This is a genomic window from Stenotrophomonas sp. BIO128-Bstrain, assembly GCF_030128875.1.
Lineage (GTDB): Bacteria > Pseudomonadota > Gammaproteobacteria > Xanthomonadales > Xanthomonadaceae > Stenotrophomonas > Stenotrophomonas bentonitica_A.
This window is the reverse complement of record NZ_CP124620.1, coordinates 1380376-1495718: the sequence shown is the minus strand read 5'-3', so window position 1 is coordinate 1495718 and position 115343 is coordinate 1380376. Positions and strand designations below refer to the sequence as shown.

Here is a 115343-nt window from a genome sequence, read left to right as displayed (position 1 = left end):
CCTACGTAATCGGCCACATCGGCGGCCTCCATGCTGCCATCTTCAGACACGAAGCCCAGAATCTGCAGCACGTCCGCACCGGACTTTGAGACGTTGACACCGCGTCGCTGCACCTGCTCGGGCAGCGAGGGCATTGCTCGCTGTACGCGATTCTGTACGTGTGGCTGGATCGTCTCCAGGTCCGTGCCCGGCTCGAAGACGATGCTGATGGTGGCGTAACCCCCGTAGGAGTAACTCTGTGAAGAAAAGTACAGCATCCCGTCCAGGCCGGTGAGGTGCTGCTCGATGACCTTGGTGACCGTTTCCTCGATGACCGTGGCTGACGCCCCCGGGTAGATCGCCGTGATCGTCAGCGTGGGCGGCGCCACTTCCGGGTACATCGACACCGGCAGCTTGAGCACCGCCAGGCCACCGGCGAGCATGATGATGATCGCAATCACCCACGCGAAGATGGGGCGATCAATGAAAAAACGTGCCATGGAATTCTCCGGTTACTGCTGGGCGGCGGGAGCCGCCGGCGCGGCGGCCGGCTTGGAAGGGGCCGCGCCCATTTCGGTGGCCTGCACGGGCATGCCCGGCTGGATCTTCTGCAGGCCTTCGACGATGACCTTGTCACCGGCCTTCAGCCCGTCCTCCACCAGCCACTTGTCGCCGAGCGAGCGGCTGACCTTGACCTGCCGCACTTCGACCTTGTCGTCCTTGCCGACCACCATGGCGCTGGTATCGCCCTTGGGATCGCGGGCAATGCCCTGCATCGGCACCAGGATCGCGTTCTCGCGCACGCCGCTGCCGACCTGCGCACGCACATACATGCCCGGCATCAGCACCTGGTCCGGGTTCTCGACCTTGACCCGCAGCGCGTAGCTGCCGGTGGTCGGGTCCACGCTGACTTCGGAGAATTCCAGAGTGCCCTTGTGGTCGAACGCGGTGCCGTCATCGAGCAGGATCGTCACCGGCAGGGTCTGGTTGTCCTGCAGGCGGCCGCTGGCCAGCTCGCGGCGCAGCTGCAGCAGCTCGCTGGCGGACTGGGTCAGATCGACATGGATCGGGTTCAACTGCTGCACGGTGGCCAGCGCTTCGGCCTGGCCGGCGCTGACCAGCGCGCCCTGGGTGACCGAGGACTTGCCGATGCGGCCACTGATCGGCGCGGTGATGCGGGCATAGCCCAGCGTCACGTTGGCCGCATCCAGCGCGGCACGCGCGGCGCCCACATCGGCCTCGGCCTGCTTGAGCGCGGCGATCGCATTCTCGTTGTCCTGGGTGCTGACCGCCTCGACCTTGGCCAGCTCACCGATGCGCTTGGCGCTCAGGCGCGCGGCATTGGCGGTTGCTTCGGCGCGGGCCAGCTGGGCGCGGGCGCTGTTGGCCTGGGCCCGGTAGCTGGCGTCATCAAGCTGGTACAGCGGCTGCCCGGCGGTGACCAGGCCTCCTTCGGTGAACAGCCGCTTGGCCACGATGCCGTTGACCTGCGGGCGCACTTCGGCGACCAGGAAGGCGTTGGTCCGGCCCGGCAGTTCACGGGTCAGCGAAACACTGGTGCGATCCAGCCTGCTGTAGTGGACCGCTGGCGGTTCGCGTGGATCCCCCACACCGGGCGAGCCGCATCCCGAGAGAATCAGCAGCATCAGTGCGCAAAGCGCATGGCAGTGATGTTTCGTCATACATCGGTTCCTTTCATTCAATAGCTCTCCTGAACGTCGAACGGAGCATCTCCGCCGTCGATGCATCGCCTGCCCAAGGCAACGGTGCATGGAACGGCAAGCGCAGGCGAAATGCCATGCGAGACGTCGCATTGAGCACGCTCAGGAACTTGCGATTCATGGGTCGCTCAGGCCTGCCACGCCGATCCGCATACGCTGCAGCGGTATCATTGTTGTTGGACTCTTCGAGTGACCCACTCCATGCGCAGCCTCTATCCCGCGATCACCCCGTTCCGCACGCATCACGTGCCCGTGGACGAGTTGCACACCCTGTTCGTGGAGGAGTGCGGCACTCCGGACGGCATCCCGGTGGTGTTCCTGCATGGCGGACCGGGTGCCGGCGTCTCGCCGGTACACCGTCGTTTCTTCGACCCGGCGCGCTATCGCATCGTATTGATCGACCAGCGTGGCAGCGGGCGCTCCACGCCATTCGGCGAGCTGCGCGACAACACGACGCAGCACCTGGTCGCGGACGTGGAGAGCATCCGCGAGCTGCTGGGTATCGACCGCTGGCTGGTGTTCGGGGGATCGTGGGGCTCCACGCTGGCACTGGCCTACGCCCAGGCACATCCGGAACGCGCGACCGGTGTCATCGTGCGCGGCGTGTACCTCGGCCGCGCCGAGGAGAACCGCTGGTTCGCCGAAGCCGACGGCGGTGCGCGCTGGGTCTTCCCGGAGCGCTGGGCGCGCTACGAGGCATACATCCCTGAAGAAGAGCGCGGCGACATGATCGCCGCCTACTGGCGGCGCCTGGACGGCCCGGACGAAGCGACCCGCATCGCGGCGGCGCAGGCCTGGCTGGGGTGGGAGGATCACGCCGCCACGCTGGATCACGATGTGGATGCGGAGTCCGCTGATGATCCGCTGCATACGCTGGCCAAGGCGCGCATAGAGGCGCACTACTTCCGCAACCACGCCTTCCTCGAACCTGGGCAGCTGCTGCGGGATATCGACCGCATCCGGCACCTGCCGGGGGTGATCGTGCAGGGCCGCTACGACATCATCTGCCCGGCGCGCAGCGCGTGGCATCTGGCCTGCGCCTGGCCTGAAGCATCGCTGCAGATGGTCGTGTCGGGCCACAGTGCAACGGAACCTGCGACCGCAGATGCGCTGGTGCGCGCCACCGATGCCTTCGCCGGCAGGCAGTAAGGAGCGGCAGTGGATTCGATTTACCTGGTTGTCGCGCTGGGCGCCATCGTCGCCGGCTTTGTGCAGGGTCTTTCCGGCTTCGCCTTCGGGCTGGTGGCGCTGTCCTTCTGGGCCTGGGTGCTGGACCCCAGGCTCGCGGCGACGCTCTCGGTGTTCGGTGCCCTCACCGGCCAGCTGCTGGCGGCCTTCACCGTGCGCCGCGGCTTCAACCTGAAGACCCTGCTGCCTTTCGTTCTGGGTGGGTTGGCCGGCATCCCGCTGGGCGTCTACCTGCTGCCCGTGCTCGACATGAACTGGCTCAAGGCGATCCTGGGCACCCTGCTGGTGCTGTGGTGTCCGGCCATGCTGCTGTCACGCCGGCTGCCCCGGGTCACCGCCGGCGGGCGCGCGGCGGATGGCGTGGTGGGGTTCGCCGGCGGCATCATGGGTGGACTGGGTGGCTTCACCGGCACGCTGCCGACGCTGTGGTGCACGCTGCGCGGCTACGAGCGCGATGTGCAGCGCTCCGTCGTGCAGAACTTCAACCTGTCGATGTTGCTGGTCACCATGGGCACCTACGTGGGGACGGGCATCGTCACCCGTGACATGCTGCCGATGTTCGCCATCGTCGCGCCGGCCATGTTGATCCCGACCCTGCTCGGCACCCGTGTGTACATCGGCATCAGTGATCTGCGCTTCCGCCAGATCGTGCTGAGCCTGCTCACCGTTTCCGGGATCGCGTTGCTGGCGTCTTCGCTGCCGGCACTGCTGGGCTGGCGCTGAGGCGAGCCGGTTACAGCGGCAGGCGATTGCCGACGAAGTTGACCACGTTCTCCATCGCGTCGGGATCGACATTGCTCAGCCCGATCACCACATAGCCCTGGCTGGGCAGCACGATGAGCGCGGCATTCGCGCCGGGCGCCCCGCCCTCGTGGCCATACTGGCGCTGCTCGTCCTCCCCACTCACCATGAAGCCGTAGCCGTACCAGCCCTTGGTGTTCTGCGGCGAGGTGGCTGCCTGCACCGCCGCGGCCGGGATCAGCCTGCCAGCGCGCAGCGCTTCGGCGAAGCGGAGCAGATCCCGGGCGGTGCTGTAGCCGCCGCCCGCCGACGTGCCTCGCAGCGGCAGGGTCCTGGTCTCGCGCACCCAGTGCCCGTCGCTGAGCGTGTAGGGAATGGCGCGGCCGGGCACCCGTGCAGCCTCCGGCATGGCGCCCGTCGCCGTCATGCCCGCCACGCGAAAGATGTGCTGCTCGATGTAGTCCTCGTAGGGCTGCCCGGAGGCCGCCTCGATGATCGAGCCGAGCAGGATGTAGCCGTAGTTGGAGTACTGGTCCTGGGTGCCCGGCTTGAAAGCAGGCGCTGCATCCCCGTACACAGCCCAATAGTCGTGCAGTGTCTTGAGGGACGCTTTACGGGTCTCGAATGCGTCGTCGAAGATCTCGCCCAGGCCGCTGGTGTGGTTGAGCAGCTGGCGGATCGTGACCGCCGTGGCTACCGCCTGGTTGGGGTAGTCCTCCAGGTGGCTGGCAACCGTATCGTCCAGCGAAAGCCTGCCAGCCTCGGCCAGCTGCAGGATGCCCACTGCGGTAAACATCTTGTTCAACGAGGCGAGCCTGAACTTCGTGGCCGCATCGACCGCGATACCCTGCTCGCGGTCAGCCAGCCCACCCTGCCAGCTCATCAGTACCTCGCCCTCCCTGGCGAGCAGGAAGCTGCCGGAGAGTTTGCCGTCCGCCTGCAGCCCGTCCAATCGCGCGCGGCTCTGCGCGATGAGCGCGGGCATTTCAAGCCGCGCGGGTTTGAATGCGTCGGGTATCTCGGTGCCCTCCAGCTGCAGCGTCTTGAGCCGGGGTCTGTTGTCAGGATCGATGGCCACGGTGATCAGCACCCCGCGATCGCTCGATGTGCCCCGCACGATGGCGGCGATGGTATCGGGCGTGTCGACGGTCCTGGTCAGCACGTCGAACGGGCCGAAGGTCTCGCGGATGTCCAGATACCGCTGCGCGGTGTGATCGATCCCGTAGGTCGACAGCACCGCCTGCAGTTCCTGGCGGTCGCCGGCGTTGTAGGCCGCCAGCCAGCGAGTGAAGATCTGCTCGGCCTGCGCGGGGTCGGTGGGCACCCCGGCCCAGCTCGAGGTGCTGAAGAACAGCAGCACCACCATGAGTGTTCTGATCGGCAACATCCTGTCCTCCTTTCCGCTGGGCTGCCGTCCGGCAGTCGGGGGAAGTATGCAGCGTCGCGGGGCCACCTGGGCCGTACCGCCTGCTTTTCAATCGTTTTGCATGCCCATCCAGCGGGCAGTCAAGACTCCCAGCGTGACTGCGATGAGTGTCCAGCTGCTCAAGAAGATGACAAGCCCTATCCAGATGCTGCTCATGATCCGATGTCCTCGTCGTATCGCCACCCCGCAGGCATTCACTGTATGCGGGCCGTTCGCCCAGCGACATCCAATTAGTTGCAAATATGGCGTGGCCGGTCTGCCCTGATTGCGACGACCACCGCCCATATCGCGAGAGACGGGGCCCGAGCCGCGGTCTACGCTTGTCGCCTATCCGCTTCCGGGTGCCAACGCCGCTGATACCCAGGCATCGGCACCCTCCCGCTCCTGATCCCGGCCCATGACCACTGAAACCGCTGCCCCGCCCGTCATCCCCACCGAACCGATCACCCCGGCCCCCAACCAGGGTTTCGCGATCCGCATCGTCGGCGCTGCTGCCTTCGCGCACCTGCTCAACGACATGATCCAGGCCGTGCTGCCGGCGGTGTATCCGATGTTCAAGAGCGAGTTTTCGCTCACCTTCGGCCAGATCGGCATCATCGCCCTGGTGTACCAGGTCACCGCCTCGCTGTTGCAGCCATGGGTGGGCATGTACACCGACAAACGGCCGCTGCCGTACCTGCTGCCGTCGGGCATGATCGCCACCTTCGTCGGCATCGCCCTGATGGCGGTGGCGACCAGCTACGAAATGCTGCTGATTGCTGCGGCGATCGTCGGCATCGGTTCGGCCACCTTCCATCCCGAAGCCTCGCGCGTGGCGCGCATGGCCTCGGGCGGCCGCTTCGGCACCGCGCAGTCCACCTTCCAGGTCGGTGGCAATACCGGCTCGGCGATCGGGCCGCTGCTGGCGGCCTTGATCGTGATCCCGCACGGGCAGCGTGCCATTGCATGGTTCATGCTGGCGGCTGCGTTGGCCATCACCGTGCTGTTCCGTCTCACCGGCTGGACCGTGCAGCACGGCCAGGCAAAGATGAAGAGCCTTGCCAAGAGCCACGGCGTCGGGTTGAGCCGCGGTAAGGTGATCCAGGCCATCGCAGTGATCGCGGTGTTGATGTTCGCCAAGTTCGTCTACATCGCCTCGTTCACCAACTACTTCACCTTCTACCTGATCGAGCGCTTTGGCCTGAGCGTGCAGCAGAGCCAGATGTACCTCTTCATCTTCCTGGCCTCGGTCGCGCTGGGTACCTTCATCGGTGGTCCGGTCGGGGACCGGATCGGGCGCAAGGCGGTGATCTGGATCTCCTTCCTCGGTGTTGCGCCGTTCGCGCTCGCCCTGCCCTACGCCAACCTGATGGGCACCGCAGTGTTGGCGGTGGCGGTCGGGCTGGTGATGTCCTCGGCCTTCGCGGCGTTGGTGGTGTACGCGCAGGAAGCGGTACCGGGCCGTGTCGGCATGGTGTCGGGCCTGATGTTCGGTTTGATGTTCGGCATCGGTGGCATCGGCGCGGCCGGGCTCGGGAAGCTGGCCGACGTGCACGGCATCGTGTGGGTCTACCACTTCACCTCGTATCTGCCGCTGCTGGGGCTGGCGACAGCGTTCCTGCCGAAGACGACTATGCGCTGAGCCGCGCGCCTCAATGGAAGAACTGGCTCGGCAGCTGGCCGAAGCGTTTCTTGAACATCGCAGTGAAGGCGCTCGGACTGGCGTAGCCCAGCGAGAGCGCCACGTCGATCACCTTCTCGCCGTGCGCCAGCTGCTCCAGCGCACGCAGCAGACGCGCCTGCTGGCGCCATTGCCCGAAGGTCATGCCCAGCTCGCGTGCGCACAGGCGCTGGATGGTCTTGACGTCCACGCCCAGCCGGCGCGCCCAGTCCTGCAGGGTGGAGGGATCGTCCGGCGTGGATTCCAGCTGCTGCCCAATGGCGCGCAGCCGCGGGTCGGTCGGCTGCGGCAGATGCAGCGGCAGCACCGGCAACAGCTGCAGCTCATCCAGGATCAACTGCATCAGCCGCCCGTCGCGGGAATCGGCTTGATACGGCGGCGCGACGTCCATCGCCGCATGGATCAGGGCGGCCAGCAAGGGCGTGACCGAGACCGTCGAGGCGCTGGCTGGTGGCTGGGTGATCGCCTGCGGCAGGATGTACAGGCTGCGCATGCCGACCGCGCCGATGCAGCTGACCTTGTGGCCCATGCCGGCGGGAATCCAGATCGCACGTGTGCTGGGCACCACCCAGCGCCCTGCCCCGGCCTGCACCACCAGCACGCCGGATTCGGCGTAGACCAGCTGGTGCCGGTCCGGATGGTGATGCAACGCGATGATCGTGCCGGCGGGATACTCACGCGCCCGACAGAACACCGGGGTCTCCGGGCCGGCCGGCAGCCGCTTGCCCTCGCCGACGCCCGGGGCGATGTCCTTTCTCCGATATGGCATGGCAATATCCTCGCAAACGGCCTGCCCGAGGACTCTACCGCGTCGGCGGTGTTTTCGACATCCCGCTGCGGCTATCGGGGCTTGGGCGGCGCCACGACCTCGACCCAGGTGGGCGCATGGTCGCTGGGTTTTTCCAGCGCCCGCACCCAGCGGTCCACCCCGGCATCTTTCAGGCGGGGCGCGAGCACCGGATTGAGCAGAAGATGGTCGATGCGCAGCCCGCGGTCGCGGGCGAAGTGCTCACGGAAGTAGTCCCAGAACGTGAAGATCTGTGCATCGCCATGCACCGCGCGCAGGCTGTCGACCCAGCCCTGGTCGAGCAGCGCCTGGTAGGCCTGGCGGACCTCGGGCTGCAGCAGCGCGTCCTTGCGCCACGATTTGGGATCGTAGATATCCGCATCCGTGGGCACGACGTTGAAGTCGCCGATCAGCGCGACCGGATGCGGCAATGCGACCAGCGTTTTGGCGTGATTGTGGAGCCGCTGCATCCACTTCAGCTTGTAATCGAACTTCGGGCCCGGCTGCGGATTGCCATTGGGCAGATACAGACCCGCCACGATCACGCCATGCGCGGCCGCTTCCAGATAGCGGCTCTGGTCGTCTTTCGGGTCGCCGGGCAACCCGCGGCGGCTTTCGATCGGGTCCTGGCCGCGCGCAAGCAGTGCGACCCCGTTCCAGGATCGTTGTCCCTGCCAGATGCAGCCGTACCCCGCCTCGCGGATCGCCGCCTCCGGGAACGCCTCCTGGGTGGCCTTGAGCTCCTGCAGTGCCACGATATCGGGCTGTTCGCGCGCCAGCCACGTCAGCAGATGGGGCAGCCGTGTCAGCACACCGTTGACGTTGAAGGTGGCGATTTTCAGGCGCTTTCTGGCGGGCATGGCGCGTGGCTGGCGGTGGCGGTGTCTGCCATGGAGGATTGCCCTGTTTCGATCAACCTGCCGCGAATGCGGGGCGAGCGTGGCGTGACGATGGCAGCGCGTTGATCGCGCATTGACCCGCGGCGCGTCACAGTAAGCGCTGGTTCCACACTGGCAAGGTGCATCCATTGCGCGGAAGGTCATGAAGACGTGGAAGGTTCTGCCGCGGCGTTTCTATCAGCGGCACCCGGCCGAGGTAGCGCCGGAACTGTTGAACAAACTGCTGGTGCGCGATGACGGTCGCGCCGGTCGGATCGTGGAGGTGGAGGCGTACGCGGGTGACCAGGATCCGGCTGCGCACTCCTATCGCGGGATGACCGCGCGCACCGCCACGATGTTCGGCCAAGCCGGCCATCTCTACGTCTATTTCAGCTACGGCATGCACTGGGGCTCGAACGCGGTGTGTGGGGACGTCGGCCAAGGCTGGGGCGTGCTGCTGCGCGCACTGGAACCGGTGGCGGGGCTGCAGCTGATCCGCGAGGCGCGTCCGGCGATCAAGCGCGAGCGCGACCTGGCCAGTGGCCCGGGCCGCCTGTCGCAGGCGATGGGCATCACCAAGGCGCTGGATGGCGCGGATCTGGTCCGTAACGACCGCGGCATCCGCATCGTGTCCGATGGGATGGCGCCCCCCGTCGCACCGGTGGTCGGGCCGCGGATCGGGATCAGCAAGGCGATCGAGTTTCCATGGCGCTGGCATGTGCCCGAGCACCTGCATGTCTCCGGGCGCAGGGGTACACCGAAGACCGGGAGGACGGTGTCATGAGCGCTTCGCCGCCCGCTGCCTCCCCTGCACGCCGCCTGCGGCGCGGGTTGCTGCGGCTGTTCGTGCTTGTCGTCTGCATCGTGGTGGCCGGCGTGCTCTGGAACAGCCCGATCGCGGAATCACCACGGGCACTCTGGCGCCTGTCACAGATGCCTGCACCGACCGCGCTGCCCGTCCCCGTGGCGGGCGTGGCCGCACGCCAGGTCGCCGACACGTTCGGCGCACCGCGTGGACGCGACCGCACGCATGCCGGCGTGGACATTTTCGCCAAGCGCGGCACCGAGGTGCGCAGCGCCACTCCGGGGATCGTCGCCGACATCCGTGAAAGCGGCCTGGGCGGGCGCCAGGTCTGGGTGTTGGGGCCTGCGCGCGAGCGCTACTACTACGCGCATCTGGATGATTGGCGCGAGGGCCTGGCACGTGGCGATGTCATCGAACAGGGCACCGTCCTGGGCTACGTCGGCGATACCGGCAATGCCAAAGGCACCCCGCCGCATCTGCACTGGGGCATCTACGGAGCCGACGGTGCCTACGATCCGCTGCCGCTGCTCAAGGCCTGGCCGGACGCGCCCTGAGGTGCGTGCAGAGCGCCTTCACAACAAAGCGCGCTGGACTAACACCCCCGCGCCTAGCGTCGGATGCTCAAACCCAACGGCAGTACCTCCATGGCGATCAAGACCGCAGAAGACCTGTTCATCCACGAGCTCTCGGATATCTACAGTGCAGAGAAGCAGCTGACCAAGGCGCTGCCCCGACTGGCGCGCGCCGCCTCCAATCCCGACTTGGCCGCCGCATTCACGACGCACCTAGAAGAGACGCAGGGCCAGATTGAGCGCATCGACCAGGTGGTGGAACTGCTGGGGATCCGGCTCAAGCGCATCAAATGCGCCGCGATGGAGGGGCTGGTCGAGGAAGGCAAAGAGGCAATCGAGAGTATCGAGGAGGGCCCGGTCCGCGATGCCGCACTGATTGGTGGCGCGCAGAAGGTGGAGCATTACGAAATCGCCTCCTACGGCACGATTGCCGCGCTGGCCAAACAGCTGGGCTACAAGGCAGCCGTGCCGCTGCTGCTGGAAACGCTCAAGGAAGAAAAAGACGCGGACGAGAAGCTGACCCTGCTGGCCCTGGCCGGCGGCGGCAATGCCAAGGCCGCCGCAGCCTGATCGTCCCGTTTCTCCTCCGGCATTGCGTTGTGCGGGGAGCTGGCCTCCCCGCGCAGCGCGTTTCGCTTTCCGCGCTTGATCGCCGCCCTTGATCACACCAGGAGCCTGCATGTCACTGCCCCCACCCGTTCTTTACCACGCCTCGCTCGAGCATGCCGACGAAGATGAGGCCACGCATATCCGCGAACTGACCGAGGTGTTCGCGCGCATGGCGCTGACCGTCGCCGAGCAGGAAGGCCACGCCCACCGTGCGGTGCACGCCAAGGGCCAAGGGTTGTTGAAGGGCCGGCTACGTGTATTGGACGGGTTGCCGGCCGAGTTGCGACACGGCCTGTTTGCGCGGCCGGGCAGCTACGACGCACTGGTCCGGCTGTCTTCGCCACCGGCCGAGCAGTTGCCAGACTCGGTCTCCACCCCGCGCGCGATGGCGCTCAAGGTGATCGGCGTGGAAGGCCCGCGCGCCGAGGGTGCGGAGGAGCAGCACACCCAGGATTTCCTGATGGTTAACGGTCCGGCGTTCAACACGCCCGGCGTCGCCGGCTTCCTGCGTTCGGCCAAGCTGCTGGCCGCTACTACCGAGCGGATGCCGCGTACCAAACGCATGATCTCAGCCACGCTGCGCGGCGCAGAGGCGGCGCTGGAAGCCGTCGGCGGGGAAAGTGCCACGCTGAAGGGCATGGGCGGCGAGCCGCAACACCATCCGTTGGGCGAAACCTTCTTCAGCCAGGTGCCCTTCCTCTATGGTCCCTACATGGCCAAGTTTTCGCTGGCCCCGATCTCACCGGCGCTGCTTGCGCTGACCGGCGACAAGATCGGCTCGGACGAAGATGCCCAGCGCGAGGCAGTGGTGTCTTTCTTCACCGACCTGCCCAATCCGGTCGAATGGGAGCTGCGGGTGCAGCTGTGCCGCGACGTCGAACGCATGCCGATCGAGGATGCGTCGGTCGCGTGGCCGGAAGCGGACAGTCCGTTCCTGCCGGTTGCACGCCTGAGCGTGGCGCAGCAGGAAGCGTGGCAGCCTGCCAGCTCGCCGGGCATCGAGGACGCACTGGCGTTCGCCCCGTGGCACGCGCTGGCCGAGCATCGCCCGCTTGGTGGCTTGAACCGTGCGCGCCGCGTGGTAATGGCCGCTTCGCGACAGTTCCGTTCGCGGTTCAATGGGTGTCCGATCCACGAACCGGTGGGATGACACTGAGCCTGTTGCTGCTGCTCAGGCCATTGCAGTAACCCTCACGCCGGGGTGTGCAGCTCCATGGCGCGCATCACGATCGGCTTGGCCCAGTCAGGCGTCTGCAGCAGCTCGATCGCCGAGGCCGGATAGTGCAGCCCGTTGCGATCCAACTGCAGCACCGGCAGCGGTTCGGCGCCGTCGGCATCGGCCGGGGCGCTGTTGTCGTAGACATGCAGCTCGGCCAGGTGCGGCAGCAGGGCCAGCAGGTTCTCGCGCGAGGAATCGTAACGGGCGCGGATCTTGTCGGCGGGGATGTCATGCCCGCCACGGCTGACCCGGGCCGCGACGCGTGCCATGTGCAACTCCACGCTCTGCAGGCCGCAGAACCAGATGGCCACGTGGTGGCGCTCGCAGGCCTCGCGCAGCAGGCGCGGGATGGTGTTGCCGCCCAGGGTGGTTTCGAAGGCGAAGTCGCTGCCCTCGTCGATGGCCTGCCGCAAGCGGCGCGCGCCCTCGTTCCACGCGGCGGCATTGGCATCCCCCAACGCCCAGCCGGCCTCCACCAGGCGGCGGGTGAACGTATCCGGGTTGAACCAGGTCAGGCCTTCTTCTTCCAGCCACATGCCCAGCAGCGAACTTTTGCCGGCGCCATTGACGCCGGCCAGGACCAGAATCCGCCCCATCGGTCAGAGCGGACTGCCGAGGGCGACCTTGCGGCCGCGGCGGATCGGCTGGCCCAGCACCTTGCCCAGCCCGCCATCGCGGCCGAGGCTGGCCAGGGTGGTATCGAACGCGGCGCGCAGGCGTTCCAGCTCGCCCACGCGCTCATCAAGGTCGCCGCCGGCCGCCTTGGCCAGCAGTTCCTGGTAGGTCTTGATGTCCACGATCACCGCTTCGGGATGATTGTGGTTGGTGATCACCAGTGCCTGCTTCTCGCGGACGGTCCGCATCAGGCTGGGCCAGCCGCGGGTTTTGACCGAGGAGGCAGTGGCCTTCTCAAGGCCGGGCAGATCCAGTGGCAGGGTCATGGCACGTTCCAGGACGGGATGCGCCCACTATACCCCTTCTGGCCAAATTGGACATAAATCCCATTTTGGCCAGAAGGAGGCCGCGGCCACCCGTCAGCGGGACATCGAGTACGGTTGCTCGGCGCCCTGCCCCGGCCAGGCCTTGTTCGGCTCGGCCTGCAGGGTGAAGCGCAGTTCGCCGCCGGCCAGGATCTCGTCGTGGCGCAGGAAGGGGCGCTGCAGCGGTTGACCGTTGAGGGTGACCGAGCCGACGTAGTCGTGGCCCTTGCCCATTCCTTCGGTGACGATGGTGAAGGTCTTGCCGTTGGGCAGGTGCAGCGCCGCCCTGGGCAGGAACGGACGGCCGATGATGTACTCGCCGCTGCCCGGGGCCACCGGGTAGAAGCCCAGTGCAGTGAAGACATACCAGGCCGACATCTGGCCGAGGTCGTCATTGCCCGCCAGGCCATCGGGCCGGTCGGCGTACTGGGTGTCCATGATCTGCTTCAGCCGCGCCTGGGTGCGCCACGGCTGGCCGGCATGGGCATACAGGTACGCCACGTGGTGGCTGGGCTCATTGCCGTGCGCATACCAGCCGATCAGGCCGGTGATGTCTTCCATGTGCTCGAAGATCGACGGGTCGACCTTGGCCTCGAACACCTCATCCAGCCTGGCCAGCAGTTTATCGCTGCCCCCGTGCGCGGCGGCCAGACCGGCCACGTCGTGTGGCACGTACCAGGAGTACTGCCAGGCATTGCCTTCGGTGTAATCGGTGCCGTAGCCGCTGGCGCTCGGGTCGAACGGCGTGCGGAAGCTGCCATCGCGCTTGCGCGCGCGCATGAAGCCGGTGTCCTTGTCGAACGCATTGCGCCAGTTCGTGGCGCGCTTCTCGAACTCGCCGGCGACCTTCGTGTTGCCCATGGCCTTGGCCATGCGCGCGATGGTCCAATCGTCGAAGGCGTATTCCAGCGTCTTGCTGGCCGCCTCGCCTTCTTCATCGATCGGCACCCAGCCCAGTTCGCGATACTGCGCGATGCCGTCGTACGGACCGTAGTTGGCGGTCGCCACCATGGCGGCCAGTGCCTTGTTCTCATCAAACCCACGGATGCCCTTGAGGTAGGCATCGGCGATCACCGGCACCGCGTGGTAGCCGATCATGCACCACGTTTCCTGGCCGTGGAATGCCCACACCGGCAGCATCCCGTAGGCGCTGTTGTGCTGGTGTGCGAGCAGCGAATTGATGAAATCGCTGTTGCGCTTTTCCGGCTGCATCAGGGTCAGCAGCGGATGCAGGGCGCGGTAGGTATCCCACAGCGAGAAGGTCGAATAGTTGGTGTAACCCTCGGCGCGATGCACGGCGTTGTCCGAACCGCGGTACTGGCCATCGCTGTCCATGAACACGGTCGGCCCGAGCAGGCTGTGGTACAGCGCGGTGTAGGCACTGCGGCGGTCATGCTCGGGGCCGTCGATATCCAGCACCGACAGCGCCTGCGTCCACTGCGTTTTTGCCTCGGCGCGGACACCGTCGAAATCGAAGCCGGGCACTTCGCTTTCCAGGTTGGCGATCGCACCGGCCTCGCTGACCGAGGAAATCGCCACTGTCACCACCAGCGGTGTATCCAGCTTGCCGAAATCAAAGGTACCGACCAGCTGGCGCCCTTCAATCTGCGCACGCTGCGCGGGGCTCTGGTGCCCCGGCGGCGGGAAGCCCTTGTAGGCGATGTCGGTCTCGGTGTTGTGGAACTCGTGACCGGTCAGCGGCCGGGAGAAACGCATCGCGAAATACAGCTGCCGGCCTGGCGCCCAACCGCGGGTCTCGCGGAAGCCAGTGATGGTGCCGTCCTCGCGGGCGCGCAGGCGCGACCACAGGATCTTGCCGGGGTAATCGTAGAGGCTGGTGCGCAGGTCCAGCAGCACGCGCGCCGGCTGGTTGGCCGGGTAGGTATAGCGGTGCACGCCGACGCGGGTGCTGGTGGTCAGCTCCGCGCGCACCTTCGGATCATCCAGGGTGACCGCGTAGTAGCCCGGCTCGGCGCGCTCGTCGTCGTGGCGGAAGCGCGAGGTATAGCCGCTGCCGGGCTTGTCGGGGTCGCCCCGCTCCAGGCTGGCATCGGTGCGCACCGGCATCAGCAGCACATCGCCAAGATCGGAATGGCCGCTGCCGGAGAAATGCGTATGCGAGAAGCCGACGATGCTGGTGTCGTCATGCCGATACCCTGCGGCCCAGCCGTAGGCCTTCTCGCGCGGCTGGATGCGGGTATCCGGGCTCAGCTGGACCATGCCGAACGGCACCGTGGCGCCGGGATAGGTGTGGCCCTCGCCCGCCGTGCCGATGAAGGGATCCACCGCCGCGTACGCGCGCTCGCCGACCTTCGCCGGTGCCGCCGTGGCGGTGCCGGCCACCAACATCGCCCCTACCGCGAGCCCCAACCACCGTACCGTCCCCGTTTTTGTCATGGCGTTGAATTTAGATCGATTCAGGTGAGGTTGATCCTAGCACTGGCCGATCGGGCTGACATGTTGCGGTGCGGGTGGGAGCCTTCTGAAGCGCAGGCTCAGCAAAGGCCCCCGCCCGGTTTCAGGCAGAAACTTCCCCAGTAGGAGGCAGGATCTGTTCGCCTCACGGCATCCGCATTCAGACGGAAGGTGTAGCGCCCGGCTTCCGTGAGAGCCTGCGCCGGGACCTCCTGGATATAACCGTGGAGCACAGCACCGTACGGCAGGCACTGGCCAGGCCTCAATACGAAACGTCCCGATGGCGCCGATGCCTTGAGACTCCAGACAAGCTTTCTGTCAGTACCGCTCTCGTGGATGAGCCATACCGATTCGACGGAGAAATCCTTCTTTGCGTCGCCCGGTATGCAGATGGCCGGCCGGCCCTCGGTCACTTTCACCACGCCGTCTCCTTGCCATCCCCACGGGGTTGCGGTCACCGGATCTGCGTGGATTGCCGTGAACACCATGACCAGCATGCCCCAGCACGACGTCGGGAGAACTCTCATAACGCTCCTGCTTCTGCCAGCCCTGGGGCGAGGCGCCGATAACCATCAATCTGGATTCACCAGCCGATGTGGATGGATCGTAATCTGCCCGTCCAGCGCCGAAGTTGATATGAAACTTCTTGCAAAGAAACGGGTCCGATCACGCCGGGCGCGCGTCTTCCGGCACCGCTGCCACCGGCAGCGTGGGCTGGGTCGCATCCACCGTGACCGGCTCATCGCTGCGCATCAGGGCACGGGCTTCGGCTTCGCTGGCCACCGCCGGCGGCGACCCCCGCAGCGGCATGCCGGCGGTCTCGCGCACGAACAGCATGGTGATCACACCGATCACCGCCGCCCCCATCAGGTAATACGCCGGCACCAGCGGATCACCGGTACGCTCCACCAGCCACGCAGTGACCAGCGGCGTGGTGCCACCAAACAGCGAGACCGACACATTGAAGGCGATCGACAGCGCGCTGTAGCGCACCGGGGTATAGAACAGTGCCGGCAGCGTGGACGGCATCGAGCTGGTGAAGCACACCAGCGCCACGCCAAGCAGCATCAGGCCCAGGAAGATCAACCAGTCATTGCCGCTGCCGACCAGCTTCAGGCAGGGGATCGCCAGCAGGAACAAGGCGATGCAGGCACCGATGATCATCGGGCGGCGGCCCAGGCGATCACTGAACAACCCGCCCAGCACATTGAGCGGCATCATCACCAGCATCACGATGATGATCAGCAGCAGCCCCTTGCTCTCGGCATAGCCCATCGTCACGCTGAGGTAGCTGGGCATGTAGGTCAGCAGCATGTAATCGGTGACGTTGAACACCAGCACCAGGCCAACGCAGATCAGCAGCTGCACCCAATGCACGCGGAACAGCGCACCCAGGCCGGGGCGTTCGTGATCGCGCTTTTCGGCCTCTTCGGCGTACGCACGGAACGCCGGCGTCTCTTCCAGCTTCATGCGCATGTACAGGCCGAGCAGGCCCAGCGGACCGGCCACCAGGAACGGAATGCGCCAGCCCCAGTCCAGCATCTGCGTGCTGCTCAGCGCCATGTGCAGCGCGGTGACCGTGCCCGCGCCGGCGATGTAGCCGCCCAGCGTGCCGAACTCGAGCCAGCTGCCCATCAGGCCGCGGTTGCGGTCGGTCGAGTACTCGGCGATGAAGGTCGCCGCACCCCCGTACTCGCCACCGGTGGAGAAGCCCTGCACGATCCGGGCAAGCAGCAGCAGTGCCGGAGCCCAGATGCCGATGCGGTCATAGGAGGGAATCAAGCCGATGCTGAAGGTGCCCAGCGCCATCAGGATCATGGTGAAGGCCAGCACTTTCTGGCGGCCGTACTTGTCGCCGAGTGGCCCGAACACCAGCCCGCCCAGTGGACGCACCAGGAAGGCCACGGTGAAGGTGGCGAAGGTAGCGATCAGCTGCGCGGTCGGGCTGCTGTCGGGGAAGAACACGTGACCCAGCGTGACGGCGAGATAGCCATAGACACCGAAATCAAACCACTCCATCGCGTTGCCGAGTGCGGCCGCACCCACCGCCTTCTTCAGCATCGGGCGATCAACGACGGTGACTTCGTCGACGTGCATCTGGCGGCGGCGTTTGAACCAGCCGAAATGGGCATGTGCGGCATGCAGGTCCTGCATCTGCTTTCTCCTGGAAGCAGGCCATCACGGCGCCCGAGGTCCCGCGCACGGCACAGGAAATACCGCCTCTGATGACACGGCGCGACGCGCGAAGAGGGGTTGCAACAGACGATCCCGGACGGCCGCGTGGACTCAGCGACGCTGCGGGATGGATGACCCGGAAGCGGGCAATGGCCCGGGGGTGATCAAGCGGACCATGATACTACAAATGACGCCGGCGTTCCCCTCGCTGCTCGTCCGGAGCGCGTGGAACAGCCTGTTTCAGGCGTTTTCAGCGGTCTTTCATGTGATGAACGCACGCAGGCGCAGCAGGTCCAAATCGCGGCGTACTGCGCGCCAATGCACGTATCGGAGGACGCATCCTGCTGGCCTGCGCGACCCGCATCCTTCCGTTACGGACCGCGTTCCAGCGCATCAATCAGCGGCGCCAGATCCTCGCGCTCATGCGGCCGTACCGCGCGGGCGATCTCCTGGCCATCGCGCAGCAGGATCACGGTCGGCCAGAGTTTCACGGCAAAGGAGCGGCCCAGTGGCCGCCCCTTCCCGTCCTCGACCTTCAGGTGCGTCGCGTCATAGCCACCGAGAAACTTCTGCAGCAGTGGCTGGGCGGCGCTGCAATGGCCGCACCAACCGGTGCCGAATTCCAGCAGCATCCATCCGCTGCCCGCGTCGATGTCGGCACGGGTGATGTCGGACGGGCTGTATTCGCGGGCGAAGGCCATGGGCGGTGTCTCAGGACAGGGCGCGCTGGATATCCTCCAGTGGCGCATTGGTGAAGTCCTTGGCGAGATCCTTGAGCAGGCGCTCCTGCGTTTCCTTGTGCAGCAGCGGACGGATACGGCCCAGGGTCTGCGGATCGGCGATCAGGATCAGGTGCGCGTAGCGGTTCTTCAACGCGTCTTCATTCAACTGTGCCGCCACCTGCTTGGCAAACGTGGCCTCGTTGAGCTGGGAGATGGTCATCTCCTGCGGCACCGAGCCGGACGGGCCCTGCCCGGACGCGCCGGTATCGCTCACGGCCTGCAGCTGCAGTTCCCCTTCCTGCTTGAGCTGCAGCTTGTGCGCGGTGCCGACGTTGGTGAACACGCGGGCCGAGCCGCCATCGGCTACAACGACCAGGGTACCTTCGGGAATCTGCTGACTCATCATCTACTCCTTATGGGGAAAACCGAGCGCGGGTGCACTCGGGTTCCACCGTAGGCAACCGAATGTATGCGCAGTGCATACGGATGTATGCATCGTGTATGCAGCCCCGTCGCACCCTACTCCGCGGGCGGTCCGGGCAGGGCCATGTCCAGGTGCCGGGCGAAGAAGCGCGCCATCACCCGGTACGCCTGCTGGCTTTCCGGCAGCCGGGCGTCGAGGTGGAAGGCGTGGCCCAGCCCGTCCCAGACGTGCAGGTCCGACTGGCGCCCCAGGTCCACCAGCCGCGAATGGGTATAGGAAACGTTGCTCAGCTCGGCTGCCCGCGTTGCAGTGATGAACAGCGTCGGCGGAAACTGCGCGAGCACCGCATCGGAGAAGACCGGCGACACCAGCGGGTCACGGAAGTCCACCGGGCCGTAGTAGAGGTCTTCCATGATCGGCAGGCTGCCATCGGCGTGCGGCAGCAGTGCATCGGTGACGGCAGCGGCCACGTAGCGCGAATCGCCGCCGTAACGCGCATCGCCGCCGGCGCAGAACAGCCCGGCCGCCGCTGGCATCGGCAGTTTTTCCTTGGCGAACCACGCCAGCGATTCGCCGGTGAGCACGCCGCCAGCCGAGCAGCCGAACACGCCGATATGCGCTGCGGGCCGCGTTTCCAGTGCCGCGCGGTAGACCGCCGCCACGTCCCCACTGGCGGCGGGGAACCGATGCTCCGGTCCCTGCCGATACTCCACGGCGACAACCGTGGCACCGGTCATCGCCGCGACCGGGATCGCCTCGAGCAAACCGATGCTGTCGGCGCGGCCGAACACGAATGCACCACCGTGCAGCTCGATCAGCAGACGACGCTGCGCCGGATCGGCCGGCGCGCTGCGCGGCTCGACCCGCACCACCGGCACCCCGTTCCAGGTTTCGTGGTGCAGCTCGACCGGATAGCGCTCGCGCAGCGCCTTGATCTCGCCGTAGGCCCAGTCATCGGCGCCCTTGCGTATCGTCGCCAGCTCTTTGAGCACGGTGGCGTTATCCATCTTCGCGACCGGATCACCGTTGACGACGGCGCTGCGCATGGCTGCCTGTGCTTCCGGGCTCAGATATGGCGAGAGCGGCAGCGCAAACCCAGGCACGTTCCGGACCCCTTCGGCGGTCGCCGGCACGGGCGCGGCGGCGGTCGCACCGCTGGCCGCCACCAACAGCGCCAGCGGCGCGAGCTTTACTGTCCAACCCATCTGCTGCACTCCGCTGAGAAATCGGGCGACAGAATAGCTGCTGCGTCGTTGCCACGGCGCGCAAGCCAGGCTGATCCTTGCCCGCCGCGCAACACTCTTTCGCCCATCGACGGCTGTTTGAGCCAGAGCGCCGCGCCCAGACTGGGCGGCCTTCCGCTTCGTACCCACCCCCACATGAGCATTCACCTTCCCGGCCGTGTTGGCTTCGGCACCGCGCCCCTCGGCAACATGTACCGCGCCATTCCCGAACAGGAGGCACTGGCGACCGTTCACGCCGCCTGGGACCAGGGCATCCGCTACTTCGACGCCGCCCCGCTGTATGGCGCCGGCCTGGCCGAACGGCGGCTTGGCGAAGCGCTGCAGCACTACCCGCGCGATGCCTATGTGCTGAGCACCAAGGTCGGCCGCCGTCTGCTGGATGAAACCGAAGACGCCGCCAGCCGCGACCTCGGCGAGAAAGGCGGCCTGTTCGAGCATGGCCTGTCCAACAAGATCGTCTATGACTACAGCGCCGACGGTACGTTGCGCGCCATCGAAGAAAGCTTGAAACGCCTGAAGACGGACCGCCTGGACATCGTCTGGATCCACGACCCGGCCAGGGATTTCCATGGCGAGAACTGGCGCGCCGTGTTCCACCAGGCCCTGTCCGGCGCCGCGACCGCGCTGACCCGGCTGCGCGAGGAGGGGGTCATCAAGGGTTGGGGCCTGGGCGTCAACCGGGTCGAGCCCTGCGTGATGGCGTTGCAGCAGGCCGACCCCGATGGCTTCGTGCTCGCCGGGCGCTACACCCTGCTGGATCATGATGAGGCACTGGCCGGCCTGATGCCGGCCGCCGAAGCGCGTGGCGCCCGCATCGTGGTCGGTGGTCCATACAACTCCGGCATTCTCGCTGGCGGCGCGCATTACGAGTACCAGATGGCCGGTACCGACGTGCTGCATCGGGTCGGGCGCCTGCAGCAGGTAGGCGCGCAGTTCGGCGTGGACATCCGTGCGGCGGCGCTGCAGTTCCCGCTGGCGCACCCGGCCGTGGCGGGCGTGATTCCCGGTGCCAGCCAGCCCGGCCGCATCGCAGAGAATCTCGCGTTGGCCAAGGTCGCGATTCCGCCGGCGTTCTGGAGCGCGTTGCGCGAACAGGGCCTGGTCTCGCCGCACGCGCCGTTGCCGATCGACTGAGTTGGCGCACAGCCGCCGCTGACGAAGATCATGCCAGTGCTGGCAATGCTGGCAGTGCTGGCAGCGCCGGGAGCGCTCGGCGCCGTGGCTGAACCCTGCGCGCCGGCGGCCCGCGGCCATTACGGTGTAAAATTCGCCGTTTTAACCGGAACAATGGCCAAAACCGCGCAACGGACGCCTGTCCCGGGCCCGGCCTTCATCCGGCTGCTGGCCCGTCTGGCTGAAAGCAACCTGTCCTCGACGGGCCCGGCCCTGTCGGACCGGCTCAGCGAATGGGTGGACTGGACGCGGGCGGTGACCTTGTCCAAGGCGCTCGATGGGCGGCTGCCGCCTGCGGTGGAGGGGCCGGATTTCGATGCCGACGAGGATGTGGAATGCCAACGGATCCGCGCGGCGCTGGAAGCCACCATTGTTCAGGAACCTGAGCCTTCCAGGCCGGTTCGGCGCGCGGTCGAGGCCGAAGCGACCGAAGCGCCCATCGAATTCGCCGTGTACCGCGAGCGCTACGTTACCGCGCAGCGTTCCATGCTCGGCGCCACCAGCCGCCTGCGCGGGCGGCTGCGCGACATGCTGACCCGCCGCTCACCCGAGCTGGCGCGGCTGGCCGAGGTGGACGCGCTGATGGAGCAGACCCTCAGCGCCCGCGAACACGCCCTGTTGGCCAAGGTGCCGGTGCTGCTCGGGGTGCATTTCGAGCGCCTGCGCGACGCCGGCAGCGACGCGGCCTGGCTGGAGGTGTTCCGCCGCGACATGCAGAGCCTGCTGCTGGCCGAGCTGGATATTCGTTTTCAACCGATCGAAGGCCTGCTTGCAGCGCTTCGCACCCACTAACCGGGACGTCATGTTCAGAACCAGTCTTCACTACGTTGTTTTCCTGCTTGGCCTTGTCGCGGTGTGCTGGATCGGGGCGGGTTATGCCAGCACCAATCCGGTCGGTTTCGCTGTCGCCGCGCTGATCGCCGTGTGCTACCTCGCCGGTGGCCTCGAGCTGTACCGCTACCGGCAGGCGACCGCCTCGCTCGCCGCGGCCAGTGCTAGTGCCGGCGCGGCCAGCTCCGGCCTGACCACCTGGCTGGGCCAGCTTCACCCCAGCCTGCGCAATGCGGTACGCCTGCGCGTGGAAGGCGAACGCGTCGCCCTGCCCGGCCCGGTCCTGACCCCCTATCTGGTCGGGCTGCTGGTGCTGCTGGGCATGCTCGGCACCCTGCTCGGCATGATGGCCACCCTGCGTGGCACCGGCCTGGCCCTGGAAAGCGCGACCGACCTGCAGGCCATCCGCGGCTCGCTGGGCGCGCCGGTGGAAGGCCTGGCGGTCGCCTTCGGCACCTCGATCGCCGGTGTCGCCACCTCCGCGATGCTCGGCCTGCTCTCGGCGCTGTGCCGGCGTGAGCGCCTGGAAGCGGTACAGCAGCTGGACGTGGAGATCGCTACCACCCTGCACACGCACTCGCAGTCCTGGCAGCGCAATGAAGCCTTCCGGCTGCTGCAGCAGCAGGCCGAGCTGATGCCGGCGCTGGTGGATCGGCTGCAGGCCATGACCACGGCGATCGAACAGCAGAGCAGCGCCTCGGGCGAGCAACTGCTGGCCAACCAGCAGCGTTTCCATGCCAAGGCCGACGAGGAATACGCCCGCCTGACCTCCGCGATCAAGGAGTCACTCAAGGACAGTGTCGCCGAGAGCGCACGTGCCGTCGGTGCCGCCCTGCAGCCGGTGATGGACACCACCCTGGCCGGCATCGCCCGCGCCAACGCCGCCATGCACGAAACGGTGACCGATGCGGTGCAGCGCCAGCTGACCGGCCTGACCGACGGCTTCGACGCCAGCCGTGTCGCCACCGCCGCGTCCTGGCAGGCCGCGCTGGACAGCCAGCAGCAGACCAATGCTGCATTGACCGCCGACCTGCGCGCCGCGCTGGACGGATTCGCCGCACAGCACGACCAACGCGCGCTCGGCCTGCTCGAGGCGGTCTCCTCGAAGCTGGTCAGCACTGCTGACGGTTGGCAGGCGGCCCAGTCCGAGCAGCAGCAGATCAATACCGCCATGGCGACCGAGCTGCGCAGTGCACTGGCCCACTTCGCCGAGCAGCATGGCGAGCGCTCCAGCGCCTTGCTTGAGGCGGTCTCGGCCGAACTCAACGCGACGGCCACCCGTTGGCAGGATGCACAGGCCGCGCAGCAGCAGACCCATGCCGCCCTTGCGGATGACCTGCGCAGCGCGCTTGGCAGCTTCACCGAAACGCACGAGGCCCGGGCCACCGGTCTGATCGATTCGGTCGGCAGCCGCATGGAGGCCACCACCGCGCAGATCGCCGAGGCCTGGCAGCAGGCGCTGGCCCGCCAGGATGACGCCGCGACCGCGCTGAGCGAGCGGCATCAACAGGCCCTGGATGCCGCTTCCGCCACACTGCAGGCGCAGGCGGCCTCGCTTGGCGAAGCGATGCAGCACTCGCATGCCCAGCTGCAGGACGCCCTGGAAGCACGCGATCAGCAGCGCCTGCGCGCCTGGACCGATGCCTTCACCGGCATGAGCGCCAGCCTCGGCGAGCGCTGGGAACAGACCGGCGCCAGCGTGGCCAGCCGCCAGCAGGAGATCTGCGACACCCTGGCACGCACCGCCAATGACATCACCCAGCAGGCCCAGGCGCACGCCAGCGAGACGATCAGCGAGATCTCGCGGCTGGTGCATGCCGCCTCGGAAGCGCCCAAGGCTGCGGCCGATGTCGTCGCCGAACTGCGCGGCAAACTCTCCGACAGCCTGGTCCGCGACACCGCCACGCTGGAAGAACGCAGCCGCCTGCTGGCCACCGTGGAGACCCTGCTGGATGCGGTCAACCACGCGGCCAACGAACAACGCGTCGCCGTCGATGCACTGGTCTCCACCTCGGCCGAACTGCTGGATCGCGTTGGCACCCGTTTCACCGACCACATCGAAGCGGAGACCGGCAAGCTCGGCAACGTGGCTGCGCAGGTCACCGGCAGCGCCGTGGAAGTGGCGAGCCTGGCCGACGCGCTCGGCAGCGCCGTGCAGTCCTTCGGCACCGCCAGCGACGGCCTCAACGAGCGCCTGGTCCAGATCGCCGCTTCGCTGGATGGTTCGCTGGCCCGCAGTGACGAGCAGCTGGCCTACTACGTCGCCCAGGCGCGTGAGGTGATCGACCTCAGCGTGCTCTCGCAGAAGCAGATCATCGATGAGCTGCAGCAGCTGGCCGGCCGCCGCGGCAGCAAGGCCGGGGCTGCCTCGGCATGAGCGACGAGATCGAAGTCGAGGCCGACGGAGGCGCCCCGATCTGGGCCGCCTTCGGCGACCTGATGTCGGTGCTGCTCGGCGCGTTCGTGCTGATCCTGGTCGGCGTGGTCGCGCTGCAGCTGGAGCTGACCAACCGCCTGGATGAAGAGGTCAAGCAGCGCCAGGCCGAAGTGCAGCGCCGCCAGACGCTGGAGCAGGCGCTGGCCGGCCCGCTCGCCGCCGGGCGCGTCACGCTGGTGGACGGCCGCATCGGCATCCGCGGCAACGTACTGTTCGCGTTGAACTCCGACCAGCTGCAGCCGGAGGGCCTGGAAGTGCTCAAGAGCCTGGCCGGTCCGCTGAAAGGCTACCTGGCCGCGCGCGAGGAGATCCTGATGGTCAGCGGCTTCACCGACGACCAGCAGGTGCGCGATGGCAACTGGCGCTTCGCCGACAACTGGGAGCTCTCTGCCGAGCGTGCGTTGACCGTGACCCGCACCCTGATCGCCGAGGGCGTGCCGTCGGACGCGGTGTTTGCCGCGGCGTTCGGCTCCGAGCAGCCGGTGAGCTCCAACGCCAACGAAGACGGCCGTGCCAAGAACCGTCGCGTGGAAATTGCCCCGATCCCCAAGCCCAAGGCGAGCAAGGCCGCGGATGGCCCGTAACGCCGTCGCAACCGCTGAGATTCTCCAGCGTTGGCGAGCGAACAAGCTCGACCAGCTCGACCGCACGCGCTTTGCCGTGATCGAGGCGCTGCATGCCCGCACGCAGGCGCACGACGGCGAGGTGCGGGCACTGCTGCAGGCGAAGCTGGAAGCGATGGTGACCAGCTACACCGAGCGGATTGCCGAGGCGCCCGCCGCGGCGCAGCCTGGGCAGGGCCCGTCACCCGGGCGCATCGGCCTGCAGGCGCTGGTCACGGAATTGACCGGCCAGCACAAACCGGCCTACCCCGAGCTGCCGCTGCTGGCCGACGTTCGTGCGGGCTGGGCCACGCTTCGAAACGCCAGCCAGTTGAAAGAATCGCTGGCCCAGGTGCCGACCAACGGCGGCCCGCTCAATTCCGGCGTCCTGGTCCATCGGGCCCTGACGCTGATGAAAGAAACCTCGCCCGGGTACCTGACGCATTTCATGGCGTACCTGGATGCGCTGTCCGGCATGGAGCATCTCCATCAGTGGGGCGTACTCGTGGCAACGCCGAAAGTGGCGCCGCGGGGGGCGAAGCCGCGGCGGCCGCGTGCGGGAAAGGCCGCGGGCTGATCAAGCGTTCCATCTGCGTGCCTTGAAGGCGGCACGACATTGCCCCGATCACCGCTGAGCCAAGGTCGCTCCAGCGCGGTATCGCCCGCTTCGAACACACATGCCTGCGCATGCGCCAGCCATGCCGCTCAGCACCGACACCGCGATGCTCGGTGCATTGACGCTGAAGATGAGCAGGCAGCCGGTTCTAACTGAATACGACAGGCCCATAACTGGCCTCCTCAGGCCTCTTGCCCCGGCCAAACTCGGGTGATAGCTTTGTAATTACAGCGTAATTATGAAGAGGCGGCAGATGGCTCGAGACTGGAACACGCTAGCGGATCGCCGCCGGGCAAGGCTGCAGCGGGCCGCCGATGCCGGGCTCGGGCGCTTGCTGCCCCATGCCGAGGTTCCCCGCCTGCTGCACACCGTGCTCGAACCGGGCGACCGGGTCTGCCTGGAGGGCAACAACCAGAAACAGGCCGATTTCCTGGCCGAGTGCCTGGCCCAGCTCGATCCGGCGCAGGTCCACGGCCTGCACATGGTCCAGTCCGTGCTGTCCCTGCCCTCGCATCTGGATGTGTTCGAACGCGGCATCGCCCAGCGCCTGGACTTCTCGTTCTCCGGCCCGCAGAGCGGTCGGCTGGCCAATCTGGTTGCCGAGGGACGGATCGAGATCGGGGCGATCCACACCTATCTGGAACTGTTCGGCCGCTACTTCATCGATCTCACCCCGCAGGTCGCCTTGGTCGCCGCGCAGGCCGCCGACCGCCACGGCAATCTCTATACCGGTCCCAACACGGAAGACACCCCCGTGATCGTGGAGGCCACCGCGTTCCGTGGCGGCATCGTCATCGCGCAGGTGAACGAAATCGTCGATACCCTGCCCCGCGTCGACATCCCGGCCGATTGGGTCAACTTCGTCACTGAAGCGCCACGGCCGAACTATATCGAGCCGCTGTTCACCCGTGATCCGGCGCAGATCTCCGAGATCCAGGTGCTGATGGCGATGATGGCCATCAAGGGCATCTACGCCGAGTACGGTGTGCAGCGACTCAACCACGGTATCGGGTTTGATACCGCCGCGATCGAACTGCTGTTGCCCACCTACGCCGAGTCACTGGGCCTGAAGGGCAGGATCGGCACGCACTGGGCGCTCAATCCGCATCCGGCACTGATCCCGGCGATCGAGTCCGGCTTCGTGCAGTCCGTGCATTCGTTCGGCTCCGAGCTGGGCATGGAACGCTATATCCAGGCGCGCTCGGATGTGTTCTTCACCGGCAGTGACGGCAGCATGCGCTCCAACCGCGCGTTCTCGCAGACCGCCGGCCTGTATGCCTGCGACATGTTCATCGGCTCAACGCTGCAGATCGACCTGCAGGGCAACAGTTCCACCGCCACCCGCGACCGCATCGCCGGCTTCGGCGGCGCGCCCAACATGGGCTCGGATGCACGCGGTCGCCGCCATGCCAGCCCGGCCTGGCTCAAGGCCGGCCAGGAAGCGGCGCTGCCGGGGCAGATGCCGCGCGGGCGCAAGCTGGTCGTGCAGATGGTGGAAACCTTCCGCGAGCACATGGCGCCGGCCTTCGTCGAGCGCCTGGACGCCTGGGAGCTGGCCGAGCGCGCGAAGATGCCGCTGCCGCCGGTGATGATCTACGGCGACGACGTCACCCACGTACTGACCGAAGAAGGCATCGCCAACCTGCTGCTGTGCCGCAGCCCCGAGGAACGCGAACAGGCGATCCGCGGCGTGGCCGGCTACACGGCAGTCGGCCTGGGCCGTGACCGCGTGATGGTCGAGAACCTGCGCGACCGCGGCATCATCCGCCGGCCCGAAGACCTGGGCATCCGCACCCGCGATGCCAGCCGCGACCTGCTCGCCGCGCGCTCGGTCAAGGATCTCGTGCGCTGGTCCGGCGGGTTGTACAACCCGCCCAAACGCTTCCGCAACTGGTAAGGGGCACGCCATGGAAACCCTGCGTTATCGCTTCCCCGGGCAGCACGATCTCACCGAGCGCGACCATCACGCGCTGGTCGGCGTGGTCGCCTCGGGCAATCTGGAAGTGCTGATCGAACCTACCCCGCTGGACGGCGCGATGGAGATCGAGGTGATCACCTCGGCCACCGGCTTCGACACGATCTGGCAGGCGGTGCTGGCCGATTTCGCCGCGCGGCATCCGCTGCGCAATGTGCGCCTGTCGATCAACGATGCGGGCGCCACACCCGCCGTGGTCAGCCTGCGACTGCAGCAGGCAATGGAAACCCTGCAGGAAGGAGACGCTTCGTGAGCAGTCACAGTTTCTACGAAGCAGACGCCCGCGAGCGGATCGCCGGCCTGCTCGATGCAGGCAGCTTCAGCGAATTCGTCGGCCCGGCCCGCCGCATCATCAGCCCGCACCTCGCGCAGCTGGATCAGCCCGGTGCATTCGATGACGGGATCGTGGTCGGCGCGGGCAGCCTGTGCGGTCGTCCTGTCCTGATCGCGGCGCAGCAAGGCCAGTTCATGGGCGGTGGCGTCGGCGAAGTACACGGCGCCAAGCTCACCGGGCTTCTGGAACGTGCCGTCGCGGTCCGTCCGGACGCGGTGCTGCTTTTGCTCGACAGTGGTGGCGTGCGCCTGCATGAGGCCAACGCCGGCCTGGTCGCCATCTCCGAGATCATGCGTGCGGTGCTGGCCACGCGTGCCGCCGGGATTCCCGTGTTTGCACTGATCGGCAGCGGCAACGGCGCATTCGGTGGGATGGGCATCGTCGCCCGCTGCTGCACGGCGGTCGTGATGTCCGAAGAAGGCCGGCTCTCGCTGTCCGGCCCGGAAGTGATCGAGACCGTGCGTGGCGTGGAGGAGTTCGACTCGCGCGACCGCGCCCTGGTCTGGCGCGTCACCGGCGGCAAGCACCGCTACCTGATCGGTGATGCCGTGCAACTGGTGCCGGACCGCATCGACGCCTTTGGTCAGGCGGCACTGTCACTGATCGACACCCACACCGAGGCCGACGACCCGTTGCAGGCCCTTGAGCAGGCGCACACCCGGCTCGATGCACGCATCAACGCCTACGGGGACTGCCGCGATGGTCTGGAGGTCTGGCGCCTGCAGGGCATCGTCGATGCCGACCAACTGCCACTGCTGGAAACCGCTGACTTCCTGGAAGCGGCCAGGAACCGGAGCCTGCCATGGAACTGACCCCTCTGCTCGACGCACTGTTCCCGCGGGGTCACGCGGTCACTCGCAACGACGATGTGCTGGGCGGCACCGCCACCACTGCAATGGGCGAGGTCACCGTGATCGGTACCGCGAACAAGTTGGAGGTCGGGGTTGATCATGCACTGGCGTTGGCCGCCACCGTGCTCGCCAGTACCCGCGCGCATCCGCAGCGGCCGATCGTGATGCTGGTTGATACCGCCGGCCAGCGCCTGGCACGCCGCGATGAGATGCTCGGCATCAACAGCTACTTCGCACACCTGGCCGGCACCCTGGATCTGGCCCGCCGCCGTGGCGCGCCGCTGGTGAGTCTGGTCTATGGCGAATCAGTCAGCGGCGGCTTCCTGTCGTTCGGGCTCATGGCCGACCGCATCTACGCCTTGCCCGAAGCGCAGGTGCGCGTGATGGATCTGCGCGCGATGGCGCGCGTCACCAAACAGCCGCTTGAGAAACTGCAGGCACTGAGCCAGAGCTCGCCGGTATTCGCGCCGGGCGTGGAAAATTACGTGCGCATGGGTGCGGTGGAGGCCGTCTGGGAGGGCGATCTTGCACAGGCGCTGGTCGATGCGCTGCAGGCGCCGGGCACCGGCGATCAGCGCCGGGAACGCGGCGCGGCGCGTGGCGGCCGCCTGCTCGCCCGCGACGTCGCCGCCGCCGTAGCCGCGGGCGAGGCCTGAGCCATGCGCCGTCACGACCTGGTCTGGCTCGATCCGCAGGCACCGTGGCAGGTTCTCAGTGCGGGCGCCGAGGCGCGGCTGCGGGCATGGGCACAGGCGCGACTGCCCTTCGTGGTGGCGCGTCGCGACCCCACCAGCGACGAACAGCAGCTGCGGTTGGGCGTTCCCCTGCCATTGGCCGAGCACCGCCAGCGGTTGTCGCTGCGGGTTGATCCGTCCGCCGTCCTGCGCAGCGCGCCACCGCCGCTGCTGACCGAGGTCGCGACGGATATCGGTGCGGGATGGCGCGACCGGCTCCACGGCCTGGCCACCGAAACGGCCACCTTGCCGGTAGCACCGCGCGTGTTCGGCAGCGCGGCGTGGCAGCACCTGACCGGCCTGGGCTACCTGCATGACGGCTCGGATATTGACCTGCTCTGGGACGTCACCGGCACCGGCCAGGCCGAGACGATCGTCGCCGTGCTGCAGCACTGCGAGCGGCGATCACCCATGCGGCTGGACGGCGAACTGCGCTTCCCGGTTGACCGTGCGGTCAACTGGCGCGAGTACGCCAGCGGCGCCGCGCGCCTGATGGTCAAAGGCAACGATGCATGCTCGCTGGTGCCGCGCGAGGCGCTCACCGCTTGGCAGGTCGCCGCATGAACGCCGTTCGGCTGCCCTTGCCGGCCACCGCTGCGCCCCGCTCCGCCGATGCGCGCCGTCTCGGCCGCCTGGCCATCGCCAGTCTGCACGCCGAGCTTGCCTGCGCGCCCAAACCCGGCCTGGTTACGCCGTTCAGTCGCGGCAGTCACACCGACATGGATGCGGGCACCTTCCTGCGCAGCCTGTTCGCGCTGCGCGGTTACTTCGTCGCTATCGCGCACGCGGGCTGCAGCGAAGTGACGTTCGCCTCGTTGCGTACGCTCGGCATCGCCGCCGAAGCCGCGATGCTGCGCGCCACCGGCGGTATCAATACGCATCGCGGGGCGATCTTCAGCCTCGGGCTGCTGGTCGCACAGTCCGCCCGCCTTCGCGCCAGCGGCGAAGGCGCACCGTCGGGCGAGGCCGTATGTCGAGGCGTTGCCCAGTGGCGATCGGCGCTGCTGGAGGCCCCGTTGAATCCGCACAGCCCCGGCCAACGCGCCCGCCGGCGGCACGCCGTGCCCGGTGTCCGCGAACAGGCGGCCGCAGGGTACCCGCTGCTGCACGCGCTGGCCCTGCCGACCCTGCAACGCGTACTGGATGCCACCCAGGATGCCGAAGCGGCGCAGGTGGAAACCCTGATGACGCTGATCGCCCACACGGTCGATCTCAATCTCCTGCACCGCGGGGGTGAGGCCGGGCTGGCCTTCGCCCAGCACCAGGCGCGCGGCTTCCTCGCGGGGGGCGGTGTCCAGCAGGCGGATTGGCGCGAACGTATCGCCGCCATCGGTGACGCATTCGAGCAGCGACGGCTCAGCCCCGGCGGCAGCGCCGATCTGCTGGCCTGCACGTGGTTCCTGCACCTGCAGGCGCACGCATGAGCCTGGTCCTGCTCTGCCCGGGCCAGGGTGGCCAACACTCGGAGATGTTCGCGCGCGTTGGCGACGACGCCCGCGCCCAGCCCATTCTCGCGCAGGCCAGTGAGATGCTGGGCACGCCGGTGGAGGCTCTTGCGGCAGACGAACACCGCTTCCGCAACGCCCTCGCCCAACCGCTCGTCTGCGCCGCGGCGCTGGCGCACTGGGCCGCGTTGCGCGACCGATTGCCCACCATAACGGCGGTGGCCGGTTACAGCGCCGGTGAGTTGGCCGCCCATGCCATCGCCGGAAGTTTCGACAGCACTGCATGCCTGCACCTGGCTGCCCGCCGCGCCGCGCTGATGGACGCCGCCTCGCCGGCCGACGCCGGCCTGATCGCGGTGATCGGCCTGGCGGCCGACGAGATCGCCCTGCTGTGCGCCGAGCACGCGGTCCATCTCGCCATCGTCAACGGCCCGGACCACGTGGTGCTGGGGGGCCTGCGCAGCGCGCTGGAGGCCGCCGCCGCTGCGGCCGTCCGGCACGGCGCACGCACGGCGCCATTGCCGGTGGATGTTCCCGCACATACCCCGCTGCTCGTGCCCGCGGCGCAGGCGTTCGAAGCGGTCCTGGGTGAGACCGCACTGCAGCCGCCGCGGCTGCGCCTGCTCGCCGGCATCGACGGGAGCAGCGTCGTCGATGTCGCACGTGTGGTGCACACGCTGGCCGCGCAGATCGCCCGGACGGTGCAGTGGCAGCAGGTGCTGGCGCAGGCGGTGGAGCGCGGCGGAAAAGTATTTCTGGAGCTGGGCCCCGGCTCGGCGCTGAGCCGGCGGGTAGGCGAGCTGCATCCGCAGCTGCAGGCCCGCTCGGTAGAGGATTTCCGCACGCTGGAGGGCGTGCGCGAATGGGTGGACGCCGCATGCGCACGCGCATGAGGGGCCACCCGAAGGTGTAACACCAGCAGTCCCCGGGTGGCGGGTCGCCATCATGCTGCACGCGTATCAAGTGTCTCGGGAGGGCGCATGAGTCCGCAAATCGCAACGATCATCGGCTTGGTGATCATGTTCATCGTGGCCACGGCCCTGCCCATCAACATGGGTGCCGTGGCATTCGCGCTGGCCTTCATCATCGGCGGCCTGTTCGTCGGGATGGAGGGCAAGGAAGTGTTGGCCGGCTTCCCGGGCGACCTGTTCCTGACCCTGGTCGGCATCACCTACCTGTTCGCCATCGCGCAGAAGAACGGCACCATCGATCTGCTCGTGCACTGGGCGGTCAAGGCGGTGCGTGGGCACATCGTCGCCATACCGTGGGTGATGTTCGTGGTCACCGCCGTGCTGACCGCCTTCGGCGCGCTCGGCCCGGCCGCAGTGGCCATCATCGGCCCGGTCGCGCTGCGCTTTGCCAAGCAGTACAAGATCAACCCGCTGATGATGGGCCTGCTGGTGATCCACGGCGCGCAGGCCGGTGGCTTCTCGCCGATCAGCGTGTATGGCGGCATCACCAACCAGGTGGTGCAGAAGGCCGGCCTGGAAGTCACGGAAATGGCGGTGTTCCTGACCAGCCTGGGCTTCAACCTGCTGATGGGCATCATCTGCTTCTTCGCCTTTGGCGGATTGGCCCTGATGCGTCGCGCACCGACGGCGACCGAACCGCTGGTCGCCGGCAGCCAGGCCTCCTCGCGCCAGTTTGCGATCGAAGGTCACGGCGCCCTGGTCTCGGCCGGCGGTGGCACGCTCTCCAATGATCCCGATGCGCTGGATGACGTGCGCATCAACCGCGAGCGCGTGTTCACCCTGATCGGCCTGCTCGGGCTCGGCATCGCGGCCCTGGTCTACAACCTCAACGTCGGCCTGGTCTCGATCACCGTCGCGGTGGTGCTGGCCCTGCTCTCGCCGAACTCGCAGAAGGGCGCGGTGGATGGGATCAGCTGGTCGACCGTGCTGCTGATCAGCGGCGTGGTGACCTACGTGGCCGTGCTGCAGCAGGCCGGCGCGGTGGACTACATCGGCCATGGCGTGGGTGCGATCGGCATTCCGCTGCTGGGCGCGCTGCTGGTCTGCTATGTCGGTGGCATCGTCTCGGCGTTCGCCTCCTCTGCGGCGGTGCTGGGTGCGACGATCCCGCTGGCGGTGCCGTTCCTGATGCAGGGGCATCTGAGCGCGGCCGGTGTGATCTGCGCGCTGGCGATCTCTTCCACCGTGGTGGACGTCAGCCCGTTCTCGACCAATGGCGCGCTGGTGGTTGCCTCGGCGGCGAAGGAAGAGCGCGAAGCCCTGTTCCGTCGCTTCCTGGTCTACAGCGGCCTGGTGGTCGCCTTCGGTCCGCTGCTGGCATGGCTGCTGTTCGTCGTGCCGGGCTGGATGTAAGCACACGGCGGGCCTGCACCGGCAGGCCCGCCATGACCCGGTAGAATGCTGCACACCTGTCCATGAAGCCCTGCCATGCCCCTGGCCCCTGGTCCCCGCCTGTCGAAGAAACGCGTGCCGCTTTATGAAGAAGTGGCCGAGCGGCTGCGCCAGAAGATCTACGACTACGAACTGCCACCGGGCGAATGGATCGACGAGCCTCTGCTCGCCGAAGAACTGTGCATCAGCCGCACCCCGCTGCGCGAGAGCCTGAAACTGCTGGCCGCTGAGGGCCTGGTGCAGCTCGATGCGGGCCGCGGCAGCCGGGTCACCCGGCTGACCCTGGAAGACCTCAACCAGCTGTTCCCGGTGATGGCCATGCTGGAAGGCCGCTGCGTGCATGAAGCGGTCAAGCGCATCGATGAAGCGGGCGTGGTCCAGCTGCAGGCGCTGCACGATGCCATGGAAGTCGCTGCAGCCGCGGGCGATCTGGCCGAGTACTACCGCAACAATTATCTGATCCACGAAAGTCTGCAGACCCATGCCGGCAACCCGTGGCTGATCCGCGTCACCCACGACCTGCACCGCATCCTGAAGATGCATCGCGGCCGGCAGTTACTCACGCCGGGCCGCATGGCCCAGTCACTGGCCGAGCATCGCGCCCTGATGGCCTGCATCCGCAACCGCGATGCCGAAGCCGCCGAGCAGATGATGAACCGCCATCTGCTCAGTCAAGGCGAAGCACTGGCGGCCTATGTGGCCGCCGGTGGCCAGCTGAACGTGCCTGCGCCGCTGCCTCGCCAGGGCGGGATCTGAGCGCTCAGGCCAGCTCCACCGTCAGCCGCGTCAATGATTGCCCCAGCAGGTGAAGCCGGATCTGGTCCAGGCTGGTGAAGTAGCACGCCGTATCGGCGCCGGCCAAGCGGTAGATGCCGCGCTTGCCGCCCAACAGAACGAATTTTTCCTGGTCCACCAGGTACTGGGCGACCGGCGGCACACCCTGTGCCTTGAGCGCATCGATATCGATGGGTTCAAGGGCGTCCGGATCATGTAGTGCTGTGGTCATGGGGAAAAAAACTTCGCGACGGGAATGCCAGCTTAGGTGGCGCACACGCAGCAACGCGTGGAACGATCGTGAGGACGGTGCGAGTGTCCAAGGTGATGCAGGCAGCTGACCGAACGCATCGTCGCCAGCTGCGCGATGCACGTTGATGACCTTCGACTGCCATGCCGATCGAGCCAATACCCGTGAAGGGCGCGTGGAGGCCTGCGAGACGCACTGCGCAGACCCAGCGCCTCGTGCCGGATACGACACCCCTTCGTCGGAAACGCACATTGAGCGCCTCCTGGCGTCGTGCAAGGCTGGATTCGTGGCTGCGCGCACCAGCTTCCACAGCACCGTCGGCGCCTTGCCGGTGCCGTTCTTGTGCGTGGATCGGGTGCGAGCGTAATTACATGAAAAACATCGCGGGTAAACGTCGGGTCGCGTTGCAGGCCAGCCTGCTGGCGACCATCCTCCTCGCCGCCGGGGCGCTGCTGCTTACGCTGTTCCCCGCTCATTCGGATCGGCAGCCACCCTTCGTGCTGGCCGCCGGCCCGCAGTTGGGCGGCCCGTACGGGCTGGGCGGGCCTTCCTCGCTGGGCGGTGCACGTGCCTACGTGGAGGCGGTGGAGGCGCTCTCGGGCATCAAGATCCAGGTGGCCGGCGCCACCACCTTCAGCGACGCACTGGGCCTGCTTGCGCAGCAGGAGGTGGACGGGCTGGCGTTCGCGCTGCCGGGCACCACGGCACTGTTGCCCACGGCCACGGTGATTTCACCGGCCTTCTATGCCGGCGACTCGGTCCTGCTCACCCGCAGCAGCTCCCCCGTGCGGGCCCTGGCCGCCCTGGAGGGCAAGCGTGTCACCGTGATCGGCAACGGGGAGTACCACGGCTATCTGGCTGCTCACCACCCCGCGATCGAGGTCTTTCCACTACCTGCCGCGGCAGACATGGTGGCCGCGGTGGACAGCGGCACCGTGGACGCGGCGCTGGGCATGGACGCCATCCTGATTCCGCTCGCACGCCGGGGCAACAGCACCACGCTGGCGGTGCATCCGGCCAGCGATGGCCCCTCCGTGCGAATCCGGGTCGCCTCCCACCCTGCGCGTGCCGCCGAGATGGACCGGGCCCATCAGGCGTTCCGCTCGTTGCCGCTGGACACCCAGCAGGATCTGGTCGGCCGGTGGATGGATGCCCTGTATCGCTCGCCTCCCACTCTCCATGCCGTCCTCTCTTTCTATCGCACGCCGATCATCGTACTGGTGCTGTCCATCCTTGGTGCGGCCTTCGTGATCATCCAGGCCTACCGCAATGCGCGGGCGACGGCGGCGCTGCAGGCCAGCACGGCGCGCATGTTGACCCTGGTCAATCACGAAGTGCGCAATGGCGTGGCCTCGGTCATTTCCGCCATCGACCTGATTGAATCCACCGTCCCCACCCGGCCGCCGCGCCCGTGATCGCGTCCGCCCGCGCGGCCACCTCTTCCCTGCACGACACCCTGGCCAATGCGCTGGAATTCATGTTCCTGGATCGCCACAGCCATGCACCCGTGGAGTGGCAGCCCGGCGCGGCCTCCGTACTGGCCGGCTGCCTGAGCGCATCCAGGCCGGTAGCCGCGGCCAAGGGCACCGCCCTGCTGTTCGATCTCGACCAGCCGGTGCTGGAGCACGCGAGCTGCGACACCCGCGCCCTGCGCCACATCGCCAGCAATCTGATCTCCAACGCTGTGAAGTTCTGCGATGCCGGAACCGTGTCGGTGCGCCTGAGATTCGAGGCAGGTGTAGGCGAGCGCGGCCGGATGGTGCTGCGTGTGAGCGATACCGGCGAAGGCATCAGCGCCGAAGATCTGAACGACATCTTCGGCGCCTTCAACACCACCCGTGACGGCCGGCAGCGCGGCGGGACCGGCCTGGGGCTGTCCCTGTGCCGCCGCATCGCCACGGCGCAGGGCGGGCAGATCACCGTGCGCAGCCAACCAGGCGTGGGGTCCACCTTCACCGCCACCCTGCCCGCGCAGCGGCGCACGGAGCAGGCGCCGGCCCTGCCCGGCCACCTGTCCGCCCACAACGACCGGCCCGCGCGCGTCCTGGTCATCGAAGACCAGCCACTGAACGCCGACGTCATCAGCCACCGGCTGCGCGAGCGCGGGTTCGAGGTGCGCTGCGCCGCCAGTCGCCATGAGGCACTGCAGCAGCTGGAACAGGCCGGCCCCTTCGACCTGATCACCCTGGACGATGCACTGCCGGATGCCAGCGGGCTGGAAACAATCGAGGCCATCCGCGCCCTGGAGCGGGCGCGCGCGTGGCTGGGCGCCCGCGTGGTCTCGATCTCGGCATCACCCGACGTCACCCGCCCCCCCCGCTACCGGGCCGCGGGCATCGCGGCGACCCTGTGCAAGCCTATCGAGTGGCCTGCGTTCGATGTGGCCACGCACTGCACGGCGATGAATCCGGCCAGGGCCCCGCGGCCGGCGGCGGCGACGCCGTTGGATGTGCTGGCGGTGTATCGCACGCAGATCCCCCAGGATATTGCCGCACTGCGCGAGGCCATCGTGGCCCACGAATGGCGGCCGGCGCTGGCGATGAGCCACCGCATCCGCGGGGCGGCCTCGATGGTCGGGGATGCGGCCACGCTGGTCACGCTGGACCAGATCGACGGCTGCCTGAAGCACCATGCCATCAACGGCGACCCGGGCGCCGCGGACCTCGACGAAATGGACCGCCTGCTGGCGCAGATGGACCCAGGCGCCTGAGCCCGCGGCGGCGTGGCACCTGCTCGCCCGGGGCCGCGCGGCACGACAAAAAAAGAAACTCCCCGGTCCGCAATGACGGACCGGGGAGCGCCGGTGTTTCCCTGCAATGGGCCGGGAGGATTACCAGCCGATGCCTACACCCAGGCCCACGCTCTGCTCACCGCTGTTGGTGAACGCCCCGTTGAGGCTGAAGGTGGCCGAGCCTCGCTCGTTGAGCACCCGCTGATAGCCGACGGCCAGTGCCGACTCGCCATCGCTGTAGCCCACGCCAGCGCCCAGGCGGTTGTAAGTCGCCAGGCCCGCCGTGTTCATCGCCATCGCGCTCTGCGCACTGCTCATCGCCGCCATGCGGTTGAAGCGCTTGTCCATTTTGTCCAGGCGGCGCTCGAAGTTGCTGATCGCCCCATCGGTGTACTCGTTGGCGCGGGCCAGCATCTTCTCCAGATCGGCGGTGTTCACCTGCGGGGTCGGCGCCGGCGCGTCGGCCGGCGCAGGCGTGCCACCGCCGTCAGCACTGGCGATGCCGCCACCGGCACGGCCTGCGGAAGCCGCTGCCGGTTCACCCGATGCGCCGGCGGGACCCTCGGCCTCCGGCGCGGCCGGCGGCGTGGGTGCACTGGCCGACGCCAGCGCCCTGCCCTCCGGCGTGGCATCAACGCGCTGCTCCAGCCCATCGATGCGACCGTCCAGGCGCTGCTCCATGGCATGCAGCTGACCACCGTTGATCGCATCGCGGCTGCCCGGTGCAATCAGGCCGTTGGCCACGTTGCCCAGCACCATGCCGTTGGCGCCAGCGAGGTTCAGCTGACCCAGACCATCGCTGCGGGTGGCGGGGCTGTCCTGGAACACCGAGCGCAGTTGGTTCTCGACCTGGTCGACCCGGGAGCCAGCGGTGATCACCGCGCCGTCGAGGACGGTTAGGGCGTCGTTAACGGTGTACTGTTGGCCACCCTGAATCTTGTACGAAGGAGAGACAAGGTTTCCCTGACGATCCAACGTAGCTCCTCCGCCAAGTGACGACAAAGCGTCTCGAAGCTGCCCAGCAGTCGCGGCATCGTACGAGGCAATTCCGTTTGCAACGCTCGTCAGCCTGCGTCGATTTGAATAGGTTCCGATCGAAACTTCATTGGAGCGCATCGCCTCAGAGCCCGCACCAATAGCCACCGAGTTCTCCGCACCACCGAAGACCCAAGCGCGCTCACCGATCGCCATGCTTCCACGAGCGTCTGCCCGCGCGCTTGAGCCGATTGCCAGCCCCCCCTCGTTGTAACGACTTACCGAAGAGGATTGACCGATCGCCACAGAGTTTTTTGCCGTCGCCTGCGCATAGTTACCGACTGCTGTGCCGCCCTCACTATCAACGCTAGCGGATGCATACTCGCCAATGGCTACTGAGCGGTCACCAGCCTTCGCAGGCGAATTGCTGTCATTCTTAGAGGTTATTGCAATCACCTTGTTCGTCAACTCCAGATCCGAAACGCGTTCGTTGGTCTGAAAAAGCTGCGCCCCCGTCATCGCGTCGGAACTGCCATCGGATATCCTTCCATTGGAAATCCCTGTTAGTCGGTTACCTCCAAAATTGACGTCAGCAGCTGCAGCCATCGCTACCGCCATATCAGTAGATTTCAGGTCATTCCGATCTCTCTGCAGTTCATTCAGCTCACTGCGATTCCGCGCGATCTCTCGCTTCGCCTCAAACAGCTGACTTCCCGTCACTGCATCACGACTACCGTGCTCCACGCGCCCGTCTGCAAGGTTAGTCAGGATTGCACCTCCCGCCCCAGCCAACACGACGTGATTGATGCCGTCAGCGTGGACCGATGGGCTTGATTGGAAAACCGAGCGTAGTTGGTTCTCGACCTGATCAACCCGGGAGCCAGCGGTGATCACCGCGCCGTCGAGGACGGCCAACGCGTCGGCCACATTGTTCTGCGTAGCTCCTTGCATGCGATAGGTAGGCGCAACCACGTTACCGCTTGCATCCATTCCTGCACCGCCACCCAACGTACCCAATGCCTCGTGCAACTGTTCGACGGTCGATGCGTCTCCACTCCCCAAGCCACGGCCGACATTGACGATACGACGCTTCACCGATTCACTACCCACTGACACAGTGTTGGCCTGGTCTGCATAAGAGCCATAGCCCAACGCGACCCCGTTGGTAGCCGTTGCCTTCACCTGAGCGTGCGCGCCCAAGGCCACACCCCCCTCAATTTCGACGCGTGAGCTGGGTCCGAGGGCAAACCCCTCTGTGGCATTCACAAGAACGTGGGCTGCTCTGCCGAGCGCCACGGAATTGTTACCCATTGCCTTGGAGAAGCTCCCCACCGCGGTACCACCCTCCTCTCCGGGCGCAGGCGATGCCTCTGCAGACTCACCGATCGCAACGCCGAACCACCCTGCATCTGCATCCTCACTGAGCGAATCCGTTCCAATCTTGAAGAATCGACGTTGGTGCTCAATGGCCTCAATCCGACTATTGCTTGCATGCAACTGGCGCCCTGCCACCACATCACGGCTATCCTCGCTCAGATTCGCATCGGCGATACCAGTAAGGCGCGCCCCGCCAAAGTCGATTGGACCATTTGCGTCGCTTGCATGAGGCTTGTCCACTGGGCCAAGCGATGACCGGATCGCCTCGAGATCGTCTCGATTGCGTTCGATCTTCTGCTCAGCAGCATAGAGCTGACCACCGTTGACCGCATCGCGGCTGCCCGGGGCAATCAGGCCGTTGGCCACGTTACCGAGGACCATGCCGTTGGCGCCGGCGAGGTTGAGCTGGCCCAGACCATCGCTGCGGGTGGCGGGGCTGTCCTGGAAGACCGAGCGCAGTTGGTTCTCGACCTGATCGACCCGGGAGCCAGCGGTGATCACTGCGCCGTCGAGGATGTTCAATGCGTCCTCAACACTCCTTTGGATTGCTCCCTGCATGCGGTAAGTGGGTGCTATAACAATGCCATTGACGTCTATGCCAGCGCCGCCCCCCAACGAGGCCAAGGACTCGTCCAACTGCGCAACAGTCGTCGCGTCAGTGTCAGTGGTCCCCCGTCCAACGTTTACAAGCCTGCGGTGAAGGCTCCCGTGCCCCATTGAGACAGTACCGGGAGCATCGGCGATCGAGCCCGCGCCCAATGCCACTGAGCCGACGGCGCCAGCCTCCACTCTTGCATAGGCTCCCAGCGCCACACCGTCAGTAGCGTAAACATTCGTGCCCACGCCCAACGCAAACCCTTGATCACCGGAGGGTCCTACGTTGGCGCCTCTACCCAAAGCAACCGAATCTCTCGCGTCCGCCGAGGTAAAGCTGCCTATAGCTGTACCCCCCTCTTTTCCGAGCGATGCACGGGCTCCGTCTCCGATTGCGACGCCAAATCGCCCGGCTTCCGCGGCCTCGCTGTATTCATCGTTGGATACCTTAACGTAATCGCCGGCAGACTCAATCGCGGATAGTCGATAATTGGTGGCAAACAATTGCCCACCATTCACAGCATCGGTACTCCCCGCCGAACTGATATCGCCCGCCGCCACGCCCCGTACCTTGCCGCCGTCCATATCGACAGAACCGTCGGCTGCGTACCGGACCACGCCTTCCAGGTCGGGATCGAAGTTGTCAAACTCGGTACGCAGGTCATCCAGATCACGTCGGTTGCCGGCGATACGCGCCTCGTGCCCAGCCAGCTCGGTGGCGTGGCTGGCCAGCAGAGACTGATTGGCAGTGACCTTCTGATCGACGCCAAACAGCTGCCTGCCCGTCACCGCTTCCGTGCTGCTGGTGCTGAGCGTTGCGTCAGCCACGCCCATCAGCTTGCGATTGGCATTGGACTTGTTGCGCACGTCCAGCACCGTACCGGTGTTTTCACCACCCAGGCGCACGTTGCCCGTGGCCGATACCTGGCCGACCAATCCGCCGAGCACATCCGCTTTGGCCAGCGCATTATCGGCGGTCGTCTTGGCAGTGTTGGCCGTCGTCTGCGCGCTGGTGGCTGTAGTGCGAACAGAAGCCACTTCCACGTTCGTCGCATTGAGCTGCTTACCGCTCACCGCCTCGGTGCTGCTGGTGCTGAGCGTTGCGTCAGCCACGCCCGTCAGCTTGCGGCTGGCATTGGACTTGTTGCGCACGTCCAGCACCGTACCGGTGTTTTCGCCGCCCAAGCGTACGTTACCCGTGGCCGATACCTGGCCGACCAATCCGCCGAGCACATCCGCTTTGGCCAGCGCATTATCGGCGGTCGTCCTGGCAGTGTTGGCCGTCGTCTGCGCGCTGGTGGCCGTGGTGCGGACCGAAGCTACTTCCACGTTCGTCGCATTGAGCTGCTTGCCGCTCACCGCTTCGGTGCTGCTGGTGCTGAGCGTTGCGTCAGCCACGCCTGTCACCTTGCGGCTGGCATTGGACTTGTTGCGTACATCCAGCACGGTACCGGTGTTTTCGCTACCCAGACGTACGTTGCCGGTCACTGAGGTTTGACCGACCAGCCCGCCCAGAGCATTGGCCTTGGCCAACGCATCGTCGGCGGCGGTCTTTGCTGCGCCCGCTGTCGTCTGGGCGCTGGCTGCGGTGGTGCGGACCGAGGCTACCTCGACGTTGGTCGCATTGAGCTGCTTGCCGGTCACGGCCTCGGCGCTGCTCGTGTTGAGCGCGCCATCGGCGACGTTGACGATTTTCCGCTTCAGCGTGTCGTTGCCCACCGAGATCTGGTTCCCTGCGGTGGTCTGGGAGCCATTGCCCAGCGCCACGCTGTCGGTGTGGGCCGCTACGGCGCGGTCACCCAGCGCCACGGCGCTCTCCGCGCGGGCGCTGGCCAGATTGCCCAGCGCGGTGGAGAACGTGCCGGATGCCGATGCTTCACGACCAACGGCCGTCGCTTGGTTGGCGCTGGCGGTAGCTTTGTAGCCTGCTGCGGTTGCGTGGGTGGCCGCTGCGTTAGCATCGTTGCCCAGCGCCACTGCGCGATCGCCAATGGCGCTCGCACGCAAGCCGGCGGCGACCGCGCCATTGCCACTGCGGCTGAGTGCGCCAATAGCGACTGCGCCAGTGGCGGCGGTGCTTTTCTCGCCCTTGTCATTCACACCGGCACGTGCGTCTGCACCCATCGCCACACCATTGCCGTTGTACGCCTTGGCCGCCGAACCCAGTGCGGCGCTGGCCGTGCTTCCACTGCCTTCAGCCACCGCCGCTTGACCCAGGGCGACAGCTGCAGCGCCGATACGGCCTACGGCAGCATCCGCCGATGCTTTTGCGGCATTGGCGGTGCTGGTGGCAGTGCTCACGCTCTGGTTGGTGGCATACAGCTGCTTGCCGGTGACAGCTTCGGTGCTGGTGGTGCTCAATGCTGCGTCGGCTACGCCGCTGATCTTTCGATTGGCGTTCGACCGGTTACGCACGTCCAGGACGGTGCCGCTATTCTCAGCGCCAACGCGGATCTGCCCGCTGGCAGATGTCTGCGTGACCAGCTTGCTGTTGTCCAACGCGCGCTCCGCCGTCTCCTTTACACCGAGCAGCTGGCGCCCGTTCACGGCGTCCATGCTGTGCTGACTGACATTGCCGTCAGCGACATAAACGACCCTGCGTGGCGCAGCGGCATTGCCTACGGAGACCACATAGCTCTCCGTAGCTACTGCACCGCGCCCCAATGCCACCGAGCCGGCGCCCTTTGCCTGCGCCTCATAGCCAAGCGCCACACCGTCGTATTCCGCACGAGCACGACCACCTAACGCGATGGCGCCCGTCCAACCCGGTGTACCAGCGTAGGAATCATTGCCGATGGCGATCCGGGAAATACCGCCACTGTTGTCCGCCGTTGTGGCCGCAAAGCCCATGGCAATTCCGTATTGGCCGGATGCACGCGCATAGGTCCCGACCGCCACCGCGCCAAATCCGTCGGCTACCGATCGCGCACCAAATACGGCGCTCCCCCCCTGCCTGGCGCGAGCATCGAATCCGAACACGGCATTGTTGTCACCTACCGAACTCGACCAGTTCCCGAACAACGAGGAGTACTTGCCCTGCATATGGCTTCCAGCACCCAGCATCATGTATGAACTGGTGTTTGGACCAAGCGTGTTTTGGGCCATGCTCGGAACATGGGCCATGAACGGCACGCAGTTGAGGATGATCTGCTCGGGGTTCTGGCACGCGTGATAGGTGACCGCCCCGGCGGTTCCCACACCCGCACCGGGTACGAGCGACGCAGTCACGATCAGCACGGCCGCTCCGACCGATGAGGCCGGCTTACCGCGTGGCGAAGTCAGTTCACTGGCCACCACCCAGCATTGCCGTGCGGTGGACCATAGGCGACGGTAGATCTTGTTCATCGAACTCTCCTTAACAACGATGTCAACAACGCACCCGCCACGGGAATCTGCGTGGCGGGCGTGGAAAAATCAGGGCGTGAGGGTGGTCACGTGTTCGCGATAGCCATCGCGCGTGAGCCGATAGCGCAGCTGCACGGTGTGGCCGGGCACCACCGTGAAGGGCAGCGCAAGGGAACTGCCGGGGTACAGGCTGTGCGATACGTCATGAGCGGTGCAGCGGCTGCCCTCGCAATCGGCGATGCTGGTGATGCCCAGGCGCAGGGTGCCGTCGTTGTACAGCGCATCGCCCTGCACCCGCGGCTGCACGGTGCCTTCGGCCGGCAGCACATTGACCAGCGCACCCCAGACCAGATTCACACCGATACTGGCCTGCGCACCGTCACCGCCCTCGATGCTGGTCTCCTCGGGCCCACGCACCCCTTCGAAGTAGACGCGGTAGGCTGTCTCGGCCTCTACGGGCTGCAGCGGAATCAACCGGATCAACCGGTTGCCGCCGCCCGCGAGGGCAAATTTCCCGGGTGTGATGGCGATGGCCGCCTCGCCCGGCTCGACCTCCACCTCGTGCTCCTGGTCGCTGGCAGGATCTACGATCCGCCGCAGCGAAGCCTGGATGCACTGCGGTTGGGTGGACTGTGAATAGATGCGCATCTGGGTGCTGCGCTTGCCATCCACCGAGGCGCGCATCGGATGCACGGTGAGATTGGCCTGGGCTGGCAACGCCAGCAGCAGCGTCAACGGAATGAGGCAGGCGGCGAGTCGTTTCATGCGGCTTCCTGGGGGGATCAGGGGGTGGTGGTGGGCACACGCAGCTCCACCTGCAGCTCGCCGAAGTAAGTGCCGGCCAGCTGGGTGGAAATGGGAACGCGGGGAATATCGAAGGTGATCGGCGTGGGCACACAGAACACCGGCTGGCTCATGCCCGGCAGGATCACCAGGCGCAGCTGGGCGCTGTCGATGCCGTGCAGTTGCTGTTCCACGCCGTTGGGCATCCGCACCGTCGCGCCGCTATGGGCGAGACTGACGGTGTAGTCCAGGCGCCGTGTATCGTCGGTGCCGCCATCGGTGTGCCAGAGCGAATAGCCGCTGGGACCGGGCGGATGCCCGCCACGATCGCGGACCGTCACGCCGAGATACTGCGCCTGCGAACCGAGGCCGTCGTACAGGCACATCTCCAGCACCGTGCGTCCACCCACGGTCTGCCCGATGGGGTCGTAGGCAGCGTTGAGCTGTACCAGCGGCGTAACGTTGTGAAATCCGGGGAAGTAGATCGAGACAGCGTTTCGATCCGTGATCGTTAGGTCGAACTCGAAACCATAACGGGCCAATGGTGTACCGCCGATCTCGCCTTGCGCGTTCAAACTGAGGGATGCGCGCCACCTACCCGCAACCAGTCGACTCACTTCGGTGGCTGGAAGGTGCAGCCCCGCACCGGTGCCGATCGGCCATTCCGAAGCACACTCCCATACGGACGCAGACCATAGGGGAATGGGCAAATTTGTCCAGAAGTCGCCGCTGCACCGGCGCCCAGGCATTGCACGATTGAGGTGACCACTGAGCCTCAGCTCCGTACGCATCCCCGAGCGCTGCTCAACGAACGCGAGCGTTATGAGGCCTGCTCCTGCTTCTCCTTCCGTGCCTACCTCCGGACAACTTCCGTTTGTTGAATTCGAAGACGACTGGCAGGTCAGATGGACGCCTCCATAATTGAAGCTTGGATCAGTGCTGTAGGCCAACACCGTTCGTGGCGCCCACAACTCGATTTCTCCAGGCATCGCCGAGCGATCCCACGTCATCACGATGTTCTGCGTGGCACTCACCGGGTGGGTTTCCGGCGGCCGCTGCCCCCACGCATGCGGCATCACCAGCAGCGACGCCATCACCAGCATCACCGTCCACACGCCACGCCGGTTCATGGCGTACCTCCAGCGGCTGCGGTCTGCGGCACGGCCGCGATCAGCGCCTGCTCCTGCAACAGGCGGGTGACCCGGGCCTGCTGGCGGATATCGGCGGGCAGCTGGGCCACGCTCAATGGCGCGCACTCCACCTGGCCCACCAACATCACGACATTGCGGCGCTCGCGAACCTCCAGCGGGCACTGCAGCAGGTTGTCGTCCTTCAGCAGGTACAGGGTGCGTTCGCGGCGCGGGAAATCGGCGACGAAGCCGCCGTTGGCGCCGGTACCGGGCACCGGCGCGTTGAGGATGCGGGCGCCGCGCAGTGGCGCGCCGGCGATGTCGCGGGCGCTGCCGATGAAGGTGTAGGTCACCTCGATCGGTACCGGCATCTGCACCAGCCGGCCGGGAGAGAGGAACAACGGCCGTGCGCCGCCCACCCCGGTCACGCGGATGGCGGCATCGCTGGTCAGCGCGCTCGCATCCTGAACTTCGGCGCGGTGGGTCTGGTAGGCCGGCAGCGGCAGCAGGCGGCGCTCGCCCAGCGCCAGGCGCTGCCGGCGCAACCCGCCCACCTGCAGCTCGGCGGCCACGCCGGTCAGTTCCAGGTCGTCGGTGTCATCCACCTGTACGGCCAGGCCGGCGTCGGCGCCCAGGCCGCCGCCCCAATAGAAGCCACGGCGGCCCAGGGCCAGCCCGGAGCTGTGCGTGGCGCTGTAGGCCATCTCGTTGCCACCGCGCTGCTGGTAGTGCGCGAGAGTGGCGCCGGTGTGGCCGATGCTGTTCTGCAGCTGGGCACTGAGCGCGGCACTGTAGCGGTCGTTGTTGTTGCCGCGCAGGTCCAGCGAGGCCTCGCGGTACTGCGTGTCCATCTCCTGGCGCACGGTCTGGCCGGCGCTGTAGTTGACGTCCGGCCGCAGGTGCTGCGGCTGCCGGAAGTCGATGCCATAGCGGCGTTGCGAACTACCGCGGTCGCCGCGTTGCAGGCGGGTCAGGCTGACGTTGAGGTAGATGCCGCGGTCGCGGCCGTTGCGCAGGCGGCTGCGCGTATCCTGCTGCCACAGGCCGAGCCGGGTGGAGACACTGAACTGCTGCCAGCGCTGCACGCGGCTGTAGCTGGCCTGCCAGGTGCGGCTGAGCTGCGGCTCGCGCGTGTAGCGCTGCTGCCACGGGGGCAGCACCGGGTCGAGCCCGGCCATCGGATCGTCGATGTCGCCCGGCAGCAGCGAGCCACGGCTCCAGGTCTGGCGGCGGGTATAGGCCATGTAGGCGCTGCCACCGGCAACCGGCAGCGCGACCGAGGCACTCAGCGAATCGGCGCAGCCCAAGCGGTCGCGTGCATCATCCTCGAACACACAGGCCTTGCCGCGTACCCGCTTCTGGTAGAGATTCCACGAGGCATGGCGGCGATAGGAGAGCTGGTGCTGCTGGCCACTGCTGCCGTCGCTGCCCTGCAGGCCACTGAAGGTGGCACGGATGTCCTGGGTGGCGAAGGCATGGCGCAGGTCCACACGCAGCTCGCCATAGCTGAAGCCGCCGAGGTCGGCGACGCCGGCGGTCACCGCCGTGGTGCGGCCCAGTGGCAGGCGCAGGCCGGCCATGGCGGCCATCTCGCCGTCGAAGCGGTCGCTGCGCCGCTCGTTGCGGCGGCCGCCCTGCAGGAACCACTGCACGCTGCTGTTGGTCCAGTCGCCGCCCTTGTCGAACGGCGCGTCTTCGCTGCGCACCAGCTGGCCGTCTTCGTAGACGCGCAGGGTGACGGTGTAGTTGCCGAACGGGAACCGGCGGGTGTCGAGCTCGTTGATGCCGGCCGGCAGGTAGAAGGTCTGCAGCAGGCGCTCGCCATCGAAAGCGTCCACCCGCGCGTCGCGGGCCAGCAGCACGGTCAGTGGCAGTGCCTGCACGGCGGCATCGGCATCCACGTAGGCTTGGGTGGTGCCTACGCGCAGGCCGGCGAAGCGATCCATCGGCAGCATGCTGAAACTGAAGGTGCCGCCCTGCGGGCTGGACAGGTTGCGGCGGTCCATGCGCCCGGCCTGCAGATAATGCTGCTGGCCCAGGTCATGGCGGTAATAGGCGTTGTCGAACTGGAAATCATCGCGGCGGCGGCCACCGCGGTACTGCTGGCTGTTGAAGTTCCAGTCCACGGCGAGGTGGCCACGTTGCAGCACGCCCAACGCACCCGCGCCTTGGGCGGTCAGTGCCTGGTAGCCGCGGCCACCGCTGAAATTGAGGGTCTGCTGGTGCAGGAACGCGTTCTCGGCGTTGTTGCTGACCTGATGGAAGCGCTCGGCGGCCGGCTCGGCCGCGATCCACTGGCGGGCGACGAACAGGCGCACCGCGCCCTCGCCTTCGTCATAGAGGGCACGCACGGTGTTGGAGTCCTCGGGGGGATCGAGATAGCCACAGCCGGCACTGCCCCCGCCATAGCGGCAGGCGAGATGGCTGTTGCGCGGCAAGGGCTGCGACAGCGCGGGCAGCAACGCCGCCTGCGCCTCGGGGGAAAGATCCAGCGCCTGCAGCACGCGCGCGGGGTCTTCCAGCTGCACCTGTTCCAGGGTCACGCGCACCGGCGAAAGCCCGGCCGAGCGAGCGAACAGGCGCACATCAAGTTGTTCGATCTGGCCTTCAACCAGATCCTCGAAGCCGGGCGGAACGCCGCGTGCCGCGACCAGGGGCATGGCCAACGACAAGGCGAGCGCGACCGCCAGCCGAGTGACGGCCGGTACAGGAACTTTCATGGGTGTCATGCCTGAGGCGGCCGGCCCGTTGCCGGGCCGGCGCGGGGTGTTACGGCGAAGCGGTCTTCTGCTTCATGGCGATGCTGACGATGCCCTCGTAGGCACCGGCGACGGTCAGCGGGGCCTTGGTGGCCTGGGCGATATCCAGGTCCATGATGAACGAGGCGCCCGGCAGGGCACCGTCGAAGATGTCCGAGGCCAGAAAGTCCTTCGGCGCCACGGACAACGGTGTCTTGTTGAGGCTGACGGTCAACGGGACCGTTGGTGCAGTTCCGGTCTTGATGACGAGCATCGGGTCATGCATCACATTGACTTCAATGTCCTTGGTCTCGTCGTTGGTGAACACACGAACGCGCTCTCTGACAGCGGCCAGGCCATCACCCGGGATATGCGTCATTTCCATCATGTCGGGCAGCGGGCTGCCATCAGCCTTCAGCAGGGCCAGCGACAGGTCGACGTTGGTGTAGACCATGATGTGGGATTCGGCGGCGTTGGCCGACAGCGAGACGGTGGCCAGCGCGGCGGCCAGGGACAGTTTCCTGAGCAGAGTCATTGCGATCTTTCCTTGCGTAATGAGTAGAGAAACTGAACGCAGGCAAGAGAAGCCGAACGTCGGCGCCTGCGGACAGGACGCAACAATAGAGATGCAAGCTGCGTTGCACCATGCAACAACTTGACAAAAATGAAATGCGTGCAGCATTGGACGATCGACTGGAAAAATGGGTGCAATCGCACGCGCCGATCGCCCCCATATCGACGCTGTCGCCGGGTTCTCATCAGCGGCATTCCCGATGCACAGCTGCTTCCACAACGGCGGCTCAGTGCCCGCCGGGAGACAATCCAGTGGATTTTGCGTAGTCGAGCAGCTCATAGTCCGAGCGCAGGCCCAGCCGACGCATTGCCGCGCCCTTCTGGCGGCTGATGGTGCTGATCGTTCGCCGGTGCACATCGGCGATTTCCTTGACACTCAGGCCGTGCGCGAGCAGCCGGATGACTTCGCTCTCGCGCGAGCTGAGCCCGGTGCGGTTGCGACCGGAGCGCAAGCGTTGGGCAAGATCACCGGAGAAATAGGTACGGCCGCCGAGGACGCAGTCCACTGCGGCCAGCAGGTCGGACAGGCCGCCGGTTTTCTCCAGGATGCCCTCCACGCCCAGCCGCACCACCGCTCGAAGCACCTGCAGGTTGGTGAAGGACGTGACGACGATCAATCGCACATGGCCGTGATCACGGCGGATGCTTTCCAGCATGCGCACGCCATCGGGGCGACCGCCCCACGGCATGGACAGGTCGGTGATGACCAGGTCGCACGTCTTTTCTGCCAGCAGGACTTCGAGTTGCTCGGGATCCGCTGCTTCGCCGATGACCCGTACCCCGGGGTGCCGGGCAAGCAGGCACTGGAGGCCCACGCGGACCACTGGATGATCGTCCGCAATCAGTATGTTTTTCATGCAAGAGCCCGTGAATTGAAGTTACACGCGCACGGCGCATGGCCTCGCCACACTGGGCGATGACGAATGCGTTCTGAAACTCTCGCTCAACGGCCTGCCGGCAGGAACGCGGCAGGCAGTTGTGATTGTTTCGGGTGAACCTTAGGCGAAGCGCTGCACCCCAAACTATGAATCAACTTGCATAAACGTGAATCTGCGGCGTAGTTCCGTTCTGGCCACCGTTCAACCGCGCAGCGTTGCGCCACCGTCGACGTAGAGATCGCTCATCGCGATATGACCGGCCTGGTCGGAGAGAAGAAACATGACCCCGTACACGATGTCATTCGGGCGAGCGATTTTCTGCAGGGGAATGCCTACCTTGTATGTTTCCAAACTCCCTTCAATCACGCGCTGCTCGCCCTCGGGTCCGGCCCACATCCCGGTCTGCATCGGGGTCAGGGTTGAGCCGGGCGCCACGATGTTGCAGCGGATGCCGAGCGGCGCCAGTTCCAGGCCGAGGCAACGGGTGAACATGGTCGCGGCCGCTTTGGATGCCGCATACGCCGCCATCCCGTGCCGGGGTACGCCCGCGGCATTGGAGCTGACCGTGACGATGGCGCCTTTCCGCCGCGGCGACATCACCCGTGCGACGGCACGCGAGACGTGGAACACGCCATCGGTATTGACCGCGAAGACGCGGCGCCATTGCGCGTCATCCGTCTCCACCACCGTGCCGGTCTGCAGGACACCAGCCACGTTGATGGCAAAGCCGATCGCACCGATCCTGGCTTCGATCCAGGTAACCAGCGCCTCCACCGCAACCGGATCGCTCACGTCCAGCGCGCAGGCGTGGATGTGCGGCTGCCCTGCCCGCGCGGCGAACACGGGGGCCTCCAGATCCGTGGCGATCACGGTGCAGCCGCTGTCGTGAAGGTGCTCGGCCAGTGCCGCGCCGATCCCGCCGCCCGCGCCAGTGACCAAGGCGATGGTGCCGTCGAATCCGGTGAGTTTCATGCGGGTGTCCTGATCGTTTCAGAGCGCTGAAGCTGCGCATCGAGCCATGGCGCGATCTGCGCCACGGCATCGCGGCCGGTGAGTTCAGCGTGCAGGAAAGGAAGTTCAATCGCTTCGACGCTGGCGGCATGCGCCTGCCACAGGGCCGATTGCAGCTGCGGGCGGTCGAGGTGGTCGCGGCCGGCACGGACGTGCAGCAGCCGACCGTCGTAACGTGTGTGGTGATGGGCGCGGATCAGCCGGTTGGTGCCGGTGACCGCACGCACCACCCCATCGAGCACCACATCGGGGAGGTTGCCCAGCGCGCTGTCGCCCCGGCGCAGGAACGCCAGGATCCGCTCCCGGCTGTCCAGCTCGGGATGCGCCTCCGGGTCATGGCCGGCGATGGCCAGCAGGGCGCGTAGCGCGGCGATCGGATCCGGTTCGGGTTCGGCACGCCAGCACTCGCTGGGATAGGCATCCAGCAGCGCCAGTACGCCGACCTCGTGGCCGAGCGCGCGCAGGTGCACCGCCATCGCCTGGGCAAGGATGCCGCCGACCGACCAGCCAAGCAGATGCACCGGGCCGGGCCGGCCCAGCGCGAGGATGCGCTCGGCGTAGCTGGCCGCCAGTGCCTCGATGCTGGCCGGCAGTGGCTGGGCAGGATCAAGCACGGGCGACTGCAGGCCCTGCACCTCGCGAGCCGGGGCGAGCGCCCGGGCCAGGTCACGATAATTCCAGGCGATACCACCGGCCGGGTGGATCACGAACAGCGGCGCCAGCGCAGCGTCACCAGCGGCCAGCTGGATCATCGGCGCCAGGCCGTGATCGGTGGCCGCTGGCGGCGCGTCGATACGGGCGGCCAGCGCCGCAACCGTGGGGGCGGCGAACACCGCGCCGAGGCCGAGATCGCAGCGCCAGCGCTGCTGGATCGCCAGCAGCAGGTGCACGGCGCTGAGCGAGTCACCGCCCAGGGCGAAAAAGTCGGCGTCGGCACCGATCGGGCTGCCCAGCCCCAGGGTCTCGGCGAACAGCTGCGCCAGCGCCTGTTCGGTGCCGGTGCGCGGCGCCACACCCTCGGATACACGCTGCGCCGGGGCCGGCAGCGCGGCACGATCCAGCTTGCCGTTGGCGGTGACCGGCCAGTGCTCCAGTACAACGAATGCGCTGGGCACCATGTAATCCGGCAGGCGGGTGGCCAGGTGGGTGCGCAGCTCATCCGCCTGCGGGCTGCCCGCATTGAGGTAGGCCACCAGCCGCGGCTCGCCGGGGCGATCTTCGCGCAGCAGGACGTCGGCCCGGCTGACGCCGGGTGCCGTGCGCAGGGCGGCGTCGATCTCGCCAAGTTCGATGCGCAGGCCGCGCAGCTTGATCTGATGATCGTTGCGACCGAGGTATTCCACCGCCCCATCCTCACGCCAGCGCGCCACATCGCCGGTGCGATACAGGCGGTTGCCGGGTACGAAGGGATCGGCCAGGAAGCGCTCGGCGGTGAGGTCGTCGCGGCCGAGGTAGCCGCGCGCCAGCTGCACCCCGCCCAGGTACAGATCCCCTGCGACACCGGGTGGCAGCGGCTGCATCCGCGCATCAAGTACGTACAGCCGCGTATTCCAGACCGGGAAACCGATCGGCACGGGCTGGGAGGCGTCGTCGCGACTGGCCGGCCACCAGCTCACATCCACGGCAGCTTCGGTCGGCCCATACAGATTGTGCAGCTCGGCCTGGACCGTGGCATGGAAGCGATCGCGCAAGGCGGCATCCAGCGCTTCGCCACTGGTGAAGACCCGGCGCAGTTGCAGCCCACGGGCCGATGGCGCAGCCAGGAACGCGGCCAGCATCGACGGCACGAAATGCAGCGTGGTGATCGAGTGCTCGCGGATCAACGCGGCCAAGGCGAGTGGATCACGGTGCGCCTCGGGCGGTGCGACCACCAGGGTGGCGCCACTGATCAACGGCAGGAAGAACTCCCAGACCGAGACATCGAAGGTGGCCGGGGTTTTCTGCAGGATACGATCGTCGGGCTGGACACCGTAATGCGTGCGCATCCATTCCAGGCGATTGACGATGGCGCGGTGCTCGATCAGCACGCCCTTGGGCTCGCCCGTGGAGCCGGAGGTGTAGATGACGTAGGCGGCATCGTCCGGCTGCGGCACGGTGCCGAGCGGGCCGTCGCTGGCGTGCGGCCACTGCGCCGGGGGGAGCACCGTCATCCCGGGGAACCGGTGGCGGTCCTGCTCCAGCGCCAGTACGCAGACCGGCCCGGCCGAGCGCAGGATCCGCGCCAGGCGCTCATCCGGGTGGGCCAGGTCCACCGGCAGGTAAGCTCCGCCCGCGCGCAGCACGGCGACCAGCGCGATGACCAGTTCAAGCGAGCGCGGCAGTGCCACGACCACCCTCGCCTCGCGGCCGGCGCCCTGTGCCTGCAGGTGCAGCGCCAGCGCCCGGCTGCGTTGCTCCAGCTCGGCGAAGGTCAGCTGCTGCGCGCCGTAGACCACGGCCACGGCGTCGGGCGTGCGCGCCATGCGAGCGGTGATCAGCGCGGCGAGGCTGACCTCGGGCACCGGATGTGCGGTGGCGTTGACCTCGTAGAGATAGCGCTGGGCCTCCTCCGGCGTGCACAACGGCACCGAGGCGATGGGGCCACCGGCAGCCTGCACGTCCAGTGCGGCCGACACGAAATGCAGCAGGCGTGCGGCATGGGCCCGCACCTGCGCGCGGGTATACAGCGCCGGGTTGGCCTCGATCTCCAGATCGAGCACGGCGGCGCCATCGCCACGAAAGCCCAGCGTCACGTCGTCAACCGGGCCGGTGGACAGAATCTCCAGTGTCGCGTGCACGCCGTCCAGCTGCAGCGGCCGATAGAACGGCTGCACATTGACCAGCGGGCCATGCAGGCGACGCTGGCCACCAATCAAGCCGAGATCGCGACGCAGTTGTTCACCGCGGTAGCGTCCGTGGCGACGGCCGCGCATCAGCCGCAGGGCGACGTCGCGTACGAAGGTGTCCACGCTGCCCTCGCCGGCCTTGAGCCGCAGGGGCAGTACATTCATCACCATCGCCGGGACGCGGGCCGAGACGCTGCCCAGGCGGCCCATGAACGGGACGCCGATCACCGCCTCGGTTTCGCCACTGATGCGGCGGCAGTACTCGGCGCCGAGCGCGGTGAGCAGATCCGGCCAGGGCTGGCCGATGGCGGCGGCTGCGGTGTGCAGGCGCGCCCGCAGTGTGGGATCGATGGGCGCCACGTGGCGCAGTGCATCCGCCGCCGCGGCTCCGAGGCCAGCCTGCAGACCCGCGGCCGCCGGTGCATCGGCCATGAGCTCACGCCAGTATGCGGCGTCGCGCGTGCGGCGCTCGCTGTCACGATACTGCGCGTCTTCATCGAGCACCGGCGGCAGCGGCGCCAGCGCGCCCTGTGCGGCGTTGCCTGCGTACAGCGCGCAGACCCGCTCGGTGAGCAGGCCCATGCCGTAGCCATCGGTCGCCAGGTGATGCACGCGCAGGTACCAGACGCTGCGGCCCGCGCCGAGCAGGAACAGGCGCTGCTGGCTGAGCCGGTCGCGGGCGGGATCGACCGGGCTGAGCCGGTCGCGCTGCATCGCCTCGCGGGCGGCGGCGGCCGGGTCCGGATGGCCGGACAGATCCACCACCTGCAGCGCGGGCGTGTGCTGCCGGTCCACCCACTGTTCGGGCAGGCCCTGTGCGTTTTCGACGATACGCAATGCCAGCGCGTCGGATTCATGCGCGGCCTGATCCGCAGCGCGCACGAATGCAGCCACGTCCAGTCCGCCCTCGATCCACACCGCATGGGCGGTATTGAAGGCGGGATTGTCCGGCGCCAGGCGCTGGGCGTACCACAACCCGGCCTGGGCCTCGCTCAGCCCGCGAACGAGGCGCGCGTCCGGACTCGGCACCGCACGTGCGTTCATGCGCCAGCCGCGGCCTGGGCCTGCAGGCGCTGCACCACCGTCCACCAGCCGCCCAGCGTGGTGTGCTCGGCCAGGTGGCTGAACTCCAGCGCGATACCGGTGTTGCCCCAGGCCAGTACCAGCCCCAGTACCCGCATCGAATCGAGCCCCAGGTCCATCAGGTTCTCATCGTTGCGGATGTCCTCGGGCGCTTCGCCGATCATCTCGGCGACATCGGCGCGCATGCGCTCCAGGGTGAGTGCGGTCATGCGAGCGTCTCCAGCAGGTGATCGGTGGTCATCGGGATGCCGCAGGTACGGGCGATCCAATGCAGGGCCAGGTCGTGGTCGGCGCGCGAGAAATCGGCGACGGCATCGGCAGCGATGAAGCTCTCGATGTCGCGCTGGAAGCCTTCGGCCACGGTGGCGGTGCAGCCGATGTGCGCATAGACACCAGTGACCAGCAACTGGTCGCGGCCACGGGCGCGCATCATCGTTTCCAGGTTGCTGCGCTGGAAGGCGCTGTAGCGGTGTTTGACCAGCACATGGTCGCCCGGCTGCGGTGCCACCGCCTCGATGATGGCTTCGTGCTCGTCGGTTGCGGACATGCCCGGGCCCCACAGATCCGCCTGCAGGCCGCGATCGCGGCGGTCCTGGTGGCCGCGCTGGGCGGTATAGAACACCGGGATGCCACGCGCACGGCAATGCGCGAGCAGGCGCGCGATGTTGGCCACGGCCGGCGCCAGCGGTGCGGTGTCCGGCGCGAACGCGGCCAGGAAGTACCGCTGCATGTCATGTACCAGCAGCGCCAAGCGCTCGCTCTGGGGCTGCCAGGCGCCGCGCGGGGTGGGCAACTCGGCCTGGGTCGGCAGGGGGTACGGTTGGATCGTTGGCAGCGCCATCAGCGCGTTTCTCCTGTCTGTTGCATGAACCGTTCGCGCAACTGGGCACGCAGCTCGCGGCGGCTGATCTTGCCGACCGCCGTGGTGCCGAAGGCATCGACGAACACGATCTGGTCCGGCACCTTGAACGCGGCCAGGCCGCGGCTGCGCACCCAGGCCTTGAGGCTGGCGGCCTTGGTCGGCTCACCCTGGGCAATGATGAAGGCGCAGCTGCGCTCGCCCAGGTAGGCGTCGGGAATCGAGACCACGGCCGCATCGAACACGCTGGGGTGCGCCAGCAGATGGTCTTCGATTTCTTCGGCGGAAATCTTCTCGCCGGCCCGGTTGATGTGATCGCTGGCCCTGCCCTGCACGACCAGATAACCGCCGGGCAGGCGCTGCACCATGTCGCCGGTACGGTAGAAACCGTCCTCGGTGAAGGCGCGCGCATTGGCCGCCGGGTCGTTGTGGTAGCAGCGGATGGTGTACGGGCCGCGGGTGAGCAGATGCCCGGTCTCACCTTCTGCGACGGGATGACCGTGGTCGTCGACCACCAGCACTTCATCGTCCTCGCTGATCGGGCGGCCCTGCGTGGAGACGATGATCTCTTCGCTGTCGTGCAGGCGGGTGTAGTTGACCAGCCCCTCGGCCATGCCGAACACCTGCTGCAGCGTGCAGCCCAGCCCGGCGATCACGCGGCGTGCCGCTTCCGGCACCAGCTTGGCGCCACCGACCTGCACTACCTGCAGGCTGGACAGATCCTGCGTGGTCGTCGCGGCCGCCTGCGCCCATAGCAGGGCCAGCGGCGGCACCAGGCCGACGCAGGTGACCCGTTCGCGTGCGATCAGGGCGAACGCAGTCTCCGGGCCGGCGCCCGGGCTGAGCACCACCCGGCCACCGGCATACAACGTGCCGAAGAAGCCGGGCGAGCTCATCGGGAAATTGTGCGCGGCAGGCAGCGCGACCAGATAGACGCTGTCCTGGGTGATGCCGCAGATCGCATTGCTGGCGCGGAATGAATACAGGTAGTCGTCATGCGTGCGCGGGATCAACTTGGACAGGCCGGTGCTGCCGCCGGAGATCTGCAGGAACGCCACGGACTGCGGATCCGGATCGGGTGGCAGCCGCTCGAGATCGCCTGCCAGAGCCTCCAGCGCGGTGAACCCGGCGCCCTCACCCACGATGATGACGTGCTGCACTGCCGGCACCTGCGCCTGGAGATCGCGCGCCAGCGTGCGGTAGTCGAAACCGTCGTAGCTCGCTGCAGCGACATAGGCACTGCCCTCGGCCTTGCGGGCGAAATGCGCGACTTCGGTGATGCGGTGCGCAGGCAATGCGTAGACCGGAATCAGCCCGGCGCGGAACAACCCGCACACCACGGTGATGAACTCGGGCACGTTGCCAAGCTGGACCACGACCCGGTCGCCCGGGGCCAGGCCCTGCGCGAGCAGGCCGGCGCCGATGCGGCCGGCTTCCTGCCACAGCTGGGCATATGTCAGGCGGGTATCCCCCCCGACCACCGCGATATCCCCGGCAAAGCGTTCGGCACGTTCGCGCAGGAAGCCCGGGAAGGTCTCGCCACGCCAATGGCCGGCGGCACGATAGCGCGCGACCAGGGCCGGCGGCCAGACCTGGCGCAGCGGCACCCGGGAGGAAGAGAAGGATGCGTTCATGGACAACTCCCGCACATCAGAATGGACGAACGTCATGGACGCCGAGCGCGGTCAGCAGGGCCATGAACTTGGCAGCCGTTTCGGCCACTTCGAGATCGGGTTGCGAGCCCGCGACGATGCCGGCACCGGCATACAGGCGCACCTGCGTGCCCTGCACGCGCGCACAGCGGATCGCCACGTACCAGTCGCCATCGCCCCGGGCATCGGTCCAGCCGACTGCGCCGGCATAGAAACCGCGCGCGACCGGTTCAGCCTGGCGGATCAGCGCCAGTGCGGGGTGGCGTGGTGTCCCGCACACCGCCGGCGTGGGATGCAGCAGTGCCACCAGCGCGGCCGAGGAAACCGATGCGTCCTTGAGGGTGCCGTGGATGCGCGTGCCCAGGTGCCACATGGTGGCGGTGGCATGCAGCGTGGGCTGGGGCTGTGCCTCGACGCGATGGCACAGCGGCGTCAGCGCTTCAACGATGGCCTCGACCACGTGGCGGTGCTCATCATGGTCCTTGGCCGAGGCCAGCAGCGCCTCGGCGGCGCGGGCATCCTCGGCAGGATCGGCCGAACGACGTGCCGAGCCCGCCAGCGGATGCGACAGCACGCGCTCGCCACGTTTGGAGACCAGCAGCTCGGGAGTGGCGCCGACCAGCCAGGCAGGACCGGGGCCGCCTTCTGAAGGCACCGGCACCACGTAAGTGGCCACGCTCGGATCCCTGCCCAGCCGCGCGGCCAGCACCCGCGGGTGCAGTGGCTGCGCGGTGGTGACCCGCAGGCTGCGGGCCAGCACGACCTTTTCCAGCGCACTATCGGTGCGCTGCAGTTCCGTGACGGCGGTGGCGACCGCGCCTGCATAGGCCTGCGCAGGCGGTTCAGCCAGCACGTCACCGACCACTGTGGGGGTTTCAACGCGGACCACCGTGGGTTGGCCAGACACGTGATCGGGCTGGTACAACGCATCGGCCTGCTCGGGATCGAACGGCACCGCGCCGACCAGCAGCCGCGGGCCGGAGCGCGGTGCGGCGAAGAAAGCGTCTACACGTTCGGCCAACGAGGCGGTGGGGCCCGACGGCAGGCGCGCGCGCACGCCCTGCGCTTCGAGCGCCTGCTGCGGGCTGCGCAACAGAAAGTACGGGGCGTCGGCCATGTCGATGGCGGACGCGTGGGTCAGCTCGTCGGCTCCGTGGTTGATCAGCATCTCGTTCATACGGCACCCCGCTGGCGGTGGATCGCGGCAGAGACCGCCAGGACCAGCAGCACGGCGCCGACCAGCAGATACGGCGCGCTGGGCGACCACCGGTACAGCAGTGTGCCGATCATCGGCCCGACCACCATGCCCATGCCCTGCACCGACGCCACGGTGCCGGCGGCGGCGCCCTGCTCGTGCGCCTCCACCGAATCGGCGGCCAGCGCCTGGAAGTTGGGGAACACGAAGCCCATCCCGAACGCCGCGACCGCGTAGCTGGCCAGCAGCTGCCACGGCACGCTGACCAGCGCGACCGACGCAAAGCCGAGACCGGAGATCAGCGCGCCGACCACGATCCAGCGCGTGGGGCGGATGTCCTTGAGCTTCATCACCAGGCCCTGGGCGAAGATCAGGCCGACGCCGACCGCGGTCAGCGCCAGCCCGGCCATGCGTGCGCCATCTGCCGGCGACAGTTGAAGGCGGTCGATGGCGAAGAAGCCGACCGTGACCTGGGCGATGGTCACCGAGATCATCGCGGCGAACACGGCCAGCAACGGCAGCCGCAGGCGTGCATCGCCCAGCCCCAGCGTTGGCTTGGGGCCGTTGTGCGTCGGGGCGACCGGCGGGGTGTTCGGCAGGCGCCACCAGATCATCAACAACGACAGCAGCGGCAACAGCGCGGCCACATACAGCGTGAGGGAGAGGTTCTTGTAGGCGATCCAGCCGGCGGCGGCAGGACCCAGCACCATGCCCAGCGCATTGGCGGTGCCGAGCTTGGCCATCACGCTGCCGCGCTGCCCCGGCGCAGCCTGGTCGGCAACGATGGCTGCGGCGGTCGGTGGCACGGCGGCGTAGAACAGGCCGACCAGAGCACGCGTGCCGACCAGCACCAGCACCGAAACCCAGATAGCCGGCGGTGAAGTCAGCGCCACATCCACGAAGACCGCCAGCCCCAGATAGATCACTGCGTAAGCGGCCAGTGCGATCAGCAGCACGCGCTTGCGGCCGATGCGATCGCTGAGCGCCCCCCAACGGCGGGCGGCGAGCATCCACAACACGCCGGCCGCGGTGACCGACAGCCCGGCGTGCCATTCGGCCAGGCCCAACACCCGCACCACCGGGCCGATCACGGACACGAACGCCATCATTGCCATGGTGCCGAGCAGCGCGGCGGAAACGAGGGCGGGCAAACCGGATACGACAGGACGTGCAGACATTGAACACCACAGCCAATAAGAAGTTGAACCACGCGGTGCGCCGGGGCGCGCGCGGTTCTGCCATCCGGTTGCGAATGCATCACCGCCCTGTGATCCATCAAATGATAACGGCTCGCATTTGCGTTTGATAGTGCAGTCTGTACGGGATGTTCATGTCGCCGGGGCCGCCGCCCCTGCGACAAAAAAGCACTACATCTGCGGTTGACGATCCACCACGACCCCACTATGTTGTGTCCATCGGCTCCCCGCTTCCGCCAGGCCCGGTGCACCGTCACGACGCCGCGCCGTAGTAGAACGCCCCGTCGTATCCCTGACCGGCGCCTGGAAGCAAGGCCCGTTGCCACCGATGTGAGCCTCTGGCGACGTATTCCTGCACACGCAGGGCCTGCCCACCAATCACGCCTTCTGTCCGGCTGCCGCACGGCTCTGCCGCGCCGCCTGCTGGGCACTGCGCCATGCATGGAGAACGCATGAACACCGACGACACCGTCGCCTCGACCGCCACCCCACCCACCGACACCGCCCTGGATGCCGCCACCGGCGGTGAAACACTGTGGATCACCAAGGAGGGCGGCAACCGACGCATGCCCTTCGACCAGCCGCGGCTGGAACGCACGGTGCACAGCGTGCATACCGAGTTCCCGCAACTGGACGTGGCCGACTATCTGCGCAGCGTGCTCGGGCAGATCGCCCGGCGGCAGCAGCTCAGCGCCGATGAGATGGTGGACCTGCTGATCCGCGAGGCCGAATCACGCATCGACCTGACCGCACCGGACTGGGAGCACTTCGCCGCCCGCCTCTACCTGCGGCGGCTGTACAAGCGCGCCAGCAAGAACCGCTTCTACGATGCCACGCTGAAGTACGGCTCGTACGTGGGGCTGCAGGAAAGCCTGGCCGACCGCAACGTCTACTCGATCGACATCCTCAAGGCGTATTCCAAGGATGAACTGGAGGAAGCCGGGCAGATGATCGAGCCCGAGCGCGACACGCTGTTCGCCTACAACGGGCTGTACCTGCTGGCGACCCGGTACCTGGCCACCGATCACTCCCGTGCGGTGTACGAGCTGCCGCAGGAACGCTGGCTGACCATCGCGCTGTACCTGATGCAGCACGAACACGAGCATGGCGAACGCTCGCGGCGCCGGCGCATGCTGCTGGTGCGCGAGGCCTACTGGGCGCTGTCCAACCTGTACATGACGGTGGCGACGCCGACCCTGGCCAATGCTGGCAAGGTCGGCGGCCAGCTGTCCTCGTGCTTCATCGACACGGTGGACGACAGCCTGCAGGGCATCTACGACTCCAACACCGACGTGGCGCGCGTCTCCAAGCACGGTGGTGGGGTGGGTGCGTACCTGGGCTATGTGCGCTCGGCGGGCTCATCGATCCGGGGCGTGGCCAATTCCTCCGGCGGCGTGGTGCCGTGGATCAAGCAGCTCAACAACACTGCGGTGAGCGTGGACCAGCTCGGCCAGCGCAAGGGCGCGATCGCGGTGTACCTGGATGTCTGGCATCGCGATATCGAGGCCTTCCTCGATCTGCGCCTGAACAACGGCGACCAGCGCCTGCGCGCGCACGACGTGTTCACCTCGGTGTGCCTGCCCGACCTGTTCATGGAAGCGGTGGAGCGCCGTGGCGACTGGTACCTGTTCGATCCGTACGAGGTGAAGCGGATCAAGGGCTGGTACCTGCAGGATTTCCACGATGAGCAGCGCGGCCAGGGCAGCTTCCGCGAGAAGTACGAGGAGGTCGTGGCCGATGAACGGATCAGCCGGCGCACGATCAAGGCCATCGACCTGTTCAAGCGGATCATGGTGAGTCAGCTGGAGACCGGCAATCCCTTCATGTTCTACCGGGACGAAGTGAACCGGAAGAACCCGAACAAGCATGCCGGCAGCATCTACTCCAGCAACCTGTGCACCGAGATCCTGCAGAACATGAGCCCCACCCGCATGATCCAGGAGATGATCAGCGGCGACCAGATCGTGACGACCAGACAGGCCGGCGATTTCGTGGTGTGCAACCTGTCCTCGATCAACCTGGGCCGTGCGGTCACGGCCGCGCCGGACCTGCTGACCAGCGACGTGCTCGAGCGCCTCGTGCCGATCCAGGTGCGGATGCTGGACAACGTGATCGACCTCAACCAGCTGCCGGTGCCGCAGGCGACCATCACCAACCGCAAGTACCGCGCGATCGGGCTGGGTACCTTCGGCTGGCACCACCTGCTGGCCCTGCAGCAGATCGAGTGGAACTCGCCCCAGGCTGAGGACTATGCCGACAGCCTGTACGAGCGCATCAACTACCTCACCATCCAGGCCAGCATGACCCTGGCCAAGGAAAAGGGGCGCTACAGCGCGTTCGTCGGCAGCGAGTGGCAGAACGGCGAGTACTTCCGCGCCCGTGGCTATGACAGCCCGGCCTGGCGCGAACTGGCCGCGCAGGTCGGCGTCAACGGCCTGCGCAATGGCTGGCTGATGGCGGTGGCCCCGAACATGAGCACCGCCCAGATCGCCGGCTCCACGGCCTCGATCGACCCGGTGTACGGCGCCTTCTACTACGAAGAAAAGAAGGACTTCCGCCGGCCGGTGGCTGCGCCGGACCTGTCGCTGGAGACCTATCCGTACTACGAGAAAGGCGCCTACCGGGTCGACCAGTTCGCCAGCATCCGCCAGAACGCCCGCCGCCAGCGCCACGTGGATCAGTCGATCAGCTTCAACCTGTACGTGCCCAGCACCATCCGCGCCAGCACCCTGCTCGCGCTGCACATGAGTGCCTGGCGCGAAGGCCTGAAGACGACCTACTACGTGCGCTCCAACGATATCGACATCGCCGAATGCGAATGGTGCGGGTAGGCGCATCGCATTCGCGCTGACGCTCCCATGGTTCGCTGTGCAAACCATGGGCCCCGCATTACAACCACCCAGACCCCCGCCGCTTCGCGGCCGCCCCCTGACTCAGGGGGCTCTGCTCCAGGACACACCCCCCATGGCCATCCCCCTCGAACGCATCAAGATCCTCGAACCGCGCCACCCCAACCGCTCCACCGGCATCATCAACGGCCGCACCAGTGGCATCCTCAACTGGAACGACATCCCCTACCCGTCGTTCTACCGGGCGTACAAGGAGCTCTCGACCAACTTCTGGATTCCCGACGAAGTCGACATGAAGGGTGACGCGCGCCAGTACGGTGAGCTCAATGCCCGCGAGAAGAACGCCTACGACTCGATCATCGGCCTGCTCGCCACGCTGGATTCCCCGCAGACGCGCTTCATCTACAACGTCGCCGAGTACATCACCGATCCGGCCGCGCACGCCAACGCCGCGATCATCGGCCAGCAGGAAGTGATCCACAACGAAAGCTACAGCTACGTGCTGGCCTCGATCGCCGGCCTGGCCGACCAGAACCGGGTGTTCGAGATCGCGCGTACCCACCCGACCATCCTGGCCCGCAATGCGCCGATCATGCAGTCCTACGATGACTTCATGCGCGAGAAGACCGCCGAGACGCTGATCCGCGCGTTGATCCAGTCCTCGATCCTGGAAGGCATCAACTTCTACTCGGGCTTCGCGTTCTTCTACAACCTGGTCCGCCAGAACCGCATGACCGGCACCGGCAAGATCATCAGCTTCATCAACCGCGACGAGCTGGCCCACACCAAGTTCATCAGCGAACTGATCCGCGCCATCATCGGTGAGAACCCTGCCCTGCAGGGCGAGCAGCTGACCGCCTACGTACACGAGGCCTTTGAGCACGCCATCCAGCTGGAGACGCGTTGGACCGGGGAAGTGCTCGACGGCATCGACGGCATCGATGTGGACGAGATGATCTGCTACGTGAAGTACCGCGCCAACAAGATGGCCGGCATGCTCGGGATCGAGAAGCTGTACAGCGAGACCAACGTCAACGTGATGCCGTGGATCAAGGCCTACGCCGACAACTTCACCGAAACCAAGACCGACTTCTTCGAGATGCGCAACGCCAGCTACAAGAAGACCAATTCGGACAACGGTTTCGACGATCTGTAAGGACGCATGCCGATGCATATCCTGCTGGCCTTCGCCTCGCTGAGCGGCAACACCCGCGAGGTCGCCATGCTGGTCCGGGCCCGCTGCGAAGCGCTGGGCCACCGCGTGGACTGGCTCGACGTCGATGCCGGCGACATCGCCCTGGCCTTGCCCGCCGATCCCCCCGCCCTGTGCCTGCTTGGCTCATGGACCGACAACGCCGGGCGCACCCCGGCGGAAATGAAGGACTGCGCGGCCGCGCTGCGGGATCGTTTCGGGTTGCCCCTGCCCTTCCCGGCCGCGGTATTCGGCACCGGCGAGACCCAATGGGGCGAAGAGTACTACTGCGGCGCCGCGCACCGCCTGGCGCGCTTCTTCCACTCCCCGTACCCCGTGCTGGAGATCGAGCAGATGCCGCACGGCGCCGCCGACACCCACGCCATCCACCACTGGACCGACGCCGTGTTGGCCACTACCGAGACATCCACGACATGCTGACCCTGCACGCCCGGACCGCTGAGGATTACCACGCCGCCCTGCGCGAACACCCTGCGCTGCTGGTGGACTTCCACAAGGACGATTGCCCCGGGTGCCGGATGCTGGAGATGTCGTTGGCCAGTGTCTCCGGCGCCATCGCGGACGCCGGGATGACAGTGTTGAAGGTGAAGCTGGAAACCGTGGGTGAGGGCTTGTTCCGCGAACTGGGGTTGCGCCAGACACCGACGCTGCTGGTGGTGCGCGACGGTCACGAAACCGCCCGACTGGCGGGGTTCCAGACGCCGAAGCAGATCCTGGCGGTGTTGGGCGCGGGGTGACGCCCTGGACGGTAGGCCCGCGATTGCGCGGGCTTACCGTGGGGGCTTCAACGCAGCGGCGCGGACAACAGCCCCCGGCGCTTGAACCACCATTCCAGCGGCAGCGTGACCAGCGGCGGCACCGCCGCGGCCAGTGCCAGCAGTGCGGCCCACCACGGCCAACGCAAGCGGATTGCAGCCAGGACCGACACCACGACGTAGACCATGAAGGCGACGCCGTGCACCGGTCCAAACACCTTGACGCCGACCGGCGTTGGATCCGCTGCGTGGTACTTGAAATACATGCCGATCAACAGGCCGGCCCACGTCAGGGCTTCGACGAAAGCCACCGTGGCGAAGACGCGGCCCATCGGGCTGAGTGGCGAAGCAGTCTTCAAGGCAGGCTCGAGCGTGGCGGAAGGACCCGCATCATAGCCATTGACGGCGCTTGATGCGAACCATTCTCACTCGATCAACCGAGAGCGTCACGACCCACGGTCGTGACCGGCCCTCGATCCACTGCCAGCAATGAGAACCGCGCGTGCCACACGATGGCCGCTTTGACCGCCCGCGATCTCAGACGAACATGCCGCCCGACGCCTCCACCCGCTGCGCGTTGATCCACGCCGTCTGAGGCGACAGCAGCGCCACCGCCACCGGACCGATGTCGTCCGGCTTGCCCGGGCGGCCCATCGCGGTGACCGAGGACACCATCGCATTGACCTGCGCGTCGTCGCGCACGCGGCCGCCACCGAAGTCGGTTTCGATCGCGCCGGGGGCGAGCGTGTTGGCACTGATGCCGCGGGCGCCCAGTTCCTTGGCCAGGTAACGGGTAAACACTTCGATGCCGCCCTTCATCATCGCGTAGGCCGAGCTGCCCGGCAGCGAGAAGCGTGCCAGCCCGCTGGAGACGTTGAGGATGCGGCCGCCATCGGCAAGCAGCGGCAACACCGCCTGGGTCAGGAAGTACGGTCCCTTCAGATGGACCGCGACCAGGGCGTCGAACTGATCGACGGTGGTGTCGGCGATCATCGCGTGCAGGCCTTCGCCGGCGTTGTTGAGCAGGCCCTGCAGATGGGTCTCGCCCCAGCCATCTAGCACGCTGCGGACCTGGCTGGCGAAGGCGGCAAAACCGGCGCTGTCGGCCATGTCCAAGGGAAGCGCGGCCGCGCGACGGCCGAGTGCTTCGATCTGCGCGATCACTTCCTGGGCGGCGCCGGCCTGGCTGCGATAGGTGAGCACGATATCGGCGCCGTCGGCGGCCAGTGCGAGGGCGGCATTGCGGCCCAGGCCACGGCTGCCGCCGGTGATCAGGACGACTCGGGTTGCGTTGCGCATGTCAGTACACCTGCGTTGTGGGAATGGTTGTCAGCCTATTGGTGTTGCGTGCGCGGATAAATCGGCGGATGCTGATTTGACTATCCAATAATCACGAACAATCCATGGATCGCCTCGATCACCTGCGCTGCTTCCTCCGGGTGGCCGAACTCGGCTCCTTCACCGGCGCCGCCGACAGCCTCGGTCTCCCCAAGGCCAGTGTGTCGCTGGCCGTGCAGCGGCTGGAAGCGGATGTGGGTGTGCAACTGCTGCATCGGACCACCCGCCGGGTGCAGCTGACCGCCGACGGCGCCCAGTTCCAGGCGCGGGCACACGATCTGCTGCATGACATGGACGACCTGCAGGGCATGTTCCGGGTCGATACGGCGCAGCTGAAGGGGCGCCTGCGGGTGGATATGTCCAGCGGGCTGGCCCGGCAACTGGTGATACCGCAGCTGCCTGCCTTCCTGGCCCAGCACCCTGGCGTGGAAATGGAAGTGAGCGGTACCGACCGCCGGGTCGATCTGATCCGCGAAGGGTTCGACTGCGTGCTCCGGGTCGGTCCACTGGACGACAACACCCTGGTGGCCCGCCCGCTGGGCCAGCTGCCGATCATCAACTGCGCCAGCCCGTCCTATCTCGCCGCCCGGGGCACGCCGACCACGCTGGCCGACCTGGCCGGCCACGCGCTGGTGCATTACGTGAGCACCCTCGGTCAGCGTTCGCCCGGATTCGAGTATTACGACGGGCAGACCTATCAGAGCCTGCCCATGGCCGGTGCGGTGACGGTCAACAGTGGCGAGGGCTATACCGCCGCAGCCCTGGCCGGGCTGGGGATCATCCAGGTCCCGCTGCTCGGCGTGCGCCAGGCACTGGCCGCGGGCACCCTGGTGGAGATCCTCTCGGACGTGAAAGCAGAGCCGATGCCGGTAACACTGCTCTACGCGCAACGCCGTCATCTACCGCGACGGGTGGCGGCGTTCATGGACTGGGTTGCCGGCGTGGTCCGGCGCGAGCTGGACCAGGAGCGCTGACCTGGGACCTCCCGGCACGGCGTCGTGCCGGGAGGACTGGGACAACTCAGCCTTCCGTATCGGAATGGCGGTTGCGGCGACTGCTGAGCACCACGATGGCGCGGTCCGGCAGTGGCCAGTGGCCTTCCGCATCCGCCTGCAGCGGCGCACCGTCGATGGTGCTGATCAACACGCGCCAGTGTTCATCGTCGATCAGGGGCGGCACGAAGGCCTGCGGCGCGTGCGAGGCATTGAACATCAACAGCAGGTGCGCATGCTCGGGGCCGCGCGGCGTGTCTTCCTGACGGGCGGCCCCCAGGTGCAGCGCCAGGCTGCGGGCCTCGCCATCGTGCCAGTCGCCATCTTCCATGGGCTGGCCATCCGGGCGCAGCCAACGCACGTCATAGCCTTCGCCCTGCTCGTCGCGGGCGTCCAGGAAGCGGCCGCGGCGCAGCTGCGGGTAGCGGCGGCGCAACGACAGCAGCCGGCGTACGAACAGCGACTGCTGGCGGCCTGCCGGGCTGGCGGCCTGCTGCCAGTCGATCCACGTGAGCGGGTTGTCCTGGCAGTAGGCGTTGTTGTTGCCGCCCTGGCTGCGCGCGAACTCGTCGCCGGCCAGCAGCATCGGCGTGCCCTGGGCGAGCAGCAGGCTGGCCAGCATGTTGCGCATCTGCCGCGCCCGGACCGTGTTGATGCCCTCGTCGTCGGTGGGGCCTTCGGCGCCATGGTTGAAGGAGATGTTGTTGTCGCTGCCGTCGCGCCCGTCTTCGCCGTTGGCCTCGTTGTGCTTGTCGTTGTAGCTGACCAGGTCATTGAGGGTGAAGCCATCGTGGGCGGTGACGAAATTCACCGACGCGGCCGGCCGCCGTCCCTTGTGGTTGAACAGATCGGCCGAGCCCATCAGGCGGGTGGCGAACTCGGCCAGCTGGCCGCCATCGCCGCGCCACAGTGCCCGCACGTTGTCACGGAAACGGTCGTTCCATTCGGCCCAGCCCGGTGCGAACTGCCCCAGCTGGTAGCCACCCGGCCCGATGTCCCACGGCTCGGCGATCAGCTTGACCTGGCTCAGCACCGGGTCCTGGCGCACGGCATCCATGAAGCTGCCCGATGGATCGAAGCCGGCGCGTTCGCGGCCCAGGATGGTGGCCAGGTCGAAGCGGAAGCCATCCACGTGCATGTCCTGCACCCAGTAGCGCAGCGAGTCCATCACCATCCGCAGCGCACCGGCGTTGGTCAGGTCGAAGGTGTTGCCGGTGCCGGTATCGTTGATGTAGTAGCGCGGGTCATCGGCAAGCCGGTAGTAGCTGGCATTGTCGATGCCCTTGAACGACAGCGTCGGGCCGAGCTCATTGCCTTCGGCGGTGTGGTTGTAGACCACATCCAGGATCACTTCCAGCCCGGCGTCATGCACGCAGGCCACCATCTGCTTGAACTCGGCGATGGTGGAGGTGGACATGAAGCGCGGTTCGGGCGCGAAGAAGGCCAGCGTGTTGTAGCCCCAGTAGTTGCGCAGGCCGCGCTCGAGCAGATGCTGGTCATCCACGTGGGCGTGGATCGGCAGCAGTTCCAGCGCGGTCACGCCGAGCTGGCGGAGGTGATCCAGCAGCGCGTCCTGCTTCAGCGCGGAAAAGGAGCCACGTGCCTGCTCAGGCACCTGTGGGTGCAGCATCGACAGGCCGCGCAGGTGGGCTTCGTAGATGACCGTGTCCTCCCACGGCGTGGCCGGTGCGGTGTCGCGGCCCCAGGTGAAGGCCGGATCGACCACGGCGCAACGCGGCATGTACGGCGCGCTGTCGCGTTTGTCGAAGCTCAGGTCCTTGTCCTTGTGCCCGATCGTGTAGCCGAACAACGCCGGCGCCCACTTGAGCTGACCGACGATCTGCTTGGCATACGGATCCAGCAGCAGTTTGTTGGGGTTGAACCGGTGCCCGGCTTCCGGTGCGTAGGGACCATGCACCCGGTAGCCGTAGCGCTGGCCGGGCCGTGCGTCCGGCAGGTAGCCGTGCCAGATTTCATCGGTGTACTCGGGCAGCACGATGCGCTCGACCTCACGGCCACGCTCGTTGAACAGGCACAGCTCGACCTTGGTCGCATGCCGGCTGTACAGCGCGAAGTTGACGCCCAGGCCATCCCAGGTGGCCCCCAACGGGAAGGGGCGTCCGCCCCGCAGGCGCGAGGACTGGGCAAACTGGCGGGCACTCATCGGCGCGTCTCGACGGTGTGGCCCGCGGCCTGCAGCTCGGCATCGAACAGCCGTTCGGCCATCAACCAATGCCGTTGGTCCTGCCCGTCCGGACGGCCTTCGGCTTCCCAGATCTGGCGGGCCAGGGCCCCGATGCGTTCACGTCGTTCGTTTTCGTCCATTGCGCTTGCTTCACTCGTTGATCAGCAGGGTCACGGGGCTGCCATCGGACAGCGCCCGCAGGGAAATATCGGGGTCGGTGATTTCTACCGACGTGCCGGTGAGCAGATTGCGATAGCGCCCCTGCGGAATCGTCACGCGGCCCGTGCCCCAGAACCGGGCAGGCAACGCCGCCGTGACTTCCTGCGCGGGACGCACGGTGGTGGCGATCGCGGCGACCACGATCAGCCGCTGCGCGCCGTGTTCGCGCGCGAAGGCCAGCACGCGTTCGGGCAGCGTGGTCGGCAATGGCACATAACCGCCCAGCGCGAACAGCTCCGGGGCGCTGCTCCGGGCCTGCAGCAAGGTCTGCACCAGGCGCGCCTTGGCCACGCCATCGCGCCACCCCTGCAGCAGTACCGGCCACGCACGCGCATCCCGGCGCCAGTGGCCACGCAGCGCATAGTCCACCGGCCGCCGGTTGTCCGGGTCCACCAATGACAGATCCCAGCCTTCGGTGCCCTGGTACAGATCCGGCACGCCCGGCACGCTCAGCCGCAGCGCGGTCTGGCTCAGGCTGAAACGCGCCCCGGCCGGCGCGATGCGCGCCACGACGTCCTGCACGGCCGCGCGGAACGCCTGCCCGGCATCGCTGTCGATCAGTGCTTCCACCACCGCCGCCGCGCACGACTCGTAAGCCTCATCCGGATGGCCCCAACTGCTGCGCTGGCCACCCTCGCGCAGCGCCTTGGCCTGCCACTGCACCACGCGCGCAGCGAGATCAGCGCCTGATCCACCCTCGGCCGGCCAGACCGAGACCAGTGTCTGCCACAGCATCTCGCGGTCCGCCGCATGCAGTGCACCGGCACCGAGTGACGCTGCGAGCCGTTCAAAGCGACGCACCTGGCGCAGCCACCATTCGGGCCACGCTGACACCACCGCCAATCGCATCCGGGCGTCTTCGCCGCGTTTATGGTCATGCGTGGCCGTGGCAAGCAGGCTGCGCGGGTGCTGGTCGTGGCGGGCGCGCATGAACCCATGGAAACGCGGTGCCGACACACTCAGTACCGTTGGATGGCTACCAACCTCGTTGCGGGACAACAGCGGCGCATGCCGATAGAAGCTGCTGTCTTCCACCGCCTTGGCGTTGAGCGGCGCGCTGAGCAGCTGGGCCCGCTGCCGCAGCGCCAGGCCGCGGCGATGCAGCGCCGGGTCATCCTCCTGCGATGGCGGCGCCAGCACCCACGCGGCGATCTGCTCGATCGCAGCCACCTGGTCCGGCGCGCTGCCGGCGATGGCCGCCTCGATGGCCTGCTGCCACAGCCGACGATCCTCAGCGCCCGGAGCCGCGTGGGTGAGATAGCTGCGGTACACCGGGAAGTGACTCAACAAGGACAACGCCGCGCGCGCCAGCAGGGGCCTGCCGAAATCAGCGGCGATGCCGCCGGTGAGGCGCGAAAGGCGGACGAGGCGGGCGACGAAGGCATCGAACTCGGCGCGCAGGCCGTGCTCCAGCACGTCGCGCCTGGCCTCCAGTTCCACCTCGCGGAAGCTGCGGGGGTCACCGGTGACCTGCTGCCAGTGCCGTGTCAGCGGGTTGCCGCCGGCACCGCTGTGCAGCAATGCACCGACCTGGTCCATGAAGTCGTAGCCGGTGGTGCCATCGCACGGCCAGTCCGCCCGCAAGGCTTCATCCGGCGCCAGGATCTTCTCCACCCACAGGCCCAGCGCGCCAGGCGACAGCCCACGGCGGGCGCCGGCAGCGTCCAGCGCTGCGCGCAGCCGGTGCAGGTAACCGGCCGGATCGCGGAGTCCATCCACGTGGTCCACGCGCAGGCCATCCACCCGTCCCTCCGCCACCAGGCGCAGCGGAAGTGCATGCACGGTCTCGAAGACATCGCGGCGGTGCATCTGCAGCGCGACCAGCGAGGCAATGGTGAAGAAGCGACGGTAGTTGATCCGGTCATCGCCACTGCGCCACCACGCCAGCCGGTAGGGCTGCGCCGCCAGCACGCCGGCCAGGGCCGGTGCCGTCAGCTCCGACCCGCCCGCGGCCCAGGTAGAGGGCGCCAGCGGATACACGGTGCCGTGGTGCGCGACGCCCGCCGATCCGTTGGCGGCGCGCTGCACGGTGAGCACGCCTTCGGCGATCGCGCTGGACAGCGGCCGATCCAGCACCGGCAGCCACAGCTTGCCGTCACGCCCCGGTGCGCGCCAGGCGATGTCGAACCAGCCGGCATGCGCGCTGGCCTTGCCGTGGGCCAGCACATCGGCCCAATACGGATTGAGCGGGTGCGCCGCCATGTGGTTCGGCACGATATCCAGGATCAGGCCCATCCCGCGTGCGCGCACGGCGTCGGAAAGACGCTGCAATCCGGCCTCCCCGCCCAGCTCCGGATTGACCGTGGTGGGATCGATGACGTCGTAGCCATGCGTGGAACCGGGCATCGCGCTGGCGATCGGCGACAGGTACAGGTGACTGATGCCCAATGAAGCGTAGTAATCCACCTGCGCGCGGGCCGCGTCGAAATCGAAGCCGGCGTGCAGCTGCAGGCGGGCGGTGGCGCGGAACGGAACCATCTCAATGCTCCTGGCGGCGGCGGGCCGCGGCGAACTGCTGCAGCGAACGGTCCAGCGTCCGCAACGGCAACGGGGATGGCAGGCGCTGGCGCCAGTTCGGGTGGACCGCGACCGTGCCCGGGAGATTGACCTGGCCACGCAGGCCCAGCGCGTCTTCCACCGGCAACAGCGCCAACGGCGCCGGGCTGGCGGCGACCTGCCGCAGCGCGGCCAGCCGGAGGGCATCCGGCGCAGCGCCATCGGTGCCGACCGCGCGGGCCAGCCGCGCCACGTCCTCGCGCCGCGCGGCCATGGCCTGCGCGGTATCGGCGGCCGGCGCTGCGCCCAGGTGCGCCCGCCAGCGCAGGTCATCGCCGTGTTGCCAGCCTTCCAGCGTCGGCAGATCGTGGGTGCCGGTCAGTGCGACGGCGTCGCGCCGCCACTGTGCCGGCGGCAGGAAGTCGCCGTCCGGCGCGCGGGTGAAGGCGAGCACATCCATGCCGAGCACGCCGCGCGCGGCCAACGTGTCACGAATCCCGGGCGGCACGACCCCGAGATCTTCGCCGATGACAATGCAGCGGTTGCGCCAGGATTCCAGCGCCAGCAGATTGAGCAGATCGGCCAGCGGATAGCGCAGGTACACCCCCTGCCCCGAACCCGCGCCGTGCGGCACCACCCATAGCCGCTGCAGGCCGAGGATGTGGTCGATACGCACCCCGCCCCGGTCACGCATCACGGCGCGCAGCAGGGTGATGAACGGCGCAAAGCCGCTGCGGCGCAATCCATCCGGCGAGTAGCTGCTGATGCCCCAGACCTGTCCGTCAGGGGCGAAGGCGTCCGGCGGTGCACCCAGTACCAGCCCACGCAGGGCGGTGTCGGCAGCCGCGGCCGCCTCGGCGCCATCGGCGGTGAAGCCGACCGCCAGGTCGGCGATCAGGCCCAGTGCCATGCCGGCCTCCTGCGCGCGGCGTTGCGCCTGCTGCCAGCTGCGCGCAGCGCGCCATTGCGCATGCACCTGCAACGCTGGATCGCGCTGGCCCATCGCGGCGGCGTTGCATCGCGCGAACGCGGCCAGTGCGGCGCCGCCCTCCTGCTCGAAGCCACGCAGATCACGCTGCAGTGCCTCTGGTGCCTGGGTGACCCGCTGGTACGACTGCTGCAGGCGATGCCACTTGCGTGCCGCCGCGCCGGCCCAGTCGATCAGGCCATCCGCCGGCGTCGGGTCCGGCGCATCGTCCTCGGCCATGTCCCACTCCTCCAGCGTGCCGGCATACACCGGCTCGAGAAAGCGACGGTCACTCGGCGAATAGGGACTGAAGGACGCATCGATCCGGCCCGCGGCGTGCAGCGGGCTCAGCGCCACCGCATCGCCACCGGCGGCGGCAATGCGCTCACACCACTGCTGCGCAGCACTGCTGTCGCCGATGCCGTCATCTCCGGCACGGCGCGCGGCATATACCTGGAGCACCGCGCCCCAGCTGCGCGGCTCGGCGAGACCGGTGGCATCGGCCACGCTGAAGCAGCGCGTCGGCGCCACCGCCACGGCATGCTCATCCTGCCCGACGCGCAGGCGCCAGTAGCCGGGCTGCTCCGGCACTACCCAGACACCGGGTCGTGCCCGCGTCGCCGGCATGGTGTGACCGCGTTCATCGCACCACTCACCTGCGCCTTCCACGTCCAGCACCAAGGGCTCACCGAGCTGCACGGTGCGCAGCCACGGAGCGGCGCGCTCGTGCAGGCAATGCTGCAGGCTCTGCTGGCACTGCGCCGGTGTTCCCGCGCGCCAGCCCAATGCGTCCAGCACGCTCTGCAGTGTGTCCTGTTCGACGATGCGCGGCGTGCCGTGCACGTCCTCCCAGCGGATCAGCAGCCCGGCCGCCTCGGCCAGGCTGGCCAGCGCGGGCGTGGCGTTCATGCCGCCACGCGCCGCACCAGCAGCGCGGCCGGTGCCAGCAGCTGGCCGTGCCCGACCTCGCCCAGCTGCAGCACGGTTTCGCCATAAGGCAGATCGGCCAGCACGGCGGTCTGGCCAAGGTTGAAGGCCAGCCACCATTGGGCATCGCCCAGTTGCCAGCCTGCGCGTACCGCGCCGTTGCCGAGCACGCTCGCGCCGAGGCTGCGGGCGTGCCGCAATTGCGGCACCAGAAATTGCCAGCGCAGGGTCAGCACGCTGCGGAAGGCCGCCAGCCACGGGTTCTGCTGACGTGCTTCGGCTGACGGCAGCGGCGCCTGCGACGCCTGGAAGGTCGCCAGGGCATTCGGGTCCGGGATCGAGGCCTGCGCCTGCGGATCGGCAAAGGCACTGAAGAGGCTGAACTCGGCACGGCGTCCATCGCGTACCGCCTGGTCAAGCGGCGCATCGAAATCGGTGAAGAACAGGAAAGGCTCGCGCGCGCCCCACGGCTCACCCATGAAGAACAAGGGAATCATCGGTGTCAGGGCGGTCAGCGCCAGCGCCACCTGCAGCCGCTCGGGCGACACCAGTGTCTGCAGGCGGTCGCCGAAGGCGCGATTGCCGATCTGGTCATGGTTCTGCGCGAAGATCACGAAGTGCGCCGGCGACAGCCCCGCACTGGGCTCGCCCCGCCGCTGCCCCAGGCGGTTGACTCCCCCCTGCCAGGCAAATCCCTCGGCCAGCACCCGCGCCAGCTGTGCGGTCGGGTCGGCCGCGAAATCAGCGTAGTAGCCCTCCGTTTCGCCGGTCAGCAAGACGTGCAGCGCGTTGTGGAAGTCGTCATTCCACTGCGCGGTGTAACCCTCGGCCAGCAGCGAGGCGGTGTTGTGCTCGTTCTCCAGGATCAGGTGCACCTGGTGCGACGGCCCGTGCTTCTGGATCGCCTCGCGCAGCTGGGCGAGGAACGACGGCGGCTGGATCGCGTGCACGGCGTCCAGGCGCAGGCCATCGAACCGGTACTCGCGCAGCCACATCAGCGCGTTGTCGATGAAAAAGCGTTGCACGTGCGGTTCCCGGAAGTCGATCGCCGCACCCCACGGGGTGGTGACGTCGTCACGGAAAAACGCGGGCGCATACTGCGGCAGATGATTGCCCTCCGGGCCGAAGTGGTTGTAGACCACGTCCAGCAGCACCATCAGACCCAGCGCATGCGCGTGGTCGATCAGCGCCTTGAGCTCGTCCGGGCTGCCATAGGCGGCGGCCGGCGCGTAGGGCAATGCGCCGTCGTAGCCCCAGTTGCGCGTTCCCGGAAAGGTGGCCAGCGGCATCAGTTCAAGGGCGGTGATACCCATCGCTGCCAGTGCCGGGAGTTGCGCCTGCAGCGCGGCGTAACCGCCTACAGCACCCACGTGGACTTCATAGAGGACGGCTTCCTCCCACGGCCTGCCCGCCCAATCGGCGTGTTGCCATGCATGGCCATCTTCGTCCAGCACGGCACTGGGGCCGTTGAGCCCTTCGGGTTGCCAGCGCGAGGCCGGATCGGGAACGCTGAGCGTCCCGTCGATGCGATAGCGGTAGCGCGCCCCCGCTGCACACACCAGCCGGATCCAGTAGCTGCCGTCGTCGGCTGCCTGCATCGGCAGCGCCTCGCCGTCGAGCAGCAGCTCCACGGACTGCGCGGCCGGTGCCCAGAGACGGAAGACATGGTCACCTCCAGGCTGCCGCCAGGCGCCAAATCGCTCTCCCGCCGTCACCCCTCCACCTGCAGGAACACGGTGGACAGCGGCGGCAGGGTCAAGGCCAGTGACTGCGCGTGCCCGTGCATCGCGATCGGCAGGGTATCGACCTGCCCATGGTTGCCGATGTCACTGCCACCGTAGAAACGGCTGTCGCTGTTGAACACTTCCTGCCAGCGCCCGGCGTGCGGCACCCCTACGCGATAGCCGTGGCGCGCCATCGGGGTGAAATTGCTGACCGCCAGCAGCGGGCCGGCGCTCCCACGCGGATCGTGGCGGATGAAGGCGAGCACGCTGTTGACGTGATCGTCGCCCACGCTCCACTCGAATCCCTGCTCGGTCCGGTTGCCGTGCTGCAGCGCCGGCAGCTCGCGCAGCAGCCGGTTGAGGTCGCCGACCATCCGCGCCACGCCCGCGTGTGCCGGCTCGGACGCCTGTGCCCAGTCCAGCTGGGCATCGTGGTTCCATTCGGTGCATTGCGCGAATTCACCGCCCATGAACAGCAGTTTGCTGCCCGGGTGGGCCCACATGAAACCGAGGTAGGCTCTGAGGTTGGCCAGCTGCTGCCAGCGGTCGCCGGGCATCTTGCCCAGCAGCGATCCCTTTCCGTGCACCACTTCATCGTGGGAGAGCGGCAGGACGAACTGCTCGGAGAAGGCGTACATCGCGCTGAAGGTCATCTGGCTGTGATGGTGCGAGCGATGGATCGGGTCGCGGCCCAGGTAGCTCAGCGTGTCGTGCATCCACCCCATGTTCCACTTGTGGGTGAAGCCCAAGCCGCCCTCGCCGCTGGGGGCGGTCACCCCCGGCCACGCAGTGGATTCCTCGGCGATCACCAGCACGCCGCGTGCCTGCCGGGCGATGGCATCGTTGAGGTCGCGCAGGAAGGCGATCGCCTCCAGGTTCTCGCGGCCACCGTGCGCGTTGGGGATCCACTGCCCATCCTCGCGGCTGTAGTCCCGATACAGCATCGAGGCGACGGCATCCACGCGCAGGCCATCGATATGGAACCGCTCGATCCACTCCAGTGCGCTGCCGATCAGGAAACCGGTCACTTCGCTGCGGCCGAAGTTGTAGATCAGCGTGTCCCAGTCCGGGTGCAGGCCCTGGCGCGGGTCATCGTGCTCATACAGCGCGGTGCCGTCGAAACGTTGCATGCCATGCGCATCAGACGGGAAATGCGCGCCGACCCAGTCCACGATCACGCCGAGTCCAGCCTGGTGGCAGCGATCGACGAAGCGTGCGAAACGGTCCGGCCCGCCGTGCCGCGCGGTGGGGGCATACAGGCCGAGCGGCTGATAGCCCCACGACCCGCCGAACGGATGCTCGCTGACCGGCAGCAGTTCGATATGGGTGAAGCCCAGGCCCGTCACGTAGGGAATGAGCTGGTCGCCGAGCTGGTCCCAGTCGAGCACGTTGCCGTTGTCACCGCGCCGCCAGGAACCGGCGTGCACTTCATAGATGGAGATCGCGCGGTCATCCATCGATGCGCGCGCCTGCATCCAGGCGTGGTCCTGCCATGCACGCTGCGCCCCATCGGCCACTACCGAGGCCGTGCCCGGCAGCAGCTCGGACTGGCGGGCCATCGGGTCGGCCTTGTGGGTCAGCCGGGTCCCGTCGGCTGCGGTGATCTCGAACTTGTAGCGCGCGCCGGCCTCCACGCGCGGCAGGAAGATCTCCCACACGCCAGCGCCATGGCGCAACCGCATCGGGTGACGCCGCCCGTCCCAGCCATTGAAGTCGCCCACCACCGAAACACGGCGCGCGTTCGGGGCCCAGACGGCGAAACGCACGCCATCGATACCCTGCTGCTTTGCCTGGTGCGCACCCAGCGCCACGCGGACGCTGTTCGGGTCGCCGGCGGCGATGCCGGCCAGTGCATCCTCGTCCAGCACGGGACCGAAGGCGTAAACGTCTTCGATCTCCTGTTGCACGCCGCCCCAATCGACCCGCAGCAGGCTCACCACGGGCCCCTCGATGGGGGCCTCGAAGATGCCCTCGCCCATGGCGGCCATCGGCCGCCAGTGGCCGTCCGCGTCACGGCGCAGGACCGCGAGTGCGGCCGGGAACAGCACGTGCAGGCGCCAGGCGCCGGTAGCATCACGGTGGGGGCCCAGCAGCGCGAAGGCATCGCCAGGCGCGCCGGCGGCAATCGACGCCCGCGCCGGCGACAACGCCGCCTCGGCCAATGGCGCTGCGGACACGCTCTCACCGCCGGGCTCGATCCCGGCATCCAGTTCCCATTGCGTGCTCATGCGCGTGCTTCCGTGGTGCGTTGATAAAGATCCAGGTAATGCGTGCCGGCGATATCCCAGCCGCTCGGGCGCAGCATCGCCGCGCGGCGCATCGCCGCCATCAGCCCGGACTGACGGAAGGTACGGAACGCACGCTGCACGCAGCGGCGCAGCGCATCGGCTTCGGCGCCGTTGAACAGGAAGCCGGTGACGCCATCGTCCACGGTATCGATCAGGCCGCCGGTGGCGTGCGCGATCGGCAGGCAGCCGAAGCGTTGGGCGTACATCTGGCTCAGGCCGCACGGCTCGAACCGCGATGGCATCAGCAGGAAGTCGGCGCCGGCGAACATGCGGCGCGCAAGCGTTTCATCGAAACCGATGTAGGCCGAGACGCTACCCGGATAGCGGCGCGCGAGTTCACGCACCTGCGCTTCGATCTGAGGCTCGCCACCGCCGATGATGACCAGCTGGCCACCGGCGGCCACGATCTGCGGGGCGACGTCGCAGGTGAGGTCCAGGCCCTTCTGGTGGACCAGCCGCGAGACCACCGCAAACAGTGGACCCCGGCTTTCGGGCAGGCCGAACGCACGCCGGACATGGCGCGCGTTGTGGTCGCGCCCTTCGCAGGACTGCACGCTGAAGTGCACCGGCAGGTGATGGTCGGTGCGCGGGTCCCAGCTGCTGTCGATGCCGTTGACGATGCCGCTCAGGTGCCCCAGCGCTGCACGGCGCGAGAGCAGCCGGTCCAGGCCACAGCCCTCCGCCGGCGCGGTGATCTGCGCGGCATAGCTGATGCTGACCGTATTGACCTGGTCGGCATGCACGATGCCGCCGCGCAGGAAGGACAGCTGCCCGTGGAAATCCAGCGCTTCACGCTGCGCCTCGGCGATGCCCAGGTCCGCGGCCAGGCTGGCCGGGAACAGGCCCTGGTAGGCCAGGTTGTGGATGGTGAGCAGGCACGAGGCCTTGCTGCCCGACCAGCGCACGTAGGCTGCGGCCAGCGCGCACGGCCAGTCATTGAGGTGCAGCAGGCCCGGCGTCCAGTCCATGCCGGCCTCACCTGCGGCGATCACCGCCGCCGCGCGCGACAGCGTGGCAAAGCGCACCGCGTTGTCGGTCCACGGCTCCCCGGCCGCGTCGACGTACGGCGAGCCGTCGCGTTCATAGAGCTCCGGGCAGATCAGCACGTAGACCGGCAGTCCGTCGTCCAGCACGGTGTGTGCGATCACGCAGGCTGGCAACGCCGCGTGCGCCGGGGTCTGCCCGATCACCTGGATCGGCCCGGTGCGCTCGAGCACCTCGCGATAGCCGGGAATCAATACGCGCATGTCCGCGCGGTCGCGCAGCGCACGCGGCAGCGAGGCGGCGACATCACCCAGGCCGCCGGCCTTGATGTAGTCGGCCATCTCCGAGACGACAAACAGCACGCGATGGTCGCGGTTACTGGCACGTTCGATGTGGTCGCCAGGCACGACGGTCTGCGTGATGCGGCGCCGGCGCGCACGCAGGGCATCGGTTTTGACCAGGGCCTCGGCCTTGGCGGCGGAGACCTCACGGGTGCGATTGCGAGCGGACATTGGGGGAAGACTCAACGGGGGAGGCATGGCGCAGCCACTCGCCGCCCCGCGCGTGATACGCACAGGACGAAGCGTGATCTGCCTGGAAAAAGAATCGGTCGGAGACACAACCTCGACCTGCGGATCGAATCTACACTCCCGCTGAATCAATGGACTGTGAACCCTCGGCGACGATTTGTTGACTACGCGGGACGTCGCTGCCGAAAACGGTCCACAACGCCTTGCACGCCGCGCGCATTGCACTCGATGAACCTTTCAGATTCGATGAAAACCGTATGCGCACCTACCGTTGGCGAGTGCGGTGCGCAATGCATATCGACATGCCTTCTCGTTCTGGATCAAACCAATGTCGTGACGCAGAACATTCTCCAGACCTCCGTGCCGTTGATGGCAGTGATTGCAGTGATTGCAGTGATCGCAGTGATAGCGGCGATGGCGGCGATGGCAGCGACACCAGAGTCGACATAGAGGCCAGCGACGCCAGCGACGGCCATGTTCGACCGGCGGGCTTACCCGCGAGCAAGGCGGTTGAATGCGTCCGCTCCGAGCATTTGCACGTTCATGCGTACTTCAATAGAATGCGCATCAACACGCAGACTCAGCACAGGCCGCTTTCGCCATGACACCCGCCCCGGACACGCTCCCCAGCGAACGCCAGCAGACCATCCTCGGCCTGCTCCAGCAACACGGCCGGGTTCTTTCGGCCCAGCTGGCAGTTGACCTTCAGGTCTCCGAGGACTCGATTCGCCGCGATCTGCGCGATCTCGCGCAGCAGGGCCTGTGCCGGAAGGTGTATGGCGGCGCACTGCCCGCCACCCCGGACTTCCCCCCGCTGAGTGCCCGCCAAACTGTGCAGAAAACGCAGAAACAGGCACTGGCACGCGAGGCCGCCGCTCAGATCCGGGCCGGCGACACCGTTCTGCTCGATGCCGGTTCCACCAACAGCGCCATCGCCGCCTGCCTGCCAGCGCTGGAAGGCCTGCATATTCTGACCAATGCACCGGATATCGCGCTCACCCTGATGGCGCGCGGCGGCATCGAGGTCACGCTGATCGGCGGCCGCCTTGACCCTCGCATCGGCGCCACCGTGGGCGCGCAGGCACTGGAGGCCATGGGCGGACTGCGCGTGGATCTGTTCTTCATCGGCACCTGCGCAGTGGATGCGCAGCAGGGGCTGTGGGCGGTCGATGGCGAAGAAGCCGCCCTCAAGCGGGCGATGCTGGCCGCCAGCAGCCGCTGCGTGGTGGTGGCCACCAACGACAAGCTCGGCGCCCAGGCGAGCCATCGCATCGGCACCGTCAATGACATCGATGTGCTGGTGCTCGAAGCCGATGCGCCTGCGCCGCAGATCGATGCATTCGTCCGTCGCGGCGTGGATATCCAGCTCGCCTCGCGCCGTTGACACTTTCCCAGGAATCTCCAGACCAATGACCCCGCTCTCTTCCGTTGCCGCCCGCGGGCAGCAGCACGCCACCCGCGCCGCCTTTTTCCTGCCCGGCTTCGCCACCGCTGCCTGGGCGCCGCTGGTCCCGTTCGCCAAGCACCGCACCGGGCTGGATGAAGGTTCACTGGGCCTGGTGCTGCTGTGCCTGGGCGCCGGCTCGCTGCTGGCGATGCCGATCGCCGGCATGCTCGCCGCACGCCACGGCTGCCGCGCAGTCATGATCGCCACGCTGGTGATGGTGATCGCCACCCTGCCCCTGCTTGCCGTCGCGCCCTCGCCGCTGACCCTGGGCCTGGTGCTGTTCGTGTTCGGTGCCGGCGTGGGCGCCTGCGATTGCGTGATGAACATGCAGGCGATCATGGTCGAGCGCGACAGCGGCCGGCCGATGATGTCCGGCTTCCACGCGTTCTACAGCATCGGCGGTGCCGTCGGTGCCGGCGCGATGACCGCCCTGCTCGCGTTCCACCTGCCGCCGTGGCTGGTCTGCCTGCTGGCGTCGGCGGTGATGGCCGCGCTGTTGGCCCTTTCGCTGCCGCACTGGCGGACCGACAAGGCCCCCAGTGATGCGCCGATGTTCGCGGTGCCGCACGGCGTGGTGCTCGCGATCGGCGTGCTGTGTTTCGTGGCGTTCCTGGCCGAAGGCTCGGTGCTGGACTGGAGCGCGGTGTTCCTGCATGAGGTGCAGCAGGTCGATCCCTCGCGCGCCGGCCTGGGCTACCTGGCCTTTGCCATCGCGATGACCGTGACCCGTCTCGTCGGCGATGGCGTGGTGGCCAGGCTCGGCCGCCATCGTTCGATCCTGATCGGCAGCCTGGTCGCGGCGTCGGGCTTCGCGCTGGCCACCTTCGCGACCTGGATGCCGCTGGCCCTGTGCGGTTATGCCCTGGTCGGCCTGGGCTGCGCCAACATCGTGCCGGCCCTGTTCTCGATGGCCGGCAACCAGAAGGTCATGCCGGAAAGCCTGGCCATCCCGGCGATCACCACGCTCGGCTATGCCGGTGTGCTGGCCGGCCCGGCACTGATCGGTTTCGTGGCGCAGGCCAGCAGCCTGGTGTTCGCCTTCAGCGCGGTGGCGGTGACGCTGGTGCTGGTGGGGCTGTGCGCGCGGTGGGTGCGCGCCTGAGACTGCCCTGACTGTTCCTCGCTAACGCCCGTAGCGCGCGAGGATCACCAGCGCCAACAGTGCGATCGCGGCCAGTACGAGCAGCATCAGGAAGATCATGCGATAGCGCCCGGCCTTGCCTTGTTCGCGGTGGATGCGCTGGCGGTAGGCCGGGTCGCGCAGGTACCGCACCGGGCTGATCCTGAACAGCGGGGCCAACAGCAGATCGATCACCTCGAGCATGCGCGCCTCCTTGGCTGCGCCGGCGGCCCGGCGCAGCCCCAGACTTGCACGCAGAAGGCACCCGGGCAAGCGGTCGGGGCCCTGACAACGCAGATGATTCCCATTTGCTGTACGATCCGCCGGTTTTTCCCAGGCGCGCACGCCCGCGGCCTGCCCTCGCCCGACCGGACCGCCGTACCCATGCACGCCCTCCCCGCACGCCCCACCCTCGCCGCGATCGCGACCGCCATCGGCCTGGTTCTGGCCAGCGCCCCGCACCTGGCCGCAGCGCAGGCCGCCGCGCTCGACGCCACGCAGTTGGATGCCGTCACCGTCACCGGCAACTGGCTGGACAACCCGACCGAAGCCAAGCTGCTCGACCATCCGGGGGCGCGCAGCATCGTGGAGGCGCAGCGCATCGCCGAGAGCGGCTCGACCAGCGTGCGTGACGTGCTGCGCCAGATTCCCGGCGTGCAGGTGCAGGAAAGCAATGGCACCGGCGGCAGCGATGTGTCGCTCAACGTGGGCGTGCGCGGCCTCACCTCGCGCCTGTCGCCGCGCTCCTACGTGTTGATGGACGGCGTGCCGATGTCGTATGCCCCGTATGGCCAGCCGCAGCTGTCGCTGGCCCCGGTCGCGCTGGGCAACCTGGAATCGGTGGACGTGGTGCGCGGTGCCGGCTCGGTCCGCTACGGGCCGCAGAACGTGGGCGGCATCATCAACTTCGTGACCCGCGCGATTCCGAAGGACGTCGCCGGCTCGCTGGGCTTTGCCTCGGAGATGTACGGCCAGGGCGGCAACCTGAAGACCGTCCCCAGCCTGTTCCTGGGCGGTACCACCGACGGTGGGCTCGGCGCGGCGCTGCTGTACTCGGGCACCCACGGCGACGGCTGGCGCAGCAGCAATGACAAGACCGACATCGACGATGTCCTGCTCAAGGCGTCCTATGCGTTGGGCAACGCCGGCGACCTGGCGATGTCGCTGCACCACTTCGAAGGCAGCGGGCGCATGCCCGGTGGCCTGACCACCGCCGAATACGCCGCCGATCCGTTCCAGTCCACCCGCCCGTATGACGTGTTCAACGGGCGCCGCAGCGATGGCTCGCTGAAGTACAGCTTCAGCGACGGCCGCAACAATGTCGAGGTGCTGGGCTACTACGTGGATTCCTTCCGCGGCAGCTACATCGAGCAGGACGGCACCGGTGCCACCAGCGGCCAGCGCCGCCTCACCGCCGCGCCGCGCAGCTACCACTACCTGGGCGTGGAGCCGCGCTATTCGCGCCTGTTCACCACCGGCACGGTCGTGCAGGAAGTGAGCGTGGGCTACCGCTACCTGAAGGAGGCCAGCAGCGAGGTGGCCTCGCGCACCCGCTACTACCCGCCGGGCGCGGCGGTGGCCGGCTTCGATCTGCCGCTGCTCCCGTACCAGACCAGCCGCGGTGGCACGACCGCCCATGCGTTCTACATCGATGACCGCATCGATATCGGCAACTGGACCCTCACGCCCGGCGTGCGTGTGGAGGACATCCGCACCTTCAACACCGTGACCAACCTCGCCACCAGTGGCGCGGTCAGCAGCGTGCTGACCCCGAGCATCGACTCGCGCGAGACCCTCCCCACGCTCTCGGTGCTGTACCGCCTGGGCGATCACTGGTCGCTGTTCGCCAATGGCGGCAAGTCGTTCGGCCCGCAGCAGTACAGCCAGCTGGCCTCGACCACTGAGGGCCTGCATCCTGAATCGGCAACGACCTATGAGCTGGGCACGCACTACAACGGCAGCGGCCTGAGCGGCGAATTCACCCTGTTCAACGTCGATTTCGACAAGGAACTGCAGCTGGCCCGCTCGATCGTCGGCGAAGGCATGTGGACCGACCTGGGCGCGACCCGGCACCGCGGCGCGGAGTCGGCGCTGCGTTACGACATGGGCCAGCTCAGCGACGCACTCACCGGCCTGCAGCTGTCGATGACCTACACCTGGACCGAGGCCACCGCCCGCGCCGGTGCGTTTGCCGGCAAGGACCTGCCGCTGTACTCGCGCAATGTCGGCTCGTTCGGCGCGCGCTATGCGATCGACCGCTGGACCTTCAACGCCGATGTGTTCGCCCAGTCCGGCCAGCGCTCGCCGGGCACCCCGAACCCGGGCGCGACCTATGTGACCGAGGAAGACCCGACCGGTCGCCTCGGCGACATCGCCGGGTACTCCACCGTCGCCGTGCGCGCCGGCTACGACTTCGGGCCAGAGCTGCACGATCTGAAGCTGGCGATCGGGGTCAAGAACCTGTTCGACCGCCGCTACTACACGCGCTCCACCGACAACAACGGCGGCAAGTTCGTCGGCCAGCCGCGAACGCTGTACCTGCAGGGCACCATCGCGTTCTGATGTGACGGCGCTGCGCGGCCCAGGCGGTCGCGCAGCGCAGCATGGGCGTGGCAGCGGCGGGCGTTACCATCAGGCCACTGCTTACCGGATGCGCACGATGACGGACCTGTCCTTCGATCCCCGCCCGCGCCGCGCGGCCTTCCGCGCGTTGCACGATGACGGCTGCTTCGTGCTGCCCAACCCGTGGGACGCCGGCAGCGCACGCTATCTGCACAGCCTCGGTTTCCAGGCACTGGCCTCCACCAGCTCCGGCTATGCGTGGAGCCAGGCGCAGGCCGATGGCACGTTGACGCTGGAGGAAACGCTCGCCCATCTCCGCTCCCTCGCCGCCGCGACCCCGCTGCCGTTGAACGCCGATTTCGGCGATGGCTTCGGCACGCTGCAGGAGGTCGGCCGCAACGTCGCCCTTGCCATCGCCACGGGCGTGGCTGGCATCTCCATCGAAGACGCCAGCCCGGACCCGGACCATCCGCTGCGCACGCTGGACGATGCCGTGGCCCGGGTGCGCGCGGCGCGCCGTGCGATCGACGAGGCCGGTGAGGACGTGTTGCTGATCGGCCGTGCCGAAAACTTCTTCGTCGGCCGCCCGGATCTGGAGGATGCGATCACGCGGTTGCGCGCCTATGCCGAGGCAGGTGCGGACTGCCTCTACGCACCGGGCATCAGCACCCGCGAGCAGATCGAGGCGGTGGTGGCCGCAGTGGCACCGCGACCGGTGAACCTGCTGGTGGGCAGCGCGTTGCCGTTCACCCTGCAGGACATTGCCGCCATGGGCGTGCGCCGGGTGAGCGTTGGCGGTGCGATGGCGCGTACTGCCTGGGGCGGGATGATGCGCGCCGCGCAGTTGCTCAAGGACGAAGGCCGCTTCGACGGCTTCGCGGACGCGGCCTCCGGCACGGTGTTGAACCAGTTGTTCCGCTGAGCGGGATCAGTGGCTGGACAGCACCACCACCGCCGCGGTGACGAGCGCGATGCCCACCCAGCCGATCGGGCGCAGACGATTGCCGAACAGCACGCGCCCGCACAGCGCGGTCCCGATCACACCGATCGCACCCCACATCGCGTAAGCGGTGGCCAGGTCCAGGGTCTTGACCGCCTGGCCGAGCATCGCGAACGCGATCCAGACCAGCACGATCGCGGCGACGCCCCACGCCGGCTTACGGAAGCCATCGGACTTGGCGACCATCATGTTGGCTGCGATGTCGATCAGGGCCGAGCAGACCACGAACAGGAAAGCGGTGAGATTCATGGCGTGTGCTCCTCGCCGAGCGTGACGCAGACGATGCCGACCGCCGCCATCACCAGGCCGATCATCTGCTGCACCGACAGGCTGTCCTTGAACACGAAAATACCGACCAGGGTCAGCAGGGTCAGGCCGAGGCCTTCCCATACCGCGTAGGCGACACCGACCGCGATGCCGCGCACCGACAGCGCAAGGAAGTAATACGAAATGGCCAGGGCCACGGCCATCACGGCATAGCCCACATAGCCGCCATGACGGGCGGCGTCGGCCATGAACGAGGTACCGACCACTTCGGCGACGATCGCCACGGTCAGGCAGGCCCAGGCGATCAGGCCGCCGCGGGCACGGGGTTGCGAATGCACCTGTGTGTGCATGGAAAGCTCCTTGATGGCGGCCGGTGCGCGCCGGCGGAATGCCCGGGCACCGGGGCATCGGCCGGGATGGCGGATGCGCGTGCGTCGCTGCTGGCCGGGTGACATGGCTGCCGACACCGGGTCGGCACTGGCGGTACCGTGGGCACCGTCGGCACCGCATCGGCACCGCATCCGGTAGGTGCCGACCGTTGGTCGGTACGCGCCAGCCGGGCCATGGCACCCAAGCGACGCGCCCATTATCATCGCCTTTTCCATCAGTCCCAAGATGGAATCCATCGACAAAGGCGATACATCCATGCGTTATGGCCCTGAATCCCTGCACGCGTTCGTCGAGGCCGCGGCCCTCGGCTCGTTCTCCGCCGCCGCACGCCGTTTGAAGAAGACCCAATCCACCATCAGCACCGCGATCGCCACGCTGGAAGCGGATCTGGGCCTCACCCTGTTCGATCGCAGTGGTCGTTACCCGGTGCTGACCGAAGACGGCCGCAAAGTGCTCGGCCATGCGCAGGAAATCCTGGCCGCCGCCGACCGCCTCGAGCAGCTCAGCATCCGCCTGGCCGACGAGGTCGAACCGCGCCTTACCCTGGTGTTCTCGGACATCTACCAGCTCAATCCCGACCAGCATCTGCTGCAGCGGTTCGAGCAACGCTTCCCGGATATCGAACTTGAGTGGCTGGATGCCGAAGGCCACGACGTGCTCGAGGTGGTGCAGCGCGGGCGCGCCCAGCTCGGGCTGATCCCGCATCAGCCGTCCTATCCTTCCGAACTGGCGGTACGCGCCCTGCCCCTGCGTGCGGAGATGGCGGTATTCGTGGCCGCCGCTCACCCGCTGGCCGCCGTGGCCACGCCGGAGGAATCGCACCTGGCCCGTCATCGCCAGATCTGCCTGAGCGGCGACGCCTGCCGTGAGGGCCACGCACGCGGGCGGACGTGGTCCGCCTCGGACTACCTGATGGTGCTGGAGATGGCCGAGGACGGCTTCGGCTGGGCCGAACTGCCGCGCGCGCTGGTCACGCGCTACGGCCGGGGCATGCTGGTGGAGCTGCCCCTGCCGGGCTGGCCACGGCTGGTTTCCACCGATGCGGTGTGGCGCAAGGGTGCGCCGCTGGGGCCGGCCGCGCTGTGGTTGCTGGATCAGTTCCTGGGGGCGGCCAACGCGTAATCGATCGCCGCGCAGATCGCCGCCACCTGGGCATCGTTGCACTGCTGCGGGGTCGCGCGCGGGCTGTCCGGATACACCTCGGTGGTGGTGGTGAAGGTCGCACCGCTGACACTGGCGCACAGGCCCAGCTTTTCCAGCGGATATTCGATCACGCCGGGGGCGACCACCGGCGAGCCGATGATTTCGCCCTTGTCGTCAGCCGGGGCGATGTGGGTCACCCGTTCGACGGCCGCGTTGACGGCGGTCTGGAACGCAGGCTGCGGGTTCTCGCTGTCATCGACCAGATAGAAACCATCCGGGATCAGGCCCGGCTCGAACGGCTTGCCGTCGCGCGCGGCCAGGGCCGGGCGGAACTCGGTTTCATCGCTGTCCGTGGTTTCGTGCAGGTCGATATGCATCACGATACTGCCCTTCAGCGGCGCGACGAGAGCAATCAGCTCGGCCGCTTCGGCCGCCGGGCTGTTGACGATGAAGGAGCGGTTCGGATCGATCGCCTCGGCGTTCCAGCGCTGGATGCGCTCGTAGCCCCACGGGCTGACGCAGGGCACCACCAGCAGATTGGCGCGCCCGGCGTACTCGACCGCGCGGGCCTGCAGGAACTGAAGGGCACCCTGCACGCCACTGGTTTCGTAGCCGTGGATGCCGCCGGTGACCAGCATCGTCGGCAGCGCGGGGTTCCAGTCGCGGCTGCGCACGGCGAACAGCGGGTACTGGTCCGGGGCGTAGTCGAGCGTGCCGTACTGGGTCACCTCGAACGCATCGCGCAGTGCGTCCACCGCTGGCAGCACGTCATCGGCATAGCGCCGCTGCGGCACCTGGCGGGCACGCCACTGCGCCTTCTCTTCAGCGCCCCAGGGCTGGCCGGGGGTGCCGATGGGATAGAAGGGGGCGTTGGTCATGGCGTGCTCGTCTGTGGTGCGGTGTGGAAGCGCGATTTTACCATTGCCGCACCAGGCAGCCCCGCTTACGCGTGGTCGAGCGCGGCGATCGCTGCATCGACAGGCTGGTCGCCTTCGGTCAGCTCGATGATCGTGCGCCGCAGCTGCGGCTGTTCCACCAGCGCGACCAGGGTGGCGGCCACATCGGCGCGCGGTATGTCGCCATAGGCGATCGCCGGTCCCGCGGTGACGCGGCCGGTGCCTGCTGTATCTTTCAAGGTGCCCGGGCGCAGGATGACCCAGTCCAGATCGGTCGCGGCCAGATACACATCGGCGCGCTTCTTGACCGTCATGTAATTCTCGAAGCCCTCGCCCATGGCCTTGTTGCGGCCGGCTTCGGGGAATGCCGACACCAATAGGAAACGACGCACGCCCGCCTGCCGGGCGGCATCCACGGCAAGTTCCAGGCCGCGGCCGTCGATGGCGTTGGTCACTTCGATGCCGGCGCCACCCGCGCCGGCGGTAAAGACGACGACGTCGCTGCCTGCCATCTGGCCGGCCAGCGTATCGACGTCGGTGGCGGTGAGATCACCGGTGACCGGCGTGGCGCCACGTGCTTTCAGTGCCGGGCCCTGCTCGGCGCGGCGATGCAGGGCATGCACGCGATGCTGTTTGTCGGCCAGCTGTTCGACCAGATGACGGCCAACCTTGCCGGCTGCGCCGACGATGAACACATTGCTCAAGACGGTTCTCCTGTTTCAACCCGCCTGTGAGGGTACGCAGGCGGATGTGACATGACCGTCCCTGTCACGGAGCGTGGTTCAGTTACCGCTGTACTGCGCGTCGCTGACCTGCTCCATCCACGTCACCGGCGAGCCGTCCACCGCTTCGGCAATCGCGATATGCGTCATCGCCGTGGTGGCCTGCGCGCCGTGCCAATGCTTGACGCCCGGTGGAATCCAGACGATGTCGCCCGGGCGGATCTCGCGCGCGGGCTTGCCCCACTCCTGCACGCTGCCCACGCCTGCGGTCACGATCAGGGTCTGGCCCAGCGGATGGGTATGCCATGCGGTGCGGGCACCGGGCTCGAAGGTGACCGTCGCTCCGCCGACCCGTGCCGGCGCATCGGCCTGGAAGGGCGCATCGATGCGGACGCGGCCGGTGAAGTAATCGGCCGGGCCGGCCGCCGAGGCGGCGCTGCCGGCGCGGGCGATGCGGATGGGCGGCGCTTCGGCGGGCGCGGTGGCGGCCATCGAAAGCGACAGCGCGGCGGTGAACAGGTCCATGAAGCGATCTCCTGTGGGGAGCGACGAAGCACGCCGCCGGGACCCTCACTCTAGGCCTGGCCCCGCGCGGGAACTACCCATCGCAACCGGGATGCAGCCATGACTGATCCTCATCAATGGGTAAACAACGCTACTTGAGTTCATCAGTCGGGCCCGCGCATCATGGGCGCGCATGACTGCCATGCGCCCTCGGCCCCCGCTCCATGGCCCGCGAGAATTTCAACGATCTGCAGGTGTTCGTCACTGTCGCGCGCGAGCGCAGCTTCACCCGCGCGGCCGCCCAGCTCGGCGTCTCGCAGTCTGCGCTGAGCCACACCGTCCGCGGCCTGGAAGAGCGCCTGGGCGTGCGCCTGCTGACCCGGACCACGCGCAGCGTCTCGATGACCGAGGCTGGCGAGCGGCTGTACGACACCGTCGCGCCGCGCATGCAGGAGATCGAGGCCGAAGTGGCCGCGATCAGCGAGTACCGCGACCGCCCGGCCGGCACGATCCGCATCACCACCGCCGAACATGCGGCCAACACGATCGTCTGGCCGCGGCTGTCGGCCGTGCTGCCCGCCTACCCCGACCTGCGTGTGGAGCTCACCATCGACTACGGCCTGGCCGACATCGTCGCCCAGCGCTACGACATCGGCATCCGTCTGGGCGGGCGCGTGGCCAAGGACATGATCGCCGTGCCGATCAGCCCGCCGCAGCGCATGGCGATCGTGGCCAGCCCGGCCTACTTCGCCACGCATACCGCCCGCAGGTGCCGGCCGATCTGGCGGCACACAACTGCATCGGCATGCGCCTGCCCACCCACGGCGGGCTGATGGTGTGGGACCTGGAAAAGGACGGCGAGGACGTGAACGTGCGCGTGGACGGCCAATGGACCTTCAACGGCAGCAGCGCGGTCCGTCGCGCCGCCCTGGCCGGCGCCGGCCTGGCCTATCTGCCCGAGGACATGGTGCTCGAGGACATCGCCGCCGGTGCCTTGCGGCGTGTCATGCCGGACTGGTGCGATCCCTTCGACGGCTATTACGCCTACTACCCCAGCCGCCGGCAATCCTCCAGCGCGATGCGCGTGGTGATCGAAGCATTGCGCGCAGAAAGGTAGAGCCGACCGTTGGTCGGCTGAGGCGGCGCCACATCCCACGTAGAGCCGACCGTTGGTCGGCAGACGCAGCGCCCGATCAAGGGCAGCCGACCAACGGTCGGCTCTACCGGTCCTTCTCAGGGGCGCAGCAGCACCTTGCCGTTGCGGCCTGGCTCCAGGCTGGCCTTGGCGGCGTCGGCCACCTCGTCCAGACCGAACACCCCGTCCACCGGCAGACTCAGCCCGCCACGCGCAGCCAGCTGCAGCAGTTCCCCGACCAGGCGCCGCTTGTCATCCGGCGCCATCGCCTGGCTGACCTTGCTGCCCCAGAAGCCCTTCACCGTGGCCTGTTTGAAGATCACATCGCCGGAGCTGAGCTGCATCGGCTCACCGGTCATCGAACCGAACGACACCAACGTGCCGCCATCGCCCAGCAGGGTCATCAACTCACTGCTGGCGCGCCCGCCAACCGAGTCCACGGCGGCGGCGATCGATGCCTTGCCGACCGTGGCCTGCACCTGGGCCATCCAGTCGGACTGCGCGGTGGAAATGGTGTGGTCGATGCCGAGTCCAGCCATCTCGGTCACGCCCGCGTCGCGCCGCACCAGGTTGATGCAGTGCACGCCACGTGCCTTGGCCAGCATCGCCAGCGCCTTGCCGACCGCGCCGTTGGCCGCGTTCTGGAGAATCCACTGGCCTTGCTTCACCTGCAGGAACTCCAGCAGCATCAATGCACTGAGCGGCATGGCGATCAGCTGTGCCGCCGCGTTGTCATCGATGCTGTCGGGCATGGGAATGACCATGCGCGCCGGCGCGATGAAGTACTCGGCCCAGGTGCCGTGCACCGACGCGGCGCTGACGCGCTGGCCGACCTTCAGGCCGTCGACGCCTTCGCCCAGCGCGTCGATCACGCCGGTACCTTCGCTGCCACCGACCGCGGGCAGCTCGGGCTTGTAGCCGTACTGACCGCGAACGGTCCACAGGTCATGGTTGTGGATGGGCGCCAGCACGGTGCGGATGCGCACCTCGCCGGCCGCCGGGGCCGGCTGCGGCACGTCGCCGCCGTGCAGGACCTGGGTCGGGTCACCGAAGGTGGTGTGGATGGCAGCGCGCATCAGCCGCGCGCCTTCATTGCGATGTTCATGGGGTATCTCCTGCAGAAGGAATCAACGGCGATGACGATGGGCGGCGACGATGGCGCGCGGCTGGTGCCAGGCGCGCACGCGCAGCCAGATGGTCTGGATCACCACGATGATGATCAGCACCAGCGCCAGGATGGCGATGTTGTGGGCCCCCGGCAGATCCCAGCCGGACTGCTTGACGTACATCCCGGCCAGCGCCCAGATGACGGCGGCCGGATAGGCGAAGTGCCCGCGCAGCAGCTGGTTGACCACCAGCACCAGCAGCGTGGCCAGCACCAGCAGCACCAGGCTCCAGCCGAGCATGTTGTCGGTCGGCAGCCAGCCAAGGGCGACGATCACCTGGGCGGTATTGAGGAAGGCCGCCAGCGACAACCAACCGGCATGCAGCGCCAACGGATAGGCAGCCCACGCACGCTGGCGACCCGGCGCGGTGACCGGCGAGGCGCGGTAGGCGGCCACGATCACGCAGAGCAAGGCGGCCCAGATGATCGCCAGCGCCGGGAGGAACCACTGGTTGGAGAACACGGGCATCCAGGCGGCGGTCAACGCGAAACCGGCCGCCGCCCACGGGCGCACCCCGGTGATGTCCGGCTTGCGCAGGCGCAGCTGCCAGAACCCGAACAGCACGTCCCACAGGAAGATCAGGCCCCAGATCGCGAAGGCATAACCGGCCGCGACCAGCAGGGTCGGGTACTGGTCGGACACTGCACCGTTGGCCGGGCCGAACGCGCCGGTCTGTGAGAACCACGCCACCACGGGCATGGCAAATGCGGCCAACAACACGATCCAACGCATGCATCCACTCCAGCTGAAAAGAGCGGTGACGATACGCGGTTCAGGGTTAAGGCGTTGGGAGGCCACAGATTGCAAAGCCTTACTAACATAGCCTCTGCTATATTGCGGCCGTGGATATCCAACGCCGCCCAGAAAACGCCCCCGCCTGGCCGTCCTCGGCCGGGCATACGCCCAGCCTGGGCGAGATGAACGCCAGCGTCGCGGTCCCGAGCGGCGGTCACTGGTGGTTCCGGCTGCTGGCCTTCCTCGGCCCGGGCTACATGATCTCGGTCGGCTACATGGACCCGGGCAACTGGGCCACCGATATCGCCGGCGGTGCGCAGTTCGGTTACCTGCTGCTCTCGGTGATCCTGCTCTCCAACCTGATGGCGATCGTGCTGCAGGGGCTCTCGGCGCGCCTGGGCATCGCCACCGGGCGCGATCTGGCGCAGGCCTGCCGCGACCACTACTCGAGGCCGGTCAACCTGGGCCTGTGGCTGCTGTGCGAGATCGCGATCATCGCCTGCGATCTGGCGGAAGTCATCGGCACGGCAATCGCGCTGAAGCTGTTGTTCGGGATCCCGCTGCTGGCCGGCGCGATCATCACCGCGGTGGACGTGGTGCTCGTGCTGCTGCTGATGAACCGTGGGTTCCGTGCCCTTGAGGCGTTCGTGATCGCGCTGCTGCTGGTGATCTTCGGTTGCTTTGCGATCCAGATCTTCATCGCCGCCCCGCCGCTGCAGGCGGTGCTGGCCGGGTTCATTCCGCACGCGCAGGTGGTGACCGATCCCAAGGCCCTGTACCTGGCGATCGGCATCATCGGTGCCACCGTGATGCCGCACAATCTCTACCTGCACTCCTCCATCGTGCAGACCCGCGCCTACCCGCGCACGGATGCCGGTCGCCGCAGCGCGCTGCGCTGGGCGGTGACCGACAGCACCATCGCGCTGATGCTGGCGTTGTTCATCAACGCCTCGATCCTGATCCTGGCGGCCGCGGTGTTCCATGCGCATGGCCGGACCGATGTGCAGGAGATCGAGCAGGCCTACGAACTGCTCGCGCCGATGCTGGGCGTCGGCCTGGCCTCGACGTTGTTCGCGGTCGCCCTGCTCGCTTCGGGCATCAACTCCACCGTGACCGCGACGCTGGCCGGCCAGATCGTGATGGAAGGTTTTCTGCGGCTGCGGATCGCCCCGTGGGCGCGGCGCCTGATCACCCGCGGCATCGCGATCGTGCCGGTGGTGGTGGTCACGGCCATCTATGGCGAGCAAGGCACCGCACGGTTGCTGGTGTTGAGCCAGGTGCTGCTCTCGATGCAGCTGCCGTTCGCGGTGGTGCCGCTGGTGCGGTTCGTCTCGGACAAGGCCAAGATGGGCGCGCTGGTGGCGCCGAGGTGGTTGATAGCGCTGTCGTGGCTGATCGGCGGCCTGATCATCGTGTTGAACGTGAAGCTGCTGGTGGATGTGTGGCGGGGCTGAGCCTTGGCGCTTGACCTCAACGTTGGTTGAGGTGGCACAGTGCATTTCCCTCACCCCACTGGCACGCCCAGATCGAGCCACGCAATGACCGATACCTCGCAGCACGCGTTATGGAATGGCCCGGCAGGTGAGGCCTGGGTGGACGCGCAGCGCCTTCTCGACCAGATGTTCGCGCCGCTGGCCGACCATCTGCTGGCCGCGATCCCGCCGGGCGACGATCTGCGTGTGCTGGATGTCGGCTGCGGCACCGGCGCGGTGGCGCTGGGCATGGCCGGGTGCCTGGGGCCGGAGGCACACGTCACCGGGGTCGACATCTCCGCCCCGATGATCGCCCTGGCGCGCGAGCGCGCGCAGCGCGCCGGCCTGGCCGTGGAGTTCATCGTCGCCGACGCGCAGCAGCACGCATTCGCCCCGGGGAGCCTGGACCGGATCGTGTCGCGCTTCGGGGTGATGTTCTTCGATGACCCGGTGCAGGCGTTCGGCCAACTGCAGCGCGCCGCCAGACGCGGCGGGGTGCTGCAGGCGCTGGCCTGGCGTGGGGCGGACGAAAATGCCTTCATGACCACCGCCGAGCGCGCCGCGGCGCCCTGGCTGACGTTGCCACCGCGCCAGCCCGGCGCACCGGGTCAGTTTGCGTTTGCCGATCAGGCCCGGGTCGAGCAGGTCCTGGGCGAAGGCGGCTGGGAGGATATCGAGCTGCTGCCGCTGGATGTCGTGTGCCGGATCGACCGAGCGGATCTGGCGACGTACGTCTCGCTGCTGGGACCGGTCGGGAGCGCACTGCGCAACAACGACCTGGCTGCGGACGGACGAACGAAGGTGCTCGAGGAGGTGCTGCATGCCTTCGAGCCGTTCGTCGACGGCGAGTCCGTAACCTTCACCGCGGCCTGCTGGGACGTGCGCGCCCGCGCGTGGTGAGCGCCGGCAGGAACCACGCCAGGCGCGGTCGCCCCCTACGGACCCTCTAGCGCCGGCTCATCAGCGTGCTGGTCAGCAACATCGCCACCAGTGCCATGGCCGCCGCGGTCACGAACGCATACGCGGCGCCGTCTGCGTAGGCCTGGTGCGCCAGCAGCGTCAGGCTGCCATGGGCCGCGCCGGGTACCGACAGTTCACCGACCACCACGCGCTCGATCAGTGCGGGCGAGCCTGCCTGCCCTGCCTCGGCAAGTGCCTGGCGGGCGGCGTCGCGTACGTGGCTGGACAGCACCGCGCCCAGCGTTGCGAACCCGATCAGGATGCCGGAGAAGCGCGCGGTGGTGCTGATGCCCGAGGCCATGCCGGCGCGGTCCGGCGGGATCACGCTCATGATCGCCTTCTGCGTTTCGCCATTGAGCAGGCCGCCCCCACTGCCGAGCACCGCCATCGCCAGCAGTAGGCCGAGCTGACTGTGCTGCCACAGTGCCACCGCGATGCCGAGATTGCCGATCACGGCAACGCCCAGCCCCAACGCCAGGATCCGACCGGACGCCCATCGCGTGCCGAGCCGGCGGCCCACGAACGGCAGCAGCAGCATCGCCAGCGCGAACGGCAGCATGTGCACGCCGGCCTGCAGCACGCTGTCACCGCGGGCGTTCTGCAGCAGCAAGGGCAGCAGCGAGGCCATCACCTGCACGCAGGCGGCGTAGGCGAACATCGCCAGCACCGCACCGACCAATGCCGGCGCGCGGAACAGGCGCAGGTCCAGCATGGGGTGGGCACGGCGCTGTTCGACCACGATGAAGCCGGCGCCCAGCGCGGTGCCCGCCAGCAGCCACGGCATCACCGCGGCGCTGCCCCAGCCCTCCACCGGCCCACGGATCAAGGCCCAGGTCCACGACAGCATGCTGCCGGCGAACAGCAGCACGCCCGGCACATCGATGCGGCGGCTGACCGGATCGCGTGATTCGGGCACGAAGGCCACGCTCAGGCCGGCCAGCAACAGGCACAGGGGAAGATTGATATGGAAGGCCCAACGCCACCCTGCCCAGGTGGCGATGGCACCGCCGATCAGTGGCGCGAGCACCATGGTCAAGCCCATGATCGCGCCCCAGATCGCCCAGGCACGCGCGCGGGATGCCGGGCTCTGGTGTGCATGGCCGATCAGCGACAGCGCCGGTGCCAGCATGAAGGCTGCCGCCGCACCCTGCCCGGCCCGTGCCAGGTACAAGGCCATGGCGGTGCCGGCGAGCCCGCAGGCCACCGAGGTCAGTGCAAACAGGCTCAGACCGATCAGGAACAGGCGGCGACGCCCGATCCGGTCGGCCAGGGTGCCGGCGGGCAACAGCAGTGAGGCGAAGCACAGGACGTAGGCACTGACCACCCACTCGATATCCGCGAAGGTGGCCGACAGATCGCGGGCGATGGTCGGCAACACCACGCCGACCACATTGGTATCGAGCACCGTGAGTGCACAGCCGGCCGAACCGAGCAGCAGGACGGCATCCGCGCGGTGCGCGCCTGCACGCTTCATGGCCGTGCGATGGCTCGGGGAGTGGCCTGCAACGACCTCACGTGCCGGCCTCGGCCAGCCGCACGCGCAGCTTCTCGACGATATCCTGTTCGCTCATTGCATAGCCGTAGACATCCTGCAGCTGGCCGTCAGCACCGAGCAGGAACCACGAGGCCGTGTGCTCGAAGGTCGCCCGGTCACCTTCGCCGACGCGCCGATAGCTCACCCCCAGGCTCTCGGCGATGGCACGGGTACCGGCCTCGTCGCCGGCCAGGCCGAGGAACGTCGTATCGAAGGCCGCCAGGTACTCGCGCAGGTGTTCGGGCGTATCGCGCTGCGGGTCGACGGTGACGAAGGCGACCTGCAGCTGCTCTGCCGCGGGGCCCAGCAGCCGCTTGATCTGCACTGCCTTGACCAGGCTCAGCGGACATACTTCGGGGCAGTGGGTGAAACCGAAGAACAGCAGCGTCGGCGTGCCCTGCAGGTCGCGGATCGCAAGCGTTCGGCCGTCGCTGCTCTCCAGCTTGACCGCGCCGAGTGCCGCCTGGCCCATTACCGGTGCCTGATCATCGGCGCAACCGGCCAGCAGCGCCACCGTCACGATGCCCGCGGCGACCCAGCGCCTCACTTCGCTGCTCCGTGCAGCACCAGGCCATCGCGCACGCTGAACTCCACCACCTGCGGTGCACTGCGGGCGAACTGCAGCGTCACCCGCACCGTCTGCCCGGCCGACAACGGCCGCTTCGGCTTGAGCAGCATCAGATGGTAGCCGCCGGGCTCCAGCGCGACGGTCTGCCCCCCCGGCAAAGCCAGGCCATCGGGCAGCGCCTGCATGCGCATCACTTCACCATCCATGCGCATGGCATGGATCTGCACCTCGGCGAACATCGAGGACGCGGCCGACAGCAGCCGGTCATCACCGCCGCCGTTATGCAGCAGCACGTAACCGGCGGCGACATTCGCCGCCGGCGGTGGCAAGCGGACCCAGGGATCGCTGACCGACACCGTTGCCGCGGTGTGGGCCTGCGGGGCCGCAGCCACCACCGGCATCACGGGAGAGGAGAGCAGCAGCCCGGCCAGCAGGGTTGCGCAGGATGAGCGGCTCATGGCGTGCCCGACATCTGCATCGGCATCATGTTGAGGTTGGCGTTGTGCATCACCCACAGCGAACCGGCCACCACGATGGCGATCAGGAAAGCGGTGCACAGGAAGATGCCGGTGTTCTCGCGCTGGCTGCGCCCTGCCCCGATATGCAGGAACAGCACCAGCTGGGCGACCAGCTGCACCACGCACAGCACCACGATGGCGGTCAGCCGCAGCGGCTGCGGGACCAGATCGGTCATGACCACGCCGAACGAGGCGCCGGTCAGGACCAGGCACAGCAGCAGGCCGAGGATGTAGCCCGTCAGGGTGGCATGGCCGCCACCGTGATCGGCATCAGGCGCGTTCGCGCTCATACAAACTCCCTCAAGTAGACGAAGGTGAACACACAGATCCAGATCAGATCCAGGAAGTGCCAGAACAGGCTCAGGCACGCCAGGCGGCGGCGCACGATGCCGTCCAGGCCGAACTTCAGCACCTGGTGGATCATGATCGCCAACCACAGCAGGCCGAAGGTGACGTGCAGGCCGTGGGTGGCCACCAACGTGAAGTACGCCGACAGATACGCACTCACGTCCGGGGTGGCGCCTTCGTGGATCAGCTCGGCGAACTCATACAGCTCCATGCCGATGAAGACCGCACCGAGTACACCGGTCACGGCCAGCCAGCCCACCACCTGGTTGCGCTTGCCCGCCTGCATGCCGAGCATCGCCAGGCCGAAGGTGAAGCTGCTGAGCAGCAGCACCACGGTCTCGGAGAGCACGAAACCGAGCTTGAACAGTTCCTTGCCGCTGGGGCCGTCGGCGGTTCCGTTGAGCAGTACGCCGAAGGTGGCGAACAGCACCGCGAAGATCAGGCAGTCGCCCATCAGGTACATCCAGAACCCGACGACGGTCTTGTTGCCATCGTCGTGATGCGCGTGGGCAGGGTCGTGATGACCGGCCGCGAGCTGCCCGTGCTGCGTGGCAGCGGTCAGGGTATCGCCGCTCATGCCTTGGCTCCTTCCATCTGCGCGAAGTGCGCGTCTTCGATTTGCTTCACCTCGGCGGCGTGCACGTAATAGTCCACATCACGGTCGTACGAGCGCAGCACGAAGGTCGCGATCACGCCGATCAGGCCGATGCCGGCCAGCACCCACATGTGCCAGACCAGGGCAAAGCACAGCACCAGGCTGAACACCGAAATCACCACACCCGAGGCGGTATTGCGTGGCATGTGGATGTCCTCGTAGCTGTCCTGGCGCTGCCAGGCACGGCCGTGCTGCTTGTCGTCCCAATGCTGTTCCAGCGAGGTGATCGCCGGCAGCCTGGCGAAGTTGTAGAACGGCGGCGGCGAGGACGTGGCCCACTCCAGGCTGCGCGCATTCCACGGGTCGCCGGTGAGATCCATGTTGGCCTTGCGGTCACGCACGCTGACATAGAACTGGATGAACATCGCGGCGATGCCGGCGGCGATCACCAGCGCACCGACGGCGGCCACGATCAGCCACGGCTGGTAGCCCTCCACGCCGTAGTGGTTCATGCGGCGGGTCATGCCCTTGAAGCCCAGCACGTACAGCGGCATGAAGGCCAGGTAGAAGCCGACCAGCCAGCACCAGAAGGAAATCTTGCCCCAGCGCTCGTTGAGGGTGAAGCCAAAGGCCTTGGGGAACCAGAAGCTGATGCCGGCCAGGCAGCCGAACACCACGCCACCGATGATCACGTTGTGGAAGTGTGCGATCAGGAACAGGCTGTTGTGCAGCACGAAGTCCGCGCCCGGGATCGCCAGCATCACGCCGGTCATGCCGCCCAGGGCGAAGGTGACCATGAAGCCGATCGTCCACAGCGTCGAGGAGTGGTAGCGGATCCGCCCGCGGTACATGGTGAACAGCCAGTTGAACAGCTTCACCCCGGTGGGGATCGAGATGATCGAGGTCATGATGCCGAAGAAGGCATTCACGTTGGCGCCCGAGCCCATGGTGAAGAAGTGGTGCAGCCACACGAAGAACGACAGGATGCCGATCGACGAGGTGGCGTAGACCATCGAGCGGTAGCCGAACAGCGGCTTGCCCGAGAACGTGGCGATGATCTCCGAGAACGCGCCGAAGCACGGCAGGATCAGCACGTAGACTTCCGGGTGGCCCCAGATCCAGATCAGGTTGACGTACATCATGGCGTTGCCGCCGGCGTCATTGGTGAAGAAATGCATCCCGAAATAGCGATCCATGGTCAGCAGCGCCAGGGTCGCGGTCAGCACCGGGAAGATCGCCACGATCAGGATGTTGGTGATCAGTGCGGTCCAGGTGAACACCGGCATCTTCATCAGGTCCATGCCCGGCGCACGCATCTTGAGGATGGTGACGATGAAGTTCAGGCCGGTCAGCGTGGTGCCGATGCCGGAGACCTGCAGTGACCAGATGTAGTAGTCCACGCCTACCGTGGGGCTGTACTCGATCCCGGACAGCGGCGGATACGCCACCCAGCCGGTCGCGGCGAAATCGCCGACGAACATCGACAGCATCACCAGCACCGCGCCCACCGCCGACAACCAGAAGCTGAGCGAGTTGACGAACGGGAAGGCGACGTCGCGCGCGCCGATCTGCAGCGGCACCACGATGTTCATCAGGCCCACGATGAGCGGTGTCGCCACGAAGAAGATCATGATCACGCCATGCGCGGTGAAGATCTGGTCGTAGTGTTCCGGCGGCAGGTAACCGGCGCTGTCATTGGCGGCGATGGCCTGCTGGGCCCGCATCATCAGCGCATCGGCGAAGCCGCGCACCAGCATGACCAGGGCCAGGATGATGTACATCACGCCGATTTTCTTGTGGTCCACCGAGGTGATCCACTCGGTCCAGAGGTAGCCCCACTTCTTGTAATACGTGATGGCCGCGACGATCGCCACGCCCAGCAGCAGCGAGCCGACCAGCGCCGACATGATGATCGGGTCGTGGTAGGGAATCGCTTCGAGGTTCAACTTTCCAAGCACAATCAGTTCTCCGCGGTACGGCTGGCAGACGCGGCCAGGCTCACGAGTTGGGATGTCGCGCCGGGTTCTTCACCGGGCAGGCAGATTTCGTCGTCGGGCATGCCGCCGTAGCGGCGCAGGATGCTGTCGAACAGACCGGTATCCACGCTGGCGAAGCGCTGCATCGGCGCGCCGTGGGTCGGTTTCTCCAGTTCGGCCAGACGGGCCTGGCCCAGGTGCTGGGCAGTGCCGCGCGACTGCGCCAGCCACTGCGCGAAGTCCGCCTCGGTCATCACCCGCGCATCGAACTTCATGTCCGAGAAGCCCGCGCCGCTGTAGGCCGAGGACATGCCCGCGTACGTACCCGGCGTATGCCCGATCAGGTGCAGGCGGGTCTGCATTGCCGGCATGGTGTAGACCATGCTGCCCAGCTGCGGCACGAAGAAGGCATTCATCATCGACTCGGAGGTCAGCTTGAACGCCACCGGCGTATCGACCGGCATCACCAGTTCGTTGACCGTGGCCACGTTGTGGTCCGGATAGATGAACAGCCACTTCCAGTTGAGCGAGACCACTTCCACGCGCAGCGGCGCCTTGTCCGATTCGATCGGCCGGTACGGATCCAGCGCGTGGGTGCTTTTCCAGATCAGCACGCCGAGCACGACCACGATCAGGCACGGGATCGTCCACACCACCACTTCGATGGCGGTGGAGTGCGACCAGGTGGGTGCGTAGGTGGCCTTCTTGTTCGACTCGCGGTAGTGCCACGCGAAGTACAGCGTGAGGATGATCACCGGGATCACCACCAGCAGCATCAGGCCGGTGCAGACCAGGATCAGCTGCATTTCCTGCTCGGCGATGCTGCCCATGGGATTGAACAGCTCCAGGTTCCTGCAACCTGACAGCAGCGGCAGCAGCGCTGCCAGGCCGAACCAGCGTCCGGCGCGGGCTCGACCGGCCAGCGCGGCGCGGCGAGCGGGGTGTGTAGCGGGGTTCATGCGTGACGGCCCTTCCAACGCAGTGCCGGGCCGGGCGGCCCGGATCATGAGAAGTGGCGAACACCCCCCTGCATGACCGATATGCATGGGGGGTGCCCGCCGCAGCCGCGTACGTTAGGCAACGACATGATCCATACATGATGCGACACACTGTCGCAGCCCTGCCCGGCCGCGCGCGTACCATGCGCGCATGGAGTGGAGCCCCCTCATTGCCGACGGCCACGGGCCGGTCTACCTGCGCATCGTGCAGGCCCTGGAACGTGCGGTCTGGTCGGGTGCGCTGCGCCCCGGTGAGCGCCTGCCCGCACAGCGCGCGCTCGCCGCCGAACTCGGCGTGGACCTGACCACCATCACCCGGGCCTTCACCGAGGCACGCAAACGCGGGCTGATCGATGCACGCGGCCCGCTGGGCTCGTTCGTGGCGCCGCCACAGGTGGAACTGACCCAGCTGATCGACCTGAGCATGAACCTGCCGCCCAGCCCTGGCGGGCAGCAGGTGGCCGAGGTGCTGCGGCGCGGCCTGTCATCGGTGCTGACCCGCAGCGATGTCGGCAACCTGATGACGTACCACGTCGGTGGCGGCAGCCGCGCCGATCATCAGGCCGCGCAACAATGGCTCAAGCCGATCCTCGGCAAGGTCGATGCCGGCACGGTGATCGTCACGGAAGGCGCGCAGGCCGCGCTGTCCGCCCTGCTGCTGGCCTTGACCAATGCCGGTGACACGATTCTGTGCGAGCCGTTGGTCTATCCCGGCCTGCTGCATGCCACCCGGGTGCTGCAGCGGCGGCTGCAGGTGGTCGAGTGCGACGACGCGGGCATGCGACCGGATGCGCTGGCACGCGCTGCGAAGAAGCACGGCGCGCGCGTGGTCTATCTCAACCCGACCGCACAGAACCCCACGGCCCACACTATGCCGCCCGCACGCCGCGAAGCCTTGGCCGACGTGATCCGCGCGCAGCACCTGCAGCTGATCGAAGACGATCCGTACTGGCTGCTGGTTGACGACGCCCCTGCCCCGCTTGCGCTGCTGGCACCACGGCACACCTGTTACATCTCCACCCTCTCCAAGTGCCTGAGCCCGGGATTGCACACCGGTTTCGTGCGCCTGCCCGACGGCATGGACCGGCAACCGGTGCTCGATGCCCTGCGCGCGGTCAACCTGATGGCGCCGCCGCTGATGAATGCCCTGGTGACGCAGCTGATCCTGGATGGCTCGGCCCAGGCGATGCTGACGCTGGTGCAGGAAGAAGCGGCCGAGCGCCGCTACCTGGCGCAGTCGGCGTTGTCGCCGCGCTTCCTGCAGCACTGCGCGGGCGTACACGCATGGTGCCGTCTGCCGGCCCACTGGACCGATGCCAGCCTGACCCACGCCGCGCGGCTGCAGGGCCTGGGCATCGCACCGTCGTCGGCCTTCACGCCCGAAGGCGTGGCGATCAACGATGCGGTGCGGATTTCATTGGGTGCGGCCGCCCACCGGCAGGAACTGCACCGGGCGCTGCGCCAGCTGGATCAGCTGATGCATGTGGCGGCGGCGGAACGCCCGGGCTGGACGGTCTGAGTCCCGCGCCCCGGCAACCTCAGCCGGACACGGCCTTGGCTTGCTTCCAGACGGCTTCAAACTGGCTGGCGGTGATGCTGTCATCCGAATCCAGGTCCAGCCAGGACAAGGGCTGATCGGACAGCGGGAAACGCGCGTCGGCCTGCCCGGATTTGTCGGCCCAGACCAGCACGCTGCGATAGCTTTCGACCTGGCGGACGATCACATCGCCCTGCGCCTCGAGGTAGATCGTGCCGTTGCCGATCTCGGATTCCGCAGGGTGTTTGTAGTATTTCCGGGGCGTGCTCATGGCTTGGTCTGGATCTGGCGATGAAATGGGGCCGGGGAATATACCGTGATCCCCCGGCCACCGGGGGCCTGCCGTGGCCGCTCACGACGGCGGAAACACCGCTTTGGCGTCGCGGACGAACAGGGACCGCAGCTTGTCCCAAAAGTCGCCGCCCAGCAGGAACAGGCTGACCACCAGCAGCAGGTCACCGCTCATGGCGACCAGGTGCGGGTGCTGCATGCGCAGCGAGCCGGTCTGCGGCGCGACGTACGGCCCGACCGAGCTCAGCACGATGACCGCGATGAACAGGATCAGCCCGATCCGGTAGCGCACTGGGCTGACCTGCGCCGCCGGCGCAAAGCGGCGCAGGTGCCCGCCGATCAGCGACTTGAGATAGGCGAACCCGGGCTTGCCCATGATCGCCACGGCGAGCACCAGGAACAGCTTGGGGAACCCGAGCAGCAGGACGCCGTTGAGGGTGGTTTTCAGGCCGTCGGACAAGGTGGACGCCTCAACCACGGGCATCAGGCCCAGGCCGAGTATCCATCCCACGATCCAGACCGCGACACCGAGGATCAGTCGCCGCCGCTGTCGCGGGTCGGAGGGCTGCACACCGGGAACCTGGGGCGAATCGAGGGTGGTCATGGCAATGCTCCTCGCGCTCAGCGCGGATGGGGGGGACGCGGAAGGGGATGGGGACGGCGCGGCCGCGCGGGGCAGCCAGCGCCAGAGCAGGTGCATCAGGGTCAGCGTGACCGCGCCGGACAGCGCGAACTGGGTCAGGCGGGTGAGCCAGACCATGACCGAGGTCGGGCCAGTGGCCAGCGCCGTACCGAAAATGATCAGTGCCGCGTTGCAGGCCACCAGCGCGACGGCGCTGACCGCCCCGCCAGCGCTGATCCAGCGTCCGAAGCCGATCATCACCAGCAGCAGCAACAGGCTCAGGAACAGCAGGTTCGGGGTGCTCAGCAGCGCCAGGTGCAGGCACCACCCCAGCAGCCCACCCGCCAGGTTGCCGAGCACCAGCGCGAGCGCATGCCGTGCACTGCGTTGCGTCTCGAAATTGATAACCAGCATCACCGTGGTGACGATCACCGGCAGCGCATCGACCAGCCCCAGCAGCAGATAGACCAGCAGGACCGGCAACAGCACCAGGGTCGAGACGATCGCCAGTGCGAGTGGCGAGCCCGGCAATGGACCGGCCGGTGGAGCCGCCGATGGCGCAGGCAGCGCCGGCCACAGCGCATGGACCCCCAGCATCAGCACTACCGCCAGCGCCATGCCGCGTACCAGCGCCCAAGGCAACACCGCGGCCTGCGCCGGTGCGGTCAACACCACCACCGGGATCACTGCAAGGCATATCAGCAGCAGCATCGCCGGCAGCCGCGCGCGGCCGAGCAGCAGGCCGAGGAAGGCGAGGAACATGCCGAGCAGGGTCAGCCCGAACAACACGATGGGCGTCCCACGCAACAGCGACGCCAGCAGGTACGGAGCCCAGGCCACGACCGTCATCACCATCACCAGGCCCAGCGCCATGCGTGGCGTCGGCCGCACCGGCAGACTCGCCAGCAGCACCGCGACCAGGACCGCCGCGAGGAAGCTCGGCCACCACTGCATCACCTCGCCGATGACGAACGCGGCGGTGACCGCGACGGCGAAGCGCAGCACGCCGTGCAGCCGGATCGTGGTCGCGCCGGAGGAGGCGTTCATTGCAGGTAGCTCAACTGCGCGGCCAGCCATATCCATGTCCGGGCCAGCGGATTGAGCAGCGAACGTTCGGCGGTCAGCACCACGACGCTGGCCTGCGCACCACTCCGCCCCGGCAGTCGCGCGGTCGGTTCCGTGGGCGGGTCGAGCACGATGCGCACGGGGAAACGCTGTGGTTCGCGCAGCCACCCGGTAGGCGCCGTGACCGTCGGCAGCTCACCGGTCGGCACTTCGCCCCCACGTGCAATGCCCTCGCCGATGCTGTCCACGCGCCCGACGAAGACCTGCCCCGGCCGATCGTCGAAAGCCACATAGGCCCGATTCCCGGGTGCGATGCGACCCAACTGGTTTTCGCGCATGGCCGCGGTGACCCAGCGCGGCCCGTCGCCGATGAACCCCAGCACGGGTTGGCCGCGGCCGACGAACTGGCCAGGCGCCAGCCGCAGATTGCTGATGGCGCCGGCCGCCGGCGCAACCACCGTGGCATGGCGCAGGTCCAGCGCGGCCTGGTCGACGACAGCCATCGCCTGGAGCACCTGTGGAGAGCCGCCCTCACCACTGCCCAGGCGGATCCGCGCACGCTCGGCCTCGGCCTCGGCGCGCTGGATCTCCGCGCGTGTGCGCGCGATGTCACTGCGGGCGCGGATCGCCGAGGTTTCGGACAAGGCGCGCTTGGCGGCGAGGTCCAGCACGATCCGGCCCAACTGCTGGCTGCTGGCCAGCTCCACTCGCTGGCGCTGCAGCTGCGCGGTGGCGACCCGCATGTCCGCGGCCGTCGCCTCCATTCCCTGCTGGACGACCGCCAGATTCGCCTGGGCCGCGCGCAGCGCGATTTCGAACGGCAGCGGATCCAGACGGAACAGCACCTGGCCGGCACGCACCGGGTGGTTGTCGCGCACCTCCACGCTCACCACCGGCCCACTCACTTCCGGCGCGATCTGGACCAGGAAACCGTCCACGGTGGCCTGCGAGGTATAGGGAGTGAAGCGGTCGGCGACGAGGTGATAGACGAAGACAAGCAGCAACAGCGCCAGCACCGCCTGCACGATCCGCCGAAGCGGCGGCCGCGCTGTCTGCGCTGCGCCGGTCGCGGCCTCGGAAGGATCTGCTTCTGTCGGCTGGTTCTGCATCGTGCCCTCTCCTGGTGTGTCGAAGGTGTCAGCGCGGCTGGCCGGAAACTTGCGCCCGGCTGGCCATCTGCCAGGTCCATCCCTCCCCGCCCAGGGCCTGATACAACGCGACGCTTGCCCGGTATCGGTCACCGCGTGCGCTGCTCAGCGCCAGCTCCGCGGAGAACAGCCCGCGTTCGGTATCAAGCACCTCCAGGTAATCCGCGTAGCCGTTGTCATACCGCTCTCCGGCCAGGGCAACCGCACGTCGCAATGCGCCCACCCGCCGTTCCAGCGACGCCACCAGGTCGGTCTTCGACTGGATGGCGGCCAGGGCGTCGTCGACGTCACGGAACGCGTTCTGGATCGTGCGCTGGTAGTCCAGCACCGCCTGCACGTTGCGGGCCTGCGCCTGTCTGTTTGTCGCATCGATGGCACCGCCGGCGAAGATCGGCCCCAGCAGCTGGCCAACGAAGGACCACGTCCGCGACGGACCACTGAACAGATCATCCAGCGCCGCACTGGCATGGCCGCCCTGCCCGGTCAGTGACAGGGACGGAAAATACAACGCCCGGGCCACCTGGATACGCGCATGCGCAGCCACCAGCTGCTGCTCGCTCTGCAGGATGTCCGGTCGCCGCGCGAGCAGATCGGAGGGTAGCCCTGCCGGCGGCACCGGCGGCTGCAGGGTCTGCAGGGTGCCGCCACGCGCGATCGGGCCGGGATTGCGTCCGACCAGGACCGACAACGCGTTCTCCTGCTCGGCCAGCGCCTGCTGCAGTTCCGGCACGGCCGCCACGGCGCTTTCGTACTCGGCGCTGACCTGCAGCATTTCGAACTCGGACAGTGCGCCGCCGTCCAGGCGCAGCTGGAAGAGCGCCACGCTCTCGCGGCGGCCGGCCACGGTGGCGTTGGCGATCTCCAGGCGTCGATCCAGATCGAGCAGGGTGATGTAGCCGGCCACCACCGCGACGACCACGCTCAACGCCACGCCCCGCCGCGCCTGTTCGCTGGCCATCAACTCGGCACGTGCGGCGTCCTGTTCGCTGCGCAGGCGACCCCAGAGATCGAGCTCCCAACTGGCGAACAGGCCCACCGCGTGCGTGCCGGATGGACCGATCCCCTGCGCCCGTTGACGGCCCGAGCTGACGCCGTAGTCCAGCTGCGGCAACGCGGCCGCCCGGGCAGCCGCGACCCGGGCGGCGAACTCGTCCACCCGCGCCACCGCGATGCCCAGATCGTGATTGGCGCGCAGCGCTTCGTCGACGAGCGCATCAAGCTTCGCATCGCCGAAGCCCTGCCACCAAGGGGCCAGTGCGTCGAGCGAAGGGCCGTCCGCCGGTGCCGTTGCGATCCCGGGCAGCCGATACGCGGCAGGCACCTCCACGGTGGGCCGCACATAGGCAGGCGTGGACATGCATCCGCTCGTGGCCAGCACACCGAGCAGCGCCGCGCCGCAGACACCGGGGGCAGACCGTACACGCAGCCGGACGCAGACCGTCCGTGCAGCCGATGCCGCGCGCGGAGAGATCACTGACTGCGGGCACGTCATGGCGGCACCCTGTGTCTGGAGGGGATGGCGGATCAAACGATCCTCAGGCGCGTGCACCTTGCATCCCCCGGGTGCCCCGGCCTTCCGCGCATCATGCGCCCGGACGGGAAGGTTGGATCTCAGTATTTCTACCGTTCCGCGCAAGACGGGCGTCGCCTCACCCGACACTAGACGACCGGTCTAATCAGGCGTACAGTTCCTCCCATGACCTCCGCCTCCGCCACCTCCCCCGTCCGCGACACGATCCTGGCCACCGGCCAGCGGATCATGGGCGCCAAAGGCTTCTCCGCCGTCGGCCTCAATGAAGTGCTCGCGGCGGCGGGCGTCCCCAAGGGCTCGTTCTACCACTACTTCGCTTCCAAGGAGGCGTTCGGCGAGGCGCTGCTGGAGGACTACTTCACCGCCTATCTCGCCGACATGGACCGCATCTTCCGGCAGCCCGGGCAGACCAAGGCCGAGCAGCTGGAGGCGTATTTCGCTGCATGGCAGGACAGCCAGTCGTTCGAGGATTGCCAGGGCAAGTGCCTGGCGGTGAAGCTCGGTGCGGAAGTCGCCGACCTGTCCGAGCCCATGCGGGCCGCCCTGCAGCGCGGCACCACCGGGATCACTGATCGTCTGGCGCGGGCGCTTGATGCAGGCGTCGCCGACGGATCGGTGACGATCCAGGACCCGCCCGATGCGGTGGCGCGGCGCCTGTACCAGCTGTGGCTGGGCACCAGCATCATGGTCAAGATCGCGCGCACGGCCCGCCCCTTCCAGGACGCCGTGGCGTTGACCAGCCGCCTGCTGCATACCGCCCCCTGACAAAGGGATGTCTCACACACGCCGGCATCGGCGTGTCTTTCTCGGCCCCATCACTAGACGACCAGTCTAATCAAGCGCCCACAGGAGTATCACCCATGAAAGTCCTCATCGTATTGACGTCCCACGACGAACTCGGCAATACCGGCAAGAAGACCGGCTTCTGGCTGGAAGAGCTGGCCGCGCCCTATTACACCTTCAAGGATGCAGGCGCCGAGATCGTGCTGGCCTCGCCCAAGGGCGGCCAGCCGCCGCTGGATCCCAAGAGCAACGAACCCGACTTCAAGACCGACGCCACCCGCCGTTTCGAGGCGGACGTGGATGCCAATGCACAGCTGGCCAACACCGTGCGCCTGGACAGCGTCTCGCAGGCGGACTTCGATACCGTGTTCTATCCCGGCGGCCACGGCCCGCTCTGGGACCTGGCCGAAGACCGCCATTCCGTTGCGCTGATCGAAGCCTTCATCGCTGCCGGCAAGCCGGTGGCCCTGGTCTGCCATGCGCCGGGCGTACTGCGTGACGTCAAGACTGCCGAAGGTACCCCGCTGGTCCAGGGCAGGAAGGTCACCGGTTTCACCAATACCGAAGAAGCCGGCGTCGGCCTGACCGAGGTGGTGCCCTTCCTGGTGGAAGACATGCTCAAGGCAGCGGGCGGCCACTATTCCAAGGGACCGGACTGGGGCTCGTACGTGGTCACCGATGGCTTGCTGATCACTGGCCAGAATCCGGCCTCCTCGGCGGAGACGGCCGCGGTGCTGCTGCGGTCGGTGGCTTCCGCCGCTGCCTGATCACGGGCGACGGGCGCAGGTTGCGCGATGTCCCACGCTGCCAAGGACGGCAGCAGCGGCAACAGATGTCTCATGCACACGTGTTGTCCTCCAGGATGCGGGCCTCCCCTTTACGGCGAGGCGGGGAACCCGGCTTCGGCCAAGGCCGCAACAAACGCCTCCGGCCCGTGGGCGCTCTCGACACGCACTTCGCGTGCGGGCGGATCGGTCTCGATCCGCGCGTCTGGATCGACGCCCTGAAGGGCCTTGGTGACCGAACGGGCACAGCCGCCGCAGGTCATGGTGGGGATGATGAAACGATGCATGGCGACCTCGCCGTCGTGGGTGTAAGCCCACTGTCAGGGATGACAACGTGGCAAGGTCAAGCGATTGTCGTGGAGCGTCGCCGGTTATTCATGCCCGCGTTATCCGCCGCGCGGGAGCAGATGCGTCCACGCCCGGTGCGGGGCATGGACGCGGCCCGGTCGATCAGGACCGTGGCTTGCGGGACAGACGTCCGCGCGAAGACACCGGCGTATCGGCGCCGAACAGCGGCGTCTTGCGAGGCTTCCTGGCCGCTGCGGTCTCCACCGGCGCCGCAGCCGGCTGCGCCAGGTCCGCGATGATCGGGCAGTCCGGCCGGTCATTGCCGTGGCAATGCGCGGCCAGGTGCTCCAGCGTCTGCACCATGGCCTGCAGCTCGGCGATCTTCGCCTTCAGCCCATCCACATGGGACAGCGCCACCGCCTTGACGTCAGCGCTGGCACGCTCGCGGTCCTGCCACAGCACCAGCAGTTCGCCGATCTGCTCGACGGAAAAACCGAGGTCGCGCGCACGCCGGATGAAACGCAGGCTGTGCGCGTCCTGCGGGCTATAATGCCGGTAGCCCGCCTCCGAGCGCGCGGCCGGGGGAATCAGGCCGATCTGTTCGTAGTAGCGGATCATCTTCGCCGAGACACCCGAGAACGTCGCGGCTTCACCAATATTCATCGTACGGTCCTCATCGCGCCTTCCTCCACGCCGGTACCCAGCGTATCGGCCTGCATCGGTGCATGGAAGCGCTTGAGCCGCAGCGCGTTGCCGAGCACGAACACACTGGACAACGCCATCGCCGCGGCGGCGAAGACCGGCGAAAGCAGCGTGCCGTTCAGCGGGTACAGCAGGCCCGCCGCGACCGGAATCAGCACCGCGTTGTAGGCGAAGGCCCAGAACAGGTTCTGCTTGATGTTGCGGATCGTCGCCTGGCTCAGCGCGATCGCGTTGGGCACGCCACGCAGGTCGCCGGACATCAGCACCACATCGGCGGCTTCGATCGCCACGTCCGTGCCGGTGCCGATCGCCAGCCCGACATCGGCCTCGGCCAGCGCCGGTGCGTCGTTGATGCCGTCCCCGACGAACGCCACCCTGGCGCCGCCCGCGCGGAAGCGCTTGAGCGCAGCCACCTTGCCATCCGGCAGCACTTCAGCCGCCACTTCATCGATGCCGAGCTGGCGCGCGATCGCTGCCGCCGTGGCCGCGTTGTCACCGGTGATCATCGCCACCTTCAGGCCCAGTGCGTGCAGCGCCTGGATAGCCGCGGGCGTGCTTTCCTTGATGGGGTCTGCCACCGCGATCACCGCCGCCAGGCGACCGTCGATGGCGGCATACAGCGGGCTCCTGCCCTGCTCGCCCAGCCGCTGCGCGGTGGGCTGGAAAGCGGTCACGTCCAGGCCGAGCCGGGTCATGTAGCGGTCCGCGCCCACGGCTACGGTGCGGCCACCGACCTGCGCGGACACACCGAAGCCGGGCACCGCCTCGAAGCGCTCGAGGGTCGCCAGTGCAAGCCCACGCGTTCTGGCGGCAGCCACGATGGCCTCGGCGATGGGATGCTCCGAGCGGGTTTCCACCGCAGCGACCAGCGCCAGCACTTCATCGGCCTGGAAACCGTCGGCCGGCTCCAGGTCGGTCAGTTCGGGACGGCCCCTGGTCAGCGTGCCGGTCTTGTCCAGCGCGATCACGCTCACATCGCGCAATGCCTGCAGCGCTTCGCCCTTGCGGAACAGGATCCCCAGCTCCGCCGCGCGGCCCGTGCCGACCATGATCGAGGTCGGGGTGGCCAGGCCCATCGCGCAGGGGCAGGCAATGATCAGCACCGCCACGGCGTTGACCAGTGCAAAGGTCAGCGCCGGCGTGGGGCCGAACACCAGCCAGATCAGGAAGGTGAGCGCGGCGGCGGCCATCACCGCCGGCACGAACCACATGGTGACCTTGTCGACCAGCGCCTGGATCGGCAGCTTGGAGCCCTGCGCCTGCTCGACCAGACGGATGATCTGCGCCAGCACCGTGTCCCCGCCCACCTTGGTGACGCGGAAACTGAAGGCACCGGTGGTGTTGAGCGTACCGCCCACCACCTCCGCGCCCACGGCCTTGGCCACCGGTACCGGCTCACCGGTGATCATGCTTTCGTCGACATAGGAGGCACCCTCCACCACCTCGCCATCGACCGGCACCTTCTCGCCCGGGCGGACCAGCACGATGTCGTCCAGCGTGACCTGTTCAAGCGGCACTTCGACGGTCTCCCCACCGCGCTGCACGCGCGCGGTCCGCGCCTGCAACCCGACCAGGCGCTTGATCGCCTGCGAGGTACGGCCCTTGGCCCGCGCCTCCAGCGTGCGGCCGAGCAGGATCAGGGTCACGATCACCACGGCCGCCTCGAAGTAGACATTCGCGGTTCCCGGCGGGAGTGCGCCCGGTGCGAAGGTCGCGACCACGGAATAGCCGTACGCCGCTGCCGTGCCCAGCGACACCAGCGAGTTCATATCGGGGGCGCCGCGCAGCAGTGCCGGCACGCCCTTTCGGAAGAAGCGCAGGCCCGGCCCGAACAGCACCAGCGTGGCCAGCGCGAACTGCAGGTACCAGCTGGTCTGCAACCCCACGGTGTGCACTACCCAGTGATGCATGGCCGGGACGAGGTGCGAGCCCATTTCCAGGATGAAGACCGGCAGGGTCAGCACCGCCGCCAGCAGCAGCGAACGGCGCAGCGCGCGTGCTTCGCCTTCGCGGCGTTGCTCCTCCTGGTCACCGGTTGCGGCCGTGCTCACACTGACCGGCCGCGCGGTGTAGCCGGCGCTCTCGACGGCGGCCTGAAGATCGGCCACGGACACCGTGCCGCCCAGATGCCGCACCTGCGCCCGCTCGGTGGCCAGGTTGACGCTGGCCGCGATCACGCCCGGCAGCTGCGCAAGACTGCGTTCCACGCGACCGACGCAGGACGCACAGGTCATCCCCTCGATGCTCAGCTCGGTGGTGTCTTCGCGGACGCTGTAGCCCGCGCGTTCGATGGCGCGCACCGCTGCCTGCGGGTCGGGCGCACCGATGAAGCTGAGATCGGCCCGCTCCGTGGCGAGGTTGACCGCGGCGGTCTGCACGCCGGGGACGGCGGTCAGCGCACGCTCCACCCGGCCCACGCAGGAGGCGCAGGTCATACCCTCGATGGGCAGACTCAGGCGGCTGTTCGGCGCGCCGGACCGGGAGATTAGAGAAGACATGGGCAGTCCTTGGGGTGAGGTTACCTGCCACCCTAAAGATTCCCATCATGGGAAGGTCAAGCATCGGATAACGGGGACGGAGGTGGCTATACCCTCCGTCCCCGTTGAAGCGCCTTACGGCTGAGCCGGGGTGCCGTCGGCGGTAACCCGCCAGATGGTGTTGGAGAGATCGTCGGCGACGATCAGCGCGCCGCGCGGATCGACGGTGACGCCCACCGGACGGCCACGGGTCTTGCCGTCTTCGCCGAAGAAGCCGCTCACGAAATCGATCGGTTCGCCGGCCGGGCGGCCATTGCTGAAGGGCACGAACACGACCTTGTAGCCCACCGGCGGATTGCGGTTCCAGCTGCCATGCTCGCCGACGAAGACACCCTCGGCGAACTGCGTGCCCATCACCGGGGACGAGAAGGCCACGCCCAGCGCGGCCACGTGCGAACCCAGCGCATAATCCGGTGCGATCGCCGAGGCGACCTTCTCCGGGTTCTGCGGCATCACCCGGCGGTCCACGTTCTTGCCCCAGTAGCTGTAGGGCCACCCATAGAAGCCGCCCTCCTTCACCGAGGTGAGGTAATCGGGCACCAGGTTGGGGCCGATCTCGTCACGTTCGTTGACCACCGCCCACAACGTGCCCGTGTCCGGCTGGATCGCCAACGCAGTGGGATTGCGGATGCCGGTGGCGTAATCCTTGTGCGCGCCGGTGACCGCATCGATCTGCCAGATCCGCGCGCGGTCTATCTCCACCGCCATGCCACGTTCGGTGATGTTGCTGTTGGAGCCGATGCCCACGTACAGATAACGGCCATCGGCGCTGGCGGTCATCGCCTTGGTCCAGTGATGGTTGATCGCCGCGGGCAGGTCGGTGAGCTTGACCGGTGCGCCACTCGCCTTGGTCTGCCCTTCCTGGTAGTCAAAGCGCACCACCGCGTCCTGGTTGGCAACAAAGATCGCATTGCCGATCATCGCCAGGCCGTACGGCGCGTTGAGCTTGTCGGCGAACACCGTTTTCAATTCGTAGACGCCATCGCCATCGGCGTCGCGCAGCAGGGTCAGGCGGTTGCCGCTCTTGACCGCGGTATTGCCCTTGGCCTTGATCTTGCCGGCGATGACATCCTTCGGCTTGAGGTTCGGCGCGCTGCCGCCGCGGCCTTCGGCCACGAGAATGTCGCCGTTGGGCAGCACCAGGGTCTGCCGCGGAATGGCCAGATCGGTGGCGATCGCCGAGATGCGGTAGCCCTTGGGCACGGTGGGGAGCATGTCACCCCATTGCGCCGGCTTGGCGATGGTCATGTCCGGCATCAGCCCGCGATGCGGCTTGGGCATCTCCGGGTTGCCGCCATACTGTTCCAGCTCCGGCGCCTTGCCGCTGCAGGCAGCCAGGGCGACCGCAAGCGCGGAGACCGAGAGAATGCGGAGCGTCGTCTGGCGGCTCATCGCACACCTCCCACGCGCAGGCTGGACAGTCCCACCCAGGTGGCGATCAGCGCCAGCACGGTCAGGATCACCGAGAGCACCAGGCCCGCCGGCATCACCGCCCACGCGTCGCGCGCATGGTGCAGGCAGTTGATGAAGCCCACGCCCCATATCACGGCGAGAATCACCACGTAAGCGAGGTTGCGACTGCCACGGACCAGCCCGACGATCCCGCACAGCAGCGCCAGCGTGGTCATCACCATTGCCCCGATCAGCAGCCAGGACGCGAAGTTGGCCCACTGGATCTCGTACGAACTCCAATACGCATAGTCCGCCAGCAGCGCGCCGAGGAACAACGGCAGCACGCCGCCCAGTACAGCGGCGTGGAACGGATGGATGACCCATGATCGGGTCAGGACAACGGTCGAAGCCATGATGGTCTCCTGGTGAGGGGGGCGAATCTCTCCCGATCCTGCCACCCCCGGCGTGATGGGGGTGCCGATGGCTCAGGTATCGGCCAGGTCCCAATACGGCGGCGAGCCGATCGCATCGGTCAGGAACGCCGAGACCTCGCGGACCTTGCGCGAGCGCAGCTTGTTTTCCGGTGAGAGCAGCTGCAGGTGCACGCGCTCGGACTGCGGGGAAAACTCCCACTCGCCGAGCAGCTTGACCATGCCGCCGCCCTGGAGGGTTTCCGCGTTGAACAGCCAGGTCGGGAACAGCACCACACCGCGCCCGGCGATGGCCGCGGCCAGCAGCGCTTCGGCATTGTTGCTGCGCAGCGGTCCGGTCACGTTCAAGGCCTTGAACGGTGCGTCCGGCGTAGCGCGGAAGTACCACTTCTGGATGCCCAGCTGTCCCTTGTAGACCAGGCACTGATGCTGCAGCAGATCCTCGGGGCGCTGCGGCGTGCCATGCGCGGCCAGATAGGCCGGGCTGGCGGCGAGGATGTTCCGGTGCGGGGCGATGACTTTGCCGATCAGCCCGGAGTCCACCAGCGGCCCGACCCGGATGGTGATGTCCACGCCCTCCTGCACCGGGTCGATCAGCGTGTCGGTGAGCGTGAGTTCCACGATCAGCTCGGGATACCTGGCCTGCAGCGTGTTGACGATATGCGCGATGTGCAGCCGCCCCAGCGATTCGGGCGCATTGATGCGGATGAGGCCGCGCAGTTCCGCGTCGCGGCCTTCCAGCTGTTCGACCGCTTCATCCAGCAGATCCACGGCATCGCGCACCTGCAGGTGGAACTGCTCGCCGGCCTCGGTCAGCCGCACCGCGCGCGTGCTGCGGTAGAACAGCTGCTGCCCCACATCCTGCTCAAGCGCGGCGATGAAGCGCGAGACCGACGAGGCCGGAACGCGGTAGTGCCGCGCCGTGGCTAGGAAGCTGCCGGTGGCGGCGACGGTAAGGAAATAGCGGAGCGCTTTGAGCTGCATGGGGAAGGCCTCGGCATCTGAATTGCGATTCCAGCAATAGTTATTTGCCCGATGGCCCGATTGTGACGGATATCGCACGCCCCTAGGATGACGTCAGGCGTCTGGCGTTCCCGCCATGCCCTCCCCCATCCCCTCTCCCGGACCCACCATGAGTTCTCTGTTCGACACCTTCGACCTCGCCGGCGTGCCGTTGCGCAACCGTGTGGTCATGGCCCCGCTGACACGCGCCCGTGCCCCGCATGACGCCGCCGACGAGCGCACCGCGCTGTATTACGCCCAGCGCGCCACCGCCGGCCTGATCGTCAGCGAAGGCACGCCCATTTCCCGCGAAGGCCAGGGCTATCTGTTCAACCCGGGCATTTTCACCGCCGAGCAGATCGCCGGCTGGCGCCTGACCACCGATTCGGTCCACGCCCTGGGCAGCCGCATGTTCGCGCAGCTCTGGCATGTGGGCCGCGTCTCCCACCCGACCATCCAGGCCGACGCTGCGCGCCCGGTCAGCGCCAGTTCGAAGCTGCCGGTCGGCGCGCAGGCGTTCGGCTATGACGACACCGGCACGCCCGCGCTGGTCGCCTCTCCGGCGCCACGCCAGCTTCAGACCGATGAGATCCCGCGCATCGTGGCCGACTTCGCACAGGCGGCCGCCAATGCCATCGAGGCCGGCTTCGACGGCGTGGAGATCCACGGCGCCAACGGCTACCTGCATGAGCAGTTCATCAACCCGCGGGTGAATGATCGCACCGACGCATATGGCCCGCAGACGCTCGACAACCGCCTGCGCTTCACGCTGGAGGTGATCGACGCGGTGGTCGCGCGCATCGGCGCGTCGCGCACCGCGATCCGTCTGTC

General features: G+C 67.5%; 101 protein-coding genes and 3 pseudogenes (2 of these 104 only partly in view). 41 read left to right on the top strand and 63 right to left on the bottom strand.

Translation table 11 applies throughout. The features are described 5' to 3' along the window. The 3 genes in view from POS15_RS06700 to POS15_RS06690 are tightly spaced (at most 13 nt apart) and all read right to left on the bottom strand, a layout consistent with a single transcriptional unit that may run on beyond the window. Positions 1 to 479 carry the beginning of an efflux RND transporter permease subunit gene (locus tag POS15_RS06700; protein WP_284129256.1) on the bottom strand. 2638 nt of this gene lie to the left of the window's left edge, so 479 of the gene's 3117 nt are visible here — the first part of the coding sequence; it begins with the start codon at positions 477 to 479; its stop codon lies beyond the left edge, outside the window. Between the two features lie 12 nt (positions 480 to 491). Continuing rightward, entirely contained in the window at positions 492 to 1661 is a 1170-nt protein-coding gene (locus POS15_RS06695) for an efflux RND transporter periplasmic adaptor subunit (protein WP_345782484.1), read from the bottom strand. A gap of 13 nt (positions 1662 to 1674) precedes the next feature. Then, positions 1675 to 1821, bottom strand: coding sequence for a hypothetical protein (locus POS15_RS06690; RefSeq protein WP_157267117.1), 147 nt, complete (start codon positions 1819 to 1821; stop codon positions 1675 to 1677). Positions 1822 to 1901: 80 nt separating this feature from the next. On the opposite strand from POS15_RS06690, the gene pip reads away from it, so the two are divergent. Both pip and POS15_RS06680 read left to right on the top strand, forming a co-directional pair. Then, positions 1902 to 2849 (top strand): prolyl aminopeptidase, encoded by a 948-nt coding sequence (pip, locus tag POS15_RS06685; protein WP_046274105.1) that lies wholly within the window; start codon positions 1902 to 1904, stop codon positions 2847 to 2849. A gap of 9 nt (positions 2850 to 2858) precedes the next feature. After that, positions 2859 to 3611, top strand: a complete 753-nt coding sequence (locus POS15_RS06680; RefSeq protein WP_046274104.1) for a sulfite exporter TauE/SafE family protein — start codon at positions 2859 to 2861, stop codon at positions 3609 to 3611. 10 nt (positions 3612 to 3621) lie between these two features. Here POS15_RS06680 and POS15_RS06675 read toward each other — a convergent pair whose 3' ends face one another. Beyond that, entirely contained in the window at positions 3622 to 4995 is a 1374-nt protein-coding gene (locus tag POS15_RS06675) for a serine hydrolase domain-containing protein (RefSeq protein WP_019184561.1), read from the bottom strand. Here POS15_RS06675 and POS15_RS06670 point away from each other — a divergent pair. Continuing rightward, positions 4994 to 5320 (top strand): hypothetical protein, encoded by a 327-nt coding sequence (locus POS15_RS06670; protein ID WP_152663800.1) that lies wholly within the window; start codon positions 4994 to 4996, stop codon positions 5318 to 5320. The two genes, POS15_RS06675 and POS15_RS06670, sit on opposite strands and share 2 nt — an antisense overlap. A gap of 132 nt (positions 5321 to 5452) precedes the next feature. Further along, positions 5453 to 6676, top strand: coding sequence for an MFS transporter (locus POS15_RS06665; protein ID WP_019184563.1), 1224 nt, complete (start codon positions 5453 to 5455; stop codon positions 6674 to 6676). A 10-nt stretch (positions 6677 to 6686) separates the two neighbouring features. On the opposite strand, the gene POS15_RS06660 is transcribed toward POS15_RS06665, so the two are convergent. Then, entirely contained in the window at positions 6687 to 7484 is a 798-nt protein-coding gene (locus POS15_RS06660; protein WP_046274103.1) for a helix-turn-helix transcriptional regulator, read from the bottom strand. Positions 7485 to 7585: 101 nt separating this feature from the next. Continuing rightward, positions 7586 to 8362 (bottom strand): annotated as a pseudogene (gene xth / locus POS15_RS06655) (exodeoxyribonuclease III); the annotation flags it as partial. A gap of 181 nt (positions 8363 to 8543) precedes the next feature. Between xth and POS15_RS06650 the strand changes: the two are divergent. The 4 genes from POS15_RS06650 (at position 8544) to POS15_RS06635 (ending at position 11516) form a co-directional block, all read left to right on the top strand. Beyond that, a complete protein-coding gene (locus POS15_RS06650; RefSeq protein WP_019184566.1) occupies positions 8544 to 9164 on the top strand; it encodes a DNA-3-methyladenine glycosylase in 621 nt (206 codons plus the stop codon). Further along, entirely contained in the window at positions 9161 to 9739 is a 579-nt protein-coding gene (locus tag POS15_RS06645) for a M23 family metallopeptidase (RefSeq protein ID WP_070474033.1), read from the top strand. The genes POS15_RS06650 and POS15_RS06645 overlap by 4 nt, the downstream gene beginning before the upstream one ends. Before the next feature lie 90 nt (positions 9740 to 9829). Beyond that, positions 9830 to 10327: a ferritin-like domain-containing protein gene (locus POS15_RS06640; protein WP_284129255.1), complete on the top strand. Its 498-nt coding sequence runs from the start codon at positions 9830 to 9832 to the stop codon at positions 10325 to 10327. Positions 10328 to 10436: 109 nt separating this feature from the next. Beyond that, a complete protein-coding gene (locus POS15_RS06635) occupies positions 10437 to 11516 on the top strand; it encodes a catalase family protein (protein WP_284129254.1) in 1080 nt (359 codons plus the stop codon). Positions 11517 to 11557: 41 nt separating this feature from the next. Here POS15_RS06635 and POS15_RS06630 read toward each other — a convergent pair whose 3' ends face one another. From POS15_RS06630 to POS15_RS06595, 8 genes are all read right to left on the bottom strand, one after another. Further along, the gene (locus POS15_RS06630; RefSeq protein WP_284129253.1) at positions 11558 to 12181 is read right to left on the bottom strand and encodes a hypothetical protein; all 624 of its coding nucleotides are present in this window, start codon (positions 12179 to 12181) and stop codon (positions 11558 to 11560) included. A 3-nt stretch (positions 12182 to 12184) separates the two neighbouring features. Continuing rightward, complete coding sequence (locus tag POS15_RS06625; RefSeq protein ID WP_019184571.1) at positions 12185 to 12526, bottom strand: type II toxin-antitoxin system prevent-host-death family antitoxin; 342 nt, start codon at positions 12524 to 12526, stop codon at positions 12185 to 12187. Between the two features lie 93 nt (positions 12527 to 12619). After that, positions 12620 to 14914, bottom strand: a complete 2295-nt coding sequence (locus tag POS15_RS06620; RefSeq protein WP_284129252.1) for a GH92 family glycosyl hydrolase — start codon at positions 14912 to 14914, stop codon at positions 12620 to 12622. Positions 14915 to 15060: 146 nt separating this feature from the next. Continuing rightward, positions 15061 to 15477 carry a hypothetical protein gene (locus tag POS15_RS06615; RefSeq protein WP_070425197.1) on the bottom strand — a complete coding sequence of 139 codons (417 nt, stop codon included), beginning with the start codon at positions 15475 to 15477 and terminating at the stop codon, positions 15061 to 15063. Between the two features lie 169 nt (positions 15478 to 15646). Next, positions 15647 to 17134 (bottom strand): glycine betaine/L-proline transporter ProP, encoded by a 1488-nt coding sequence (proP, locus tag POS15_RS06610; RefSeq protein WP_070425198.1) that lies wholly within the window; start codon positions 17132 to 17134, stop codon positions 15647 to 15649. Between the two features lie 392 nt (positions 17135 to 17526). Next, entirely contained in the window at positions 17527 to 17856 is a 330-nt protein-coding gene (locus POS15_RS06605) for a thioredoxin family protein (RefSeq protein ID WP_019184574.1), read from the bottom strand. A gap of 10 nt (positions 17857 to 17866) precedes the next feature. Next, on the bottom strand, positions 17867 to 18280 hold the full coding sequence (locus tag POS15_RS06600) for a host attachment family protein (protein ID WP_019184575.1): 414 nt from the start codon (positions 18278 to 18280) through the stop codon (positions 17867 to 17869). 116 nt (positions 18281 to 18396) lie between these two features. Beyond that, entirely contained in the window at positions 18397 to 19506 is a 1110-nt protein-coding gene (locus tag POS15_RS06595) for an alpha/beta hydrolase fold domain-containing protein (protein WP_284129251.1), read from the bottom strand. A gap of 174 nt (positions 19507 to 19680) precedes the next feature. On the opposite strand from POS15_RS06595, the gene POS15_RS06590 reads away from it, so the two are divergent. The 14 genes from POS15_RS06590 (at position 19681) to POS15_RS06525 (ending at position 33662) form a co-directional block, all read left to right on the top strand. Beyond that, entirely contained in the window at positions 19681 to 20679 is a 999-nt protein-coding gene (locus tag POS15_RS06590) for an aldo/keto reductase (protein WP_046274097.1), read from the top strand. Positions 20680 to 20832: 153 nt separating this feature from the next. After that, complete coding sequence (locus POS15_RS06585) at positions 20833 to 21510, top strand: DUF3348 domain-containing protein (protein WP_046274096.1); 678 nt, start codon at positions 20833 to 20835, stop codon at positions 21508 to 21510. 10 nt (positions 21511 to 21520) lie between these two features. Continuing rightward, positions 21521 to 23926, top strand: coding sequence for a DUF802 domain-containing protein (locus POS15_RS06580; RefSeq protein ID WP_284129250.1), 2406 nt, complete (start codon positions 21521 to 21523; stop codon positions 23924 to 23926). After that, positions 23923 to 24570: an OmpA family protein gene (locus POS15_RS06575; protein WP_019184580.1), complete on the top strand. Its 648-nt coding sequence runs from the start codon at positions 23923 to 23925 to the stop codon at positions 24568 to 24570. Before POS15_RS06580 ends, POS15_RS06575 begins: the two co-directional genes overlap by 4 nt. Further along, positions 24560 to 25165, top strand: a complete 606-nt coding sequence (locus POS15_RS06570; RefSeq protein ID WP_284129249.1) for a DUF2894 domain-containing protein — start codon at positions 24560 to 24562, stop codon at positions 25163 to 25165. Before POS15_RS06575 ends, POS15_RS06570 begins: the two co-directional genes overlap by 11 nt. 292 nt (positions 25166 to 25457) lie before the next feature. Beyond that, positions 25458 to 27101, top strand: coding sequence for a malonate decarboxylase subunit alpha (mdcA, locus tag POS15_RS06565; protein WP_284129248.1), 1644 nt, complete (start codon positions 25458 to 25460; stop codon positions 27099 to 27101). 10 nt (positions 27102 to 27111) lie between these two features. Further along, positions 27112 to 27432, top strand: coding sequence for a malonate decarboxylase acyl carrier protein (mdcC, locus tag POS15_RS06560; RefSeq protein ID WP_046274092.1), 321 nt, complete (start codon positions 27112 to 27114; stop codon positions 27430 to 27432). Further along, complete coding sequence (locus POS15_RS06555; protein ID WP_046274091.1) at positions 27429 to 28325, top strand: biotin-independent malonate decarboxylase subunit beta; 897 nt, start codon at positions 27429 to 27431, stop codon at positions 28323 to 28325. Before mdcC ends, POS15_RS06555 begins: the two co-directional genes overlap by 4 nt. Next, positions 28316 to 29020 carry a biotin-independent malonate decarboxylase subunit gamma gene (gene mdcE / locus POS15_RS06550; RefSeq protein WP_046274090.1) on the top strand — a complete coding sequence of 235 codons (705 nt, stop codon included), beginning with the start codon at positions 28316 to 28318 and terminating at the stop codon, positions 29018 to 29020. Before POS15_RS06555 ends, mdcE begins: the two co-directional genes overlap by 10 nt. A 3-nt stretch (positions 29021 to 29023) precedes the next feature. Further along, the gene (gene mdcG / locus POS15_RS06545) at positions 29024 to 29662 is read left to right on the top strand and encodes a malonate decarboxylase holo-[acyl-carrier-protein] synthase (RefSeq protein ID WP_046274089.1); all 639 of its coding nucleotides are present in this window, start codon (positions 29024 to 29026) and stop codon (positions 29660 to 29662) included. Further along, positions 29659 to 30522, top strand: a complete 864-nt coding sequence (gene mdcB, locus POS15_RS06540; protein WP_046274088.1) for a triphosphoribosyl-dephospho-CoA synthase MdcB — start codon at positions 29659 to 29661, stop codon at positions 30520 to 30522. The genes mdcG and mdcB overlap by 4 nt, the downstream gene beginning before the upstream one ends. Beyond that, a complete protein-coding gene (gene mdcH, locus POS15_RS06535) occupies positions 30519 to 31436 on the top strand; it encodes a malonate decarboxylase subunit epsilon (RefSeq protein ID WP_284129247.1) in 918 nt (305 codons plus the stop codon). The genes mdcB and mdcH overlap by 4 nt, the downstream gene beginning before the upstream one ends. Positions 31437 to 31523: 87 nt before the next feature. Then, positions 31524 to 32867 carry an SLC13 family permease gene (locus POS15_RS06530; protein ID WP_019184589.1) on the top strand — a complete coding sequence of 448 codons (1344 nt, stop codon included), beginning with the start codon at positions 31524 to 31526 and terminating at the stop codon, positions 32865 to 32867. A gap of 75 nt (positions 32868 to 32942) precedes the next feature. Continuing rightward, complete coding sequence (locus POS15_RS06525) at positions 32943 to 33662, top strand: GntR family transcriptional regulator (RefSeq protein ID WP_284129246.1); 720 nt, start codon at positions 32943 to 32945, stop codon at positions 33660 to 33662. A 4-nt stretch (positions 33663 to 33666) separates the two neighbouring features. Here the strand turns inward: POS15_RS06525 and POS15_RS06520 are convergent, their stop codons facing one another. After that, entirely contained in the window at positions 33667 to 33912 is a 246-nt protein-coding gene (locus tag POS15_RS06520; protein WP_284129245.1) for a hypothetical protein, read from the bottom strand. A 389-nt stretch (positions 33913 to 34301) separates the two neighbouring features. Between POS15_RS06520 and POS15_RS06515 the strand changes: the two genes are divergently transcribed. Then, positions 34302 to 35345, top strand: a complete 1044-nt coding sequence (locus tag POS15_RS06515) for a transporter substrate-binding domain-containing protein (protein ID WP_284129244.1) — start codon at positions 34302 to 34304, stop codon at positions 35343 to 35345. Further along, entirely contained in the window at positions 35342 to 36640 is a 1299-nt protein-coding gene (locus POS15_RS06510; protein WP_284129243.1) for an ATP-binding protein, read from the top strand. Before POS15_RS06515 ends, POS15_RS06510 begins: the two co-directional genes overlap by 4 nt. Before the next feature lie 120 nt (positions 36641 to 36760). On the opposite strand, the gene POS15_RS06505 is transcribed toward POS15_RS06510, so the two are convergent. The 13 genes from POS15_RS06505 to POS15_RS06445 form a co-directional block, all read right to left on the bottom strand. Further along, positions 36761 to 42952, bottom strand: coding sequence for an ESPR-type extended signal peptide-containing protein (locus POS15_RS06505; protein ID WP_284129242.1), 6192 nt, complete (start codon positions 42950 to 42952; stop codon positions 36761 to 36763). A 69-nt stretch (positions 42953 to 43021) separates the two neighbouring features. After that, positions 43022 to 43717, bottom strand: a complete 696-nt coding sequence (locus POS15_RS06500; protein ID WP_284129241.1) for a pilus assembly protein — start codon at positions 43715 to 43717, stop codon at positions 43022 to 43024. 17 nt (positions 43718 to 43734) lie between these two features. Further along, positions 43735 to 44865, bottom strand: coding sequence for a CfaE/CblD family pilus tip adhesin (locus tag POS15_RS06495; protein WP_284129240.1), 1131 nt, complete (start codon positions 44863 to 44865; stop codon positions 43735 to 43737). After that, positions 44862 to 47585 (bottom strand): TcfC E-set like domain-containing protein, encoded by a 2724-nt coding sequence (locus tag POS15_RS06490; RefSeq protein ID WP_284129239.1) that lies wholly within the window; start codon positions 47583 to 47585, stop codon positions 44862 to 44864. Before POS15_RS06490 ends, POS15_RS06495 begins: the two co-directional genes overlap by 4 nt. Before the next feature lie 49 nt (positions 47586 to 47634). Then, positions 47635 to 48138, bottom strand: coding sequence for a CS1 type fimbrial major subunit (locus POS15_RS06485; protein ID WP_019184599.1), 504 nt, complete (start codon positions 48136 to 48138; stop codon positions 47635 to 47637). Positions 48139 to 48403: 265 nt separating this feature from the next. Beyond that, positions 48404 to 49033, bottom strand: a complete 630-nt coding sequence (locus POS15_RS06480) for a response regulator transcription factor (protein ID WP_019184600.1) — start codon at positions 49031 to 49033, stop codon at positions 48404 to 48406. A gap of 222 nt (positions 49034 to 49255) precedes the next feature. Beyond that, complete coding sequence (locus POS15_RS06475; protein WP_019184601.1) at positions 49256 to 50026, bottom strand: 2,3-dihydro-2,3-dihydroxybenzoate dehydrogenase; 771 nt, start codon at positions 50024 to 50026, stop codon at positions 49256 to 49258. After that, complete coding sequence (locus tag POS15_RS06470) at positions 50023 to 53934, bottom strand: non-ribosomal peptide synthetase (protein ID WP_019184602.1); 3912 nt, start codon at positions 53932 to 53934, stop codon at positions 50023 to 50025. Before POS15_RS06470 ends, POS15_RS06475 begins: the two co-directional genes overlap by 4 nt. Further along, positions 53931 to 54182: a phosphopantetheine-binding protein gene (locus POS15_RS06465; protein WP_019184603.1), complete on the bottom strand. Its 252-nt coding sequence runs from the start codon at positions 54180 to 54182 to the stop codon at positions 53931 to 53933. Before POS15_RS06465 ends, POS15_RS06470 begins: the two co-directional genes overlap by 4 nt. Next, positions 54179 to 54814, bottom strand: a complete 636-nt coding sequence (locus tag POS15_RS06460) for an isochorismatase family protein (RefSeq protein WP_046274385.1) — start codon at positions 54812 to 54814, stop codon at positions 54179 to 54181. Before POS15_RS06460 ends, POS15_RS06465 begins: the two co-directional genes overlap by 4 nt. Continuing rightward, the gene (locus POS15_RS06455; protein WP_046274386.1) at positions 54814 to 56466 is read right to left on the bottom strand and encodes an AMP-binding protein; all 1653 of its coding nucleotides are present in this window, start codon (positions 56464 to 56466) and stop codon (positions 54814 to 54816) included. Before POS15_RS06455 ends, POS15_RS06460 begins: the two co-directional genes overlap by 1 nt. Positions 56467 to 56482: 16 nt before the next feature. Beyond that, entirely contained in the window at positions 56483 to 57661 is a 1179-nt protein-coding gene (locus tag POS15_RS06450) for an isochorismate synthase (RefSeq protein WP_284129238.1), read from the bottom strand. After that, positions 57658 to 58857, bottom strand: a complete 1200-nt coding sequence (locus tag POS15_RS06445; RefSeq protein WP_046274388.1) for an MFS transporter — start codon at positions 58855 to 58857, stop codon at positions 57658 to 57660. Before POS15_RS06445 ends, POS15_RS06450 begins: the two co-directional genes overlap by 4 nt. 548 nt (positions 58858 to 59405) lie before the next feature. On the opposite strand from POS15_RS06445, the pseudogene POS15_RS06440 reads away from it, so the two are divergent. From POS15_RS06440 to POS15_RS06425, 4 genes and pseudogenes are all read left to right on the top strand, one after another. Continuing rightward, positions 59406 to 61706 (top strand): annotated as a pseudogene (locus POS15_RS06440) (ribonucleoside-diphosphate reductase subunit alpha); the annotation flags it as partial. Between the two features lie 133 nt (positions 61707 to 61839). Next, positions 61840 to 62880 (top strand): ribonucleotide-diphosphate reductase subunit beta, encoded by a 1041-nt coding sequence (locus tag POS15_RS06435; protein WP_019184609.1) that lies wholly within the window; start codon positions 61840 to 61842, stop codon positions 62878 to 62880. Positions 62881 to 62892: 12 nt separating this feature from the next. Next, positions 62893 to 63357, top strand: a complete 465-nt coding sequence (locus tag POS15_RS06430) for a flavodoxin (protein WP_046274389.1) — start codon at positions 62893 to 62895, stop codon at positions 63355 to 63357. Further along, positions 63351 to 63674 carry a thioredoxin family protein gene (locus tag POS15_RS06425; RefSeq protein WP_019184611.1) on the top strand — a complete coding sequence of 108 codons (324 nt, stop codon included), beginning with the start codon at positions 63351 to 63353 and terminating at the stop codon, positions 63672 to 63674. The genes POS15_RS06430 and POS15_RS06425 overlap by 7 nt, the downstream gene beginning before the upstream one ends. A 47-nt stretch (positions 63675 to 63721) precedes the next feature. Here POS15_RS06425 and POS15_RS06420 read toward each other — a convergent pair whose 3' ends face one another. Together POS15_RS06420 and POS15_RS06415 are read right to left on the bottom strand one after the other, a co-directional pair. Next, on the bottom strand, positions 63722 to 64024 hold the full coding sequence (locus POS15_RS06420; protein WP_037553548.1) for a DUF3817 domain-containing protein: 303 nt from the start codon (positions 64022 to 64024) through the stop codon (positions 63722 to 63724). A 205-nt stretch (positions 64025 to 64229) separates the two neighbouring features. Next, the gene (locus tag POS15_RS06415; protein ID WP_019184613.1) at positions 64230 to 64991 is read right to left on the bottom strand and encodes an SDR family oxidoreductase; all 762 of its coding nucleotides are present in this window, start codon (positions 64989 to 64991) and stop codon (positions 64230 to 64232) included. 104 nt (positions 64992 to 65095) lie between these two features. Here POS15_RS06415 and POS15_RS06410 point away from each other — a divergent pair, with 104 nt between their 5' ends. After that, positions 65096 to 66004 carry a LysR family transcriptional regulator gene (locus POS15_RS06410; RefSeq protein ID WP_019184614.1) on the top strand — a complete coding sequence of 303 codons (909 nt, stop codon included), beginning with the start codon at positions 65096 to 65098 and terminating at the stop codon, positions 66002 to 66004. Positions 66005 to 66050: 46 nt separating this feature from the next. Here POS15_RS06410 and glgX read toward each other — a convergent pair whose 3' ends face one another. The 8 genes from glgX to POS15_RS06370 all read right to left on the bottom strand — a co-directional run bounded on the left by glgX (position 66051) and on the right by POS15_RS06370 (position 78818). Beyond that, positions 66051 to 68186: a glycogen debranching protein GlgX gene (glgX, locus tag POS15_RS06405; RefSeq protein WP_284129237.1), complete on the bottom strand. Its 2136-nt coding sequence runs from the start codon at positions 68184 to 68186 to the stop codon at positions 66051 to 66053. Then, positions 68183 to 68347 (bottom strand): DUF2934 domain-containing protein, encoded by a 165-nt coding sequence (locus POS15_RS06400; protein ID WP_019184616.1) that lies wholly within the window; start codon positions 68345 to 68347, stop codon positions 68183 to 68185. The genes glgX and POS15_RS06400 overlap by 4 nt, the downstream gene beginning before the upstream one ends. A gap of 10 nt (positions 68348 to 68357) precedes the next feature. Further along, positions 68358 to 70904: a malto-oligosyltrehalose synthase gene (gene treY / locus POS15_RS06395; RefSeq protein WP_284129236.1), complete on the bottom strand. Its 2547-nt coding sequence runs from the start codon at positions 70902 to 70904 to the stop codon at positions 68358 to 68360. Position 70905: 1 nt separating this feature from the next. Further along, a complete protein-coding gene (gene malQ, locus POS15_RS06390; protein WP_284129235.1) occupies positions 70906 to 72798 on the bottom strand; it encodes a 4-alpha-glucanotransferase in 1893 nt (630 codons plus the stop codon). Further along, a complete protein-coding gene (gene treZ, locus POS15_RS06385; protein ID WP_343311947.1) occupies positions 72795 to 74531 on the bottom strand; it encodes a malto-oligosyltrehalose trehalohydrolase in 1737 nt (578 codons plus the stop codon). Before treZ ends, malQ begins: the two co-directional genes overlap by 4 nt. Further along, positions 74528 to 76768, bottom strand: coding sequence for a 1,4-alpha-glucan branching protein GlgB (gene glgB, locus POS15_RS06380; protein WP_284129234.1), 2241 nt, complete (start codon positions 76766 to 76768; stop codon positions 74528 to 74530). The genes treZ and glgB overlap by 4 nt, the downstream gene beginning before the upstream one ends. Next, positions 76765 to 78324, bottom strand: coding sequence for a glycogen synthase GlgA (glgA, locus tag POS15_RS06375; protein ID WP_284129233.1), 1560 nt, complete (start codon positions 78322 to 78324; stop codon positions 76765 to 76767). The genes glgB and glgA overlap by 4 nt, the downstream gene beginning before the upstream one ends. A 338-nt stretch (positions 78325 to 78662) precedes the next feature. Beyond that, entirely contained in the window at positions 78663 to 78818 is a 156-nt protein-coding gene (locus POS15_RS06370; protein ID WP_284129232.1) for a hypothetical protein, read from the bottom strand. Positions 78819 to 78943: 125 nt separating this feature from the next. Here POS15_RS06370 and POS15_RS06365 point away from each other — a divergent pair, with 125 nt between their 5' ends. Both POS15_RS06365 and POS15_RS06360 read left to right on the top strand, forming a co-directional pair. After that, a complete protein-coding gene (locus POS15_RS06365) occupies positions 78944 to 79726 on the top strand; it encodes a DeoR/GlpR family DNA-binding transcription regulator (RefSeq protein ID WP_284129231.1) in 783 nt (260 codons plus the stop codon). 25 nt (positions 79727 to 79751) lie between these two features. Next, entirely contained in the window at positions 79752 to 80891 is a 1140-nt protein-coding gene (locus tag POS15_RS06360) for an MFS transporter (RefSeq protein ID WP_019184624.1), read from the top strand. Positions 80892 to 80912: 21 nt separating this feature from the next. Here the strand turns inward: POS15_RS06360 and POS15_RS06355 are convergent, their stop codons facing one another. Further along, on the bottom strand, positions 80913 to 81113 hold the full coding sequence (locus POS15_RS06355; RefSeq protein WP_019184625.1) for a hypothetical protein: 201 nt from the start codon (positions 81111 to 81113) through the stop codon (positions 80913 to 80915). A 180-nt stretch (positions 81114 to 81293) separates the two neighbouring features. On the opposite strand from POS15_RS06355, the gene POS15_RS06350 reads away from it, so the two are divergent. Beyond that, a complete protein-coding gene (locus POS15_RS06350) occupies positions 81294 to 83471 on the top strand; it encodes a TonB-dependent siderophore receptor (RefSeq protein ID WP_152663761.1) in 2178 nt (725 codons plus the stop codon). 88 nt (positions 83472 to 83559) lie between these two features. Continuing rightward, entirely contained in the window at positions 83560 to 84393 is an 834-nt protein-coding gene (locus tag POS15_RS06345; protein ID WP_152663760.1) for an isocitrate lyase/phosphoenolpyruvate mutase family protein, read from the top strand. Between the two features lie 6 nt (positions 84394 to 84399). Here the strand turns inward: POS15_RS06345 and POS15_RS06340 are convergent, their stop codons facing one another. Together POS15_RS06340 and POS15_RS06335 are read right to left on the bottom strand one after the other, a co-directional pair. Then, a complete protein-coding gene (locus POS15_RS06340) occupies positions 84400 to 84720 on the bottom strand; it encodes a multidrug efflux SMR transporter (RefSeq protein ID WP_019184628.1) in 321 nt (106 codons plus the stop codon). Further along, positions 84717 to 85088, bottom strand: a complete 372-nt coding sequence (locus tag POS15_RS06335) for a multidrug efflux SMR transporter (protein ID WP_102789303.1) — start codon at positions 85086 to 85088, stop codon at positions 84717 to 84719. Before POS15_RS06335 ends, POS15_RS06340 begins: the two co-directional genes overlap by 4 nt. A gap of 295 nt (positions 85089 to 85383) precedes the next feature. Here POS15_RS06335 and POS15_RS06330 point away from each other — a divergent pair, with 295 nt between their 5' ends. Beyond that, positions 85384 to 86250: a LysR family transcriptional regulator gene (locus POS15_RS06330; RefSeq protein ID WP_019184630.1), complete on the top strand. Its 867-nt coding sequence runs from the start codon at positions 85384 to 85386 to the stop codon at positions 86248 to 86250. On the opposite strand, the gene POS15_RS06325 is transcribed toward POS15_RS06330, so the two are convergent. The 3 genes from POS15_RS06325 to POS15_RS06315 form a co-directional block, all read right to left on the bottom strand. Further along, positions 86223 to 87149 carry a M14 family metallocarboxypeptidase gene (locus tag POS15_RS06325; RefSeq protein WP_284129230.1) on the bottom strand — a complete coding sequence of 309 codons (927 nt, stop codon included), beginning with the start codon at positions 87147 to 87149 and terminating at the stop codon, positions 86223 to 86225. The genes POS15_RS06330 and POS15_RS06325 overlap by 28 nt on opposite strands. 65 nt (positions 87150 to 87214) lie before the next feature. After that, positions 87215 to 87862 carry an SDR family oxidoreductase gene (locus tag POS15_RS06320; protein ID WP_284129625.1) on the bottom strand — a complete coding sequence of 216 codons (648 nt, stop codon included), beginning with the start codon at positions 87860 to 87862 and terminating at the stop codon, positions 87215 to 87217. 87 nt (positions 87863 to 87949) lie between these two features. Next, on the bottom strand, positions 87950 to 88414 hold the full coding sequence (locus POS15_RS06315) for a cupin domain-containing protein (protein ID WP_019184633.1): 465 nt from the start codon (positions 88412 to 88414) through the stop codon (positions 87950 to 87952). Positions 88415 to 88617: 203 nt separating this feature from the next. Here POS15_RS06315 and POS15_RS06310 point away from each other — a divergent pair. Beyond that, a pseudogene (locus POS15_RS06310) lies at positions 88618 to 89510 on the top strand (LysR family transcriptional regulator). Positions 89511 to 89626: 116 nt separating this feature from the next. On the opposite strand, the gene POS15_RS06305 reads toward POS15_RS06310, so the two are convergent. Then, positions 89627 to 90604 (bottom strand): zinc-binding dehydrogenase, encoded by a 978-nt coding sequence (locus tag POS15_RS06305; protein ID WP_046273578.1) that lies wholly within the window; start codon positions 90602 to 90604, stop codon positions 89627 to 89629. Between the two features lie 51 nt (positions 90605 to 90655). Then, a complete protein-coding gene (locus tag POS15_RS06300; RefSeq protein ID WP_284129229.1) occupies positions 90656 to 91426 on the bottom strand; it encodes a hypothetical protein in 771 nt (256 codons plus the stop codon). Between the two features lie 116 nt (positions 91427 to 91542). Between POS15_RS06300 and POS15_RS06295 the strand changes: the two genes are divergently transcribed. After that, on the top strand, positions 91543 to 92883 hold the full coding sequence (locus POS15_RS06295; protein ID WP_046273600.1) for an Nramp family divalent metal transporter: 1341 nt from the start codon (positions 91543 to 91545) through the stop codon (positions 92881 to 92883). 84 nt (positions 92884 to 92967) lie between these two features. Continuing rightward, a complete protein-coding gene (locus POS15_RS06290; protein ID WP_284129228.1) occupies positions 92968 to 93801 on the top strand; it encodes a class I SAM-dependent methyltransferase in 834 nt (277 codons plus the stop codon). A 46-nt stretch (positions 93802 to 93847) separates the two neighbouring features. On the opposite strand, the gene POS15_RS06285 is transcribed toward POS15_RS06290, so the two are convergent. From POS15_RS06285 to cyoA, 7 genes are read right to left on the bottom strand one after another with little or no spacing between them, the layout of a single operon-like run. Next, a complete protein-coding gene (locus tag POS15_RS06285) occupies positions 93848 to 95335 on the bottom strand; it encodes an MFS transporter (RefSeq protein WP_284129227.1) in 1488 nt (495 codons plus the stop codon). 37 nt (positions 95336 to 95372) lie between these two features. Beyond that, entirely contained in the window at positions 95373 to 95942 is a 570-nt protein-coding gene (locus tag POS15_RS06280) for an SCO family protein (protein ID WP_284129226.1), read from the bottom strand. Then, complete coding sequence (locus POS15_RS06275; RefSeq protein WP_284129225.1) at positions 95939 to 96421, bottom strand: copper chaperone PCu(A)C; 483 nt, start codon at positions 96419 to 96421, stop codon at positions 95939 to 95941. Before POS15_RS06275 ends, POS15_RS06280 begins: the two co-directional genes overlap by 4 nt. Beyond that, entirely contained in the window at positions 96418 to 96771 is a 354-nt protein-coding gene (cyoD, locus tag POS15_RS06270) for a cytochrome o ubiquinol oxidase subunit IV (RefSeq protein WP_019184641.1), read from the bottom strand. Before cyoD ends, POS15_RS06275 begins: the two co-directional genes overlap by 4 nt. Further along, positions 96768 to 97406 (bottom strand): cytochrome o ubiquinol oxidase subunit III, encoded by a 639-nt coding sequence (gene cyoC / locus POS15_RS06265; RefSeq protein ID WP_284129224.1) that lies wholly within the window; start codon positions 97404 to 97406, stop codon positions 96768 to 96770. The genes cyoD and cyoC overlap by 4 nt, the downstream gene beginning before the upstream one ends. Continuing rightward, the gene (gene cyoB / locus POS15_RS06260; RefSeq protein WP_284129223.1) at positions 97403 to 99382 is read right to left on the bottom strand and encodes a cytochrome o ubiquinol oxidase subunit I; all 1980 of its coding nucleotides are present in this window, start codon (positions 99380 to 99382) and stop codon (positions 97403 to 97405) included. The genes cyoC and cyoB overlap by 4 nt, the downstream gene beginning before the upstream one ends. Positions 99383 to 99384: 2 nt before the next feature. Further along, on the bottom strand, positions 99385 to 100359 hold the full coding sequence (gene cyoA / locus POS15_RS06255; protein ID WP_070425253.1) for a ubiquinol oxidase subunit II: 975 nt from the start codon (positions 100357 to 100359) through the stop codon (positions 99385 to 99387). 190 nt (positions 100360 to 100549) lie between these two features. Between cyoA and POS15_RS06250 the strand changes: the two genes are divergently transcribed. Then, a complete protein-coding gene (locus POS15_RS06250; protein ID WP_046273573.1) occupies positions 100550 to 101917 on the top strand; it encodes a PLP-dependent aminotransferase family protein in 1368 nt (455 codons plus the stop codon). Positions 101918 to 101936: 19 nt separating this feature from the next. Here POS15_RS06250 and POS15_RS06245 read toward each other — a convergent pair whose 3' ends face one another. The 4 genes from POS15_RS06245 to POS15_RS06230 all read right to left on the bottom strand — a co-directional run bounded on the left by POS15_RS06245 (position 101937) and on the right by POS15_RS06230 (position 106553). Further along, on the bottom strand, positions 101937 to 102206 hold the full coding sequence (locus tag POS15_RS06245) for a hypothetical protein (RefSeq protein ID WP_019184646.1): 270 nt from the start codon (positions 102204 to 102206) through the stop codon (positions 101937 to 101939). A gap of 81 nt (positions 102207 to 102287) precedes the next feature. Continuing rightward, the gene (locus POS15_RS06240) at positions 102288 to 103895 is read right to left on the bottom strand and encodes a DUF2955 domain-containing protein (protein ID WP_284129222.1); all 1608 of its coding nucleotides are present in this window, start codon (positions 103893 to 103895) and stop codon (positions 102288 to 102290) included. Next, positions 103892 to 105022 carry an HlyD family secretion protein gene (locus tag POS15_RS06235; protein WP_019184649.1) on the bottom strand — a complete coding sequence of 377 codons (1131 nt, stop codon included), beginning with the start codon at positions 105020 to 105022 and terminating at the stop codon, positions 103892 to 103894. Before POS15_RS06235 ends, POS15_RS06240 begins: the two co-directional genes overlap by 4 nt. 28 nt (positions 105023 to 105050) lie before the next feature. Beyond that, complete coding sequence (locus POS15_RS06230; protein WP_284129221.1) at positions 105051 to 106553, bottom strand: efflux transporter outer membrane subunit; 1503 nt, start codon at positions 106551 to 106553, stop codon at positions 105051 to 105053. A 204-nt stretch (positions 106554 to 106757) separates the two neighbouring features. Here POS15_RS06230 and POS15_RS06225 point away from each other — a divergent pair, with 204 nt between their 5' ends. Together POS15_RS06225 and POS15_RS06220 are read left to right on the top strand one after the other, a co-directional pair. Next, a complete protein-coding gene (locus POS15_RS06225; RefSeq protein ID WP_019184651.1) occupies positions 106758 to 107357 on the top strand; it encodes a TetR/AcrR family transcriptional regulator in 600 nt (199 codons plus the stop codon). A 95-nt stretch (positions 107358 to 107452) separates the two neighbouring features. Continuing rightward, on the top strand, positions 107453 to 108142 hold the full coding sequence (locus tag POS15_RS06220; protein WP_284129220.1) for a type 1 glutamine amidotransferase domain-containing protein: 690 nt from the start codon (positions 107453 to 107455) through the stop codon (positions 108140 to 108142). 110 nt (positions 108143 to 108252) lie between these two features. On the opposite strand, the gene POS15_RS06215 is transcribed toward POS15_RS06220, so the two are convergent. The 6 genes from POS15_RS06215 to POS15_RS06190 all read right to left on the bottom strand — a co-directional run bounded on the left by POS15_RS06215 (position 108253) and on the right by POS15_RS06190 (position 114494). Beyond that, positions 108253 to 108447: a heavy-metal-associated domain-containing protein gene (locus POS15_RS06215; protein ID WP_284129219.1), complete on the bottom strand. Its 195-nt coding sequence runs from the start codon at positions 108445 to 108447 to the stop codon at positions 108253 to 108255. Between the two features lie 163 nt (positions 108448 to 108610). After that, positions 108611 to 109111, bottom strand: coding sequence for a Cu(I)-responsive transcriptional regulator (gene cueR, locus POS15_RS06210; RefSeq protein ID WP_284129218.1), 501 nt, complete (start codon positions 109109 to 109111; stop codon positions 108611 to 108613). Further along, the gene (locus tag POS15_RS06205) at positions 109108 to 111648 is read right to left on the bottom strand and encodes a heavy metal translocating P-type ATPase (RefSeq protein ID WP_284129217.1); all 2541 of its coding nucleotides are present in this window, start codon (positions 111646 to 111648) and stop codon (positions 109108 to 109110) included. Before POS15_RS06205 ends, cueR begins: the two co-directional genes overlap by 4 nt. A gap of 114 nt (positions 111649 to 111762) precedes the next feature. Continuing rightward, the gene (locus POS15_RS06200) at positions 111763 to 113079 is read right to left on the bottom strand and encodes a sorbosone dehydrogenase family protein (protein WP_019184656.1); all 1317 of its coding nucleotides are present in this window, start codon (positions 113077 to 113079) and stop codon (positions 111763 to 111765) included. Continuing rightward, positions 113076 to 113492 (bottom strand): DUF2231 domain-containing protein, encoded by a 417-nt coding sequence (locus tag POS15_RS06195; RefSeq protein WP_019184657.1) that lies wholly within the window; start codon positions 113490 to 113492, stop codon positions 113076 to 113078. The genes POS15_RS06200 and POS15_RS06195 overlap by 4 nt, the downstream gene beginning before the upstream one ends. A 72-nt stretch (positions 113493 to 113564) precedes the next feature. After that, positions 113565 to 114494: a LysR family transcriptional regulator gene (locus POS15_RS06190; RefSeq protein ID WP_284129216.1), complete on the bottom strand. Its 930-nt coding sequence runs from the start codon at positions 114492 to 114494 to the stop codon at positions 113565 to 113567. Positions 114495 to 114642: 148 nt separating this feature from the next. Here POS15_RS06190 and POS15_RS06185 point away from each other — a divergent pair, with 148 nt between their 5' ends. Then, positions 114643 to 115343 carry the 5' portion of an alkene reductase gene (locus tag POS15_RS06185; protein ID WP_284129215.1) on the top strand. The gene runs 457 nt beyond the window's last position, so 701 of the gene's 1158 nt are visible here — the first part of the coding sequence; its start codon is at positions 114643 to 114645; its stop codon lies off the right edge, out of view.

Bases quoted from the DNA above. Each gene is read 5' to 3' on its own strand.
- POS15_RS06695 (WP_345782484.1), bottom strand. From the start codon at position 1,661: ATGACGAAACATCACTGCCATGCGCTTTGCGCACTGATGCTGCTGATT.
- POS15_RS06690 (WP_157267117.1), bottom strand. From the start codon at position 1,821: ATGAATCGCAAGTTCCTGAGCGTGCTCAATGCGACGTCTCGCATGGCA.
- pip (WP_046274105.1), top strand. From the start codon at position 1,902: ATGCGCAGCCTCTATCCCGCGATCACCCCGTTCCGCACGCATCACGTG.
- POS15_RS06670 (WP_152663800.1), top strand. From the start codon at position 4,994: ATGAGTGTTCTGATCGGCAACATCCTGTCCTCCTTTCCGCTGGGCTGC.
- POS15_RS06675 (WP_019184561.1), bottom strand. From the start codon at position 4,995: ATGGTGGTGCTGCTGTTCTTCAGCACCTCGAGCTGGGCCGGGGTGCCC.
- POS15_RS06665 (WP_019184563.1), top strand. From the start codon at position 5,453: ATGACCACTGAAACCGCTGCCCCGCCCGTCATCCCCACCGAACCGATC.
- POS15_RS06660 (WP_046274103.1), bottom strand. From the start codon at position 7,484: ATGCCATATCGGAGAAAGGACATCGCCCCGGGCGTCGGCGAGGGCAAG.
- POS15_RS06650 (WP_019184566.1), top strand. From the start codon at position 8,544: ATGAAGACGTGGAAGGTTCTGCCGCGGCGTTTCTATCAGCGGCACCCG.
- POS15_RS06645 (WP_070474033.1), top strand. From the start codon at position 9,161: ATGAGCGCTTCGCCGCCCGCTGCCTCCCCTGCACGCCGCCTGCGGCGC.
- POS15_RS06640 (WP_284129255.1), top strand. From the start codon at position 9,830: ATGGCGATCAAGACCGCAGAAGACCTGTTCATCCACGAGCTCTCGGAT.
- POS15_RS06635 (WP_284129254.1), top strand. From the start codon at position 10,437: ATGTCACTGCCCCCACCCGTTCTTTACCACGCCTCGCTCGAGCATGCC.
- POS15_RS06630 (WP_284129253.1), bottom strand. From the start codon at position 12,181: ATGGGGCGGATTCTGGTCCTGGCCGGCGTCAATGGCGCCGGCAAAAGT.
- POS15_RS06625 (WP_019184571.1), bottom strand. From the start codon at position 12,526: ATGACCCTGCCACTGGATCTGCCCGGCCTTGAGAAGGCCACTGCCTCC.
- POS15_RS06620 (WP_284129252.1), bottom strand. From the start codon at position 14,914: ATGTTGGTGGCCGGCACCGCCACGGCGGCACCGGCGAAGGTCGGCGAG.
- POS15_RS06615 (WP_070425197.1), bottom strand. From the start codon at position 15,477: ATGCTGGTCATGGTGTTCACGGCAATCCACGCAGATCCGGTGACCGCA.
- proP (WP_070425198.1), bottom strand. From the start codon at position 17,134: ATGCAGGACCTGCATGCCGCACATGCCCATTTCGGCTGGTTCAAACGC.
- POS15_RS06605 (WP_019184574.1), bottom strand. From the start codon at position 17,856: ATGGCCTTCGCCCGCGAATACAGCCCGTCCGACATCACCCGTGCCGAC.
- POS15_RS06600 (WP_019184575.1), bottom strand. From the start codon at position 18,280: ATGAGTCAGCAGATTCCCGAAGGTACCCTGGTCGTTGTAGCCGATGGC.
- POS15_RS06595 (WP_284129251.1), bottom strand. From the start codon at position 19,506: ATGGGTTGGACAGTAAAGCTCGCGCCGCTGGCGCTGTTGGTGGCGGCC.
- POS15_RS06590 (WP_046274097.1), top strand. From the start codon at position 19,681: ATGAGCATTCACCTTCCCGGCCGTGTTGGCTTCGGCACCGCGCCCCTC.
- POS15_RS06585 (WP_046274096.1), top strand. From the start codon at position 20,833: ATGGCCAAAACCGCGCAACGGACGCCTGTCCCGGGCCCGGCCTTCATC.
- POS15_RS06580 (WP_284129250.1), top strand. From the start codon at position 21,521: ATGTTCAGAACCAGTCTTCACTACGTTGTTTTCCTGCTTGGCCTTGTC.
- POS15_RS06575 (WP_019184580.1), top strand. From the start codon at position 23,923: ATGAGCGACGAGATCGAAGTCGAGGCCGACGGAGGCGCCCCGATCTGG.
- POS15_RS06570 (WP_284129249.1), top strand. From the start codon at position 24,560: ATGGCCCGTAACGCCGTCGCAACCGCTGAGATTCTCCAGCGTTGGCGA.
- mdcA (WP_284129248.1), top strand. From the start codon at position 25,458: ATGGCTCGAGACTGGAACACGCTAGCGGATCGCCGCCGGGCAAGGCTG.
- mdcC (WP_046274092.1), top strand. From the start codon at position 27,112: ATGGAAACCCTGCGTTATCGCTTCCCCGGGCAGCACGATCTCACCGAG.
- mdcE (WP_046274090.1), top strand. From the start codon at position 28,316: ATGGAACTGACCCCTCTGCTCGACGCACTGTTCCCGCGGGGTCACGCG.
- mdcG (WP_046274089.1), top strand. From the start codon at position 29,024: ATGCGCCGTCACGACCTGGTCTGGCTCGATCCGCAGGCACCGTGGCAG.
- mdcB (WP_046274088.1), top strand. From the start codon at position 29,659: ATGAACGCCGTTCGGCTGCCCTTGCCGGCCACCGCTGCGCCCCGCTCC.
- mdcH (WP_284129247.1), top strand. From the start codon at position 30,519: ATGAGCCTGGTCCTGCTCTGCCCGGGCCAGGGTGGCCAACACTCGGAG.
- POS15_RS06530 (WP_019184589.1), top strand. From the start codon at position 31,524: ATGAGTCCGCAAATCGCAACGATCATCGGCTTGGTGATCATGTTCATC.
- POS15_RS06525 (WP_284129246.1), top strand. From the start codon at position 32,943: ATGCCCCTGGCCCCTGGTCCCCGCCTGTCGAAGAAACGCGTGCCGCTT.
- POS15_RS06520 (WP_284129245.1), bottom strand. From the start codon at position 33,912: ATGACCACAGCACTACATGATCCGGACGCCCTTGAACCCATCGATATC.
- POS15_RS06515 (WP_284129244.1), top strand. From the start codon at position 34,302: ATGAAAAACATCGCGGGTAAACGTCGGGTCGCGTTGCAGGCCAGCCTG.
- POS15_RS06505 (WP_284129242.1), bottom strand. From the start codon at position 42,952: ATGAACAAGATCTACCGTCGCCTATGGTCCACCGCACGGCAATGCTGG.
- POS15_RS06500 (WP_284129241.1), bottom strand. From the start codon at position 43,717: ATGAAACGACTCGCCGCCTGCCTCATTCCGTTGACGCTGCTGCTGGCG.
- POS15_RS06495 (WP_284129240.1), bottom strand. From the start codon at position 44,865: ATGAACCGGCGTGGCGTGTGGACGGTGATGCTGGTGATGGCGTCGCTG.
- POS15_RS06490 (WP_284129239.1), bottom strand. From the start codon at position 47,585: ATGAAAGTTCCTGTACCGGCCGTCACTCGGCTGGCGGTCGCGCTCGCC.
- POS15_RS06485 (WP_019184599.1), bottom strand. From the start codon at position 48,138: ATGACTCTGCTCAGGAAACTGTCCCTGGCCGCCGCGCTGGCCACCGTC.
- POS15_RS06480 (WP_019184600.1), bottom strand. From the start codon at position 49,033: ATGAAAAACATACTGATTGCGGACGATCATCCAGTGGTCCGCGTGGGC.
- POS15_RS06475 (WP_019184601.1), bottom strand. From the start codon at position 50,026: ATGAAACTCACCGGATTCGACGGCACCATCGCCTTGGTCACTGGCGCG.
- POS15_RS06470 (WP_019184602.1), bottom strand. From the start codon at position 53,934: ATGAACGCACGTGCGGTGCCGAGTCCGGACGCGCGCCTCGTTCGCGGG.
- POS15_RS06465 (WP_019184603.1), bottom strand. From the start codon at position 54,182: ATGACCGCACTCACCCTGGAGCGCATGCGCGCCGATGTCGCCGAGATG.
- POS15_RS06460 (WP_046274385.1), bottom strand. From the start codon at position 54,814: ATGGCGCTGCCAACGATCCAACCGTACCCCCTGCCGACCCAGGCCGAG.
- POS15_RS06455 (WP_046274386.1), bottom strand. From the start codon at position 56,466: ATGAACGCATCCTTCTCTTCCTCCCGGGTGCCGCTGCGCCAGGTCTGG.
- POS15_RS06450 (WP_284129238.1), bottom strand. From the start codon at position 57,661: ATGAACGAGATGCTGATCAACCACGGAGCCGACGAGCTGACCCACGCG.
- POS15_RS06445 (WP_046274388.1), bottom strand. From the start codon at position 58,857: ATGTCTGCACGTCCTGTCGTATCCGGTTTGCCCGCCCTCGTTTCCGCC.
- POS15_RS06435 (WP_019184609.1), top strand. From the start codon at position 61,840: ATGGCCATCCCCCTCGAACGCATCAAGATCCTCGAACCGCGCCACCCC.
- POS15_RS06430 (WP_046274389.1), top strand. From the start codon at position 62,893: ATGCATATCCTGCTGGCCTTCGCCTCGCTGAGCGGCAACACCCGCGAG.
- POS15_RS06425 (WP_019184611.1), top strand. From the start codon at position 63,351: ATGCTGACCCTGCACGCCCGGACCGCTGAGGATTACCACGCCGCCCTG.
- POS15_RS06420 (WP_037553548.1), bottom strand. From the start codon at position 64,024: ATGGGCCGCGTCTTCGCCACGGTGGCTTTCGTCGAAGCCCTGACGTGG.
- POS15_RS06415 (WP_019184613.1), bottom strand. From the start codon at position 64,991: ATGCGCAACGCAACCCGAGTCGTCCTGATCACCGGCGGCAGCCGTGGC.
- POS15_RS06410 (WP_019184614.1), top strand. From the start codon at position 65,096: ATGGATCGCCTCGATCACCTGCGCTGCTTCCTCCGGGTGGCCGAACTC.
- glgX (WP_284129237.1), bottom strand. From the start codon at position 68,186: ATGAGTGCCCGCCAGTTTGCCCAGTCCTCGCGCCTGCGGGGCGGACGC.
- POS15_RS06400 (WP_019184616.1), bottom strand. From the start codon at position 68,347: ATGGACGAAAACGAACGACGTGAACGCATCGGGGCCCTGGCCCGCCAG.
- treY (WP_284129236.1), bottom strand. From the start codon at position 70,904: ATGGTTCCGTTCCGCGCCACCGCCCGCCTGCAGCTGCACGCCGGCTTC.
- malQ (WP_284129235.1), bottom strand. From the start codon at position 72,798: ATGAACGCCACGCCCGCGCTGGCCAGCCTGGCCGAGGCGGCCGGGCTG.
- glgB (WP_284129234.1), bottom strand. From the start codon at position 76,768: ATGAGCACGCAATGGGAACTGGATGCCGGGATCGAGCCCGGCGGTGAG.
- glgA (WP_284129233.1), bottom strand. From the start codon at position 78,324: ATGTCCGCTCGCAATCGCACCCGTGAGGTCTCCGCCGCCAAGGCCGAG.
- POS15_RS06370 (WP_284129232.1), bottom strand. From the start codon at position 78,818: ATGGCCGTCGCTGGCGTCGCTGGCCTCTATGTCGACTCTGGTGTCGCT.
- POS15_RS06365 (WP_284129231.1), top strand. From the start codon at position 78,944: ATGACACCCGCCCCGGACACGCTCCCCAGCGAACGCCAGCAGACCATC.
- POS15_RS06360 (WP_019184624.1), top strand. From the start codon at position 79,752: ATGACCCCGCTCTCTTCCGTTGCCGCCCGCGGGCAGCAGCACGCCACC.
- POS15_RS06355 (WP_019184625.1), bottom strand. From the start codon at position 81,113: ATGCTCGAGGTGATCGATCTGCTGTTGGCCCCGCTGTTCAGGATCAGC.
- POS15_RS06350 (WP_152663761.1), top strand. From the start codon at position 81,294: ATGCACGCCCTCCCCGCACGCCCCACCCTCGCCGCGATCGCGACCGCC.
- POS15_RS06345 (WP_152663760.1), top strand. From the start codon at position 83,560: ATGCGCACGATGACGGACCTGTCCTTCGATCCCCGCCCGCGCCGCGCG.
- POS15_RS06340 (WP_019184628.1), bottom strand. From the start codon at position 84,720: ATGAATCTCACCGCTTTCCTGTTCGTGGTCTGCTCGGCCCTGATCGAC.
- POS15_RS06335 (WP_102789303.1), bottom strand. From the start codon at position 85,088: ATGCACACACAGGTGCATTCGCAACCCCGTGCCCGCGGCGGCCTGATC.
- POS15_RS06330 (WP_019184630.1), top strand. From the start codon at position 85,384: ATGCGTTATGGCCCTGAATCCCTGCACGCGTTCGTCGAGGCCGCGGCC.
- POS15_RS06325 (WP_284129230.1), bottom strand. From the start codon at position 87,149: ATGACCAACGCCCCCTTCTATCCCATCGGCACCCCCGGCCAGCCCTGG.
- POS15_RS06315 (WP_019184633.1), bottom strand. From the start codon at position 88,414: ATGGACCTGTTCACCGCCGCGCTGTCGCTTTCGATGGCCGCCACCGCG.
- POS15_RS06305 (WP_046273578.1), bottom strand. From the start codon at position 90,604: ATGCGCGCTGCCATCCACACCACCTTCGGTGACCCGACCCAGGTCCTG.
- POS15_RS06300 (WP_284129229.1), bottom strand. From the start codon at position 91,426: ATGCGTTGGATCGTGTTGTTGGCCGCATTTGCCATGCCCGTGGTGGCG.
- POS15_RS06290 (WP_284129228.1), top strand. From the start codon at position 92,968: ATGACCGATACCTCGCAGCACGCGTTATGGAATGGCCCGGCAGGTGAG.
- POS15_RS06285 (WP_284129227.1), bottom strand. From the start codon at position 95,335: ATGAAGCGTGCAGGCGCGCACCGCGCGGATGCCGTCCTGCTGCTCGGT.
- POS15_RS06275 (WP_284129225.1), bottom strand. From the start codon at position 96,421: ATGAGCCGCTCATCCTGCGCAACCCTGCTGGCCGGGCTGCTGCTCTCC.
- cyoD (WP_019184641.1), bottom strand. From the start codon at position 96,771: ATGAGCGCGAACGCGCCTGATGCCGATCACGGTGGCGGCCATGCCACC.
- cyoC (WP_284129224.1), bottom strand. From the start codon at position 97,406: ATGAGCGGCGATACCCTGACCGCTGCCACGCAGCACGGGCAGCTCGCG.
- cyoA (WP_070425253.1), bottom strand. From the start codon at position 100,359: ATGAACCCCGCTACACACCCCGCTCGCCGCGCCGCGCTGGCCGGTCGA.
- POS15_RS06250 (WP_046273573.1), top strand. From the start codon at position 100,550: ATGGAGTGGAGCCCCCTCATTGCCGACGGCCACGGGCCGGTCTACCTG.
- POS15_RS06245 (WP_019184646.1), bottom strand. From the start codon at position 102,206: ATGAGCACGCCCCGGAAATACTACAAACACCCTGCGGAATCCGAGATC.
- POS15_RS06240 (WP_284129222.1), bottom strand. From the start codon at position 103,895: ATGAACGCCTCCTCCGGCGCGACCACGATCCGGCTGCACGGCGTGCTG.
- POS15_RS06235 (WP_019184649.1), bottom strand. From the start codon at position 105,022: ATGCAGAACCAGCCGACAGAAGCAGATCCTTCCGAGGCCGCGACCGGC.
- POS15_RS06230 (WP_284129221.1), bottom strand. From the start codon at position 106,553: ATGACGTGCCCGCAGTCAGTGATCTCTCCGCGCGCGGCATCGGCTGCA.
- POS15_RS06225 (WP_019184651.1), top strand. From the start codon at position 106,758: ATGACCTCCGCCTCCGCCACCTCCCCCGTCCGCGACACGATCCTGGCC.
- POS15_RS06220 (WP_284129220.1), top strand. From the start codon at position 107,453: ATGAAAGTCCTCATCGTATTGACGTCCCACGACGAACTCGGCAATACC.
- POS15_RS06215 (WP_284129219.1), bottom strand. From the start codon at position 108,447: ATGCATCGTTTCATCATCCCCACCATGACCTGCGGCGGCTGTGCCCGT.
- cueR (WP_284129218.1), bottom strand. From the start codon at position 109,111: ATGAATATTGGTGAAGCCGCGACGTTCTCGGGTGTCTCGGCGAAGATG.
- POS15_RS06205 (WP_284129217.1), bottom strand. From the start codon at position 111,648: ATGTCTTCTCTAATCTCCCGGTCCGGCGCGCCGAACAGCCGCCTGAGT.
- POS15_RS06200 (WP_019184656.1), bottom strand. From the start codon at position 113,079: ATGAGCCGCCAGACGACGCTCCGCATTCTCTCGGTCTCCGCGCTTGCG.
- POS15_RS06195 (WP_019184657.1), bottom strand. From the start codon at position 113,492: ATGGCTTCGACCGTTGTCCTGACCCGATCATGGGTCATCCATCCGTTC.
- POS15_RS06190 (WP_284129216.1), bottom strand. From the start codon at position 114,494: ATGCAGCTCAAAGCGCTCCGCTATTTCCTTACCGTCGCCGCCACCGGC.